The organism is Erwinia sp. SLM-02 (assembly GCF_037450285.1).
Lineage (GTDB): Bacteria > Pseudomonadota > Gammaproteobacteria > Enterobacterales > Enterobacteriaceae > Erwinia.
Genome location: NZ_JAQISN010000001.1, coordinates 2,339,867 through 2,455,209 on the forward strand (window position 1 = coordinate 2,339,867; position 115,343 = coordinate 2,455,209).

Below are 115,343 nucleotides of genomic sequence, written 5' to 3' on the forward strand. Positions count from 1 at the left end.
CCACATCGTGGTGGCTGAGGGGAATGGGTTGGATCATCGTTACTCCCAACCGGCGATCAAGAAGGCGATGCCGGTCGGGCATCTGACTTCCCTCCGCTGGCATTATCCAGTTCAGGTTATGCGGGTTTTTCTCAGCCGGATCCTGGTAAAACAGGACGGGCACCCCGAGTCATTGATAAATTTTGAGATTACATTCGGTTAAAAACTGAAGACAGGATAAAGGCGAGACCGAGTTTTGTAAACAATCAAATTCAAAACTCAACGTGATGAAAATAAATAACTTAAATATATACAATCTCAACATCGGTGATATAGCACGGTTCAATCCCGGGTATGAACTACAACGAAACGGAATGGTATTTGAAAATAATTTAGGATCCAATAACCATCCTAGTGTGGACAGTCACTCTCTGGATCATCAAACACACGTAGACCAAAAAAAAGTGGTTAATAAAGAGAGCAATATCCCCTCAACGTCACTAAATTGAGATTGATACGTGGCTACGACCTTTCTGGCGACAGCTACAAAATATCCATATAAGAAATAGTTAGAAAAACTTGCATCAGCGAAATACAGAAAAAATAAACTGTATTTACCTATTTTTCAATCCATCTAAAAATACATATAAATGTAGAAACAATGGTATATTGGAGAGAATAGTCAGACTGTGAGATTGAGTAGCTTCTGACTTTCCCCTACTACAGATAATAGTTTGAAGAATAGAAAATCAAAAATAAAAATGGATATAAACCGTAAACGTCCTAAATGCGTCCCTATTGCATAGAAGAATAAAACAACATAACTCTTAGAATGAGTCAGCAGTTTAGGGACATTCAACCATACATGGTTATTCTTAACGCCAAGCATATAAAAAAACATTGTTGGTATAGCTATGATTATGAATAGCAGTATGACACCTTTAAATTTACTCAACATGAATTTGTTAAGTATACATTTAATTTAGAGGCGTTGAAATTGGAAGCTGAAATCATGAAAAAATAGCGTTCCACTCTAGCGAAAAAACATTTTAATACGTGACCAATAACTAAGTTGTCAGATGAAAATGGATTGTAATCAATAGAAACGATGAAAAAACGTCGGCATTCCTTTCAAAAAAGGAATATGCGGTATTTTTCTTGTGCGAGAGAAAGTTGCTACTTCTGAAGAACTTATAAATAGTCAGCTTATCTTTCAACAGGGTGTTGATCACGCAGCCAGCAATACTACAATAAACTTGCACATCAGAGTATTATACCCCTCCCCAATTAAATTATTGTCATTCCAAGTAATCGCCTGGGAAAACCAAGGCGATCACATTAGAGACAATAAACGAATTTATCAGTGACTAAGCTTTGAATTTTCTAAATCCAAAATTCAGAACACGATAAACAAAGAAATTTAGAGATGCAATTTTAGTGAGAAAATTTCCATTTCTTGACAAAATTAAATTATATTCACTAAGAGTAGTATCACTAAATATCACTTGACTGTTCCTTTTTATCAAAATGATATTAAGGATATTGCTAATAATTCTGCCTCGCAAATTTCTTTTGGTCACTTCATTTTCATTAGCCGAAAGTAGAGATTCTAAAGATTCAATACTTTTCAAATAACCAATAACATTTTTCTCAGAACGTGCAGATTGCATGATTGAACCAGCACGCACCCTTCGCAGGAAAAAAACTTGATCGGTTACAACAATTTTACCTGCAACGAAAAATAGCCGCGGCGTAAACTCTTCATCTTCATGAATAATTGGCTTGAATTTCAATCCGTGTTTCACTTGCAATTGTCTTTTATAGATGTAAAGCCATGCATTAGGATAAAAAGCTTCTTTAACAGAAAGTTCATTAAAAGCGTCTTCACCACTTTCGTAGACAGTTTCAGCCCCTCTACGATAATGAGGGAGCCATGCACTATCTGCATGGTTGTTGTCGACAATATCATCAGGAAACGATTCAGCTGAAAACGCAAATATGTCAATATCTGAATTTAGTCTTAACGCTTTATAAAAATTCTCAATCAAATTATTTTCAATCAAATCATCCGAATCGAAGTAATAGATGTAATCGCCAGTTGCGGCATTTGTGCCGACATTTCTCGCTTCACCTAACCCCTGGTTTTCAGTACGTATGATTTTAACAAATTCTAAATCAGAATAGTGATTTTTTACAAGCTCACCTGAACCATCTGTTGAACCATCATCAACAATGATGACCTCGTAGGGTTTAATGGTTTGGTTAATAACTGAATCAACTGCTTTTATTACATATTTACTGACATTATAAACAGGAATTACTACTGATAACATTGGCAATGATTCATTGTCGGTCATAATTTAATTAACTCACAATCCGGAACAAATTGAGTCCAAGCATCATAGTACGTTGAGTTCTTCCCATATGAATTGTCTAACAGCTTGGTTTTAACACCTAACAGGCAGCATAAAATATGTCCATGCATACGAGAAGTAACAACAACATCATAGGACATGAAATACTCATTTACACGCTCAACCAGTTTATCGGTATAACTTCCCCATAAAGCTGTTACTGGTAGCACGCCACTTGACAAGAGTCTGTTGACTTTCTCTAAATTGAGAAGAATGCGTACGTAATTTCTATCTTTATTCGTGCAGATGTCTTTCCAATCTTCATACTTAGAGGCATCAGGTTTGCCTTCAAGTGCGCTTAAATTTGTTTCTTCTATATCTTTCCTGATCATCCATAATGTATTACCTTTGATATTTTCCTTTTTCTGCTTAGGGAAAACGTTCCACAAGGAATGGGCCATATCAGGACATAAGATAACATTTTCACAAAAGTGTTCTTTCAAAATTTCTTGACTGCGCGTATCACGACAGAAAATAGTCAGGTTTTTATGCTGACGGATAATTTCCGCAGATTTTTTTAACTCATCATCGCTTTTAAAATGTACAGTCTGTGGTAAATAAACAATTTTATGATTAGGGAAGTCAGTGACCACTTTTTCTCTTAAGCGTTGATGATGCGGATATAAATCACCAAAGTTACCGCCACCATGCATTAATATGATAACATCTTTCGGTAGGTTTCTGTTTTCCTGTAGATATTTAATACTACCCTGATCGGTACGACGGGCTAATACCTTATATTGTCTTTCCTTGAAAAACTGCTCAGTACCCTTGTAAATTAATAAGTCTCCAACATTTAAATGGAGAGGAATATCCAAATAAACAACTTTGCTTCCATGTGGAACAACATCATCAATAACAGATAAATTATTCTTTAAGACATTCATATGGTGCATGGCAGTTTTACGCTCTCAAAAGTCGACGAAGTTTTTGGTTTTTGAAGATTTGTCTTTTTAATTCGATTATAAACACATGGCGGCTAAATAATAAAGTCAATAAGAACACCAGCACGCCAGTTATAATCTGCAGCACTAAAGCAGCAGTTATAGGTAGACTTGCCGGCAAATACCTCCCTACGAGATAGGTTATTAAAATCATTGGTAAAGTTAATTTCATTGGCAACCAAATACTCGTAATATAAGCTCGATAACTTGAACCCAAAACTGGCTTAACCAGGATAAAGTAACTCAAGAAAGTGTTAAGCACTTGCACTGCTAAAAATCCTAAAGCGGCTCCAACTCCTCCACCAAAATGTGCGCCTAACCAGATTGATGGGGCAAATAAAAATAATTTAAATATATTAAATCTGAAACTAATATCTATGCGTGCTTTTGCCATCAATAGAGAACCAATGGGATTACCTATTGAACGCAATAAGCCAACGATGCAAAGAACCTGAAGAATTGGAGTAATAAATATCCATTTTTCGCCAAAAACAAGAACTACAAAATTCTCGGCAACAACCATTAAACCTAACAACGCAGGGAAATTAAGCAACCCGACAAGAGATAGTAGTTTATAGAATATATCTTTCAGTTTTTCTTTATCATCCTGAATTTTTGAAAAAGCAGGAAACAATACGCGAGTTATAATTGGATTAAGTCTGGTAGGAGGAATAACTGCCACATTGAAGGCTAAATTATACCCGCCGGCCATAACAGCCCCAAGACTCCGCGATAATATAAAAGTTGCAAGATTTGAGTTGAGTTGGTTAACTAAACTGTCAGCAGTCAGATACAGGCCGAATTTCAAATTTGATGCAACTGACTTTATTTTGAACACCATCGTAGGAGAATATTGCTTACGCCCTACATAGGAAAACAGAATTGTTCTAACTGTAGCTGCACTTAAATACCCCCACATTGCTGTAATTGCAAATGGATAGATATATGCAGATACCATTGTAACAATAAATCCGACTACTACAGATGCAGTTTCAATGATTCCAATTTTAGAGAACTCTAATTCCTTTTGTAACAATGCCCTAAACTGTTGCCCATGAGGAATAATCAAAAATGCAAATGCAAGAGTCTCAATTAATCGCTGCAGATCGGGCTGATTAAGTAAATCTGCAATATAATTGCTAAAAATAAAAGAAAGGGAGAAAACACTTAAACCGATAAGTATATTTATCCAATATAAGGTAGACAGCTCTATCTGTGTAATGTTTTTTCTCTGGATTATAGAGTTTGAAATACCAAAATCAGAAAGAGTGTCAGCAATAATAATTATCACCATCGCAATGGTAAGCAAACCAAACTGGTGTGGCTCTATAATATGAGCCAGTAGTGTTATCTGTAAAAAACTGATGCCGATATTTGCTACCGTAGAAATAGCGGACCATTTTGCACCTTTTACAGTTTTATCTCTTAGGCTCATAACATTCTTCTTCAGGTAAAAAACAAAAATTATTAAATGCGCGAGCACCTAGAATGAATACCACCTACTTTTAACATGGAATTAATATGCAGCTTTATTTACAAAACCTTTAAAGAAGGTTAAGAAAATGATTTTTAAATCAAGCCAAATACTCCAACCCCGTATGTATATAAGGTCAAAATCAACTCGTTTCTGCATTTTATCTAATGTATCTGTCTCGCCCCGAAAACCATTGATTTGAGCAAGACCAGTAATTCCAGGCTTAACTTTGTGGCGAAGCATATACCCTTCAATTAAAGAACGATACTGCTCATTATGAGCAACAGCATGTGGTCTTGGCCCAACGACAGACATCTGCCCAAAAAGTACATTGAAAAACTGAGGTAATTCATCGAGAGAAGTATTGCGAAGAAACTTACCTAATTTAGTTACACGAGGATCATTTTGGGTTGCCTGAGTAACCTTGGCGCCATTTTCCATGACTGACATCGTTCGGAATTTCCAGACCATGATAGGTTTACCATCCATTCCATAGCGAATTTGGCGAAAGATAATTGGCCCTGGAGAACTTACTTTAACGGCGCAGGCAATAATAACTAGTGGCAAAGAAATAAACAATAATATCACAGACGATACGATAATATCTTCTAATCTCTTAAAGACCATATTAATACCGTTAAGCGGAGTATCAAACAATGGTACAACCGGAACCCCGTTAATTTCTTCTGTACGGGACTGAAGGATGTTGAAAGTGAAGACATCAGGTATCAGTAAAACAGAACAGGTAGTATCAGTTAAACGCCTTACAATATCTTTGATTTTAGCCTCATCTTTCATGCTCATTGCGATATAAATTCTATCTAACTTTCCTTCACGAGCATCATCAATCAGTTTCTCAAAATCACCTGCATAATTTATTTCACCAGAACCTTCAAAAGGTTTCTCGTCATATACACCGACTACAACAAACCCCATCCAAGGTTCATCGATAAAGCTGGTGATTAGATTAATGCCGGCTGGCATTGTTCCAACAACGGCAACCCGGCGAGTATTATATCCCATTTTACGCAGAATACCGGAGCCCACGCGGATCCCCATTCGGCACAGGAAGAAACCAGCAACAACAACTAAATACCATTGAATGAAAATTTTGAAACTCAGGTCGAAGTCGCTAAATAGAGAACTTAAACCTAAAGTCAAAAGTAAACTCAACGTCCAGTTTTTCGAAATTAATATCAATTCAGCTGAAGATTTAACGCCCCTCCAAGAACGATAGAAGTCCGTCATCCCACCTATCATTTGGAATACAACAAGAACAATGAGAGCAATTAACACGTGCTTATAATCGAAAGTTCTGTAATTGAATAATGCAACCGCATATAAACCGAGAAATATTATCGAGATATCAGAAAATCGCTGTACCATTGATATCAATGAGGCATTCGCATTAGAACGTGTACGATGATGTAGAATTGTCATTCTATTTTCACTCTTGTTAGCTGTACGTCAACAACCTGAATTTAGGGCGTCAAGAAAGTTTTCATTGATAATTAAACAAAGATTTCTTTCAACTAAAATAGGAATGCTAACGTAACAAATATTTGCTTCACCTGAAGAATATAACTATTAAGTTTAAGCATTCACTCACATCAACAATAGACCACTAAATTTACGGCATCTTTTGAAGATGGTTAATTAAACATAACGTTATTAATAAAATGGACGCCTAAAGCTTTTATAGATTGCAACCGTCTTCACATTCATTTTATCTTCAGTGTAATTATCTAACAATATTTCGAACGCCTTAGTACGAAAATTGGTTAACGTTTTCGAGTCAAGGGACCTGATAGCAGCTAGTAAAGATTGTGGGTCATCAGAGCTAAACATGACACCATTGTTTTTTCCTTCAATCAACTCGCGAAACGGAGGAATATCACTTAGCATAACAGGAGTTCCATGCGCCATCGCTTCTAATGGTACCATTGCAAACCCTTCCCATCTGCTCGGTACGATAATGCAATCTGCGCGGTTGTACTGTTCAAATATTTTTTCTTTAGCCAGCCAACCATGCATAGTTACGCAACTACTAATTTCTGGAGAGATCAGATTGTTATCGGACTCTCCGTTTACAACATCACCTACAAAGTTGAAAAAGTACTTTCTTTTCTCTTCTTCACTAAGAGATTGAATTGCCTTTAATAAAACATCAATACCTTTCTGGTAATCAAATCTACCCACAAAAAGAAAATTCACTCTCTCATTAATATCGATAATTTTAAATGATTCTGGCGTGGTTGGCTTAACGCCATTATGAACAACTGTCAACTTTGATGGCTTAATTCCAATTTTAACCGCTTCATCATATTCATAATTACTGACACATATAATTTTGTCGGTTATAAATGAAAACAAATACTCGATAACAGTATAAACCATTCTTTTTAGCCTACTGCTTTTCATTAGAAATGCAAAGGCGTGAGGTGAATACACCGTATGAATTTTTTTTCTTTTTCCGCTTATAAGAATATACAGTCGCCCAATAAATGCTGCGAATGTACTATGAAAATGAATAACATCAGGTTTTTCTTGTTTTATGATGAGTTTCATTTTCGAAAATAAATTACTGATGGATTTAAACCCTCTTTTTTTCCTGTCAAATGTAAAGATGCTTTCCCTCGTTTTTACAAACAAGCCATCTACATGTTGTTCAGGTACCAAACAAGCCACGCTAAATTCATCAGCATGATTTGATTGGTATTCTACTAACTCATCTATAACCGTGCCAACTCCGCCTTTAATTGTTTCGGCAACATGCAATACTTTCATGAAAATGAACCTTATAGTAAAATAATTGAGTCAGTCTAGCTCTCGAAACCCGAAACCGATGACTGTTTTTCCTTCAGTAATGTTCTTCGTAATTACTGAGCCAGCCCCCAGGCGAGAAGCATTCCCTATTACAATATTTCCTATGGCTATTACATTAGCTCCAAATTCAACATTATCACCTATAATAGGAGAAGCTGATTCCTCACCTGTTTTAAGTAAAACATTGCCTATTGTAACCCCCTGTCGCAATACACAATTATGTCCTATTGTTACATTTTCATTAATGACTATTGCATGTGGATGGTATATTTTTAACCCTGGTTCGATCTTGGTTTTATATGGAATTTCAACACAAAAAAGAAATTCGTTGAATATTTTGTTAATAACAAAAAAAGGAAAACCTATCAGCTTAACAATTAAATTTGTGCTTGCATAGTAGCTTGATAATCTAAAAATTAGCACTACTACTTTAGACTTTATACCTTGATTATTTTTTACTTCCTTCAATACTTTAAACAGATTCATTCTTGTTCCTTAAAATCAATTCGCAAAGGAGCCTTTATTTTCTATTTATTTTTTTCTTGAGATCATAGCGAACCTTAGAATATAAAAACAGTACTGTTCTAGATATGAAATTTTTATCACCAATTACACTATATAATTTATAGAAAGATGTTCCCTTAACCACCTCTAAAACGGGGTATTGATCAATATAAATAGCGATATTATATTCATTCCTGGTTCTCATATTAAGACAAAGCATTTTAATTAGATACTCTTGTAGCGGCCTTACTGAGAAATTATCTTTATATTTATTCCAGAAAGAAAAAATAGATGCAAAATCTAATTTTCGCGTTAATTGATTTTTTGATACGCAGTAAAATGAGGTGTAAACATCGTTATAGACTACTTTACAGCCATGCAAAATAACATCCAGCAGGAATTGATAATCTTGATGTCTGCGAAGTTTTTCATCAAAGAGCACTGACGTAACTAAGCTCTTTTTGAAGAAAAAAGATCCCGTTTGTGGGGGGGAAAGCAGAATAATGTCTTTTGGGTTAATTAGCTCATTTACATCATCAACTTTTACTTTTTTTAATAAATCTTCTTTCTTGATGGTAACATTTGAATATGTGAAATCAGCACTATTTGACAATAAGGTAGACAAGGATAGTTCTAAATGATTTTCTGTCCAAAAGTCATCGGCATCTAGCAGGGCAATATAATCTGATGTGGCACTACTCATTCCATAATTACGTGAATATGCACCATTCATATTTTTACTATTACGTACATAGATTATATTCAATGAGTTGATGTATTGTACCAACAATTTTTCTACATAAGCAGAATCATCAGAGCAGTCGTCAATCAAAAACACCTCATCCGGCTGGACAGTTTGAGAAAGAATGCTCTTTAAACAGCGATCAACATCTCCGGAATTATTATAATATGGTATAACTACTGAAATGCTCATTATAAGCCTCTGTATCACATAAACACAAATTTGGGATTTATTACGAAAGGATATAGATCATAGAACCTTACAGTAATTACATAAAAATAAGCTAAAGACACTATAGCAAAGGTCGCTTTTATAAATATATTATTGAACCTTTTCAATAGTAAAGGAATTAATATTACAAGTGACCATGAGAAATAAAATAGAACTCGCTGTGGTCCTGAAGGGTCCGTTCCTAGCAAAGCAATTGGGATCAATAATGCTAATCCACAAATATAAAACTCTTCAAGATATTTATATACACTATTCGTTTTTCTAAACTTTGAACCAAATATATAAAAAATAAAACCAACCGCACCAAAAAGAACCAACGTTAAGTAGCCACCCGCATTAGTAACGGTGTCTGTGTAGGATTGATATCGATCATTCGATTCCGCCATGTATTGAATGAGAACACGGCTACCAACAACTGACGCGACGAAACAAGCTAACGCTTTTATCTCCACTCTTAGCTTCACAAATCGGGAAATTAAGGCAAGGAACATTATAAATGCTGACACATGAAAGAAAGTCGCCAAAATAATTAACAAAGATGCTGCTAACTTTTTATCTCTGACAATATATGTATGTGCATACATACAGATTGCCATTGCTATTCCCTGCCTGACTCCACTGAAGAAAAATGTGTAAAAACCAAAACAGATAAAACAAAATATTGATAACGTATAATTTTCTGACAGCTCTTTAATCGCTTTAAGATTGAAGAAAAGCACCAACACTGCGCTCAAGAAGAAAAAAACCGAGTACTCACTCGATATATTTAATGAAATATACTGTAATAGTTGAAATCCCTTTTCAACAAAGGGATTAAACACGAAACTATCGGGGTTTAGATTAATTCTGAATGAAGCAGTATATACTGGAGTATCAGTACCAATAGTGAAATTTCTTATAGTAGGTAGTATTGCCAGGATAGCTAGTGTTGTCCATAGCGCCTTGCGATTTAGAGTCTTACCTATTAAATATACCCACCCAGTCACAACAAATAAAACTATGTAGTAAAGATACATGTTTAGTTACACCTCATTAGACCACCTAACTATCACCTGAAGAATCTTTATCCTGAGGTTATAACTAAGATTTGGAAAAATCGCTTTTAATTTTTTGTATAAACGTAGTCATGTTTCTGCTGATAAAGAGAAACATAATATTTCTAGCAATACCGTAATATGGGTAAAACCCATAAGACACAAAGTTAAAATTCTTAGATATTATCTTAAGTCGGTTAACCACTTGATTTCTGCGTTTTAACGATGAGATGCTTTTAAAGTTAACTTCGTAATCAATCCATGCAAAAGGTAAATTTTTCCCTTTACCTACTTTCAACAGCCGGAAGAACAGATCGTAATCTTCGCAAGCAGAATAATTATCAGTGTAATTTCCTACTTTTCTAATGCTTTCCGATCTCATCATCACCGATGGATGGACAAACATATTATTAATATACATTCTTTTTATAATTGACTCATGCTCTACCGGCATTTGTTTTTCGAAAAGGAACTTTTTGTTCTCATCTACAAAATTAGCCCAACAACCAACAATAGAATAATCTGGATTTTTTTCAAGAAAATTAACCTGTTGTTCAAACCTCTCGATTCGGCAAGAATCACCAACATCCAGTCGAGCTATGAAGTCTACTTTATCAAGTAAAAAGTTAAGGCCTGCATTCAACGCAGCTTCGATCCCTCGGTTTTTTTCAAATCTTATAATTTCAATATTGCTAAAGTTTTTTATGATATCTTTCGCAACCACCTGAAATGGCATGGCACTCCCATCGTCAACCACACATATGGTTGCGTCTTTTGGTAGTTCTTCAAAGGTATTGATAACTTCTTCTAGTTTTGAATTATAACTCGGCAAGAGAATCGCATATTTATTCATGTTTAATCTTATTCTTTCCATATAAATAAAAGACATGTGTGTAGATTTAAACGTACCGCCTTTTTAATTTCTACAGTTAACCAACCGTAGACATTGGATTTCAGAGGAACTCTCCAAACACAACGCACATATTCGATTAGCGAAACCTATTCTTTCATCCGCTTAAAATAACAAAAGCCAGACTGAATACCATTTCTTATTTCTTGGGATTTAGCCCATGAAATTTAAAAATAGATTTTCTTAATTATTATTAAATCTCTGCCAACGAAACAATTAAAACCCGGCGCCACCCGGGTTTTATAGAATCATTCTTTATCTTCTTTATAACTATAGCGATACTCGCTATAACCATAGCTATAATAGCTGCTGGCCTTCTTGACTACACCGTTAAGAATACAGCCCTTAGTAGTTACTCCACTTTGTTCAAAACGCTTAACACTAACATCAATTTCTTTAGCTGTGTTTTGCTCAAAGCGAGCAACAAGCATTGTGGTTCCAGCGTAACGCCCTATAATTGCAGCGTCTGTCACCGCCAAAATAGGAGGGGTGTCAACAAGTACAAGATCGTAATGCTGGCTACACCATTTCAATAACTCTTCAAAGCGCGAATGCATAAGAAGTTCAGCAGGATTTGGAGGAATTTCACCACGTGAGATAAAATCAAATCCAGCTGCTGGCACTTTCTTTATTGCCTGTTCTACAGATGATTTTCCAGACAGGATATCCGACAATCCATGTTGTACAGTATGCTTGAAAAGCTGATGGGCATAACCTTTACGCATGTCACCATCAATGAACAATACCCGTTGTCCGCCTTGAGAGAGCACCGCCGCAAGGTTCGAAGTAATGAAGGTTTTACCTGCGTTAGGGCTTGCGCCAGAGATCATGAGAACGTTATTTTCTGCTTCCATCATCGCAAAGTGCAGCGTAGTACGTAAACTCCGTATAGCCTCAATCGCCAGGTCAGTAGGGTTGTCGACCGCAAGGAAGTTCAACTGACCAGACTTACTTTTTCCTTTCTTGGATGCACTTCGTGCTATCCATTCTGAAACCGGCACACTGGCATATACATTGATGCCCAGTTCTTCAAGTTGCAGCGGAGATTCGATACCGCGCCGCAGGAAAATCCGCAATAATACTAATACTACCGAAGCGAACAAACCTAAAACCATACCAACTAGCACCAAGATTTTTTTATTTGGCTTAACTGGCTTTGGAGCTGTTATTGCTTCATCAACAATTCGCACATTACCAATGGCACTATTTTTTGCGATATTTAGTTCCTGTTGACGATTAAGAAGTTGCATGAATACGGCACGCCCGGATTCTACATCACGACTTAAACGCAGCACTTCTTGTTGAGTAGCGGGCATTGCAGATACCTGTTTACCCAACTTATCCTTCTCTTCCTTCAGTGTCTCCCGCTTCTCCATCAAAGCTTTGTATGTTGGATGGGATTTGGTATAAAGCTGAGATATTTCTGCCTCACGGAAAGTCAGCTGATTTAGCTGATTATCGACATTTACGATCTGATCCAACGTCGATCTTGCTTCAAGATTTAAATCTACTGAGTCTTTTTCCTTTCGATAAGCATTGAGTTTGTCTTCAGCACTATCCAGCTCAGAACGAACTTGTGGCAACTGCTTTTGCAGGAAATCCAGACTTTTCGTATCTTGCGCTGCCTGTCGTGCAATATTTTGTGCCAGGTAATTATCTGAAATACTCCGAAGCATTGTTTGCACTAAATCGGGATTATCCCCATAGAGTATTAAACTCAGCATGCCCGTATCTTTACCCAAGTCTGCCGCACTGAAATTTTGCTGTAATGCATTAATTGCATTCAGTCTTGTCAGATAGTTAACAGTAAAAGATGTTCCTGGTTCAGCGTCTAACTTACTGACTAACAGTGAAAGTCCTTTCGCCTCCAAAAGCACGCCTACCGTCCCTTCCAGCTGATAATTTCCACCGCTAATTGTATAGTGGTTATTACCATTAACTGTCAGGGTAAGTTCCGGAGTTTTACCATCCTGTTTGCCTACGTATAGACGCTCAATCGCAACCTTACCCGCCACTTCACCAGTCAGACGAGCCCAGCCACGACCAAACACAGGAAAATAATTTTGTTCTACTTCAGCTTGTAGATTGAGATCGTCAACAGTTTTCCCAAGAATCATTCGCGATTGCAACAATGCAATTTCAGGAGACGATTCCGGATGGCTATTAGGCAACATCTGGGTAAGATCATTGAGCAACGCATTTCCTTGCTTCTGCTCAATCTGAACTAAAGCATCAGCTTGATAAATAGGGGTCGCGAATAATACGTACAGTATGGCTAAAGATGTGAAAACGGCAGTTACAGTAATGATCAACTTACGGTGATCAAGCAGTTCACCAACTAATCGGCCAATATCGATTTCGTCAGTATCCGGGTTAGCCGGTTTATTTGATAATACGGAAGACATACATTAATTCCCTAAAGTTAACCACCCAGTTTACGCACCCAGCTATTACACGCCTGGTCAAGCAACCGATATACATATTCAAAGGATTCCATACTTTTTCGATATGGGTCAGGGATTGCAACCCCTTCCAGCCAGTGACCGATCAGCATAGTTTTTCCACGGGCTTCGGGAGCAATAGTTGTAACCTGTTCTATATGGTGCTTTTCCATTACCAGAATAAGATCATATTTCCGGCCCAGCGAACCGGTAAATTGCTTTCCCTGATGATTATCTAGCGATAGTTGATGCTTTTCAGCTACTTCAACTGCTGAGTCATCAGCAGCATGTCCTTCGAGCGCTCCGACACCAGCAGAGTCAATTTTTTTCCCAGGTAATGCTCGCCGCAGCATTCGTTCAGCTATGGGGGAACGGCAGATATTGCCTGTACATACGACAAGGATGGAATCAAACATTTTACCAGTTCCGAATATAACGAACGTTTTCAGTCATATCATGTACGCCATTGATAGTCGGCACCAGCTGGGAAATCACGCGGTTCCAGCGAACGAGCGGTGCGGTTGTCACGTATACGATATCGTAAGGCTGCAGCTGGAACTCAGTCCCCAGAACCATGGCCGAGGCATCTTTGGCATTCAGTTGGTAGATATTGGCAATCTTACCGTTTTTATCACCCTTCAGCTGGCGTACAACGAAGATGCCCTGCGCATCACTCATGCTTTGAGACATACCTTCTGAGTTACCCAATGCCTCGGCCAACGTCATACCGCTGCGGTCCATTTTGAGGGTCGACTGTTTGCCCACTTCGCCCATTACAAACACTTTCAGATCGTCGTTGCGCGGTACGTAAAGAATATCGCCGGGGAACAGCAGTTTGTTTTGGGTCAGGTCGCCCTTCTGCATCAACGCATACAGGGAAAGTTTTGATTCCTGACCGTTGTGCGTCAGCACCACGTTGCGCCAGTCGGCATCCGGGGCCAGGCCACCCGCGGCATTGATTGCATCCATCACCGTTAACGGGATATTGGTAATCGCCTGCTGCCCTGATTTGGCAACTTCACCGGTCACGTAGGCTTTCTGCGAGCGGAACGCCGCAATGCTCACGTCAACCTGCGGGCTTTCAATATAGGTGGTCAGGCGGTTGCTGATTTCCTGGCGAATCTGCGCCAGGGTTTTGCCGGCAACCTGCACTTTACCAATATAAGGATAGAAAATGGTGCCGTCGGCGTTAACCCAGTTGCCGGTGTCGCTGGCGCTGCGGTACTGGCCTGCCGGCGTGGTCAGCTCAGGGTGATCCCATACGGTCACCATCAGCACGTCGCCCACGCCGATGCGGTACTCATAGTTGCTTAGTAAAGAGTCTAACTGTGGATTCGGACGGGAGATCACCGCTTCCGGGCGCAGCTGGTCAATCAGACCCGGCGTCATCGGGAAAACGTTAACCATTTTGCTCACGTCAAAGTCGCTATCCTGGGACTGAATCACATCCTTATCGGAGGTGCTCAGTCCCTGCCCTGGTATCACGGTACAACCACTTAATAACCCAATTGCTGCTGCAACCACCGAAAGTTTCAAATATTTCTTCGTCATAAGTTCATATCATCAATGAATAAGAGAGTTATCTGTCAGTGTCCGTTTTAGGGTGCAATTACTAACAGTCGTCATTTTTATCTGCTGCCGTTAGCAGCAATAAATAGCCTGAGCTTAAAAGGTGAATGCTCTATCGGGTCTCTTTACCAACCATAGCCAAAACGTTATGAAAAGTTACCGTGATTTGTTGCGCCCATCCTGGTGTCATATCGCTACTGCAGGAGCAGTGAAGCAAGAGGTGTGCCGCTCGGGGTAGAGTTCTGCTTGCTGAAGGTGGAACAGACGGTGCTGCTGTTGCTCTCATAGGCTTAGATTTCCCCTGCGCATCCCCAGGATGCCGCGTTAACTCTGCGCAATGCCGAAAAGCATGCTGCTGTTGCCGATAAATCCACGCTCTGCAGAAGTACCAAAACGTGCTGTTTTTAGATACGACAATACTACTTGAGGCCTGGTAATGAGGCCACTTATAACCACAAATTTTCGATAAAAAATATCTTTGATTCCGGGCTGCAAGAGCGATAACTCTGAAAGTCCGTCAGGCAGTCCGTAAATATTACGCGTGCTATGTTTTTTTGCGGCCGGGGTAAGGTTCATTCCCGGGTTCATTCGAGGAGTTTAATTAATGTTATGTAGGTTAAAACGCCCGGGGCTTAACCATAAATAGTGTCTGGTTTTATCCCGTTTTTTGAGGTGTAAAAATGGCACGGAAAAATTTTTATCAAAAACAGTTTATTATCAACAGGATGCATAACGATACGAGCTGGAACCGCTTAGTAAAGGGGCACTCGCTCATTCCAACATGCTAAAAATCAAATACTGCAAGTTTAATTAACAGGAATAAATCTGAATTATTTTGCTTATTTTTTGGTTATCAACTATAAATTTTCAGGTATACGAAAATTAGATGACACTATGATTAATTTTGCTGTAGCGCTGTAAAAACAAGCGGCCGGTTTGATTAAAAATCAGCCCCCGTTTAGACAGGCTACCGCCCCTGGCTCAACAGCTACCAGTGCACTGTGCTACTCGGCGATAATCATTAACCACAGTCAGTGCCCGGTTAGGCCACGATCGGAACATTGCTCTGAACGCGCTCCAGGCTGATTGGGATGTACTAGTGAATGGGAATTATTCTAAGGTAAATATCTGTCAATTGGGAGTGTTATATCCCTGTCCGACCGTTTTCCAGACGTCTCTGATACGCTTGAAATTTATGGTATAAATCCGAATAAATTCATCGGGCATATTTTCAAGTTGTTGTTTTTTATGACATTTAAATAGTGCCGTTATATTTACCCATTTGGAACGGATTATTAGCACCGGAAATAATAGGAATTTTCTCATTAGCCAGTATGCCATCAAAACGGCACGCGGCCGCATATAAATTAATCAGCAACGGCTAATTTTCATGATATTTATCTGCATCGCCGTGATATTTAAATTCAAAACCCCTCATGCGTCCCATTCAGATACGTTAATCCACCTGAAATGCGATTCGCAATAGATAAAAGTACCGAATTACCTTCAAAACACCACCACACCATCCTGCCCGAAACTAAAATCGCAGCATCAACATCAGGTTAGTGTGACTCACACCGATAAGCGTTGATTTGGCAGCGTATTCTTCCCGTATTTTGCTATACACTCTGCCGGTTGCCGTCTGGCGTTCTCATCTCTGGAGTCTGTAACCATGATTATCCGCCCCTACACCGAAGCCGACCGCCCTTTCCTGCGCACGCTGTTTTTAGCATCGCGCCGGCACAGCTGGACGTGGCTGGACGACAGCGACTGGCGTTTAGAGGATTTTGACCAGGCCACCCTGGGTGAGCACATCCTTGTCGCGGAGCAGGATGGTCATCGTGTGGGCTTCGCCGCCGTGCTGGAGCAGGATAACTTTCTGCACAGTCTGTTTGTTGACCCCGACTGGCAGGGTAGCGGTGCCGGAAGCGCCCTTCTCCAGGCTGTCCAGCGGTCATTTACCTCCACCGGCGCGCTCAAGTGTCTGGCTGAAAACCTGCAGGCGCAAAGCTTCTATAAGAAGCACGGCTGGCGAACCGTGGCGCAGGGAGAGAGTGAACAGGGCGAGTATCTTTTGATGCACTTTGTGCTTTAGAGGCAAATTCCGCAGGTTATGATACGGAAGCGGTGCGGCGTTCCACGCATCATTTTACCGCTCAATCGTGGCTTTCAATGCAGACAAAGGATTTGTGGCATGCTCAACATTTTCCACACCGTCGATCTGGTCGGGACGTTTGCTTTCGCACTGAGCGGGGCGACTGCCGGGGTCAAAGAGGATTTTGATCTGTTTGGTGTGTTCGTACTGACGGCCGTCACCGCCGTTGGAGGTGGCGTAATGCGCGATATCTGCATCGGCGCGTTACCGCCGGCCGGTCTGGTCAGCCTCAGCTATCTGCTGGCGATCGTGGCGGCAGTGATCTGCGTGGCGTTTTTTCAACGACTCATCCTCTCATTCGAACGCGCGACGCTGTTTTTTGATGCGCTGGGCCTGGGATTTTTTGCCGCTTTTGGCGCCAATAAAACCTGGCAACACACGCAAAATGTCGAGCTGTCGATACTGCTCGGCTGCGTCAGCGCGGTCGGCGGAGGATGCCTGCGTGACCTGATGACCGGCAGGCCGCCTTCCATATTCAGTCAGGATATTTACGCCAGCGCGGCGTTAATCGGCGCAGCAATAGAAATCAGCGGTTCAGCGGGGTACATTCCGCAGGTCTACAGCGCCTGGGCGGCGATTATTATCTGCACGCTGCTGCGCCTGCTGGCGTTGAAATATAAAATCGGCTTGCCGTCCATCAGGCATAACGGACTATAATACCGCTTTCGTATTGATGACCCACCAGAGCAAACGATGACCAGCAGACCCCTACACGAACAGGCCGGCGTGAGTAAAAGCGCGGGTGACATGTTGCAGTATCTGCGACGCATCGCCCGGGGCGATCGGAACTTCATCATGCAGGATACCCTGCTCAATCATCGTTGCAACGTGTCACCCGACAACGATTTCACGCTGATCATGGAGCTGTTTGACGCCGGAAAAATCGACTTTGACTACTCGATGTCGGACGGCTTCCCGCAGCGGCACGTGCGCCTGACGTAGCGGGCGGTTTGATACCGCCCGTTAACGCTGCGCGCCTTACAGTGCGCGGAAGGCGATGTCTTCCGGGATCACTTCACCCTGCCAGTAAAGCCGTGCCGCCACGCCGCCCGCCAGCTGGCGATACAATGCGGTGAATTCGCTTTCCGGCCGGCGGACCACCGTCGGTTCACCGTCGTCCAGATCTTCCCGCAGGCTGATGTGCAGCGGCAGCTGGCCGAGCAGCTGGATATGATACTGCTCCGCCAGGCGCGCTGCCCCGCCGGTGCCAAAGATGGGTTCGTGATGGCCACACTGGCTGCAGATATGAATACTCATATTCTCAACGATGCCCAGCACCGGCACGTTGACCTTTTCGAACATCACGATCCCCTTACGGGCATCAATCAGCGCAATGTCCTGCGGGGTCGTCACCACCACCGCGCCGGTCACCGGCACGTTCTGCGCCAGCGTCAGCTGAATGTCCCCGGTACCCGGCGGCATATCCAGCACCAGGTAATCCAGATCCGGCCATAGCGTCTCATTCAGCAGCTGCATCAGCGCCTTGCTGGCCATCGGGCCGCGCCACACCATGGCGTTATCGTCGGTCACCAGATAGCCGATCGAGTTGGTGGCCAGGCCGTGAGCGATAATTGGTGCCATATGCTTACCGTCGGGCGAGCTGGGGCGTTGCGCTTCGGTACCCAGCATATCCGGGATCGAGGGGCCGTAGATATCGGCATCCAGCAGGCCCACTTTCGCGCCTTCGGCGGCCAGCGCCAGCGCCAGGTTGACCGCCGTGGTGGATTTCCCGACGCCGCCCTTACCGGAGCTGACGGCAATAATGTTCTTAACGCCGTTCACACCCGGGCGGTTTTTCACCCGCTGCAGGGTGGCAACGTCCAGCGACAGCCGCCAGCGGATAGCCTCTGCCCCGCTCAGCCTCAGCAGTTCGGCGCTAACGGTGGATTTCAGCGTTTCAAAGGCGCTCTGCCAGGCAAAGGGCATGATGAGTTCAATGTGCAGGGCGTTATCGATTAACGCGCAGTGGCGAAGCGCCTTGAGCGCGGTAAGATTGTGCTGCAGCGTTGGATGCTCAAAGGTGGCCAGCACCCCCATGACGATAGCGCGCAGCGCTTCAGGGGAGTGCCCTCCCTTCTCTTGTGACGTCATCCCGGCTCCTTGTTCTTATCTGTGATAAACAATGCGTTGTTGCATTAAGCATATCAGATCCCGTTCTGCCCCGGTGAACCCGCCCGGAAAAATCCCCCTCTGGATGAACCCCTTGTTTACGCAGGGAGTGGCTTTCGGTTACCATCTAAACCCCTTTTTCAACAGGTAAAGCAAGTCTCACTATGACTCAAGTCGCGAAAAAAATTATGGTAACGTGCGCCCTGCCGTACGCCAACGGTTCCATTCATCTCGGACACATGCTCGAGCATATCCAGGCAGATATTTGGGTCCGTTACCAGCGAATGCGCGGCAACCAGGTTTACTTCATCTGCGCTGATGACGCGCACGGTACGCCGATTATGCTGAAAGCTCAGCAGCTGGGCATTGCGCCGGAGCAGATGATTGCCGAAATGAGTCAGGAGCATCAGACCGACTTTGCCGGTTTCGATATCAGCTACGACAACTATCACTCCACGCACAGCGAAGAGAACCGCGAGCTGTCCGAGCTGATCTACACCCGTCTGAAAGAGAACGGTTTTATCAAGAACCGGACGATTTCCCAGCTTTACGATCCGGAAAAAGGCATGTTCCTGCCGGACCGCTTCGTGAAAGGCACCTGCCCGAAATGTAAGGCCCCGGATCAGTATGGCGATAACTGCGAAGTGTGCAGTGCCACCTACAGCCCGACCGAGCTTATCGATCCGAAGTCGGTGGTTTCCGGCGCGACGCCGGTGCTGCGTGATTCCGAGCACTTCTTCTTCGATCTGCCGGAGTTCAGCGCCATGCTGCAGGCATGGACCCGTTCCGGGGCGCTGCAGGAGCAGGTGGCGAACAAAATGCAGGAGTGGTTCGAGTCCGGTCTGCAGCAGTGGGATATCTCCCGCGATGCGCCGTACTTCGGCTTCGAGATCCCGAATGCGCCGGGCAAGTATTTCTACGTCTGGCTGGATGCGCCTATCGGCTATATGGGCGCATTCAAGAACCTGTGCGACAAGCGCGGCGATATCGACTTCGATGCTTTCTGGAAGACCGACTCCGATGCGGATCTGTACCACTTTATCGGTAAAGATATCGTCTACTTCCACAGCCTGTTCTGGCCGGCAATGCTGGAAGGCAGCAACTTCCGTAAGCCGACCAACCTGTTCGTTCACGGCTATGTGACGGTGAACGGTGCGAAGATGTCCAAGTCGCGCGGTACCTTTATTAAGGCCAGCACCTGGCTGCAGCACCTGGATTCCGACAGCCTGCGCTACTACTATGCGGCAAAACTCTCTTCCCGCATCGACGATATCGACCTGAATCTGGAAGATTACGTGCAGCGCGTGAATGCGGATATCGTGAATAAGGTGGTGAACCTGGCTTCGCGCAACGCCGGTTTCATCAACAAGCGTTTCGGCGGCCAGCTGTCTGCCGAGCTGGCGGATCCTGAGCTGTACAAAACCTTTACCGATGCGTCTGAAAGCATTGGCGAAGCCTGGGCCAGCCGCGAGTTTGGCCGTGCGGTCCGCGAGATTATGGCGCTGGCCGACGTGGCGAACCGCTATGTGGACGAGCAGGCTCCGTGGGTGGTGGCGAAGCAGGAAGGGCGCGATGCCGATCTGCAGGCTATCTGCTCAATGGGGATTAACCTGTTCCGCGTGCTGATGACCTGGCTGAAGCCGGTGCTGCCGCAGCTGAGCGAACGCGTGGAAGCCTTCCTCAATCAGGAACTGAGCTGGGAAGGCATTCATCAGCCGCTGCTGAACCACAACATCGCGGCCTTCAAGGCGCTGTATAACCGCGTTGAGATGGATAAGGTTAACGGCCTGATTGAAGCCTCGAAAGAGGAAGCCGCCGCTGCGGCGAAACCGGCGGTAACCGGCCCATTGGCCGATGACCCGATTCAGGACACCATTACCTTTGACGACTTCGCCAAAGTGGATATGCGTATTGCGCTGATCCAGAACGCGGAGTTCGTAGACGGTTCCGACAAGCTGCTGCGCCTGTCGCTGGATCTCGGCGGTGAAACCCGCCAGGTGTTCTCCGGCATCCGCTCAGCCTACCCGGACCCGGCGGTGCTGGTCGGTCGCCTGACGGTGATGGTTGCTAACCTCGCGCCGCGTAAAATGCGCTTTGGCGTTTCCGAAGGGATGGTGATGGCCGCAGGCCCCGGCGGCAAGGATATCTTCCTGCTCAGCCCGGACAGCGGCGCACAGCCCGGTCAGCAGGTGAAGTAAACCCGCCTGAAGGGGCGAACGGGCGACCGTTCGCCCCTTTATTATTTCGTCCCGCCCTGCCCGGTAGCACATTAACTCAATTAATCGTATGATTAACGTTCTGAAATTCAGGAGGTTATCATGCGCCGCGCCCCGCTGATTCTGTGGCAGTTCATTCGCGCCTTTTTCATTATTTACCTCTGCCTGTATGTGGGTATCGGCATTTCCGGCCTGCTTCCCGTGACCATTCCCGGCAGTATTATTGGCATGCTGGTGCTTTTCGCCCTGCTGGCTTCGCAGATCCTTCCGGTAGAATGGGTCAGACCCGGCTGCAGCCTGTTTATCCGCTATATGGCGCTGCTGTTCGTGCCGATCAGCGTCGGCGTGATGAACGACATGGACATCCTCACTGCACAGTTTGGCCCGATTGTGGTTTCCTGCCTGGTCAGCACGCTGATTGTGCTGGTGACCGTCGGCGTGCTGTCGCAGCGCATGCATCGCCAGCCGCTGGCACCTCAGGGAGAACGCGATGAGTGATATGTGGTGGTCCGTGCCGCTGACGGTCGTGGTCTTTCTGGCGGCGCGTCAGCTGGCCGCGCGGGTTAAAATTTCCATTGTGAATCCTCTGCTGATCGCCATGGCGGTGATTATTCCGCTGCTGCTGCTCTTGCAGATCCCCTACACCCGCTATTTTCAGGGCAGCGCGATCTTAAACAGTCTGCTGCAGCCCGCCGTGGTGGCCCTTGCCCTGCCGCTGTATGAACAGATGCATCAGATCCGCGCCCGCTGGAAGTCGATTATCAGCGTCTGCTTTATCGGCAGTGTCACCGCGATGATCTCCGGGACCGCGATTGCCCTGTGGCTGGGTGCCACCCCTGAAATCGCCGCCACCCTGCTGCCGAAATCGGTCACCACGCCGATTGCGATGGCGGTTTCCGGCTCGCTGGGCGGCATACCGGCAATCAGCGCGATCTGCGTGCTGATGGCCGGGGTGCTGGGCGCGGTATTTGGTCATATGCTGCTGAATCTGCTGCGGGTGCGCGCCGCTTCGGCGCGCGGGCTGGCCATCGGCAATGCCTCACACGCCATCGGCACCGCCCGGGCGGTAGAGATGGATGCTCAGGAAGGGGCGTTCAGTTCGCTGGCGCTGGTACTCTGCGCGATTATCACCTCGCTGCTGGCACCGTTTATTTTTCCCGTTCTGCTGCACTGGCTGGGGTAAAACTTGCGAGAGATCTCGCATTTTGTTTATCAATTTCATTTATTACACTGACACAGAGATGCAGATCACATATAACTGGCTGCCGGCTCGTTAACATGAGCCCGCATCCAGTATAAAGAGGCCTAAAATGCATCCAAGATTCCAGGCAGCCTTCGCCACGCTTCCCGAGCCGTTACAGCATGCCCTGCGGCCGGTTATTTCCTCTGCGGATTTTTCTGCCCGTATCAGCGCCGATGAGGCCGCCAGGCTGAAGCAGCAGTACGGCTACGGCGACAGCGAGCTGGCCTTTGCCCTGCTGCCGCTGGCGGCGGCCTGCGCGCAGGCCGCGCTGTCCGATTTTAAAGTGGGTGCGATTGCACGCGGTGCCAGCGGCACGCTGTGGTTCGGTGCCAATATGGAGTTCAGCGGCACCACCATGCAGCAGACCGTGCATGCCGAGCAGAGTGCGGTGACCCATGCCTGGCTCCGGGGCGAGCGCGCCCTTGCCGCGATCACCGTCAACTACACCCCCTGCGGCCACTGCCGTCAGTTTATGAACGAGCTGAACAGCGGCACCGCCCTGACCATTGAACTGCCGGGCCGGGCAGCGGCCACGCTCGGCGACTATCTGCCGGATTCGTTTGGCCCGCGCGATCTGAACATTGCTACCCTGCTGATGGATGATGTCGATCACGGGATTGCGATCCGTGGCGATGCGCTGGAGCAGGCGGCGCTGGCGGCGGCCAACCGCAGTCATGCACCTTACAGCCAGGCCTTGAGCGGCGTGGCGCTGGAAACCACCGACGGCACGATCTTTGCCGGGCGCTATGCGGAAAACGCCGCCTTTAACCCTACCCTGCCGCCGCTGCAGGGCGCACTGAATCTGCTGAATATGGCCGGTTACGCCATCGGCGACATTTCCCGCGCGGTGCTGGCCGAATCACCCACGGCGAGGCTCAGCCAGCAGTCCGCCACCGCCGCCACCCTCAGCGCGCTAGGCTGCACCCGCTTTAGTTCAATTCCTCTGATTTAATCGTAAAAATCCGCCAGCAATTCGAGAAAGATCGCAGCTTTTGTTATTACTTGTTAACAAAAGCTGTATTTTCAGATGAATTATTTTAGGATTGGCCCCACATCATCACGATAGCAACCAGAGTACGAATTGCATGGAACTCGAATACGAAAGTAAACGATCGCTTTACATCCCTTACGCCGGTCCGATCCTGCTGGAATTCCCCCTGCTGAACAAAGGCAGCGCCTTCTCGATTGAAGAGCGCAATAACTTTAACCTCAACGGTCTGCTGCCGGAAACGGTTGAAACCATTGAGGAACAGGCCGAACGCGCCTGGCGGCAGTTCCAGGATTTTAAAAATAATAACGATAAGCACGTCTATCTGCGTAATATCCAGGACACCAACGAAACGCTGTTCTACCGCCTGCTGGACAACCACCTGGAAGAGATGATGCCAATCATCTACACCCCTACGGTGGGCGCTGCCTGTGAGCACTTCTCTGAGATCTATCGCCGCGCACGCGGTCTGTTTATCTCCTACCCGAACCGCGCCAGCATTGAAGATATGCTGCAGAACGCCACCAAGCAGAATGTAAAAGTGATCGTCGTGACCGACGGTGAGCGCATTCTCGGCCTGGGCGATCAGGGCATCGGCGGTATGGGTATTCCTATCGGTAAACTGTCGCTGTACACCGCCTGCGGCGGTATCAGCCCGGCCTACACCCTGCCGGTGGTGCTGGATGTCGGCACCAACAACCAACAGCTGCTCAATGACCCGCTGTATATGGGCTGGCGTCACCCGCGCATCACCGGCGAAGAGTACGATAATTTCGTCAACGAGTTCATTATCGCCGTGAAAAGCCGCTGGCCGAACGTGCTGCTGCAGTTTGAAGACTTTGCGCAGAAGAACGCCATGCCGCTGCTGGAGCGCTATCGCAACGAAGTCTGCTGCTTTAACGACGATATTCAGGGCACCGCCGCCGTCACGCTGGGCACGCTGCTGGCCGCCAGCCGCGCGGCGGGCAGCAAGCTGAGCGAGCAGAATGTGGTGTTCCTCGGTGCCGGTTCCGCCGGCTGTGGTATCGCCGAGCAGATTATTGCCCAGATGAAGTCCGAAGGACTGAGTGAAGACGAAGCGCGCGCCCGCGTGTTTATGGTCGACCGCTTTGGCCTGCTGACCGACAAACTGCCGAACCTGCTTAACTTCCAGAGTAAGCTGGTGCAGAAAAGCGAACGCCTGGCGGACTGGGACAGCAGCAGCGATTCCCTCTCCCTGCTGGACGTGGTCCGCAACGCGCGCCCAAGCATTATGATCGGCGTTTCCGGCCAGCCGGGGCTGTTCAGCGAAGAAATCGTGCGTGAAATGCATAAGCACTGCCCGCGTCCGATCGTCATGCCGCTGTCTAACCCGACTTCCCGCGTGGAAGCCACGCCACAGGACATTATGGCCTGGACCGACGGCCAGGCGCTGGTCGCCACCGGCAGCCCGTTTGCCCCGGCGATCTGGAAGGATAAAACCTATCCGATTGCCCAGTGCAATAACTCCTACATCTTCCCGGGTATCGGCCTTGGCGTGATCGCCTCTGGTGCGACCCGCGTGACCGACAGCATGCTGATGGCCGCCAGCCGTGCGCTGGCCGAGTGCTCACCGCTGGCTAACGAAGGCACCGGCCCGGTGCTGCCGGAAGTGAAGGATATCCAGGGCGTGTCGAAAGTGATTGCGATGGCCGTGGGCAAGGCCGCACAGCTGGCGGGTGTGGCGGTTGTCACCTCGGAAGACGTGCTCTCCAAAGCCATTGCCGCCAACTTCTGGCTGCCGCAGTATCGTAACTATCGCCGTACTTCTATCTAAGAAGAATCTGCCGGGCGTCACACTACGCCCGGCTATTTGTGTGAAAAACCGCCATACGGCGCGCCGTAGCTTGCTTCCCCCCTCCGCCTACAGTAGCCTTGAACCACCTTTTCCTCGCAATCCCGAGCACCGTTCAGTATGTTGAAACGCCTGGCATATGGTCTGATTATCATCATCGCTCTGATGGTATTGACCGCGCTTGGCCTGGATCGCTGGATCGGCTGGAAAACGGCCCCCTATATTTATGACGATCTGAAATCCCTGCCCCACCGTCAGGTTGGCGTGGTGCTTGGTACCGCCAAGTACTACCGCACCGGAGTGATCAATCAGTACTACCTCTATCGCATTCAGGGCGCGATGAACGCCTATAACAGCGGCAAAGTGAACTATCTGCTGCTGAGCGGCGATAACGCCCAGCAAAGCTATAACGAACCGATGACCATGCGCCGCGACCTGATTGCCGCGGGCGTGGAGCCGTCTGATATCGTGCTGGACTACGCCGGTTTCCGCACCCTCGACTCCATCGTGCGCACCCGTAAGGTGTTCGATACCAACGACTTTATTATTATCACCCAGCGCTTCCACTGCGAACGCGCGCTGTTTATCGCTCTGCATATGGGTATTCAGGCGCAGTGCTACGCGGTGCCCTCGCCGAAAAATATGCTCAGCGTGCGGCTGCGTGAAGTGGGTGCGCGCCTCGGTGCGCTGGCCGATTTGTACATCATGAAGCGCGAGCCGCGCTTCCTCGGGCCGCTGGTGCCTATTCCGGCAATCCATGAAGTGCCGGACGACGCGCAGAGCTACCCTGCCGTCACCCCGGAGCAGCTGCTGGAAATTCAGCAGAAAGGAAAGTAACCCCATCACGCATTCACCAGCCAGGGAAAGGGAGTTTTAGCATGAATGAAGTCACCACGCGGAAGCGCTGGATAGCGGAGCTGCTGCTGATTTGCGTTGCCGCCGGATGGGGAATCGGTTTCCCGGTAATGAAGCAGGCGGTTGCCGTGCATCCGGTGCTGATGGTGCTGGGGCTGCGTTTTCTGCTCTCCTCGCTGGTGATGCTGCCCTTCAGTGCCCGAAGCCTGGTCGGGATCGGCAGCCGAACCTGGCTGGCGGGAATTTCTCTGGGTCTGCTGCTTGGCGCAGCATTCGTGTTTCTGATCCTCGGGTTGCAAACCACAACGGCATCCAATACCGGGTTTCTTGCCGGGCTGGCGGTCGTCTGGGTACTGCTGTTGTCCGGCCCGCTGGCGGGTAAGCTCCCCTCCGCGGCGGCGATTATCGCCGTGCTGTTTGGCGTTGCCGGGCTGCTGGTGATGTCCGATATGCACGACTGGCATTTGCAGTGGGGCGATTCGCTGGTGATTATCGGCTCGGTGTTTACGGCGCTGCATATTCTCGCGCTGGATAAGCTCAGCGTTCGCCACGACAACACCGCCCTGACGTTTTTGCAGGTCGCCACCATGGCAGCGGTGATTATGCTGATGCAGCAGGCCACCGGCGGTGAGTGGTTCCCGCAAACGTGGGACAGCACGCTGGTCGTGGCGCTGCTGGTCACGGCTCTTTTCTCTACGGTGATTGCCTTCTGGGTGCAGACCCACTACCAGCGCTATACCTCACCGACCCGCGCGGTGCTGATCTATAACCTCGAACCGGTATTTTCCGCGCTGTTTGCCGTCTGGCTGCTGCACGAGAGCCTGTCGGCGAACGTTCTGCTTGGCGGCGCACTGATTTTGACGGGGATGTGTATGCCGGGGCTGATTTCTGCCGTTACGCAGCGGTTTGGCAAGAGTAGGGTGCCGGCTGCCTGATTTATTATAAAGTGGGTCATCCGAGCAGAATCATATGTTAGCGTTAGAAGTAAAATAACCTTCAGTCATTAAAAAACCCATATAAAAAACAGGTTAGTTTTAGGCAAGCTGCCTTAAAGCCATTTTAAGCATTAAGAAAAACTGGTAGCCGAAGTCGTAACGAATTTACTTCACTTACATAAAATATAATCCATTCAAGTGAACATTAAAACAGGAATAGCTAAGCATGTGGGATTAAATCATTACGTGGCGATGGTAAATACTGTGAGGTTTATTTTACACCCAAGGTGGAAATGTAAAATATGCCCTCTGACGAAGACATACTCCACGAGTCTTACTAGGTACTTGTGATTAATAAAATCACCTTTTGATAAAATAATTCTCGCCCCCATCCTACACAGAAATAATCATACCTCTCCCACCATAAAGTTAGTAATATTAATATCTGATTTGATGTTTAAAATATGAATCTCTGCACACATATACACCGCACCTACAGGTGGCTGATGGTAAGGCATGAACGTTGGGATGCACCGCTCTCCACCTTCTGCATAGTTAGATGCTTTTTTATTCGCTATGGCCGGAGCCATATGATAAATATAGTCATCTGTGCTTAACAATTTTTTTTCAGCATCGAACCACTTCATGAAATGCTGTACGTTCATCTTAGGGCTGTCTTTGTACTGTATTGCCGCTGACAGCATATACTGACTACGACGTTCTACTGGCATGAATTCGAGTGCCTTAATAGCTATAAACCCGTTAGTTTCGCCAACAGCTATCTTACCTATTAAGGCATTAGCTCCATTGATTTGACCAACAACCAGGGAAGGGAAACCCCGCTGATCTCCCAGACAATAGTCTTTCAGTGAATCATTAGCACTGGTAAGAGAACCAATTTTCTCACGCTCAAATCGCGCACCCAAATTTTTGATATGTGCGGGACTAGGTATGGAAGGATAAATCATCCGGGTAATACTTAGAGCTGTTACGTTCGGCGAATCCGACATAAGTAAGTCTTCGTTCGTTGGCAGTACCGTTACACGGTTATTTATACCGTCAAGTATCACACTCACGCCCGACTCAATCTTGAACAATTTTCGATCAGGTGAATTATCCCGGTGCGAGCGGTAGTTTCCAGTATTGAGGAAGTCGCAGTTTTGTAATTTAACGACTACGTTGCCAGCTTTTACAGGACTATTAGATTCAACAATATAATCGTTATACGCTTCCATGTGGCAAGCATCTAACAGAATAGTCGACCAACCACAAGAGGGTCCCAACTTGATAAAGCTTCTTAGATAATCAAAGCTAACAGCTATGAACTGAAGATCGAACTGTGCATTATTGACAAACACCCCACCGTTAGCTTCGCCGCCACCCCATATTGTACCGTTCAAAAACGTTATTCGTTCACCTGAATTCTGAATCACGTTATCAAGTGTTGAAACGTTTGTGCGACATAACCCAATCCTGAAATTGGTGAATGAGTGCAAGTAACTATCATATCCCGTGAAGCCCACTCCAGTACCAAACTGTGTGATACGGAACCCATCAAGGGAGCACACTGACTCTCCAGTACCATCTTTGGAGTAATAGTGCTCTGCATCATTGCCGATCTTAAGACCCAGCGTGTCGGGATGTGCACTACGACCAGGCCCCAACAAATTAAAAAATCCAGACCATGTTTTTCCACCAATCTGCTGATCGCGGAATAATGGCAGACCTCGAATCCATACGGCAGGTGTAGCATCGAATATCTCAGATTTGGCTCTTACCTCTCCATTAAATACGGTACTTATGAAGTTGTAATGAGTTACACCAGAAAGAAAACGGTATTCACCTGGTTCAATGTAAATAACAGGTAGGTTGGCAGCAGATTTCTTTTTTTTTGCTTGCTCGGCAATAATATCAATAGCCTTTTGCCATGGCGCAGACAGATCCATCCCGTCAGTTAATCCAGCCCATTGCAGAAGAATTTTCTTGTTGGAACTATAGCGCTTCCAGCGATGACCGCTAGCAGTGACAAAAATAGTAATACCGTTATCTGATGACGTAGTGTCATTGGCATCAAAGTAAAACTCACCACCACCAACAGGACCGACTTCTGTAATATTCCAGCCAGCGTTGTAGCTTACGACTTCAATTCTCTGCCCCTGTACTGAAGGTTCAATCGTACGCAAAGTCTGAATGTCAGGGCATCTACCGATAAGTTTTGCGCCATCTGGATAGCTAAGCACCTGTTGTAAGTCAGTATTATCCACTAACTTCTGTTTTCCTGAACCATCGATGCTCTCAGGTGAGGACCTGACAGGAACAACGTTTGGGTTACTCGTTATCCCATCGCCATCAGTAGGACTCGCCAATGCTTTCCCACTGCAGAACAATGTCAGGAGTGTCGAGGGGAGTACTCTACTCAAAATACTTCTTCGTGATATAGCCATAATTCAGCACTGCTCTCTGGAATTGGGTTTCAACACTATGCAATGTTAACTGCTTACAGCCAAACCGGTCATCAGCATACTCTGTATTTTATCGTTAACAGAAATTTCCTGATAATTAGCACTTAAATACAACATAACTCAAGAAAAAAACCTTAATAACCCATTGATTATAAACAAAAATAAATAGAATATTTCTAAGGCTAAAAATAGCTAGCACCATGAAAAAACTCAATTTTTTGCCTAATACCTTGAAGTCGAAGGAACAAATCGTATGTGAAAAGGCGATTACTTTGCATGACAACAAAGGTTTATTGAAGAAGGTAAACGGTAACTATTCGTATCACGACATTGGAAATGATGAACGTTGGTTATAACAGAGATGGGCTATGAAAAATTCTTATAATATTGAAATATAAACAAAAAAAAACCGCAACCCCATTCGAAGTTGCGGATATTCAAACTGTCCTCTAGCCTGGAAACTACCTTTTAACTATTCGATAGTACTGCCCTTTCAGATTACAGATTACTTCTTACGCGCGTACTTCAGGGAATCCAGCGCCACCGCGAAGATGATGATGCCGCCCTTAATGATGTACTGCCAGTACGGGTTCACGCCGATGTAGGTCAGGCCGTAGTTGATGACCGTAAAGATAATCACCCCGGTCACCACGCCCGCAACCGTCCCCACGCCGCCGGCAAACGACACGCCGCCCACCACGCAGGCCGCAATCGCATCCAGCTCGTACATAAATCCGAGGTTGTTGGTGGCGGAGCCGATGCGGCCCGCTTCCAGCATCCCGCCGAAGGCATAGAACACGCCGGACAGGGCATAAACCAGGATCAGGTTGAACGGAACGTTAACGCCGGAGACTTTCGCCGCTTCCGGGTTGCCGCCGATGGCGAAGATGTTTTTACCGAAGCGGGTTTTGTTCCACAGGATCCACACCAGGAAGATGGCAATAATCGCGTAGAAGGTAATGTAGGACAGTTTGAAGTCACCCAGGCGGATAAAGCCCTGCGCAAAGGTGGAGAACTTCTCGTCAAAACCGGCCACCGGCGAGGCGCCAACGTAGTCGTAGTACAGCGAGTTGATGCCGTAAACGATAATCATCGTGCCCAGGGTGGTGATAAACGGCGTCACCTTGAGGTAGGCAATAATCAGGCCGTTCACCAGGCCAATCACCGCACCCACCGCACAGACAATCAGGATAACCAGCGCAATCGGCATGGTTTCCAGATGAGGGAACACCTTATTGGCGTTATCCATCGCCTGCAGCAGCGTCGCCGCCACCACCGCCGCCAGACCCACCTGGCGACCGGCAGACAGGTCAGTACCCTGGGTAACAATCAGCCCCGCCACGCCCAGCGCGATAATCACGCGCACGGAGGACTGGGTCAGAATATTACTCAGGTTCATCAAGCTTAAAAACGTCGGATCCTGGATAATGATCACCGCCAGCAGGACCAGCAGCACCACGTAAATCCCGCCCTCTTTTAACCAGGTGAGCGCATTCTTTTTATTCACTGCATTCATAGTAACAGCCCTTACATCATTAAAGGTGCAACGATGCCAAACGCAATATTTCGTTTTGCGTGGTGTTTTTCGTTTCGACAATGCCTGCAACCAGGCCATTACTCATTACCAGTATCCGATCGGTAATACCCAGCAACTCCGGCATTTCCGAGGAGATAATAATGATTCCCTTATCTTTCTTCGCCAGCTCGGCAATCAGCTGGTAAATTTCAAACTTCGCCCCAACGTCAATACCGCGCGTCGGTTCATCCAGCATTAATATTTCCGGCTGGGTCAGCAGCCAGCGGCCGATAATCACTTTTTGCTGGTTACCGCCCGAAAGCGACCCGATAGAGGTTTTATGCCCCGGGGTTTTCACCCGCATGGAGTCAATCACCCACTGGGTATCACTTTTCATCCGGCTGTTATCCAGCAGGCCAATATTATTTTTATATTTTCGAATATTCGAAATCAGCGAGTTAAAGCCGATATCCAGATAGGCGTAAATACCGGTTGAGCGACGCTCTTCGGTCACCAGCGCAAAGCCGTGGTTAATGGCTTCGTTGGCGCTGTTATTTTTAATCGGCTTGCCGTGCAGGCGGATAGTGCCCGCAGACTTCTCACGGATGCCGAACAGCGTTTCAACGATATCGGTACGTTTGGCCCCCACCAGCCCGGCGATACCGAGGATTTCTCCTTTGCGCAGGTCGAAGGAAACGTCGCGAATCGACGGCTGGCGGAGCGAGGTCAGGTTACGCACTTCCAGGATGGTTTCCCCCGGTACGTTGTGCTTATCCGGGAAGCGCTGGTTAAGCGAACGACCGACCATCATGGAGATAATCTTATCCATATCCAGCCCTTCCAGCGACTGGGTGGCAATCCACTGGCCGTCGCGCAGTATGGTGATTTCATCACACAGCTGGAAGATCTCTTCCATCTTATGTGAGATATAGATAATGCCGCAGCCGCGATCCTTCAGTTTACGAATAATGGTAAACAGGTGGTTAACTTCTTTTTCGGTCAGCGATGACGTTGGCTCATCCATAATAACGATTTTGGCGTTATAGGAAAAAGCCTTGGCAATTTCAATCATCTGCATCTGCGAAACGGAAAGTGATACCACTTTGTCACGCGGGTCGATATCAATATCCAGCTCGTCGAAGATCGCTTTCGTGTCGCGATACATTTTATCCTGATCGACGAAGAAACCTTTTTTAGGATAACGGCCAAGCCACATGTTATCCATGACGGTACGCTGCAGAACGAGGTTTAATTCCTGATGCACCATCGACACGCCGTTTTCCAGCGCCTCTTTAGAGCTTTTGAAATTAACTTCCTCCCCCTGAAAAATAATGCTCCCCGAGTCTTTACTGTAAATGCCAAACAGGCATTTTAATAAGGTCGACTTTCCGGCACCATTCTCCCCCATCAAGGCGTGAATTGAATGCGGACGGACTTTTAGATTCACATTATCGAGCGCTTTAACTCCCGGGAATGACTTATTGACATCCGTCATCTCCAGCAAATATTCGCGCTGCGTTTGCACGTTATCACTGCCCATAATTCTACCTGGCTGAAAGGGTGACCTGATTCAACGCCTGGTGCGGAGCAGGACGCTCCGCACCAGGTGATACTTATTTCGCGAACTGTGACAGATTGTCTTTATCGACAGGAACGTAAGCGACGCGAACCACTTTACCTTCCAGTTTGTAGTTGGTGCCTTCCGTCGCCGGTTTGCCCGCCGCCAGGTTTTTCGCCATATCGAAGGTGGCTTTCGCCTGGTTATCCGCATCGTTCAGCACGGTACCGGCCATCGCACCGGATTTCACCAGCGCCAGGGCTTCCGGCAGCGCATCCACGCCGAACACCGGTACGGATGACTTGTTATGTGCCTTCAGGGCTTCAACGGCACCCATCGCCATCGCATCGTTGTTGGCAATCACCACTTCGATTTTGTTGCCGTTCGGGCCAGAGAGCCACGCATCCATCTTATCTTTCGCCTGAGCGGTATCCCACATCGCGGTATCCAGATGCAGCTGCTGCGTTTTCAGGCCGTCTTTGTTCAGGGTATCGATCACGTATTTGGTACGCGCTTCGGCATCCGGGTGGCCCGGCTCGCCTTTCAGCAGTACGAACTGGATCTGGCCGTCTTTGTTCAGATCCCAGGCTGGGTTCGCCTTCCAGTGTTTTTCAATCAGCTCGCCCTGCTTAACGCCGGACTCTTTAGAGTCAGTACCGACGTAGTAAGCTTTGTCATAGCTGGCCAGCGCTTTTGCCGATGGCTCTTTGTTAAAGAACACCACCGGGATATCGTTGGATTTTGCTTTGCTGATGATCACGTCAGCCGCCGCCGGGTCAACCAGGTTGATGGCCAGCGCCTTCACGCCTTTCGCCACCATCACGTCAACCTGGTCGTTCTGGGTTGACTGGCTGTTCTGGGAGTCATTCATCAACAGCTGAACGTCGGAGCTGTTTTTGGCTTCTTTCTCAATGGCCTTGCGCACCACCGACATAAAGTTGTCGTCATACTTATAAATGGTCACGCCGATACGGGTATCAGCAGCGTGAGCAGCAGCGCCAAACATCATGCTGGCGACCAGGGCGGTAAGAGTGAAAACCTTCTTATTCATGGTATCTCCGGTTTTTTTGTAGGGTAGTACTCACGCAAAGCGGGCACGTGTGCACGCGTGGCGATCGATTCGTGGGCGGCGAAACAGATGTTGTTGCGCGGGCCGACTATGGCTAACACCAAACCCGACGTCCGTGTGCGGAAAGGCTTCCTGAATGCTGTATGTAAACTTACCGAGCGGGGCTGATAACGACAGTGAGAAAGCCAGCCCCGTCGTTACATCATGTTTCAGCCCCTGCAGACGCTGCCATCATAGAGAAGGCCATGTTAATTAACTGTGAATTTACTCACAGATTGAAAACGGTTACACCAGCAAATCGCCTGAGTTAGTGACGGCCGACACATTTTGCCGCAGCGCCACCGAATGACGGCGCACCAGCGTCGGCATAAAGCAGTGTTGGGCGCTGTGATCCAGCTGCCCCGCCGCCCCCTTCAGCGCCAGCTCGGTGGCAAGTTTTGCCATAGAAACAATAGGATATCGAACCGTACTCAGTTGGGGATCGGTATACCGCGAGATTGGAATATCGTCAAACCCCACGACGGAAAGCTGTAACGGCACGGCAATACCGTTGTCCTTCAGCGCCGCCAGCGCGCCGGCGGCCATGCTGTCGTTGTAGGCGAATACCGCACTGAGCTGCAGATTGCGCCCCAGCAGCTCAACCATCGCCGCTTCTCCGCCCTGTAAATCCGGTTCACCGCAGGCGGACCAGCTCTCGGCGGGAGTGATCCCCTGCTCGTTCATCGCCTGCATCCAGCCGTGGCGGCGCTGATCGTCATCTTCAATCGGGTGTGCCGACCCCAGATAGCCGATGCGCTGATGCCCGTGCTGTAACAGCATGCGGGTGGCCATCAGCGCGCCGCTGACGTTGTCCAGGCACACGCAGCGGTGGGCAAACCCGGGCACGATGCGGTTAATCAGCACCATCCCCGGCACCTGCTGCATCAGCGACGACAGTTCGTCATCGCCAAGCGCTTTTGCGTGCACGATCAGGGCGTTACAGCGCTGACGGATCAGCACCTCAATGGCGTGACGCTCTTTATCGGCCTGGTGATAGGAGTTGTTAATCAGTACGTGCTTATGCAGGCGCTGGGCAACGGTATCCACCGCTTTCACCAGCGCGCCGAAGAAGGGGTCGGACACGTCCATCACCACCACGCCGATGGTATCGCTGACCTGGCTGGCCAGCGCCTGCGCGTTGGCGTTCGGGCGATAGCCCAGCTGCTCAACGATTTTGAGGACCACCTCGCGGGTTTCACCGGTGACGGCAGCGCTGTTGTTCAGCACGCGGGAGACGGTTGCCACGGAGACGCCCGCCTCACGGGCCACATCACGAATGGTAATCATGACCGATTACCGCAGAAGATTAGATTTTGCATAGCCCTTCCTGACTTCAACGCATTTCTGCCGTCTATTTTGTCAGCCAGGCCACGCCATCTTCGTGAATTACGTCACACGCCTGAAAACGGTTACATACAAACTTTTAACCTTTGTGATGCCTGTCATCTTCTGCCCGCGGCGTGAGTCCCAGCGACGTCAGCCTGCGCCACAGCCACTCCAGCGGCCCCTGGCGGAACATACGCAGCCAGCAGAGTGAAAACAGCAGGTTAACCAGCCAGACGGCCGGGACAATCGCCAGCAGCTGCAGGCGGCTGAAGTGGTTAAACAGCGCAAAATGGTTAAACAGCGTGGTGCAGATTAGCGTCTGTAACAGATAGTTGCTCAGCGCCATCCGGCCTACGGCACTCACCGCTCGGGTGATAAAGCGCTGATGGAGCTGCCGCCAGTAGCCGAAGCAGAGCGCGGCATAGCCCAGCGCCTGCAGTGGCGCGCTGACTTCGCGCGGCACCTGCAGGAAAAAGCCCGACCAGCGGAAGCTCCAGCCGGTCATCCACTGCAGCGCAATCGACGGGATTTCAATCGCCACCCCGGCAAGCACCAGCAGCCAGCCGGTGCGGCGATAGTGCTGCACGCTGAACGTGCCCCGCAGCCAGCCGCTGCGCATCAGCGCCGCACCGCACATCATCAGGCCCGCCAGCTGCCAGCCGTACTGCGCGGCCAGCGCCATCAGCGCCGAACCGAGCATATCCAGCCGGTTGCGCAGCGCCTCCCCGCCGCCGTGGGTGCGCCAGAAGGTTTCATACTGCACGTCGGCGGCACCGGGCAGCCACGAGCTGTTGGGATTCGGACCCGAGGCCATTCCCAGCACCACCAGAATGGCGCTGCCGACCACATACAGCATCAGTCCGGTGTTAAACAGCTGCCGCGTGCCGGGCACATCGCGGATCATCCGCCACACCACCAGCCCGACCAGGCCGTAAGCCAGCAGGATATCCCCTTCCCAGAACAGAAGACCGTGCAGCAGCCCGAAGATCACCAGCCACGACAGCCGCGACTGCAGCCAGCGCCTGCCGCGCGGCAGCAGCATTTGTAATCCGGCGCCGAACAGGATGGCGAACAGCGTCAGAAATTTAGCCTGCGCCAGCAGATCCATCGCCGACCAGACCCACAGCTCGGAGGCAGCGGGCATGCCGTGCCAGGCCGGATTCAGGTAGGCGGCTTTCGGTAAGGCAAACGAGGTGATATTGAGTAACAGAATGCCGAGAATGGCGACCCCGCGGATAAAATCCAGCGTGGCAATACGGGTTACGGGTGCATTCATCCAGGGGGGGCATCTCTTCCGGTCGCCCGGGCGTGAATCGACAACGGGCAGACCGGCTGAACCGGCCTGCCCCTACAGTGCAGGATGTCGCCTCAGGCTGTCAATCAGCTGTGGCGTACCGCGCGCAGGAACTCCTGCCGGGTATTCTGGCTGGACTTGAACAGCCCGCCCAGAGAGGTGGTGGTGGTGGCGCTGGTGGCATCGCGAATGCCGCGCGCCTTCACGCAGTAGTGCACCGCGTCAATGGACACCGCCACGTTGGTGGTGCCGAGCAGGGTTTGCAGCGCCACGAGGATCTGCTGCGTCAGGCGCTCCTGCACCTGCGGGCGCGAGGAGAAGAACTGCACGATGCGGTTGATCTTCGACAGGCCAATCACCTTATCTTTCGGGATGTAGGCCACGGTGGCCTTACCGTCGATAATCACGAAGTGATGCTCACAGGTGCTGGTCAGCGTAATGTCACGCACCGTCACCATCTCATCGACCTTCATTTTATTTTCGATCACGGTGATTTTCGGGAAGTTGGCGTAATCCAGACCGGAAAACACTTCGTTCACGTACATCTTGGCAATACGCTGCGGGGTTTCGCGCAGGCTGTCATCTTCCAGATCGAGGTTCAGCAGCTGCATAATTTCGGTCATATGGCCGGCAATCAGCTGTCTGCGGGTTTCGTCATCCATTTCACGCACGGGAGCGCGTAACGGGGTTTCCAGCCCACGAGCAAGCAGTGCTTCATGAACAAGTGCGGCTTCCTGACTCAACGTCGCCATGTGATTTTCTTCTCCAGCAGGTGACCAGCCGGGCGCAACGGGCCCGGCGAAATTTCTGAGGCGGTATTTTGTAATACATTCGGCGCGCGATCCAGTGAATCAATTTAATTGTCGATGAAACAGTTTCATTCAGCCGCCGCATCGCGCCGCCAGACCAGCGCGGCCGCCGCCAGCAGCGCCACGCCCGCCACGTACAGCGCCGGTTCCAGCCGCCCGGTTAGCGCGGTGGATATCGCCGACAGCAGCGGCCCCGCCAGCTGACCGAGGGCATAACCGGTGGTCAGCAGCCCGGCCAGATAGCGGGTATGCAACGGTGCCAGTTCGCGACCGTACTGCAGGGAAAGCTGCACCACGCAGAGGAACCCGCCGCCGACCAGCACCGCGCCCAGTACCAGCCCGCCGATCCCCGGCAGCATGTCGGACGCGAATACGCCAATCGCCTGCAGCACCAGCACGCAGGCCAGCCGCCGGTTGCTGTGACCATAGCGGCGGGTGAGGATGCCCGCCAGAATGCCCAGCACCGCCGCCCCGCCGAACACCGGCCAGGCAAACTGCGCAAAGGCGCTGCCCGGGAAGCGCGCCGCCGCCATCTGCGACAGGAACGTCGCCGGCAGGATGTAGCCAAAGCCGGCCAGGCTGTAGCTCCACACCAGTTTTTTCAGGCCGGCGGTCAGCTTCAGCGGCTCCGGCGCGGTTTCCGGGCGGTGCAGCTGGCCGCTGCGCGGCAGATTGCGGGCGATAGGCAGCACCAGCAGCAGCGCCATCACGCCGTAGGCCAGCCAGGCCATGGCGGCACCGATCTGCCAGTGATGCAGCACTACCGCCAGCATACCACTGAGGAAAATCCCGGTGCCCGGCCCGGCAAACACCGCCGCGCTCAGGCCCGGCCGCCCGTAGTGGTGCAGCTGTTCATTGCTCCACGCGGCGATCAGCACCATCGCCCAGCCGCTGGCCCAGCCGATAAGAAAACGCACCACGCCGTGCCACCACGGCCCCGCAACGCAGGCGGATAGCAGCGTCAGCGCCACCGCGCCCCAGATCCCGGTCTGCAGGCGCCACTCCACCCGGCGGGTGGCGCGCATCGCGTCATAGGATCCAAACAGGTAGCCGAGATAGTTTAAGGCGGCAACCACCGCAGCGCTGGTGAGCGTCAGCTGGCGATCGTCTATCATTAAAGGAACCTGGGGGGTAAAGGCAAAGCGCCCGATCCCCATCGCTACCACCAGCGTCAGAAATGCGCTGAATGCAACCCGAACTGCCATTTTGCTCTCCCGTGCCCGATTTTCATTGCCAGTAGTCTATGCGATCGGTAAACTCTCAAAAAGTGAATAATTCACACTAAGTTGCTTACGAAAAAAGAATATGGACCTGACCCAGCTTAAAATGTTCTGCGCCGTTGCCGACAGCGGCTCCGTTGTCCGCGCGGCCGAACAGCTTAACCGCGTGCCCTCTAATCTCACCACTCGCCTGCGCCAGCTGGAAGAGGAACTGGGTACGGATCTGTTTATACGTGAAAAGCAGCGCCTGCGCCTGTCGCCGATGGGCCATAACTTTCTCTGCTACGCACAGCGTATTCTGGCACTGAGCGCCGAGGCGATGGCGATGGCCCACAGCGGTGAACCCGCCGGACACTTTGCGTTAGGTTCGATGGAAAGCACCGCCGCCAGCCGCCTGCCCGCGCTGCTGGCCGAATTCCATCACCGCTATCAAAACGTTACGCTGTCGCTGACCACCGGCACCTCCGGCGAAATTCTGGAACAGGTGCGGGCCGGAACGCTGGCCGCCGCGCTCTCCGACGGGCCGGTCAATATGGACGAGCTGAACAGCTGCGTGGCCTTTTCAGAACGGCTGGTGCTGATCTCCAGCCTTGAGCACCCGCCAATTACCCGCCCGGCGGACACAGCCGGTGCCACGCTGTTTACCTTTCGTCCCAGCTGCTCTTACCGCCAGCGCTTTGAAAACTGGTTTCTTGCCGACGGCGTGCAGCACGGGCCGGTGATGGATATTCCGTCCTATCACGCCATGCTGGCCTGCGTCGCCAGCGGCGGCGGCATCGCCCTGCTGCCGGAAGGCGTGCTGACGCTGCTGCCGGGCCATGAACGCGTGCGCCAGCATCCGCTGCCGGCGGAATTTCGCGATACCGATACACGGCTGGTGTGGCGGCGCGATGCCTTCACGCCGAATGTTGAAGCGCTGAAGTACCTGATTATTGAACAGTTTGATAATAAGTCCAGCGACTGATCGGGCTTATTACTTCCCCTTAACCTTAAACACCCTGCTCACGACCGGAATTCACCGGATCGGAGTGACAGACAGGAGCCTGAAATGCAAATGATTAAAACACGTGCCGCCGTAGCCTGGGCCGCCGGTGAACCGCTGAAGATTGAAGAACTGGATCTGATGCCGCCGCAGAAAGGTGAAGTGCTGGTGCGCATCACCGCGACCGGCGTATGCCATACTGACGCCTATACCCTGTCGGGTAAAGATCCTGAAGGCGTGTTCCCGGCGGTGCTGGGCCACGAAGGCGGCGGCGTGGTGGAAGCCGTGGGCGAAGGCGTGACCAGCGTCGCCGTGGGCGATCATGTGATCCCGCTGTACACCCCGGAATGCGGCAAATGTAAATTCTGTCTGTCCGGCAAGACCAACCTCTGCCAGGCGATCCGCGCCACCCAGGGTAAAGGTCTGATGCCGGACGGTACTACCCGCTTCTTCAAAGACGGTCAGCCGATCTTCCATTACATGGGGACGTCGACCTTCTCCGAGTACACCGTGGTGCCGGAAATCTCGCTGGCTAAAATCAGCAAAGAAGCGCCGCTGGAAGAAGTCTGCCTGCTGGGCTGCGGCGTCACCACCGGTATGGGTGCCGTGCTGAACACCGCGAAAGTGAAAGAAGGCGACACCGTGGCCATCTTCGGCCTGGGCGGTATCGGCCTGTCGGCGATTATCGGCGCAAAAATGGCGAAAGCCGGCCGCATCATCGGTATTGATATCAACACCAGCAAGTTCGATCTGGCGACCAAACTGGGTGCGACCGATCTGATCAACCCTAAAGATTTCGACAAGCCGATTCAGGAAGTGATCGTTGAGATGACCGACGGCGGCGTCGACTTCTCCTTCGAGTGCATCGGCAACGTCAACGTGATGCGTTCCGCGCTGGAGTGCTGCCACAAAGGCTGGGGCGAATCGGTGATTATCGGCGTGGCCGGTGCGGGCGAAGAGATCGCTACCCGTCCGTTCCAGCTGGTGACCGGCCGCGTGTGGCGCGGTTCCGCCTTCGGCGGCGTGAAGGGCCGCTCGCAGCTGCCTGGCATCGTCGATCGCTACATGAACGGCGAATTCCAGCTGAACGACTTTATTACCCACACCATGCCGCTGGAAGACATCAACGAGGCGTTCGAGCTGATGCACTCCGGCAAGTCGATCCGTACCGTGGTGCATTTCAACAAATAATAAGCCGCGCACCGGTAAGCTATAGTCAGTTAACGGGCCCGCCGCGGCGGGCCTGATTCTGAACGACGGCAGAACCCATCAGGAGGATACATGCCATCCACTCTGGAGCTACTTGAAGAACACCGGCTGTACGGCGGCTGGCAGCAGCGCTATCGCCATCAGTCCACCAGCCTTAACTGCACCATGACCTTCAGCATCTTCTTACCCGGCCCGAAAGACGGCACCCCGCCGCCGGTGGTCTGGTGCCTTGCCGGTTTAACCTGCACTGATGAAAACTTCAGCGTGAAGTCCGGGGCGCAGCGCGTCGCGGCGGAGCTGGGCCTGGTGCTGGTGATGCCGGACACCAGCCCGCGCGGTGAGGGCGTGGCTAACGATGATGGTTACGATCTCGGCCAGGGCGCGGGTTTTTACCTCAACGCCACCGAGGCGCCGTGGTCGGCGAATTTTAAGATGTACGACTACATCAACAGCGAGCTGCCCGCGCTGATTGCCGGCAACTTCAGCGTCAGCGACCGTCAGGCGATTATGGGGCACTCAATGGGCGGCCACGGTGCGCTGACCATTGCGCTGCGCAATCCGGGACGCTTCAGTTCGGCCTCCGCGTTTGCACCGATCGTCAATCCGCTGGAGGTGCCGTGGGGACAGAAAGCGTTCCGCGCCTATCTGGGCGATGATATGGAGAGCTGGAAGGAGTACGACAGCTGCTGGCTGATGCGCAACAGCGCTAACCAGTTACCGGTGCTGATCGATCAGGGCGACAGCGATCAGTTCCTTGCCGATCAGCTACGGCCTGAACGCCTGGAGGAGATTGCCCGTGAGGTGGATTTCCCGCTGACCGTGCGGGTGCAGCCGGGCTACGACCACAGCTACTTCTTTATCAGCAGCTTCGTCGAGGACCATTTGCGCTTCCACGCCAGGTATTTGTTGGTGTAAAAGTTAAACGGGGCCGGCGGCTTGCACCGCTGGCCCCTGCGGAAATCAGAAGGAGTAATCCACCGCAGCGAAGTAGCGACGGCCATCTTCGTTGAAGGTGTAGTCATCGCGGTTCAGATCTTTATCCCCCAGGTTCATCACCCCGGCGCGCAGCTTAACGGCTTTGGTCGCCTGCCAGGATCCCCCGGTATTCCACAGCACGTAGCCACCCGGCGTCGGGCCGTCTGCGGTCAGCGAACGACGCTGACCGGAGTAATTAGCCTGCAGGAAGAATGACCAGTCCTGCAGCGGCTTCCAGTCCAGGGTGCTGTTGGCGGTGTGCAGCGGCAGCTCCTGCAGCGGTTTATTGCCACCGCCGCTCAGGTTGCGCCCGTCGGTGTAGGTGTAGTTCAGCGTCAGCTTCCACTGGTCGTTGAACGGCACCGTCATCTCGGTTTCCACACCGGTAATGCGCGCCTTGTTGACGTTGTAGTAGCGGAACACCGGCTTGCCGTCGACGATACCAACATAGTTAGGGTAGCTCGGCGCCAGGCCGATGTTGGCCGTACGGGCGATATCGATCATATCGTCAACGTTGTTCTGGAAGGCGGTCACGCTGCCGGTCACGCCGTCCAGCAGCCCCTCTTCCCCGGCGTAATACAGGCCCAGTTCAAAGCTTTCGCTGGTTTCCGGCTTCAGCTCTTTGCTGCCGACAATGGTGCAGCTGCCGCGGCAGGAACCGCTCTGCCAGTCCGGGCTGAGCTGCAGCAGTGAAGGCGCTTTAAAGGCGTTGGCCCAGCCGCCCTTCACGGTGATGGTATCGGTGGCGTTATACACCAGGTAGGCACGCGGGCTCCAGTGATCGCCGAAGGTCTGGTGATCGTCCATACGCACGCCGGTGGTCAGCGCCAGCGAGTCAATAATCCGCCACTCGTCTTCCACAAACAGCGCGTACTGGCTGGCGGAGGTTTTGCCGCTACCTTTCAGGGTGCCGCTGTCCTCCAGCTTATCGTGGCGCACTTCGCCCCCGAAGGTCAGCATCTGGTTGATGTCCGCCAGCGGCAGGACCAGCTTACCGTCCAGCGAGTTGTTTCTCGCTACGGCGTTTCCGGTACTGCTGTTGTAGTTTTCAACGCGATCGCCGTAGAAGCGCAGCTCGGTGTTGCCCCAGTCCCAGCGGCCGTTGTGGCCAAGAGAATAGTTCTGGCGTTCGATGCGGTTTTTATCCAGCGAGTCGGAATCACGGTCCTGGCGGTCGAAGCCGTAGCCGAGGCTGATATCCTGCTCTTTGGTCGGGGTCAGCGCAAACTCCACGTTGGTGTTGCGGTTGGTGTAGCCTTCAATGCGCGGCGACAGGCCGTTAGCCGCCGTGTCGGACTGCTGCTGTTTGTCTTTTTCGCGCTTGCCGAGGTTGCCGTAGACCTTCACGCCCAGCAGATCGTCAATCAGCGGGCCGCTTGTGAAGAAGCCGCCGTTGTAGCTGTCACCGCGATCGCGATGTTCCTGCACCGTGGTGTCGGCGCTTAGCGTACCGTGCCAGTCTTTGCCGACTTTACGGGTAATAATGTTCACCACGCCACCCAGCGCATCGGAACCGTACAGCGATGACATTGGCCCGCGAACCACTTCGATGCGCTCAATGGCATCGGCCGGGATCCAGTTCAGGTCAAAGTCATTGTGGCGGAAGGCGGCGTTACGCGAGTTCACGCGCTTGCCGTCGACCAGGATCAGCGTATAGCTGCTGTTAAGGCCGCGCAGGCTGACGCCCTTGCGGTTATCGCCCTCGTTGGTCAGCTGCACGCCCGGAACGTCACGCAGCACATCGCGCAGATTCTGCACCGGACGGCGCTGGATATCTTCGGCGGTGATCACGCTGATACTGGCAGGCGCATCTTTCAGATTCACCTCGGTTGCCGAAGCGGTGACCACCATCTGCTGTTCACGTTGTTTTTCATCAGCTTCAACGTCTTCAGCCAGCAGCGGGAAGGACATCATAATAACAGACGCGCAGAGGCCCCCGCGCATTACAGGGTTCAACCTAAACATAACTTTCTCCATGTATGCAAAGCAGTAACAAATAAAATGATGACGGCAAAAACCGTCTCTGACTCAATCGGCGGAGTTTATCCGCTCGGTTTTCCGGTTATATTCCGGTTAAGTGATGCGTGCCCTGCGCGTTAATTTACCGGGGCTGGGCGGGCCCCGGCGCGCACTTGCCAGAACTAAAAAGAGGGTGCTTCAACTAATCCATCGATTAACACCTGCGGCGTTCCCAACGTACAGCGTTCAATTCGACCACGAACGCCATACACGCGCGCAAGACTCTCCGGAGTAATCACGTCTTCCGGTAAACCATCCGCAATCAGTTCACCATTTTGCAGCATTAATACATGCTGACCGTGGCGCAGCGCGATATTGATATCGTGCACCACCACGACGGTGACGATATTCCGCTTCTGCGTTTCGCGGCGTACCAGCTCCATCACGTGGAACTGATAATTTAAATCCAGCGCGCTGAGCGGCTCATCAAGCAGCAGCAGGCCCGGGCGGCGGATCAGCGACTGCGCCAGCCCGACCAGCTGCTTCTGCCCGCCGGAAAGCTGGTCCAGATAGCTCATCGCCAGATGCGCAATGCCCAGCTGCTCCAGCAGCTCCATCACTTCGGCTTCGCTGGCCGCGCTGCTGCGCCCGCCGGTGGCCCGCTGGGCGACAATAATCGACTCCAGCACGTGCAGATGTACCCCGGCAGGCAGCGACTGCGGCAGATACACCACGCGGCTGGCGCGCTGGGCAAACGGCAGCGTCATCAGCTCTTCACCGTTAAGCCACATTTCACCTTTTGCACGGTTCAGGCCCGCCAGCGAACGCAGCAGCGTTGATTTACCGCAGCCGTTTGGCCCCAGCAGTACGGTGATTTTCCCGCGCGGCAGCAGGGGCACGTTGAGGTTAGTGATGATCTGGCGCTTCGGATAGCCGGCGTTAAAGCCGCTGATTTTCAGTCCCTGCATCAGATATTCCCCCGATGGCGCAGAATAATACTCAGGAAGAACGGCACGCCGACCAGCGAGGTGACGATGCCAACGGGAATGATCACCCCGGGGATAATGTTCTTCGAGACGACGGAGGCCATCGACAGCACCAGCGCCCCGGTCAGCGCACTGGCCGGCAGATAGAAGCGGTGATCCTCACCGAAAATCATTCGCGCGATGTGTGGGGCCACCAGGCCGATAAAGCCAATCGGCCCGACAAACGCCACCGACAGCGCGGAGAGAATACTGATGCGCAGCAGCGTCGCCAGGCGCAGGCGACGCACGTCGATGCCGAAGCTGACCGCGCGATCTTCACCCAGGCGCAGCGCCGTCAGCTTCCACGAACTGAGCAGCGACAGCGGCACCAGGACCAGCAGCGCCAGGCACAGCACGCCCAGCTTGTCCCACGAGGCACGCGCCAGGCTGCCCATGGTCCAGAACACCAGCCCCTGCAGGGTGTCTTCGCTGGCGATAAACTGCATCATCGACACCAGCGCATTGAAGGTAAACACCAGCGCGATGCCGAACAGCACCACCCCGGAGGTGGCCACTTTGGTCCAGCGGGTGACCGCGTCCAGCATCAGCGCGGCAAACAGCGCGAAGACGAAGGCGTTGGCGGAGATAAACCACTGGTCGGGGATGCCCGGAATACCGATGCCCAGCACAATGGCCAGCGCGGCCCCGAAGGCGGCGGCGGAAGAGACGCCGAGCGTAAACGGACTGGCCAGCGGGTTATTGAGGATGGTCTGCATTTCTGCCCCGGCCAGCCCCAGCGCGAGGCCCACCACCACCGCCATCAGCGCATACGGCAGGCGGATATCCCAGACGATAACCCGGGTACCGGCATCAACGGATTCAGGAGAAAGCAGGGTTTGCCACAGCGCGTGCAGCGTGAGGCCCGATGGGCCAAGGGTGAAGTCGAGGATCAGTGAGGCAACGATCGCCAGAAACAGCACCCCCATCATCAGATAGCGGTGTTTCAGTACCCGGTGATAGCGCCCCATTGCACTGTCGGGCGGCGTCACTGCGGATAGCTTTACGGGATCGTGGGTCACACTCATCTTCAATACCTGTTCGGGGAAGCCCCGGATCGTTCCCTGGCCTGGGAGAAAGGCAAGATTGTAGAAATTATGGAGAGAAAAAGAAAGCTAATGATAATACTTATCAATAATATTTGTAACGCGGCGTGAGGAATAAAAAAAAGGCGCGAAATTCGCGCCCTGGGTGTAATTCAACAGTATTACTTATCGAATTTGGGAAAATCCATCTCGCTGTATTTCACAAAGCGCGTCTTGCGCGTCAGCTTAAAGCCGAACCAGATAATCAGGAACAGCGGAATGCCAATATAGGTTGCCGCCGCACCGTACCAGTCAATGGTGTCGGCGAGGAACGCCTGATAGTTCTGGCCAAGCGTAATGATCAGGCACAGGACAAAGGCGAAAATCGGCCCCAGCGGGAAGAAGCCGGAGCGGTAAGGCAGGTCGGCCAGATCCCGCCCCTGAGCCACGTAGCCCCTGCGGAAACGATAGTGGCTGATGGCAATACCCAGCCAGGCGATAAACCCGGTCATCCCTGATGTATTCAGCAGCCACAGGTACACGGTCTGGTTGCCAAAGATCGAGGTCAGGAAGCACAGACCGGCGATCACGGTGGTCGCTAACAGCGCGTTGCGCGGCACCCCGCCCTTCGACAGCTTGCTGAAAATACGCGGCGCTTTGCCATCACAGGCCAGGGCGTAGAGCATGCGCGTTGAAGCGTACATGCCGGAGTTACCCGCAGACAGGACCGCCGTCAGGATCACCGCGTTCATCACCGCCGCCGCCGACAGCAGGCCCGCGTGCTGGAACACCAGGGTGAACGGGCTGACGCTGATATCTTTCACGTCGTTGCGCAGCAGGCTGGGATCGGTATACGGGATGATCAGGCTGATCACCAGAATCGCAAAAACGTAGAACAGCAGAATACGCCAGAACACCTGACGCACCGCGCGCGGGATATTTTTACCCGGGTCTTCCGATTCACCGGCGGCAATACCGATCAGTTCGGTGCCCTGGAAGGAGAAGCCGACAATCATCGCCACGCCGATCATCGCCGCAAAGCCACCGGCGAACGGCGCATCGCCAATCTGCCAGTTGTGCCAGCCGGCGCTTTCGCCGCCGCGGAAAATGCCTACGATCATAGCCACGCCGACAATTATAAAGATAATCACGGTGGCCACTTTAATCAGCGAGAACCAGTATTCCGCCTCACCGAAGCCTTTCACCGAAATATAATTAAGTAGGAAGATCACGCAGAGGAATAACGCACTCCAGATCCAGCCCGGGGTGTCCGGGAACCACCAGCTCATCACCAGCTGTGAGGCCACGAGGTCAACGGCGATGGTCACCGCCCAGTTGTACCAGTAGTTCCAGCCCAGCGCGAAGCCGAAGCCTTCTTCTACGTATTTGGCACCGTAGGTTGAAAATGAGCCGGATACCGGCATATACGCGGCAAGCTCACCGAGGCTGGTCATCAGGAAATAGACCATCAGGCCGATCAGCGCGTAGGAAAGCAGCGCCCCGCCCGGTCCTGCCTGAGAAATAGTTGCGCCTGAAGCGACGAAGAGACCGGTACCGATTGAACCGCCAATGGCGATCATCGTTAAGTGACGAGCTTTGAGTTCACGCCTTAACCCAGGCTGTTGTGTTGTTTTTATGTCATGATCCATGTTTAATCGCTGTGCTTTTCTAAAATGAGGCGCGATTGTAACAAACTACCGGTGAGCGTATAGCGATAACGCGACGTTATAAGTTAGCTTCATGATCGTCCGGCGATCATTAGAATAAGGCGTGATGATCGCGTCGGCGGCTTACCCGCCTCACCCGCAATGGCCTGATATTACTCTTTGCAGTAGCTGAGAAACCGGCTCAGGGCTTTCGACAGATGCTTCTGGCGGTGGCAGATGCGGTACAGCGTGCGCTTCAGTTTCGGTAACGGCAGCGGCACTTCCACCAGCGTGCCCAGCTCCAGCTGCTCGGAAATGGTCCGGCGCGACAGGCAGCTGATGCCCATTCCGTGCCGCACGGCATTTTTTATCGCCTCGGAGTTACCCAGCTCCAGCGCCAGTTCGAACTGCGGCAGATGCGACAGCAGCAGGTAATCGACGATTTCCCGCGTACCCGATCCCTGCTCGCGCAGGATCCACGGCGCAGCCGCCAGGCTCTGCAGCGTCACCGGCTGGCTGAGGATCTCCGCACCCGGCGCGGCAAAGACCACCAGCTCGTCCTCCATCCACGGTTCGGTGATCAGCTCGGGCATGTGGCACGGCCCCTCAATCAGTCCGATATCCACGCGGAAATCCGCCACGTCGTTAATGACCTCCTGGCTGTTTCCGACGCTCAGCTCCAGCGGCAGCGTGGGGAAATCACGGCGGTAGTGGGCGATCATTCCCGGCAGCAGATAGTTGCCGATAGTGCTGCTGGCGGCAATGCGCAGCGCTCCGTTGTCTTCCCGAAAAAGCTGTTCGATTTCCTGTGCCTGCTCCAGCAGACCGACGGCGCGGGGATACAGCAGGCGTCCGTGCTCGTTAATCACCAGCCGTTTGCCAACGCGATCGAAAAGCTTAACGTCAAGCTGGCCCTCCAGATCGGCCAGCGCAGCGCTGACCGCTGACTGAGACAGGGCCAGCACCTGAGAGGCCTGGGTCGTTGATCCGCTTTTGAGCACCTCGGTAAACACTTCCAGCTGGCGTAACGTAATATGCATAATCCTTCCTTTATATCCAGGTACGACCTGACAAGCGTGTTGCGACTACAGCCCCCTGCCAACGCCGCTTAACACTTATAGTGGTTTATATTAAAAATATAATCAATTTCTCTTTTAAGCAAGATGCCTGCATGATCTTCATGGCTTTTAAGGAGAGATCGATATGACCGATATGACCTGCCACAAACCCCTGCCGCCGTTCGTACTGCCTGTCCCCGGGCTGGCACTGGCGTTGGGCATTGCCGCCCTGGCCATTTTTGCCGGCAGCAACCCGCATCTCAGCGGCCTGGGGCTGGGTGCACTGACGCTGGCTATCGTATTCGGTATCCTTATTGGCAATACGGTCTATCCCTATATTAACCGCCCCTGCGACAACGGAGTGGCATTCGCCAAACAAAAACTTTTGCGCGCGGGGATTGTGCTGTACGGCTTTCGCCTGACCTTCCAGCAGATTGCCGATGTGGGCATCAGCGGTATTGTGATTGATATGCTGATTCTCGGCTCAACGTTTTACCTCGCCTGCTGGCTGGGGCGTAAAGTTTTTGAGCTGGATCGCGAAACCGTGTGGCTGATCGGCGCGGGCAGCAGCATCTGCGGTGCCGCGGCGATACTGGCAACCGAGCCGGTGATCAAAGCGGACCCGGCTAAAGTCACCGTCGCCGTGGCTACCGTGGTGGTGTTCGGTACGCTGGCTATCTTTATTTACCCGCTGCTTTATCCGCTGGCGGCGGCGCTGTTTCCTGCGGTGACGGCGGAAAGCTTCGGCGTGTATATCGGTTCCACCCTGCATGAGGTCGCGCAGGTTGTCGCGACCGGGCATACGCTCGGCACGCCGACGGAAAATGCGGCGGTGATTGCAAAAATGCTGCGGGTGATGATGCTCGCCCCGTTTCTGCTGATCCTCAGCGCGCAGATGAAACGCCTGCGCCCTGCTGCGCACGGCGCGCAGGCTTCAGGGGTGAGCTTTCCCTGGTTTGCCCTGCTGTTTATTCTGGTGGCGCTGTTTAACTCTTTTCACCTCCTGCCGGAAACCATCGTCAGCGCGATAAACCAGCTGGACAACCTGCTGCTGGCAATGGCGATGGCCGCGCTGGGCATCACCACCCGCCTGGCCCACCTGAAACGTGCCGGACTGCGACCGCTGCTGCTGGGCCTGCTGCTGTTTCTCTGGCTGATTGTGGGCGGCGGTGCGATTAACCTGCTGGCAGGCCATTTGATGGCATAATCCGGAGCCGTTTCCGGTTATCATAGCCGGACTCGACCCAGGCCATTAACAGGAGAACGGCATGAAATTTATCGGTGCCCACGTCAGCGCAGCGGGCGGCGTGGATCAGGCGGTTAAACGCGCCTATGAACTGGAAGCAACTGCCTTTGCGCTGTTCACCAAAAACCAGCGCCAGTGGCGCGCGGCCCCGCTGACGGATGAGGTGATTTCCGCCTTTCGCAGCGCCTGCGAACAGTACAACTATGGCCCCGGCCAGATCCTGCCCCACGACAGTTACCTGATTAACCTCGGCCATCCGGTTGAGGAAGCGCTGGAAAAATCCCGCGAGGCGTTCCTTGATGAGATGACCCGCTGCCAGCAGCTGGGGCTGACGCTGCTGAACTTCCACCCCGGCAGCCATCTGCAGCAGATTAGCGAAGAGGCATGCCTGAAGCGCATTGCGGAATCGCTTAACATCGTACTGGACCAGACCGAGGGCGTTACTGCGGTGATCGAGAACACCGCCGGTCAGGGCAGTAATCTCGGCTTCCGCTTTGAGCACCTGGCGGCGATTATCGACGGCGTGGAGGATAAATCCCGCGTCGGCGTCTGCATTGATACCTGCCACGCGTTTGCGGGCGGCTACGATCTGCGCACCGAAGAAGAGTGCGTGAAAACCTTCGAGGAGTTTGAGCGGGTTGTCGGCTTCCGCTACCTGCGCGGCATGCACCTGAACGATGCGAAAAGCGAGTTTAACAGCCGCGTTGACCGCCATCACAGCCTTGGCGAGGGCAATATCGGTAAAACGGTGTTCAGCTGGCTGATGAAGGATGCACGGTTCGACGGGATCCCGATGATTCTGGAAACCATCGACCCGGAGATCTGGAAGGATGAAATTGCCTGGCTGAAGTCAGAGCAGAAGTAAAAAAGCGGCCCCGCTGTAGCGAGGCCGTTTTGCTATCGGGGCCGGGCGTTTCACCCTGGCCCGACTGGTGATTACGCTTTTGCCGTTTCCACTTCCGGGCGCTTCAGCACCGCGTAAGTCAGACCAGCCACCAGCGTACCGACGATAATCGCCATCAGGTAACCCAGTACCGGCGTTATCGCACCCGGGATCAGCAGAACAAACAGACCGCCGTGCGGCGCCATCAGTTTGGCACCGATTGCCATCGAGATAGCACCGGTCACCGCGCCGCCAACGATACAGCAAGGCAGAACGCGCATCGGGTCACGGGCCGCAAACGGAATCGCACCTTCAGAGATAAAGCACAGACCCAGAACCAGCGCCGCTTTGCCGCCTTCCTGCTGACCCTTGTTGAACTTTTTACGCGCAACAATCGTCGCCAGGCCCATCGCCAGCGGTGGCACCATACCGGCCGCCATAATCGCCGCCATCGGTCCGTAGGTTGAGGAACTGAGCAGTCCGACACCGAAGGCATAGGCCACCTTGTTCACCGGGCCACCCATATCGGTACACATCATGCCGCCAAGCACCGCACCCAGCAGTACCGCATTCGCCGTACCCATGTTAGCCAGCCAGGTGGTCAGGCCGGACATGATACCGGCAACCGGTTTGCCCACCACGTAGATCATCAGCAGACCGGTGATCAGGCTGGCGACCAGCGGAATAATCAGGATCGGCTTCAGCGCTTCCATACTGGTTGGCAGCTTCACTTTCTGACTGAGGAACTTCGCCGCGTAGCCGGCAATGAAACCGGCAATAATCCCGCCGAGGAAGCCGGCGTTAATGCTGGTGGCGATCATACCGCCAATCAGGCCTGGAGTCAGACCCGGACGGTCTGCAATCGAGAAGGCGATAAAGCCAGCCAGTACCGGCACCATCAGCGCAAACGCGCTGCCGCCACCGATCTGCATCAGTGCCGCAGCCAGCGTGCCCTGCTCTTTAAACGCGGTAATACCGAACGCGAACGACAGTGCGATGCTCAGACCGCCCGCAACCACCATTGGCAGCATGTAGGACACGCCGGTCAGCAGGTGACGGTAAGCGCCGGTTTTCTCTTTCTTGTCTTCGCCCTGTGCTGAGGACTGGCCGCCCTGCGGCTGATAAGGCTTAGCTTCCGCCACGGCTTTATCCAGCTCCTGCGCGGTTTTCTTCAGCGCCAGTCCGGTCGAGGTACGATACATCGGCTTACCGGCAAACTTCGCCAGGTCCACTTCGATATCCGCCGCAACGATAACCAGATCGGCCGCCGCCACTTCTTCCGGCGTGATGGCGTTGCCCGCACCGACGGAACCCCGGGTTTCCACCTTCACCCACCAGCCGCGTTTTTTCGCTTCGGTGTCGATGGCTTCTGCCGCCATAAAGGTGTGCGCCACGCCGGTTGGACAGGCGGTGACCGCGACAATACGTTTTGGCCCCGTGCCCGCAGCCGGAACCGCGGCTTTCGCGATGGAAACCGGTGCCTGGTAAGGCTGGGCATCCGTCTGCGCTTTCGCCAGCACGTCGGCAGGCTGGCGCAGGAGCTGTTCGATATCCGCCAGGTAAATGGCTTTGCCGTTCAGCGTGCTGTCGGCCGGAATATTTTTACCGGCAACAATCACCTGGTCTGCTTCTGCCGGGTTATCGGTCAGGGTCAGTCCGGCACTTGCCGCAGCGGCGGTAGTGATGTTTTTTGCCAGATAGCCCGTTGCCAGCCCCAGCGAAGAATCTATGATCAGCAGCGTTTTCATTATGCGTCTCCTGCTGTTAATTATGGAAAGGTTGTAGGTCGACACGCGCCATCATTGCGGCCAACTGGGTACGATCGGTAACGCCCACATTGCTCTGGCTGACGGCCATGGCCGCCACGGCGGTTGCAAGACGCAGGGTATGCTCGCTGGATTCACGCATCAGCAGGCCGTAGATCAGCCCGCCAACCATTGAATCACCGGCACCCACGGTGCTGACAACTTCACAGGCAGGTGGTTTTGCAATCCATTCGCCTGAAGCATTCACCCACAGCGCCCCTTCGGCACCGAGTGAGATCACCACGTGAGCAATGCCCTGCTCACGCAGCAAATGTGCTGCTTCAATCACATCTTGTAATGTCGGTAACTTGCGGCCAGCCCAGATTTCCAGCTCGCGGCGGTTAGGTTTAACCAGCCATGGTGCGGCTTTCAGACCGGCGACCAGCGCCTCGCGGCTGCTGTCGAAAATAATGCACGGGCAGTGGGTGCGCAGCGTGGTCATCCACTCGGTAAACGCATCCGGATCGACCCCCGCCGGCAGGCTGCCGCTGACGCAGACCATATCGAACTGGCCCAGCCAGGTCAGGGAATCGGCGGTAAAGCGGTCCCAGTCCTGTCCGGTCACTTCGAAGCCGGAGAAATTCAGGTCGGTGACGTCGCCGCCTTTCTCGGTCAGCTTGACGTTAATGCGGGTACGGCCTTCAACCACCTGGAAGCGGTTAGCAATCCCTAAGTCGCTGAACAGGTGCTGGAAGCCGTCCTGGTTTTCTTTACCCAGGAAGCCGCCGACGGTCACGTCGATGCCTAAATCCTTCAGCACTTTAGCAACGTTAATGCCTTTACCGGCCGCGTGCAGCCCGGTGGTTTTCACCAGGTTAACTTCACCGCGTTCGATTTCTGGGGTGTAACCCACCAGGTCGTAAGCCGGGTTCAGGGTAATGGTGGCAACGCGTCTGCTCATGCTGCCCCCTCGCCCAGGCCGGAGGCGATGGCTTCACCAATCGCATCCAGCGCGGCGCGGGCATCTTCACCGCTGGCGGTAAAGCGCAGACGGTGGCCTTTTTTCACGCCCAGCGCCACGACTTTCATCAGGCTGCGGCCGTTAGCCGGCTTACCGCTGCCGTCGAGGTTGGTGACGGTCACGTCGCAGTTGAACTGCTTAATCACGCTGACCAGCGCGGTGCCCGGACGGGCATGCAGGCCATGTTCGTTACGAATGGTGAACTCTTCGGTCAGCACGTCGGCCTGCTCGGAGACTTCGCTGGTCAGCAGGGCGAGGATGCCCGCCGCGTCGGCTTTCAGCAGGCGGTCAGCTTTCTGCGCAATCAGCAAATCGCTCAGGTAGTTCAGCACGGTTAACGGCTGATCGTCGGCCACGGCCACGGTGATCAGCAGCGAAGCGCTCTCACCCTTCACGTCGATTGGCGCGGCGGCACGGCTGACGGCCACGCCGCTGCCCAGATTACCGGTGGTGCTGTCGCTCAGCCAGATGCCCTGCCCCAGGTTCAGCGGCTTCGCGCCGATCACGCTGCTGACGAAGGACGCATCGACCGCGCCGGCCTGCTGCAGACGGCCTGCGTTCAGCGCCTGAAGAGTCATCAGGTCGCTGGCGGCCACGTCGGTGGCAATCAGCGAGGTATCAAATTTGAACTCAGCGCCCTGCTTTTCGCCCATCAGCAGGCTGCGCAGCGTTTCCGCCGAATCGGTGGTTTTCAGCTGTTCAGCTACGCTGTCATCGCTCAGAACGTGGGTCAGCTGACGCAGCAGCGCCAGGTGTTCATCCGATTTGGCCGCAATACCGATCACCACGTAGGCAGTCTGATCGTCGCCCCAGGCGATGCCCTGCGGGAACTGGAACACCTGCACGCCGGTTTTCAGAACCAGATCGCGGGTGTCGGTGGTGCCGTGTGGAATGGCAATACCGTTACCCAGGTAGGTAGAAGTCTGCTGCTCGCGTGCCAGCATACCGTTAACGTAGCCTTCGCCCACGTTACCGGCGGCGGTCAGCGCGGCGGCAACCTGACGGATGGCATCTTGCTTGTCGGACGCCTGCGCACCGGGCTTAATGGCGTTAAGTTCTAACTGGAACATGGTTCTCCTCGCTGCTGAATTTGAATCGTTTCAGCTAATTTGAGAAAAAAAGCGCTATCCCTGAGCAAACAACCTGCGGAGACAACGCTGAAACGTTTCAAGGATTGTGGTCTTTAATCAGGTGTTGTGGCAAGTTTTACTGTAAACGGCATAGCAGATTTTTGACGGTCCGCACATTTTGTTGAGATTTATCACGGAAAAATCCCGTCGCTACAGCGGCAGCTGAAGGCATGCTGAAAGCAGACGGATTTATCAGAAAAAGTGCTGAAGGAAGGTAAGCAGAGGCTGCCTGCCCGAGAAATCCAGTGGGAAATTAAGGTTAAATGATAATGGCGTGACTACTTGGGTAACGGTCCGGGGCGGAGTGCGATCAAGGCGCCGTTGCCGCTTCCAGATTCACCAAATAGGTCATCGCGTCAAGACTGCTGGTACCGCACATATCCCGCGAAGGCTGCAATCCACCGCACACCTTTGGCCGCAGCGGCGAACCGAAAATATTGCACAGGTTGTGGTCGTTCAGCTGAATGCAGCGGGTGTTGGCCGGTTTGCCGTTCGGCATGCCCGGGATCGGGCTGGAGATGGAAGGTGCAATGCAGCAGGCTCCACAGTCAATACGGCATTCCATCAGTTACTCTCAGCGCGGGGGTTACGGTGCGACACATTAGCAGAACGCCCTTCATTGCGATATACCATGTCGCTGATTCCCTGCTTTGTTATGAAATGTGGTCTTTTACCCGGTTAATCTTCCCTCCCCGGGGTATTGTTACGATGACGATCCCCACTTTTTTCCGCTTAGCGATGCAGGCAGATCTTGCCTGAAAGCGCGGGCGCGAGTACCTTGTCGCGATAAATTTCCCCCTCTCTTCCACGTGAGATCCGTTTTATGCCAAGAGCGAATGAAATCAAAAAAGGTATGGCCATCAGCTACAACGGCAAACTGCTGTTGGTAAAAGACATTGATGTGCAAAGCCCCAGCGCACGCGGTGCATCCACCCTGTACAAAATGCGCTTCACCGATGTCCGCACCGGTCTGAAGGTTGAAGAACGCTTCAAGGGTGATGACATCCTCGACACCATTTCCCTCAGCCGTCGCCAGGTGACCTTCTCTTATATAGACGGTGACGAATACGTCTTTATGGATGACGAAGATTACACGCCGTACAACTTCAAGCAGGATCAGATCGAAGACGAGCTGCTGTTCCTGCCGGAAGGCGGCATTCCGGGCATCCAGGTGCTGACGATGGATGGCCAGATCCTGGCGCTGGAGCTGCCGCAGACCGTGGATATGGAAATTGTTGAAACCACGCCGGGTATTAAAGGTGCCTCCGCCAGCGCCCGTACCAAACCGGCGACCATGAGTACCGGCCTGGTCGTTCAGGTTCCGGAATACCTCAGCAACGGTGACAAAATCCGCATTCATATTCCAGAGCGTCGTTATATGAGCCGCGCTGACTAGTTGTGCCGGACAAGGGCGATGTGCAATGACATCGCCCTTTTTGTTATGTTATAACAAAAACAAAACGCACGCACTGGAGCAATGATGACCCGGGTAAATCTGATCACCGGCTTTCTCGGCAGCGGGAAAACCACCACGCTGCGCCATTTACTGGCTGGTAAACCCCAGGATGAGAAGTGGGCGGTGCTGGTCAACGAGTTTGGTGAAGTCGGCATTGACGGCGCGCTGCTGGCAGAAACCGGTGCGGTGCTGAAAGAGATCCCCGGCGGCTGCATGTGCTGCGTTAACGGCCTGCCGATGCAGGTCGGGCTGAATATGCTGCTGAAGCAGGCGAAGCCGGACCGGCTGCTGATTGAACCGACCGGGCTTGGCCATCCCAAACAGATCCTCGATATGCTGTCGGCCAGCGTTTACGAACCCTGGATCGACTTGCGCGCCACGCTTACCCTGCTCGACCCGCGCCAGCTGCTGGACGAACGGGTGGTGCAGAATGAAAACTTCCGCGATCAGCTGGCCGCAGCCGACATGATTATTGCCAATAAACAGGATCGCTGGGATGACGCCGCTCGCCAGGCGCTGCTCAGCTGGCAGCAGCAGTCGGCCGCCGGGCGCACGCTGGTGACCACCCAGCACGGCGAGATTGACGCCGCGCTGCTGGATGCGCCGCGCCGCAATCTGCGTGCGTTACCCCATCCGTCCCATCACCATCACAGCACCGCGCCCTCGCGGCTGGCGGCGCTGAAGCCCGACGAGAATATGCCCTGGCGGCGGGCGCTGAATCAGGGCCAGGGTTTTTACGCCTGCGGCTGGGTTTTTAATAGTGATACGGTGTTTGACACGATTGGCCTGCTGGAGTGGGCGCGGCTGGCGCCGGTATCGCGGGTGAAAGGCGTCATGCGCATTGCCGAAGGCATGGTCAGTATTAATCGCCAGGGCGCTGACTTCCATATCGAGACCCGAAGCGCCGAACCTCCGGACAGTCGAATCGAACTTATCGACGATTCCCAGGCTGACTGGAACAGTTTGCAAACTTCTTTGTTGAAACTTCGTTTACACTATCAGAGATAACCTACGCCGCGACCTGGCTAATGACACTCTGGTATTTATGACAACTAAACGCTTACTGACCATCCTTTTACTTAACGCGATGGGGTTATTTCTCTTTTTCTCCTGGTATCTGCCTGCAGGCCACGGTTCATGGTTTGCCATCGATAAAGGGATTTTCTACTGGTTCAACGACCGTATGGTCACCAGTAAACCACTGTTATGGCTGGTCGCCATCACCAACTTCCGCGCGTTTGATGGCGTCTCTCTGCTGGCGATGGGTGGCCTTTATCTGCACTTCTGGCGGCGGGAAACCCCGCAGGGTCGGCGCAGAATGCTGGCGATTGGTATCACCATGCTGATTACCGCCGTTGGTCTGAATCAGCTGGGTCACCTGATCCCGGTCTCACATGCCAGCCCGACCCGGTTCTTCCCGGACGTGCATCATGTCTCGCAGCTGACCGGCATCCCGACGAAAGACGCCTCGGCGGACAGCTTCCCCGGCGACCACGGCATGATGCTGATTATTTTCGCCTGCTTTATGCTGCGCTACTTCAGCCGCCGCGCGTTTGCCGTGGCGGTGATGATTGTGCTGGTATTTGCGATGCCGCGCGTGATGATTGGTGCCCACTGGTTCACCGATATCGCCGTCGGCTCCCTTTCCATCGTGCTGGTGGGGATGAGCTGGTGGCTGATGACGCCGGCCAGCGATTATCTGGTTAACTGGCTTTATCGTAATTTGCCTGGAAAATATAAACCGGCACGGTGATCGCCTTATAAACCTCTTCCCCAATCCGCATTAAGGATAAATAATTTCTTATCTTTGATGCGGATTAACCATTAATTAGCAGGCTAACAGAGTCCGGTATTCAGAACCTTTCATTATACCTGCCCCGGCAGCCCGGGTTGGCTAAGTGCCTGCCGTCTTTGAGATTATTCCTAATTCATGACTTCCACCTTCTTCTGTCACAAAGCCGTGCCTGATTCGCCACTAAAACGTCAATTATTGCCCGTTCTCTGAACAAATGCGTATCTGGTTATTTCACATCAAAAAAACCTATAAAAAAGTACTTAAAACCCCTCGCTATGGGGCTTGTAATGGGGTAACCTCGTTTCCGGTTAGGCAAAATGGGTAAAATATTTCGGTCTGTTACATTTTAAAACGTGCTCGCTAACACATTTTAAAGATTCCGAAATTGTCATCTTGTGATGCGCTAATTAATCTCGTTTCGTTTCGCATTTTAACTAACGACTCTGTCGTAAGGACTTCAAGGGATTACAAACATAATGGTCAAGTCTCAACCTATTCTGAGATATATCCTGCGGGCACTCCCCGCCGTCGCGTTAGCGGCACTGTTGTCAGCATGTAGTTCGAACAGCGGGCACAATGTACAAACTGATACTCATGCAGTTAAAGGCCAGAATGGTTTTTTACTTCAAGCGTCTCAGGATGAATTCGAACAGATGGTTCAGAACGTGGATATTAAATCCCGTTTAATGGATCAGTACGCAGACTGGAAAGGCGTGCGTTATCGTTTAGGCGGTACCAGCAAACGTGGCATTGACTGCTCGGCCTTTGTACAGACTACGTTTCGTGAACAGTTTGGTTTAGATCTTCCCCGTTCGACTTACGAACAGGAAGACAGCGGAAAGAGCATCCAGCGTACAAAGCTGCGCCCGGGTGATTTAGTTCTGTTCCGCGCGGGCTCTACGGGTCGTCATGTCGGTATTTATATCGGTAATGATAACTTCGTCCATGCATCGACCAGCAGCGGCGTGATGATTTCTAATCTCAACGAGTCGTACTGGAAAAATCGCTACCGCGATGCGCGACGGGTTCTGAGCCGAACGCAAAGCTGATTTCATTCTTTGAAGTCCGCGAAACACGAGAGAAAAAGACGCTGCCCCGGCAGCGTTTTTTTTCGCCCGTTTTTCAGCAAAAAAACTTTTGATAATCAAAAGAATATGAAGACAGAAACCCGCCGCCGTTATATCCTGCATTGCTTACACCAGAAAAGCTGTTTGTTACTAATAAATAATAAAAAACCGGCTATAACGGGAGATATAACCCTATGCCACTGCCAACAAACGTCACGCGACTGGTTCCCCAGCAGCGCAAGATTGTCTGTCTGAGTGCCGCCACTGGTTTTATTTTTTTTCTGTTGTTTATTACCATCACCCTGAGCATTACCTGGAACCGTCATTCCGAAAGCCATAACCGGCTCGCCGGCTATACGCAAAGCTATGTCATCAACCTGTTTGGTGAACTTCAGCAAACGCTTCAGCCCCTGCAGGCTGCCGCCAGCATTGCCAGCTGTGACCAGGTGCGTAATGACCTGATCCAGCGCGCCGCATTCGCACCGAATATTCGGGCTATTTTACTGGTAAAAAATGGCGTCGCCTTCTGTTCATCCGCCACCGGGCCGATGTCGCTGGCGGTAAAAAGACTGTCTCCCTTAACGGATATCGCCAAGCCCCTTGATATACGCCTGATACCCGATACGCCGATGGTGCCGGGTAAGCCCGCGATTGCTATCTGGTTATCCGATGCCAATCATCCGTCCTACGGCGTCTTCGTGACGTTGAACGTTAACCTAACACCCTACCTTCTGCTGACATCCCGTCATCTGGAGATCGCCGGAATGGCGATAGCCACAAAAGACAACGCGCTGACGACCTGGAATGACGGGGTGATCACGCTGACCGATTTGCCAAAGCATCCGCTGCGGACGATTACCCTTACCGGCTATCCCCTGACGCTCTATTTCTATGGGGAAACGCTGCCGGCCCGCGACGTTCATGTCATTCTTCTTGCCGGACTGCTGCTCAGTATTATCATCGCCTTTGCCTGCTTCCTGGTGCTTATTCTGCGGCAGCGGCAGGGAAAAGAGATCCAGCAGGGGATGAAGCGCGGCGAGTTTCACGTGGAATATCAGCCGGTGATTGATGCCAGCTCCGGGAAAACCTACGGGCTTGAGGCCCTGCTACGCTGGACGCATCCCACCGAAGGCCGCATTCCACCCGACGCTTTCATCAGCTATGCCGAAGGGCAGAACCTGATCGTTCCGCTGACCCGGCATTTATTTCAGCTGGTCGCGCGGGATGCGCATCAGCTGTGCCGGGTGACTCCGGCCGGAACCCGGCTGGGGGTGAATCTCTCCCCGCTGCATTTAAGCTATCCAACCTTCCGCCAGGACGTGCTTGACTGGCTTGAGGCCATGCCGAAAAACCATTTCGAATATATTTTCGAGATTACCGAACGCGCTATGGTGGACGATCGCAGCGCGGATGAAATCTTCCACTGGATCCGCCAGCAGAATATTAAAATAGCCATTGATGATTTTGGCACCGGCCACAGTGCGCTAATCTATCTGGAAAAGTTTAAATTTGATTATCTGAAAATCGATCGGGGTTTTGTGCTCAGCATTGGCACGGAAACCGTTAATTCCCCGGTACTGGATGCCGTGCTGAATCTGGCGCAGAAGCTGAATCTGAATACCGTGGCCGAGGGCGTGGAAACCGCCGAGCAGGCGCTGTGGCTGATTAACGGTGGCATCAGCCACATGCAGGGATACTTATTCAGTCGCCCCCGCACGGTGCCGCAGCTGATTGATTATTTCGCCAGCGATTTTGCCCCCATCGATCGCGTAATACTGGCGGGTTAGCATCAACTGTCAAAACGGGTAAAAGGCCTTCACTATCATTGCGCCGGGTTGGCTTTACTGTCAGTCTGATCTGCCTGTTTTTATTTTTCACCTCCGGGAGCCTGTTTAACCATGATTGTGCGCATTGTTGCCCTTGCTTTATTCAGCCTGACGGCGGCCTGTGCGCAGGCTGAAAAGATTAATGAGAGCTACAGTTTTGCCCAGCTTGGGACTGCAAAATACGCCACGGGCTTTACCCATTTTGATTATGCGAATCCCGCCGCGCCGAAAGGCGGCAGCATTACCCTTTCCGCGATCGGTACCTACGACAACTTCAACCGCTACGCCCTGCGCGGCAGCCCCGGGGCGCGGACGGAAACGCTTTACGACAGCCTTTTCACCTCCTCCGAAGATGAGGTGGGCAGCCTCTATCCGTTGATTGCCGAATACGCGCGCTATCCCGATAATTATCGCTGGGTTGAGGTGAGTATTAACCCGCTGGCCCGCTTCCAGGACGGCTCCCCCATTACCGCCGCCGACGCCGCCTTCACTTTTAATATGTTTATGACCCAGGGCGTGCCGCAGTACCGGGTTTTCTATAAAGGGGTAACGGCCAGAGCAATTTCCCGCCTGACGGTGCGCTTTGAACAGCCGCAGCCCGACCGCGATAAGATGCTGTCGCTGCTGTCATCGCCGGTCTTCCCGGAGAAGTTCTGGAAAAACCGCAATCTGGGTGAGCCCCTCCCCTACCCGCCTCCGTCAAGCGGGCCGTATCGCATTACCGCCTATAAGGTCGGCCAGTCGATCACCTATTCGCGGGTGAAGGACTACTGGGCGGCAAACCTGCCGGTGAATAAGGGCCGCTACAACTTCGACAAAATCCGCTACGACTATTATCTGGACGATAATGTCGCCTTTGAAGCATTTAAGGCGGGCGCGTTTGATTTCCGGGCCGAAGGGTCGGCAAAGAAATGGGCCACGCAGTACAGCGGTAATAACTTTGAACGCGGCTATATCATCAAAGATCCGATACCGAATACGGTTGCCACCGACACCAACTGGCTGGCTTTTAATATTCAGCGCCCGCAGTTTACCGATCCGAAAGTGCGTGAGGCGCTGTCGCTGGTGTTTGATTTTGACTGGATGAATAAAGCGCTGTTCTATAACGCCTATAAGCGGGTGAACAGCTATTTCCAGAATACCGAATACGCCGCGCGCAACTATCCCGACGCCAGCGAGCTGGAAATTCTTGGCCCGCTTAAGGGCCAGTATCCTGCCGAGGTGATTGATAAAATTTATCAGCCGCCCACTTCCGACGGCAGCGGCTACGATCGTGGCAAACTGCTGCAGGCGCTCGATCTGTTGAAACAGGCGGGCTGGGAGCTGAAAAATCGTCAGCTGGTCAACGTGAAAACCGGCAAGCCGATGCGTTTTGAGCTGCTGCTGCGCAGCGGCGGCAACGATCAGTGGGTGCTTCCGTTCCAGCATAATCTGACGCGCATCGGGATTACCATGGATGTGCGACAGGTGGACAGTTCGCAGTATCTGTCCCGCCTGCGCAGCCGCGATTTTGATATGCTGCCCTCGCCCTATGCGGCTTTTGCCACCCCCGATACCGGCCTGCAGTTTTACTGGGCCAGCAGCTACATCAATTCCAGCTACAACAGGCCGGGCGTCAACAGTCCGCTAGTCGATAATCTGATCGCCCAGATTAACCAGCATCAGGGTGATAAACCGGCGCTGATCGCGCTGGGGCGGGTACTGGACCGGGTGCTGCTGTGGAACTACTACATGATCCCGATGTGGTACAGCGCCAGCGATCGCTACGCCTTCTGGAATAAATTCTCGATGCCGTCCACCCGCCCCACCTATTCGCTGGGCTTTGACAGCTGGTGGTACGATGTTAATAAAGCCGCACAGCTGCCGGCACAACGACGTTAAGGAGCCTGACTGTGGGTGCGTATATTCTTCGTCGCTTACTGCTGATTATTCCCACCCTGTGGGCGATTATCACCATTAACTTTTTTATCGTGCAGATTGCCCCGGGCGGGCCGGTCGACCAGGCGATTGCCAATATCGAGTTTGGCCAGACCACCGGCCTGCCGGGTGCCGCCGGGGAGAATGCCTCCCACGGGCGCAGCTCGCTGAATGCTTCCCCCGCCGACGGCCAGTATCGCGGTTCCCGCGGCCTGGATCCGGAAGTGATTGCGGAAATCACCAAACGCTACGGCTTCGATAAGCCGCTGCACGAACGCTATTTCACCATGCTGTGGAACTATCTGCGTTTCGATTTCGGCGACAGTCTGTTCCGCAGCAGCTCGGTGCTGCAGCTGATTAAAGAGAGCCTGCCCGTATCGGTGACGCTGGGGCTGTGGAGCACGCTGATTATCTACCTGGTCTCCATTCCGCTCGGCATCAAGAAGGCGGTGCGTAACGGCAGCGCCTTCGACATCTGGAGCAGTACGGCGATTATCATCGGCTATGCCATCCCGTCATTCCTGTTCGGTATCATGCTGATTGTGCTGTTTGCCGGAGGCAGCTACCTCGACTGGTTCCCGCTGCGCGGGCTGGTCTCACCGCAGTTTGACACCCTGCCGTGGTACGGCAAAGTCACCGACTACCTCTGGCATATTACCCTGCCGGTGCTGGCAACGGTCATTGGCGGCTTTGCCACCCTGACCATGCTGACCAAAAACTCGTTTCTTGATGAGATCCGTAAACAGTATGTGGTCACCGCGCGGGCGAAAGGACTGGACGAGGAGAAGATCCTCTACCGCCACGTTTTCCGTAACGCCATGCTGCTGGTGATTGCCGGTTTCCCGGCCACCTTTATCAGCATGTTCTTTACCGGCTCGCTGCTGATTGAGGTGATGTTCTCGCTTAACGGCCTGGGGCTGCTGGGCTATGACGCCACCATCCAGCGCGATTACCCGGTGATGTTCGGCACGCTGTATATTTTCACGCTGATCGGGCTGTTGCTGAATATCGTCAGCGATATAACCTACACGCTGGTCGATCCGCGTATTGATTTCGAGGGGCGCTGATGAGCCATTTAAATCCGATTAATCAGGCTCGCTGGGCGCGGTTTAAAAACAACCGCCGGGGATACTGGTCGCTGTGGATCTTCCTGGTGTTTTTCGTCCTTTGCCTGGGGTCCGAACTGCTGGCTAACGATAAGCCGCTGATCGTGCATTATCAGGATCGCACCTACTTCCCGCTGGTGGTGAACTACACCGAAAGTGATTTTGGCGGGCCGCTGGCCACGCCCGCCGACTATCAGGACCCGTGGCTGAAGCAGCGGCTGGACAACGCAGGCTGGGCCGTCTGGGCACCGATTCGCTTCGGTGACAATACCATCAACTTCGCCAGCACCCGCCCTTTCCCCTCGCCGCCTTCCCTTGAGAACTGGCTGGGTACCGATGCCAACGGTGGCGACGTGCTGGCGCGTATACTCTACGGCACGCGGATTTCCCTGCTGTTTGGCCTGATGCTGACGCTGTTTTCCAGCGTGATTGGCATTATCGTCGGCGCAACCCAGGGTTACTTCGGCGGTAAAGTCGATCTGTGGGGCCAGCGCATTATTGAGGTGTGGTCGGGAATGCCAACGCTGTTCCTGATCATCCTGCTTTCCAGCGTGGTGCAGCCCGGCTTCTGGTGGCTGCTGGCGATTACCGTCGTTTTTGGCTGGATGAGCCTGGTCGGCGTGGTGCGTGCGGAGTTTCTGCGCACCCGCAACTTCGACTACATCCGTGCCGCGCAGGCAATGGGGGTCAGCGACTGGCGCATTATGTCACGCCATATGCTGCCGAATGCGATGGTCGCCACGCTCACCTACCTGCCGTTTATTCTCTGCGGATCGATAACCACGCTGACCTCGCTGGACTTCCTGGGATTCGGTCTGCCGCTGGGATCGCCGTCGCTGGGTGAACTCCTGCTGCAGGGGAAAAATAACCTGCAGGCTCCGTGGCTGGGGCTGACGGCCTTCTTCTCGCTGGCGATCCTGCTGTCGCTGTTAATCTTTATTGGTGAAGCCGTGCGCGACGCCTTCGACCCGAGCAAGGTGCACTGATATGGCGCTGCTTTCGATTCAGGATCTGAGTATTGCTTTCCGCCAGGGCGGCGTTGAACGGCGCGTGGTGGACGGGCTTTCGCTGTCGGTTGATGCCGGAGAAACCGTCGCGCTGGTGGGCGAATCGGGATCGGGTAAAAGCGTGACGGCGCTGTCGGTGATGCGGCTGCTGCCGACTCCGCCGGCAGTGTATCAGCAGGGCGATATCCGGTTTGCCGGCCAGAGCGTGCTGCAGGCCGATGAGCGTACGCTGCGCGGTCTGCGCGGCAACCGCATCGCCATGATCTTTCAGGAGCCGATGGTTTCACTGAACCCGCTGCACAATATTGAAAAACAGCTGTACGAGGTCCTGTCGCTGCATCGCGGCATGCGTCGCGAAGCCGCGCGCGCCGAGATGCTCAGCTGTCTGGATCGCGTGGGCATCCGCAATGCCGCCCGGCGGCTGAATGACTTCCCCCACCAGCTTTCCGGCGGCGAACGCCAGCGCGTGATGATTGCCATGGCGCTGCTGACTCAGCCGGAGCTGTTGATTGCCGATGAACCCACCACCGCGCTCGACGTGACGGTGCAGGCGCAGATCCTGGTCCTGCTGAAAGAGCTGAAGCAGGAGCTGAACATGGGCCTGCTGTTTATCACCCATAACCTGAACATCGTCCGCCAGCTCGCCGACAGCGTCACCGTGATGCGCAACGGCCAGGCGGTTGAGCATAACAGCACGCAGCGGCTGTTCAGCGCGCCACAGCACCCCTACACCCGCCAGCTGCTGGACTCTGAACCGGAAGGCCGCCCTGCCCCCGCGGATATCGACAGTCCGCCGCTGCTGAAAGTTGAGAACCTGAACGTGGCGTTCCCGATTAAAAAGGGACTGATGCGCCGCACGGTAGACGTTCATCACGCGCTGAAATCGCTGAGCTTTACCCTGCATCCGGGCGAAACGCTGGGCCTGGTCGGTGAGTCCGGCTCCGGCAAAAGCACCACCGGGCTGGCGCTGCTGCGGCTGATCGCCTCCGGCGGCGATATCTGGTTTAACAACCAGCCGCTGCATCAGTGGAACCGCCGGCAGATGCTGCCGGTACGGCGTCAGATTCAGGTGGTGTTTCAGGACCCCAACTCGGCGCTGAATCCGCGGCTGAACGTGCTGCAGATCATTGCTGAAGGGCTGCAGGTGCATCATCCCGAACTGAACGCGGAGCAGCGGGAAGCAAAAGTTATTACGGCCATGCAGGAAGTCGGGCTGGATCCCGAAACCCGCCAGCGATACCCGGCAGAGTTTTCCGGCGGCCAGCGCCAGCGTATCGCCATCGCCCGCGCGCTGATCCTGCAGCCACAGCTGATTATTCTCGATGAACCGACCTCCTCACTCGACCGCTCGGTGCAGAAACAGATCCTCGCCCTGCTGAAGACGCTGCAGGAGCAGCACCGGCTGGCCTATATTTTTATCAGCCACGATCTGCAGGTGGTGCGTTCGCTCTGTCATCAGGTGGTGGTGCTGCAGCAGGGAGAGGTGGTTGAACAGGGTGAGTGCGAAACTATTTTTAGCGCACCGCAGCAGGATTATACCCGCCAGCTGCTGATGCTGGCTTGAGTACGGTACTCAGCGGCTGAGCGTTGCCGCGCGTGGCGGGCTTATTCAGGGGCGTGGTAAAAGGAATCTGGCCAAATCGTGGGGTGCAGCGAGTGCGTCTGGCCTAATCGTGACGTTCACCGGCAAAGGTTTCAGCGATGCCAACGCCGAAATTTTTCAGGCGGCAGGTGGTGGTGCATTCATCCTGGCGATGAACAAACAGGCACGGCTCGCCTTCCAGCTCCAGCACGGCGCAGTCCAGCTGCATATCCGCCAGCGCCAGTTTGATGTTCTGCATGATTTCCCAGGCAGAATCACCGTTATGGCTCAGCAGGCGCAGGCCGATCAGGTCGTCATCGCTGTTCAGGACGTTGGATGCCTGCGGTTCCACGGTCACCCCCACGGGTCCGCTGCAGCGGCGATAGCTGGCCGGCAAACGATGTACCACTGAATGTTGTAAGGTATTCAACATAGTCCCCCCCCCCAGAGTTACTTTTAAACAATTTTTTCACAATTATTTTACAAGGTAAATCATCAATTGTGGAAATAAAATTAACCTACTGATAAACATCACTATTAATCTTTATCAGGTCAGGCCATCTGATTTATCCACATTTTTTATAGTCTTTTTTTGAGAGGTAACTCTCATTTATTGGATATGTTTACCGCGTTACTCGTGGGATAACAACCGATTTCGTAGCAAAGTTGTTACTTTTTCAAGGTTAGCATTTCACAAATAATCAACAGGACGGTGCCGGGGGAGGACTATAGCTGCCGGGCCAGAAGCGGCCCGGCAGCAGATTTACGCGGACTGAGCGTGACGCGGACGCGCCGCATAGAGGAACAGAGCAACCGACAGGGTGGCGCAGATAAAGATGGCGCTGACCATCGGCCACGCGCTGTTAAACGTCATGGTCGACAGCAGCGCCCCGGCCAGCGCGCCGACGCCAAAGCGCAGCGTGCCCGCCAGTGACGACGCGGTGCCCGCCATATGAGGAAACTCATCGAGGATCACCGCCATGGCATTCGACGACACCATCGCCACGCAGCCGATAAACATCGCCACGCCAAACACCAGCGCCAGGAAGCCCAGATCCAGCGCGCTGACCAGCAGCAGCCAGACCGCCATCGTGAACTGCACCAGCAGGCCAAAGCGGAACATTGCCAGCGGACCAAAGCGGCGCACACAGCGGCTGTTCAGCAGGGTCATCAGGAACAGAAACACCACGTTCAGCGCGAAGTAATAACCAAAGTCCTGCGGTGAAATGTGGTTCAGTTCAATGTAAACAAACGGCCCGGCGTTGAGGAAGGAGAACAGCCCGGCAAACGAACAGCCGCTGGCCAGCATATAGCTGAATACCCGCTTATGGCGGAACAGGGAGAGGAAATTCCCCAGCGTGGTGCGCAGGTTAAACCGCTGCCGTTTTTCCTTGGGCAGCGTTTCCTTTATCTGCGTAACTACCAGCAGCGTGGTAATAACCGCCGCCACGGAGATGGTCCAAAAAATCGCGTGCCAGCTCCAGATCAGGAGCAGCCAGCCGCCAACGATCGGTGCCAGCAGTGGCGCAACCGTGGTCACCAGCATAACGAACGACATCATGCGCGAGAACTCCTCTTTCGAGTAGCTGTCGCGCATCAGGGCGCTGATGACCACGCTGCCCGCCGCCGCCGACAGGCCGTGCAGGAAACGCATGTTGATCAGTTGCTCTATGCTCTGCGAAAGCGCACAGGCGGCCGCGGCCACGGCAAAGATCAGCGTGCCTGCGGCAATCACCGGCTTGCGGCCAAAACTGTCCGCCAGCGGACCATAAATCAGCTGGCCGAGGGCAAAGCCAAGAATATAGGCGTTCAGGGTCATCTGTACGCTGCCCGCCGACACACCAAACTCGCGGGCAATCTGCGGCAGCGCGGGCAGATACATATCGATCGACAGCGGCATCAACATCGCCAGCAGTCCGAGGATCACCACTAATCCAACGGAAGAATTCTTATCCTTTGCCACTCACTGCCCCTTTGAAATGATTATCCGCTAGCGCGTCAGCCCGACGCTGGCCACTTCTTCCTCGGTCAACGCACGATACTCGCCCGGCTCCAGGTCGGCATCCAGGCTGATATCGCCAATGCGTTCACGATGCAGCTCCACCACGCGGTTCCCCACCGCGGCAAACATGCGTTTCACCTGATGGTAACGGCCTTCGCTGATGGTCAGGCGCACGCGATGGTCGTCAAGCGCTTCCAGCACCGCCGGTTTGGTCAGCGTTTTCTCATTGTGCAGCTGCACGCCATCGGCAAACTGCTGCGCCGTATCGTCGCTCAACGGCTGCTCCAGCGTGACCAGATAGGTTTTCTCGCAGTGGTGGCGCGGAGAAGTAATACGGTGCGACCACTGGCCGTCATCGGTCATCAGGACCAGACCGGTAGTATCAATATCCAGGCGTCCGGCGGCATGCAGCTTATAGGCGGCCGGTTCGGCAAGGAAATACAGCACGGTAGGATGATCGGGATCGTCGGTGGAACACACATAGCCCACCGGCTTATTCAGCATGAAATAGCGCGGCCCCAGCTGCTGCTGCAGCGGATTACCGTCAAACGCCACGGTGTTTTCCGGGGTCAGTTTAAACGATCCATCGCGCACAACTTCGCCGTCAACGGTCACTCTTTTTGCTCGCAGCTCACGTGCGGCGATGGCGCGGCTGACTTCCAGCTGCTGGGATAAAAACTTATCAAGTCGCATTAACTCTGCACTGCCTGTAATTGGGAATGAAAACTGACGTTTAACGTCTTGTGATGTGGCGCGGAGCGCTCATCCAGAATGGAAAGCACAGTATAGCGGCAGATGTCCCTGCGGCACAGGGGGAATAGTCCTCATAACGCCCTTTCATGGCATAATAGCCAAATATTTTTTACCGCAGTGAGTGTTCATGTCTTTTACCCTACGCCCCTACCAGCAGGAAGCGGTGGATGCCACCGTCAGCTATTTTCGCCGCTCCGCCGAGCCTGCGGTCATCGTGCTGCCGACCGGCGCGGGCAAAAGCCTGGTGATTGCCGAACTGGCCCGCGTGGCACGCGGCCGGGTGCTGGTGCTGGCTCACGTCAAAGAGCTGGTGGCGCAGAATCACGGGAAATATCAGGCGTATGGACTGGAGGCGGATATCTTTGCCGCCGGGCTGCAGCGCAAAGAGAGCCGCGCAAAAGTGGTGTTCGGCAGCGTGCAGTCGGTGGCCCGTAACCTGGCGCAGTTTGACGACCGTTTTTCACTGCTGATCGTTGATGAGTGCCATCGCATCAGCGATGCCGACGACAGCCAGTATCAGCAGATCATCAACCAGCTGCGCCAGCGGAACCCGCAGCTGCGGCTGCTTGGCCTCACCGCCACGCCCTACCGGCTGGGCAAAGGCTGGATCTATCAGTTTCACTATCACGGTATGGTGCGCGGCAGCGAGCAGGCGATGTTTCGCGACTGCATCTATGAGCTTCCGCTGCGCTATATGATCAAGCACGGCTTCCTGGTGCCGCCCGAGCGGCTGGACATGCCGGTGGTGCAGTATGATTTCAGCCGCCTGCAGGCGCAGGAAAATGGCCTGTTCAGCGAGGCCGATCTCAACCGCGAGCTGAAACAGCAGCAGCGCATTACGCCGCATATTATTCAGCAGATCGTCGAGTTTGCCCGCGACCGTCAGGGGGTGATGATCTTCGCCGCCACCGTCGAGCACGCCCGGGAGGTTCTCGGCCTGCTGCCGGACAGCAAAGCGTTAATCAGCGCCGGAACGCCCGCCGCCGAACGCGACGCGTTGATTACCGCCTTTAAGGCCCGCGAGCTGCTGTATATGGTCAATGTTGCGGTACTGACCACCGGCTTTGACGCGCCCCACGTCGATCTGATTGCCATTCTGCGCCCGACCGAATCGGTCAGCCTTTACCAGCAGATTGTCGGCCGCGGGCTGCGCCTCAGTCCGGGGAAAAGCGACTGTCTGATCCTCGACTATGCCGGGAACCCCCACGATTTGTTTACGCCAGAAGTGGGGGCACCCAAAGGAAAAAGTGACAACAAGCCGGTGCAGGTGTTCTGTCCCGGCTGCGGCTTCGCCAACACCTTCTGGGGGAAAGCCACCGCCGACGGCACGATCGTTGAGCACTTTGGCCGCCGCTGCCAGGGCGTGCTGGAGGATGATGAAGGCAACCGCGAACAGTGTGACTACCGCTTCCGCTTCAAGAACTGCCCGCAGTGCAACGCCGAAAATGATATTGCCGCCCGCCGCTGCCGGGAATGCGACACCATCCTGGTCGATCCCGACGACATGCTGAAAGCGGCGCTTAAGCTGAAGGATGCGCTGGTGCTGCGCTGTGCGGCGATGGTGCTGGAGGCCGGCGCGGATGAGCACGGCGAGTGGATTAAGGCGCGCTACTTTGATGAAGAGGCCACCGAGGTGAGCGAGCGTTTCCGGCTGAAAAGCCCGGCACAGCGCACGGCTTTTGAGCAGCTGTTTTTGCGCCCGCACCAGCGCGCACCGGGCGTGCCGCTGGGCTGGAAAACGGCCCAGGATATCGTCACCCTCCAGCCGCTGCTGCGCCATCCTGATTTTGTTGTCGCCCGCAAACAGCGCCATTTCTGGCAGGTGCGGGAGAAAGTCTTTGATTACCAGGGACGTTTTCGTCGGGCTAATGAACTGCGGTGAGTTTATTACATTGCCCGCAGCGGCAAACAGGGCTATAATGCCGCCCGCTTTTGCTCTGCAAAGGCTGAACAATCCGCCTGCTGCTGGGTCGCCTGTAGCAGGAACAAAAACACAAGAGACTTTAAAATGTTCACTATCAATGTAGATGTACGTAAAGAGCAGGGTAAGGGTGCGAGCCGCCGCCTGCGTGTAGCTAACAAATTCCCAGCTATCATTTACGGTGGCAAAGAAGAAGCTATCGCTATCGAACTGGACCACGACTCCGTAATGAACATGCAGGCTAAGCCTGGTTTTTACGAAGAAGTGCTGACTCTGGTTGCCGATGGTAAAGAAATCAAAGTTAAAGTGCAGGCTGTTCAGCGTCACCCGTTCAAGCCAAAACTGCACCACATCGACTTCGTTCGCGCTTAATCGCACGTTCGTAACTGATGTAAAAGAAACGCCGCATTTGCGGCGTTTTTTTTATGCTGAATTCGGGCAGGCCTGAATCAGGCCCACCCCATGTGACTACTTACCGCTGGTGCGGCGCTGCAGCTGATCGCGCAGATTGGGCGGCGTGCCCTTGATGGTCAGCGTATCTGTGGTCGGATCCCAGAAGATACGTTCGCCTAACAGCATGGCGTCAAAGTTCAGGGTTAAGCCGCCGCCGCTGCCGGCAAACTTGGTCAGCTGACGCAGAGTGCTGCGATCGGCCGGGAAGCTCTCCTCCAGCTCGTAGCCCTGCTCGGTGGTAAACGCCTGGAAGGTTTTCTCACCCAGCGGCGCCAGCTCTTCCGACAGCCCCTGCAGTTCAATCTCCTCGCCCGCCTGCAGCTGCTCGTTGCAATAGCTGTAAACCTGCTGACGGTAGTTCTGACGCTCGTTTTTATCGAGGCTGGCCTCCGCGCAGTAGTCATCCACCGCCTGCAGCAGCCCACGGTTTTGCGCTTTGGTATCCAGGCCGACGCTGGCACCGAGGAAATCCATAAAGAAGTCGGCCACTTTGCGCCCTACCCGGCCGCGCAGGAAGGTCAGATAACGGGTCGATTCCGGGTTGGTTTCCCACTCGGTCAAGTCGACGCGCGCCACGATATCGGCATGATTGATATCGAGGAACTGCGTGCTGCTGATATCCAGCTCTTCATTCACGCGCATACTGTTCTGGCTGCTCAGTACCGCAATCAGCAGGTAGTTCACCGCCAGGTAGCGGTAGTGGCCAAACAGCACCACGCCGCTTTCGGCAAACGGATATTTACCCAGTTCATCGCGCAGGCGGCCGGTGGCGGCACGGCTGAAAGCCAGGAAATCGTCCTCACCTTTGCGGCAGTTGCGCAGCGCATCGGCCAGTTCGCTCTCTTCATTGAACAGGCCATAGGCTTTACTTTTGGCGCTGTAAACGCGATGCAGCTCTTCCATCATGGCGGTGACCGCCGGGGTGGACGGCAGCAGCGAATCGCGCAGAACCAGATCCAGCGTCTGTTCATCACGTTTGATCAGCTGGTGAAGGGCAATCTGGTCGATATCCAGACTCATGGTAAACTCTCCTTTGGGCACAGGCGCGTATTCAATCACCGAGTGCTCTTTCGATCAACCAATCAGCAACAACATTAACCTGATGCTGACGATAAAAAAGCAGAAAAAAACCTGCTGTTACGTTAAAATGGCGCCTTTTAAATCTCAGTAAAATAGACGCTATGGCACAATCATCCCGATACAGTAACGAACGCGTGGAAAAAATCCTCGCAGAAATGGTCCAGGTTCTGGAGAAAAACCAGACCCCAACCGATCTTTCCCTGATGGTTTTAGGGAATATGGTGACCAACCTGCTTAATACCAGCGTTGCCCCCGCGCAGCGCCAGACCATGGCTCGTTCGTTTGCCGAAGCGCTTCAGGCGTCGGTACGCGATGATAAAGCCCACTGATGAGACGACTCTGATCCCGTTATGGTAACAAATCGGCAGCGCTACCGTGAAAAAGTCTCCCAGATGATAAGCTGGGGGCACTGGTTCGCCCTGTTTAACATCATTTTCGCGTTCATTCTGGGTAGCCGCTACCTGTTTGTTTCAGACTGGCCAACGTCGCTGGCCGGTCGGATTTATGCGTTCAGTAGCTGGATCGGACACTTCAGTTTCCTGGTTTTTGCCGCCTATCTGCTGATCGTTTTCCCACTGACCTTCGTGGTGATGTCGCAGCGGCTGCTGCGCTTTCTGTCGGCGATTATTGCCACCGCGGGCCTGACGCTGATTCTGGTTGATGGGGCCGTTTTTGAACGGTTCCACCTGCACCTGAACCCGGTGGTCTGGGAGCTGGTGATTAACCCCGATCAGAGCGAACTGGCGCGCGACTGGCAGCTGATGTTTATCAGCGTGCCGGTTATCTTCCTCGTGGAGATGCTGTTTGCCACCTGGAGCTGGCAGAAGCTGCGCAGCCTGAACCGACGCAGCTTTGGCAAACCGCTGGCGGCCCTGTTTATCAGCGCCTTCTTCGCCAGCCATCTGTTGTATATCTGGGCGGATGCCAACTTCTATCGCCCGATTACCATGCAGCGTTCGAACCTGCCGCTTTCTTATCCGATGACGGCGCGCCGCTTCCTGGAAAAATATGGCCTGCTGGACGCCCAGGAATACCAGCGCCGCCTGGTGCAGCAGGGTAATCCTGAAGCGCTGTCGGTGGCCTATCCGCTGAGTGACATTACCGTCAGCGACGCGGGTACACGTAACAATCTGCTGGTGATTACCGTGGACGGGCTGAATGAAGCCACCATGCCTAAACTGCTGCCGAACCTGACGCGCTTTGGCGAAAGCAACGTGCGCTTCAGCCAGCACTTCAGCTCGGGCGGGACGGACGATACCGGCCTGTTTGGCCTGTTTTACGGGATTTCACCCAGCTATATGGACGGCGTTCTGTCATCGCGCATCGCCTCAACGCTGGTGGGTACGCTGGGCCAGCAGGGCTATCAGTTCGGCCTGTTCGCCAGCGACGGCTTTAACTCACCGCTGTATCGCCAGGCGCTGCTGTCTGATTTTTCGCTGCCGGAAGCCCGCGCGCAGAGCAACGATCAGACCACCAGCCAGTGGCAGAACTGGCTGAACGGGCATAAAAACGATCGCAGCCCGTGGTTCTCCTATCTGTCGTTAACCACGACGGATGCCAGCGGTGAAGAGGGATCTGATAAGCAGCGTCTGCGTCGTTACAGCCGCGCCGCCGCCAATGTCGATCGGCAGATACAGAGCGTACTGACCACGCTGGAGCAGAAAGGCCTGTTGAAAAACACCGTGGTGGTGATCACCGCGCAGCACGGCGTGGTGCTGGAAGGCGATGATAATCCCGGCAATCGCGCGGCGTTACAGGTGCCGATGATCGTTCACTGGCCGGAAACGCCCGCACAAACGGTGAATAAACTGACCGACCATCAGGACATTATGGCCACCCTGATGCAGCGTCTCCTGCACGTGAATACGCCGCTGGCTGACTACTCTCAGGGTGAAGATTTGTTCTCGTCTAAGCGCCGCCATAACTGGGTAGCCAGCAGTATCAGCCATCACCGCCTGGTCATCACGACCGCCGATGAGACGCTGCTGCTGGATAACAACGGCAGCTATACGGCATGGAATTCGCAGGGCGAGGAACTGAAAAACCACAAGCCGCAGCTGGCGCTGCTGCTTCAGGTGCTGACCGACGAAAAACGATTTATTGCTAATTGACTGTATAAATATAACGCAGTCAAGACGTTAGCTACTTGCATTCGAAGGCCAGTTCAGTAAACTATGCTGCAAATATCGGCACGTAGCGCAGCTTGGTAGCGCACGGTCATGGGGTGTCCGGGGTCGGAGGTTCAAATCCTCTCGTGCCGACCAAATACCTTAAAAAAACCAGCCTCTTACGGCTGGTTTTTTTATGCCTGAATCACGCCCTGTATCTCATCGGCGAAAATACTTTGATAATTAAGCCTGTGTAATCGTTAAGTTTGAATGAAATCCGCTCTGTTTGTGAATGTAAAAAGCCTCTGTTAAAAGAGGCCTTTAGGGTACAGGTCAGCACATTGTCACTGACGCCGTCATCTTCTGGAAAAGAACACAAATATCCCATCGGTGATCTTGACCATACCGAACATGCTCAGAACGGTTATCACCAGATTAGAAAGCTCGCGTGGGGCAGCATAAAAGGTATTTTCAAATACCCCCGCCCCATTCAGCAAGGCCGCCACAATCAGGATGGATAGAAGTAATATTATGCCCCTGAATATTTTATTTTTCATTTTCTAATGTTTAGCTCCATCATTTTCATATTCCTTTATAAAAAAATTACATTTCAACCCCAACTAAAGGATACATCCATATAATTTAAACTTACAGGAAATTTAACGGAAAGCTAAATAATACAAAAACACATACACATCAATGATTTAACATAAAATAACCACAGAAAATCTAATTAAAAACTAAAGCGGTCAGTTTTTTGCTAAAAAAATTGAACACCATCACATTTACAGGCATTTGAATTAATAGACCGTGAAGTTTAAAAACCAATAAATCAATATCGCATTGTGAATTATCGCATCAGGAATTAGAATTTAATATCGAACTCAGGAACATCATAATAGGTCTTTGACGAAAACGATCGGGCTACTTATCTGTCGCCCCGATAATTGATAAAGCCCGCCCGCTAAGGCGGATTTTATCAACTCGAATCACGCCGACGCCCTCTCCACCAGCGCAGGCGGCACGATGATGTTCTGCACTTCCAGATTCTGGCCGCCGATGCGCAGCAGCAGGCGCCGCGCCGTGGCGTGGCCGATTTCACGGGCGGAGTTAGCAATTGAGGTTAGCGGGGGTTCGGTCAGTTCGGATTCGGGGGCGTCCTCCATCCCAATCAGGGCGATTTTTTGCTGGAAGAAACTGTCAACCGCCCCGCCGCCGACTTCAGCACCGGTACGCAGCACGCCAAAATACGCCCCCAGCGCGACGGAGGATTTATGGCAGACGATGGCGCTGATTTTGGGATAGTGAGAGAGCAGCGCCTCGGTGGCATCCGCCGCGCATTTTTGCTGGTAATCACATTCGATAATCCACTCGGTGCGGAACGGCAGACCGTACTGCAGCAGCGTGGCGCAAAAACCACCCAGGCGCTCGGCGCGGGTCAGTGAATTGCTAAGCCCCCCGAGATAGGCGATCTGCTTGTGTCCCTGCCGGATAAGGTATTCAGTGGCTATTTTTGCCGCCTGCATATTATCGGGGCGAACCACGTCAACCCCGTCAATGCCGCCGGAGCGGGTGGCGCAAATCAGCGGCACGCCCTGCTCTTCCGCTTTTTCCTTCAGGCCGCTCATCGAGCCTTCGCCGCCGGCAATGACAATGCCGTCTACGCCGTGGGTCAGCAGCGTATCGAAGCAGCGCATCAGCCCTTTCCCCGACGCCCCGCTTTGCAGCAGGAACAGCACCTTGCCCTGCGCTTCAAACATTTCGCTCAGGCCCGCGGTCATTTCGGCGTAAAACGGCTCGCAGATATCGCGGACAATCAGCCCGACCACGCCGGATTCCCCGCCGCGCAGCGTACTGGCCTGGCGATTACGCACAAAGCCCAGCTCATCGACGGCGCGGTTAACCCGCTCAGCCGTTGCCTGAGAAATCCGCCCCTTGCCGCCCAGCACCAGCGACACGGTGGTGACCGACACGCCAGCGTGGCGGGCTACATCAATAATGGTGATCTTTTTTTGGCTCATCGGACTTTATCGTTCATACCGGACTCCACGAAACGGCATCACTCCCGGCCGCCATTATACGTTCACGGATGCAAAAAATTAGCCTGGTCAGAGAGTTATATCTGACTAATCAATTTTAGTAAAACGTTAAACCCTTCTTAAACCCCATTATGACTGGATTGATCAAATAGTGTGAGATCCAACACGTATTAGTTTGGTAAAACGTTTTATCTTAGCCACCAGCAATACAGAGCCTAACAACACCATTCGGGGAGCGGGTATGCCTGCACATAAAAAACAACGTTTCACACTCTGGGAGTTCTTCCAGAGCCTGGGTAAAACTTTCATGCTGCCGGTCGCGCTGCTGTCGTTTTGCGGCATTATGCTGGGCATTGGCAGCTCGCTGAGCAGCCGCGATGTCATCACCCTGCTGCCGGTGCTGGGAAACCCGGTGCTGCAGCTGATTTTTGTCTGGATGAGCAAAGTCGGTTCGTTCGCCTTCAGCTTCCTGCCGGTGATGTTCGCCATTGCCATTCCGCTGGGGATGGCGCGTGAGAACAAAGGCGTGGCGGCTTTCTCCGGCTTCGTGGGGTTCACCGTGCTGAATCTGGCGGTCAACTTCTACCTGACCGCCAACGGTACGCTGCCGACCACCGATCCGGCGATTCTCAAGGCCAATAATATCCAGATGATACTGGGCATTCAGTCTATTGATACCGGCATTCTGGGCGCGGTGATCGTCGGTGTTATCGTCTACCGGCTGCATGAACGTTTTAACACCATCCGCCTGCCGGATGCGCTGGCGTTCTTTGGCGGTACCCGTTTCGTGCCGATTGTCACCACCGTGGTGCTGGGGCTGGTCGGCTTGTTGATCCCGCTGATCTGGCCTTTCTTCGCCGCCGGGATTAACGGCCTTGGCCGCCTGATTCAGGGTGCGGGCGTATTTGGCCCGATGATTTTCGGTTCCGGCGAACGCTTCCTGCTCCCCTTCGGCCTGCAGCACATTCTGGTGGCGCTGATCCGCTTTACCGAAGCGGGCGGGACGCTGGATGTCTGCGGTCGCGAAGTCAGCGGCGCGCTGACCATCTTCCAGGCTCAGCTTTCCTGCCCGACCACGCACGGCTTCTCTGAAAGCGCCACCCAGTTCCTGTCGCAGGGTAAGATGCCGGCCTTCCTCGGTGGCCTGCCGGGTGCGGCACTGGCGATGTACCACTGCGCTAAACCGGAAAACCGTCATAAAATTAAAGGCCTGCTGATTTCCGGCGTGGTGGCCTGCGTGGTCGGTGGCACCACCGAACCGATCGAATTCCTGTTCCTGTTCGTCGCACCTGCGCTGTACGTGATCCACGCATTCCTGACCGGTCTGGGCTTCACCATTATGTCGGTACTGGGCGTGACCATCGGCAATACGGACGGTAATATCATTGACTTCGTGGTCTTCGGTATCCTGCACGGTACCGCCACCAAGTGGTATCTGGTGCCGGTTGTTGCGGCCATCTGGTTCGCGGGTTACTACGCCATCTTCCGCTTCTCGATTACCCGCTTCAATATTAAAACCCCGGGCCGCGAATCGGACAGCCTGCCGGCCGCGGCCGCCGTAACGTCCTCCAGTAAATCGGGCTATAACGTACCGGCGATACTGACTGCGTTAGGCGGCGCGGGGAACATCGTTTCACTGGATAACTGCATTACCCGCCTGCGCCTGTCGGTGGCGGATATGACTCTGGTGGACGATGCCACGCTGAAGGCTAACCGGGCGATTGGCGTGGTGCATCTGAATGAACACAACCTGCAGGTGGTGATTGGCCCGCAGGTGCAGTCGGTGAAAGACGAGCTGGATGCACTGATCCGCGCGGCGGCCCGCCCTGCGGCAGCGGAACCCCTCGCCGTATCGTAAAACCTTCGACGGGCGACTGCGGTCGCCCTTTTCTGCTTTATACAGGGAGTGAAGCGCATGCCTTTTGATTTCTCCACCGTCACCGACCGCCACGGCACCTGGTGCACCCAGTGGGATTACGTCGCCGATCGCTTCGGCAGCGCCGATCTGTTGCCGTTCACCATCTCGGATATGGACTTCCCCACCGCGCCGTGCATTCTGGAGGCACTGCAGCAGCGCCTGCAGCACGGCGTGCTGGGCTACAGCCGCTGGCAGCATGACGACTTTCTCGGCGCGATTGCCCACTGGTTTCAGCAACGCTTTCACAGCCGTATCGATGCCGAAACGGTGGTCTACGGCCCTTCGGTGATCTACATGGTGGCCCAGCTGATCCGCCTGTGGAGCCAGCCCGGCGACGGCGTGGTGACCTTCACCCCGGCCTATGACGCGTTTTATAAGACGGTGAACGGCAATCAGCGCCGCCTGCTGCCCTGCCCGCTTGTCAAACAGGGCAACGACTGGATCATGGATGCTCCCCTGCTGGAAAGCCTGCTGAAACAGCCCACCTGCTCGGTGCTGCTGCTGTGCAGCCCGCACAATCCTACCGGCAAAGTCTGGACGCGGCCGGAACTTGCGCTGATCGCTGAGCTGTGCGAACGTCACAACGTCCGGGTGATAAGCGATGAAATCCATATGGATATGGTCTGGGGTGACAACCGGCATACGCCGTGGAACGAGGTGGCGCGCAGCGACTGGGCGCTGCTGACCTCCGGATCCAAGAGCTTCAATATTCCCGCTTTGACCGGGGCTTACGGTCTGATCGCCAGTAAAACGTCTCGCGATGCCTATCTGCATCAGCTGAAAGCCTGCGACGGACTCTCTTCCCCGGCGGTACTGGCCGTTCATGCCCATGTGGCAGCCTATCGCGCCGGCGGGCCCTGGCTTGATGCCCTGCGTGACTATCTGCAGGATAATCTGCGCTACGTGGCCGATCGGCTGAATCACGCCTTCCCGCAGCTGGACTGGCAGCCACCGCAGTCAACCTATCTGGCGTGGATCGATCTGCGCCCGCTGGGCATTGACGATCGCCTGCTGCAAAACGAACTGATCGAACATCAGAAGGTCGCGATTATGCCCGGCTATACCTATGGTTCAGAGGGCAATGGTTTCCTGCGGCTGAATGTCGGCTGCCCGAAGTCGAAAGTCGAGGCCGGGGTGGAAAAATTAATCGCTGGCCTTGAGGCGCTAATACGGCACCGTTCGGGAAACCCGCGCGGGCTGCGCGGGGGGATTACGGACGCCTGAGAGCTAAGGCGAAAGAGCGATGCCAGACGTCATCAGCCGCGCCCGCCGGCTGAATTACAGCACGTTGCAAAATTTTGCAGGTTACATCGCATATTGTCAGCAACCCGTTTGAGTGCAACAAAACTGTCACACAAATATCATACGCTGTGGATACACTTTTCATCGCACTGTGTACAACAGGATGACTAACATGCCGACAGTAAAAGCGACAAATTTCAAAGATGCAGAAGAACTGCTTCATTCGGGGATCCACAAAGTAGAACTGGCCTACGACATCGGCAGCGATGACTTTTTCCGTCTCGCCAGCCACTGGTGCACCCGTGGTGCCAAAATCTCCAAGGGTAACGAGCATTTTGTCGTATCGATAAAAAATCTCGCCATCCCACCGAACCACTGAGTCTGTCCGTTCGGTTTTGATATCTGGCCACTAACCTGTTTAAATTACGTATCATCTTTCAACCGGTTAGTGGCTATGTCTTCAGTAAAGCTGCCTGTAGTGCCTCCGTTCATTCACCGTTCTGTTCTCAGCCCACTCGCCGCTTATCCCGATATCCTGCTGCTTGATGTCCATTTTGACGCCGCGTATTTCAATAACTCCCTGTTCGACACGCTGAGCATCCCTGTCCCCGTCAGACTGCAAAATGCGGTGAACAAGCGCCGGGCGGAATATCTCGCCAGCCGCTACTGTCTGCAACAGGCAATGAGCACGCTGGGCGTTGAGCAGTTTATTCTGCATAACGACGAAGAACGCGCTCCGCTGTGGCCTGCGGGAATTCGCGGCTCGCTCTCCCACACCTGTCAGCGCATCTGCGCGCTGCTCACCCACCGCCGTGAGGTGTTGCCGGGCATCGACTGCGAGCAGATAATGACGGAGAAACACGCGTCGGAGTTGGCGCATCTGATTGTTAATGCGGCCGAGAAGGCGCTAATTGAACAGACTGAGCTGCCTTTTCACTGCGCGCTGACGGTGGTTTTTTCGGCGAAGGAGAGCCTGTATAAGGCGATATGGCCCGAACTGCGGCGTTTTATGGATTTCAGCGCGGCGGAGGTGGTCGGCTGGGATACAAACAACAGGCTAACGCTGCGGCTGGCCGGGACCTTTTCTGCGGAGTTTTATGCCGGAAGAGAGTTTACTGCGGAAGTTAAGCTACAGCCCGATACGGTTTTAACCTGGGTTATCGGGCTGCAGGCGTCATCTGCATAGCTTAGTTACCGTCGCGCGGGCTGCGGTCGCTCAGCGGCGGCAGATTGTGCAGGTCCACCCCATACAGTTCCACCATCGGGATCATCGCTTCAACCACCCGGCAGCTGTCCAGCGTTGCCATTCCGGCAGGTACCTGGAAAAAGCGGGTAAAATGCAGCCATATACCTTTCATAAATCGCTCCTCTGCGTTGTGAAAGATTAGTAAACCTGACTTTATCCCCGCCGCAAAATATCCATTTCGCACAGCCTTTGCCAGCCGCCGGTAATAGCCGCTTATCCCGCCTGATGAATGATATATGCCAGATTTGTTGTTTTACTCCCCCCGCAGCTCCCTTCAATAATTGCCAGCAACTGAAGCTCATTAAGGATTAATCATGGCTTATCAATTGAGCCTGCTGGACAAAAGTCCGGTAGCAGAGGGTGAAACCCCTTCCCAGGCGCTGGCACGGACGTTGCTGCTGGCGCAAAAAGCCGAAGAGTGGGGCTTTCAGCGTTTCTGGCTGGCCGAACACCACAATACCCAGGCGCTCGCCAGCCCGTCACCGGAAGTGCTGATTGCCTGGATCCTGGCCCATACCCGCCATCTGCGCGTCGGTTCCGGCGGCGTGATGCTTCAGCACTACAGCCCTTATAAAGTGGCGGAAAACTTCAACCTGCTGGCCTCTCTGGCACCGGGCCGCGTCGACCTTGGCGTGGGTAAAGCGCCGGGCGGACTGCCGCTGTCCACCCGCGCACTGCAGCACGGCATTAACGCCGAAGCGAAAGGCGATTTCGCCAGCCAGCTGCGGGCGCTGGACGGCTGGCTGAACGCCGCCGCCGGTCACACCGAAACGGAAGACACGCTGCTGGCGACGCCGGTCCCTGCTCGCCCGGCTCAGCGTTTTCTGCTGGGCGCCAGCGAAGGCAGCGCGCAGCTGGCCGCCGAGCTGAACTGGCAGTTCGTGTTTGCCGCGCACCTGAACGGTAACCGTCAGGAGCTGGAGCAGGCGTTAGCCACCTACCGTCGCCTGAGCGGCGGTCAGTCGGCGCTGGTGGCGGTACAGGTGATTGTGGCCGAGTCGGCAGCAGACGCCGATCTGCTGGCCGCCGATCTGCAGCACTACCGCGTGCATGTGGAAAACGGCCAGAGCGTGACCGTTGGAACTATTGCCCAGGCGGAAGCCTTTATCCGCCAGGCCAACGCCACCCATTACCGCATTGAACCGCGTGAAGCGGCAGTGATTAAAGGCACGGCCGCACAGGTTCACGACGAACTGGAAACGCTACATCAGCAGTACGGCATTGACGAGTTTGTTATCGATACGCCGGTCAGCAGCGGCGCGGCGCGGGTGAAATCGCTGGAACTACTGGCCAGCCATCGCCTGGTCGCCGCCTGAGGAGCACACACAATGAGTCAGAATCTCGGACAACAGTTAATCGCCTGGCGACGTGAACTGCATCAGTTCCCCGAGCTGTCGAACGAAGAATTTGCCACCACGGAACGTATTCAGGGCTGGCTGCGCAGCGCGGGCATCGAGCCACAGCCCTACGGGCTGAACACCGGCGTAGTCGCCGAAATCGGTCAGGGCGACGCGCTGATTGCGCTGCGTGCCGACATCGATGCCCTGCCGATCGACGAGATCGCGCCGGTTGAATTTCGCTCACAGAATCCCGGCGTGATGCACGCCTGCGGTCACGATGTGCATACTTCGGTGATGCTGGGTGCGGCCCTGCTGCTGAAAGCGCGTGAGAAGACGCTGCCCGGCCGGGTGCGGCTGCTGTTTCAGCCGGCGGAAGAGCGCTTTGGCGGCGCAAAAACGCTGATTAAAGCCGGTGCGCTGGACAATGTCAGCGCCATTTTCGGCATGCACAACGCCCCGGAGCTGCCGGTCGGCACCTTCGCCACGCGCGGCGGACCGTTCTATGCCAACGTTGACCGCTTTGATTTTGAAGTCACCGGGAAAGGCGCACACGCTGCCCGTCCGCAGGAAGGGATTGACGCGATTGTGATTGCCAGCCAGATCGTGACCGCGCTGCAAACGCTGGTCAGCCGCAGCTACAGCCCGCTGGAATCGGTGGTGGTCAGCGTAACCCGCATTGAGGGTGGCAATACCTGGAACGTGCTGCCGCAGACCGTGGTGCTGGAAGGCACGGTGCGTACCCACAACGCCGCCATTCGCGAGTCATTACCGCAGCGCTTCCAGCAGCTGATTAGCAACATCGCTGAAGGCTTCGGCGCAACCGCAAAGCTGAACTGGCATGCCGGTCCTCCGGCGCTGGTGAATACCGATCGCTGGGCAGAATTCAGTAAAGGGGTCGCGGCGGAATCGGGTTACACCGTCCAGCACGCTGACCTGCAAATGGGCGGGGAGGATTTCGCATTCTACCTGCACAACACCCCCGGCACCTTCGTCAGTATCGGCAGCGCCAGCGAATTTGGCCTGCATCATCCCGGGTTTAAGCCGGATGAAAGCCTGATCGAACCGGCCGCCCGTTATTTCAGCCAGCTGGCAGAAGCCGCGCTGCGTGAAATTAGTTAGCCACAGCAAACCGCGTTTCCACCTGCACATTCAAATAATAAGAGTAAACATTATGCTTAAAACCTCATTACTGTCAGGACTGTTCGTTGCCACTGCCCTGTTAACCAGCGGAGCCTGGGCTGAAACCGTCACCGTTAACGGCACCGGCATCAGCGTGGAAGCCAACGCCGCACCGATTCATGCGCCGGTGAATCCTGAAGCCGTGGCGCAGATCCCCAAAGATCACCGCTTCGCCGTGCCGGGTAAATTTACCGTTGCCGTGGCCGCGCTGAACTCCCCGCCGCTGACGCTGTTCTCCGACGACAACAAAACCCTGCAGGGCAGCGAAGTGGACATCGCACGCCTGGTGGCCGACAGCCTCGGGCTGGAGCTGAACGTGGTACCGACCTCCTGGGAGGACTGGCCGCTGGGCGTCAGCTCGGGCAAATACGACGCGGCGATCACCAACGTCACGGTCACCAAAGAGCGCAAAGAGAAGTTTGATTTCGCCACCTACCGTCAGGATTCGCTGGGCTTTTACGTCAAGTCCACCAGCAAAATCACCTCGCTGAAAAAAGCGGAAGATATTGCCGGCCTGCGCATTATCGTCGGCTCCGGCACCAACCAGGAAGCGATCCTGCTGGCCTGGGATGAAGCCAATCAGAAAAAAGGCCTTAAGCCGTTTACTCCAATCTACGTGAAAGATGACGCCGCGCAGACACTGTCCCTGCAGTCGGGCCGTGCGGATGCCTATTTTGGTCCAAACGTGATCGGCGCATGGAAAGCCGCGCTGACAGGCCAGACTAAACTGGTGGGCAGCGTTGACGGCGGCTGGCCGAAGGCGGCACACATCGCGGTTACGCTGAAGAAAGGCAATGGCCTGGTGACGCCGGTAAATACCGCGCTGAACGGCGTGATTAAAAGCGGCGAATACGACAAAGTGCTGAACCGCTGGGGCGAAGGCATTGAACGCCTGGATCGCTCAGAGATCAACCCGCCGGGTCTGGGCGACTAAGGAGTTGGTGATGAGCCAAGCACAGTTCCGCCAGCTGTCACCGGAAGCCCCGGAGCTGGCACCGATTATCGAAGGTCTGTTCGGTGAATACAGCGCACGCTACGGCGATTTCTTCGCCCGCGATGCGGAAGTTGAGCTGACCGAGTGGTATCTGCCGCCGCGGGGTACGTTTGTGGTGCTGGAGCGCGACGGTGAGATTATTGCCATGGGCGCCTACAAGGCGCTCGATGCGGAAACCGCCGAGCTGAAACGCATCTGGACGCGCAGCGATCTGCGCCGCCAGGGGCTGGCACTCCAGGTGCTGGTGGAACTGGAGCGGCGCGCCGGGCTGGCGGGGTATCAGGGGGTGTTTCTCACCACCGGTTTCCGCCAACCGGAGGCGGTGAGGCTCTATCTTTCCCACGGCTATCAGCCGCAGTTTGATATCACCCGCAATCCGGAAGAGTACAGCCTGCCGCCGCACGATGGTCGCCTGCGCTTCCGCAAAACCCTGAATCAGCGGGTTACCGCAGGAGCCGCGCATGAAACTGAATGAAACGGAAACCCTGCGCGTGGTCCCCGCGCGCTACCCGCTCAGAGTGCTGGGCGGGTTTATCGCCCTGTTTGTGCTGGCGGTGGTGATTCAGTCGGTGGCCTTTAATCCACGCTGGGAGTGGAAGGTCTTCGCCCACTGGTTCTTCCACCCGGCCATTCTTAGCGGACTGGGCCAGACCCTGCTGCTGACGCTGATCGCCACCGTGCTCAGCATCGTCTTCGGCGGCCTGCTGGCGCTGGCGCGCCTTTCGCCCTCGTGGCTGCTTTCCGGACTGGCCTTCGGCTATATCTGGCTGTTCCGCTCGCTGCCGCTGATCGTGGTGCTGATTATTCTTTATAATTTCTCCTACCTGTACGACACGCTGTCGATAGGTATTCCGTTTACCCCGCTCACCTTCGCTGAATACCAGACCATTGACGTACTCGGCCAGTTCAGCACCGCCGTGATTGGCCTGACGCTGGTGCAGTCGGCCTACACCGCCGAAATTATTCGCGGCGGCATCCTGGGCGTCGATCAGGGGCAGTTTGAAGCCGCCGCCGCGCTGGGCCTGCCCGGCTCGCGCCGCACGCTGCGCATTATCCTGCCGCAGGCGCTGCGCTCGATTATCCCGACCGGCTTCAACGAAATCATCAGCCTCGCCAAAGGCACCGCGATGGTGTACGTGCTGGCGATGCCCGAGCTGTTTTACACCATTCAGATGGTCTACAACCGCACGCAGCAGGTTATCCCGCTGCTGATGGTGGCCGCCGTCTGGTATCTGCTGATCACCACCGTGCTGTCGATTCTTCAGCATTACGTTGAGCGCTGGCTGGCCCGCAGTGCCACCCGTGAATCTTCGAGTCCGCGTCCACGCTGGCGCCTGCGCCGCCAGACTGCGGCGATCACCCCGCTAAGGAGCTAACGATGTCAGAAGCCCTCGATCTGCACAGCCACGCGGTGCGCGGCCATATTTCAATTACTCAGGTCAGTAAAAGCTTTGGCCGCTTCAAGGCGCTGGATAACGTGTCGCTGGAGCTGCCGCCGGGTTCGGTGACGGTGATCCTCGGCCCTTCCGGCTCCGGAAAATCTACCCTGTTGCGGGCCATTAACCACCTGGAACGCGTCGACGAAGGCTTTATCCGCATTGATGGCGACTACATTGGCTATCGCCGTAAAGGTGACCGGCTGTATGAACTCAAAGAGAAAGCGATCCTCAAGCAGCGTACCGAAGTGGGCTACGTTTTCCAGAACTTCAATCTGTTCCCGCATCTGACGGTGCTGGAAAACATTATTGAAGCGCCGATCGTGCATAAACGCTTAACCCGGCAGCAGGCGATTGCCCGCGCCGGTGAGCTGCTGGACGCGGTGGGGCTGCGCCACAAGGCGGACGCCTGGCCGCGCCATCTTTCCGGCGGCCAGCAGCAGCGCATCGCCATCGCCCGCGCGCTGGCGCTCGACCCTCGGGTTATTCTGTTTGATGAACCGACCTCGGCACTGGATCCGGAGCTGGTTGGCGAAGTGCTGGACACCATTAAAAAGCTCGCTCGTTCCGGCACCACGCTGGTGGTTGTTACCCACGAGATCGGCTTCGCCCGCGAAGTGGCAGATAATGTGGTGTTTATGGTGGACGGTAAAATCGTTGAACAGGGCAGCGCTCACCAGGTGCTGAATAATCCCCAGCATCCGCGCACCAGCCGCTTCCTCGCCAAAGTTCTGTAACGCCCTCCTCTCTCTGACGCATAAAAAAACGGCTTATCATGATGATAAGCCGTTGCAACCATTTGGTAAGACGACGAGAAAGTTCAGGGAAGTTAACGGCGGTACTCAACCGTCACAGACAGCTTACCCCTCTACTAAGCCGTTGACTAATAACAATAGTAGCTGAAGTTATGCAAAGTCCTTTTGCCTCTTAACCTGCGGTATCGGTGCGTTTGACCGCGTCCAGCGTGGCCATATCGCGCTCTGCGCCGGTCAGCTCACTGAGATGCCCCTGACGCATTTCCAGCAGGCGATCCGCATGCAGGAAATAGTGGTCATCATGGCTGATAGCAAAGACGGTTTTGCCCATGCCCTGCAGCCACGGCAGCAGCTCGCGGTAGAAAATACGACGGAAATGTGGGTCCTGATCCGCCGCCCATTCGTCGAGCAGCAGGATGTCGCGCTGTTCGGCGGTCGCCAGCAACAGCGCCAGGCGCTTGCTCTGCCCTTTCGACAGCTTCAGATTCAGTATGCGGTTGCCGTCCAGCTGGATTTTATCCTGCATCTGCAACCGCTCCAGCCACGCCTGCACCCGCTCAGGGTCGGCCGGCTGGCCGCTGTCATCGATCAGGCGGTCAAACAGATGCACATCGGTGAATACCGCCGAGAACAGCTGCCGGTACTCGTCCATCGACTCGGGCTGAATCACCCTGCCGTCAAGCAGGATCTCGCCGGATACCGGCTGATACAGCCCGGTCAGCAGCATCGCCAGCGTGGATTTTCCGCTGCCGTTGCCGCCGATCAGAAACACCAGTTCGCCACGGTTAAGGACCATGTTAACCGGCCCGACGCTGAATCCGTTATCGCCGTAGTGGAACACCAGGTTGCGCAGCTCCAGCGTCTGCCACGCCCTTTTGCCGCGCTGCGCCGGGAATTCAGCCTGATAGTCGGCCAGTTTGAAGGTGTTGAGTTTGTTAAACGCCACCTGCGCAGTCAGCAGCGTCGGCAGTGCGCCAACGGCAGAGAGCATCGGCGTGCGCAGGAACAGCAGCGTCAGCGAATAGGTGGCGGCCACGGCGGTATCCGCCCAGCCCAGGCTGTTTGCCAGATAGAATGCCAGCCCGATTGCGCCGAGCATCATAATGTTCGACCAGTTAACGGCGCTGAGGTGGTAGGTATCGGCACGCACGATGTGATGGCGATAGGTGCGGGCATCCTCACCGTAGACGTGGTCAAAAATCTGCTGCGCGCGCTGGCGGTTCAGCGCCAGCTCTTTGCGGCCTTCGATAATGGTCTGGAAGTCGGCATACAGGCGCTCTTCGGTATTGCGCAGCACTTCCAGATGGCGATAGACGCGTGACACCAGCAGCCAGCCGCCAACGATGGTGATCGCCACCCAGACGGCGGTGACGACCAGCATTTTAGGTGACAGCCAGCCGAGATAGGCCGCCGATCCCACGGTTAAAATAATCCCCTGGATAAGCTCCGGCAGGCGCACGAAGGCAATGGTGATATTGCGCACGTCGCTGGTCAGCGCCGCCAGCAGCTGGGCATTACCAATCTGCTCGATGCGCTCAACGCGGGTATCCAGAATGCGGCGGATAAATTCCCCGCGCAGACGATAGACAAAATGGTGGCCCAGCAGGGTCAGCGCCAGCTGGGAACCCAGCGTGACCGCCATCAGCAGCAGAAGCAGGCCGAGAAACTGCGGCAGCACCATCAGCGAGGAGTTGAGGGTAACGATCAGTTCGCGGTTGATAAAGGCGATCAGGCCAATACCCAGCACCGCGCTGAGCAGGCTAAGCAGGATCACCCCGATAAACGGCCAGCGATACTGCTTATAGACGACGTGAAGCAACTCCATGAAAACATCCCGGCAGGTAAAAAACAGCTAGCAGTTTAATGAGATGACGGGCGATATCAATACTAATTCTCATTATCACCGTATAGCTGCCGGCTTATCCGCTTTCAGTGCGCGCGCCGGAAGGTCAGGTTAAAGCGAAAGGCACCGGCCTGAGGATGGATGCCGGGTTTCAGCGGCAAAATGCCATGATAGCGCAGCCGTGAAGGCCCGCCCCAGACCACGACATCGCCGTGCTCCAGCAGCACTCGCGTGGTGGCGTCGCCGCGCTCAAAACCGCCGAACTGGAAGACCGCAGGCAGCCCGAGTGAGACGGAGACGATCGGCTGGCGAAGGTCACGCTCGTCCTTATCCTGATGCAGGGTCAGTTTGGCGCCAGGCTCATAGCGGTTAAGCAGGCAGGCATCGGGATTGAAATGTGGGAAACCGGCCTCGGCCGCACAGCTGACGGCAAGCTGGCGGAACAGCCCCGGCATCGGCGGCCAGCGGGATCCTGCGGCGTTATCCTGCTCGCTGTACTGATAGCCACGCGAGTCGGTGGTCCAGCCCAGATCCCCGCAGTTGGTCATCGCCACCGACATACGGTGGCCGCCGGGCGTGATGCGGTGCTGAAACGGATTCTGTGCCGCGATCTGTGCCACCTGTTCAAGCAGCGCGTCGGCCTCACCAAGCGCGCGGCGGCGCAGGATCACCGCGCCGTCGGCCAGCGGTTCGCTCCAGGGTTCCTCTTCCGCAAACAGATCGAGCATAGCGACTCCTCAGGGTTTATTGCTGCCGGTATCAGTCTGTATAAAAGCCGAAAACTGCGGTGACATCCAGCTGGCAAAGCCGTCTCCCTGCTTATAGATCAGATAGACCGCCAGCTTATCACGCAGCGCCAGCGCTTTGGCCTTCTCTTCGCCCAGCACCATCAGACCGGTATCCCAGCCGTCGGCCTCCAGCGCCGTAGTGGCAATCACCGTGGCCGAAACCAGTCGGTGCTGGATCGGCTGACCGGTGACCGGGTCGATGACGTGAGAGATGCGCTTGCCGTCCAGTTCATAATAGTTGCGATAGCTGCCGGAGGTGCTGATGCCATGCCCCTGTAAATCGACAATGGCCTGCACCGCATTTTCGCGATCGGTCGGTTTCTGAATCGCCACCTGCCAGGCTTTGCCCTGCGCATTGTGCCCACGCGTCAGCACCGCACCGCCGACCGACACCAGATAGTTGTTGATGCCCTCTTTTTCCATCAGCCGGGCCAGGTTGTCGGTAGCGAAGCCTTCGCCGACGGTTGAGAGGTCGACGTACAGCTCGGGCAGGTCCTTTTGCAGATACGCTTGCCCGGCGCGATTAATCACCTGCAGATGCTGCAATCCGGTCAGCGCGCGAGCGGCATCGATCTGCTGGATGCTCGGGGTGCTGGCAGGCTGTTTATCGGGGCCGAATCCCCACAGATTGACCAGTGGACCGATGGTGATATCCATCGCCCCGCCGGTCTGATGGCCAATTCTTAACGCCAGGGTGATGATATCGGCCATATTGTTGCTGACCGGCTGCGGGTCGCTGCCGCGATACTGATTAAAATGGGAAAGGACAGAATCGTTTTTCCAGGTTGAAAGCTCATGGTCATCATTATTGAGCTGCTGCTGGATGGCGTTTTGCAACGCCTCGCGGCGCGAGCCGTCCACGCCTGCCAGGCTGACGCGCCACACGGTGCCCATCGTTTTCCCCTCCAGCACCATCGCGTCGCGCTGCGCGGGAGTTTTAGGGTTGTCGCAGGCTACCAGCAGAAATACTGCCGCCAGGCTGATGAGGTGTCGCCAGTTCGCTTTCATTATCTCTCTAACCTTTTTGCTGCTGTTTCGGCCTGAGCTGTGCGCTGTGCCGATTTTTATCTGCTTCAGGAAATTTGTGGCAATGATTATCTTTGCCGGCTGCCGTAATGACAAGCGATGCCGGTGTGGCGATTCAGGGAAGGTTTAGAAATCGGGGGTGTTAACGGAGGTAATTGTTGTGACTTCGTTGATCGCGATGACTGCAACGATGGTGATATCTGGGCCGACTGGGAGCACTGAGATCTACGAGAACGGATCGGCAGCGACGGGAATTTTCACCGGATCGTTTGCAAAGTGAGGTGCTGGCGCTGGCGGGTTGTGCCCCCGGGCAGGCTGGTCCTCGCGCCGCTTTGCGGTTCCTTCACTTCGCTCGTCAGCCACACGGACCGGTACAGACGCGCGTCCTGCGCGGCTGTACCTTTCGCCTGCGTCCTTGCAGGCGAATCCTGGCTTCCTCTCTGCGTTCAGCGCTGTGGATGGCCCGCCCGGGGCACAACCCGCCTGCTTTCTAACTTCTGCGTTGCCTGACAAGTGAATCCGGGGTTCCTCTGCGTTCAGCGCTGTGGGCCGCCCCAAGACTGGTGCACAATCCGCCAGCTTTTCGACTTCGGCGTTGCCTGAAAAGTGTATCCGGGTTTCCTCTCCGTTTAACGCTGTGGATGGCCCCTGGTCGGGATCAGCCCGTTCGCTCAGCAAAGTTGTGTCGCCTGTTAACAAAGGCACAGGTGCATGTGGGTGAAAGCGATGACCAGGGTTAGGGAGGCCCGACCTCTGCGGCTGCCGGGCAATCCGCAGCGCTGAGGTGGAGGATTCTGGGCCGGAGAGACCCGCATGGACGCGGGTATCAGGCGCGGCGTGGGCAGGACGCCCGCTCCGTGCCGGTCCGAAAGACCAGAAGCCGGAAACGAAGGCATCATGCGCAGCATGACGCGAGAACCGCCCGGCAGCCGCAGAGGTCGGGCCTGGCTCGCCATCCCTTAGCAACATGTTACGGTTTAATACAGGCACGTTCCGGAAAGGATGAGGTGAAGTGAAGATTATCCAGCCGCGGCTGATAAAAAAGCCGCAATCTTAAAAAGATCGCGGCTCTGTGACTCTCAACTCCCGGGCATCAGGATATCGCGCAGCCCGATGACGGCAGCAAGACTTAGAACTGGTAAACCAGACCGACTGCCACTACGTTATCGGTGTTGATGCCGGCAGCGTCGGTGAATTCGTTACTGTCCAGCAGGTTGATCTGGTAATCAACGTAGGTAGACATGTTTTTGTTGAAGTAGTAAGTCGTACCCACATCAATGTAACGTTTCAGGTTCTGAGAACCGTAACCTTCAATCTGCTTACCGCGTGAACTAACGAAGGCCAGTGATGGACGCAGGCCGAAATCAAACTGATACTGTGCAACCAGTTCCCAGTTATCTGCCTGGTTGGCGTAACCGTAAGCGCTGGAGTCAATGCTGCCAAAACGGGTCGCGTTGTACGCACGGCTGTACATAGCGGCCAGGTAAATGTTGTTAGCGTCATATTTCAGACCGCCTGAGTATGCGGTCGCGTGGTCACCGTGACCCAGCGCTGCGCTGTTGTTCTGCTCGTCAGTACGGTCAGAAGAGAACATGGCGGCACCGATACCAAAACCTTCACCGATGTCATAGGTGGTTGACAGACCGAAGCCATCACCGTTCTGGCCCAGAACATCGCGACCGTTGTTGCTTTCTTCCGGGCTGCCGTTTTTGCCCTGATACTGGATAGCAAAGTTCAGGCCGTCAACCAGACCGAAGAAGTCATTGTTACGATAGGTCGCCAGGCCGCTTGAACGCTGGAACAGGAAGTTATCTGCACCGTAGGTATCGCCACCGAACTCAGGCAGAACGTCGGTCCATGCGCCGATATCGTACATCACACCGTAGTTACGACCGTAGTCCAGAGACCCCGCATCGCCAAATTTCAGACCCGCGAAACCAACACGCGTGTAGTTGTCAGCAGTTCCCTGAGACTCGGTGTTGTTCAGCGCAACCTGATATTCCCACTCACCGTAACCGGTCAGCTGATCGGTCACCTGCGTTTCGCCCTTGAAGCCAAAGCGCAGGTAAGACTGGTCACCGTCGGTGCCGTTGTCGTCTGAGAAGTAGTGCAGACCGTCAACTTTACCGAACAGATCCAGTTTGTTGCCGTCTTTGTTGTAGATTTCAGCTGCGCCAGCGGTACCGGCTACCAGCAGGGCTGGAATCATCAGCGAAAGAACGCGAAGTTTCATGTAATTACCCTCTCATTATATTTTATGTTATTTGCCACTGCGTACTGAATGTCTCAATTCAGCGTTGAAAGTCATATTAAGGAACTGAGGGCAATAATCCATTGAGAAAATGATACCAATTACAATAATGTGTTTCAGAACAGTTCGCAAATATTTCAAAATATGAACTCCACGGAACTTTTCAAGGGCACTAATTGGTAACTTATATAGCATCAATAATCAAAAAATAAATTAACCTATATATATCAGTGAATTGAGTTGTAAATTATGCGCACTGAATGATAAATAATGCCACTCAGCAAAAGCTATAATAATTACGCTATCATCATTTAATTTCATTATTATCTTCATTCACCCCGAATGATTTGTGTCACCCCAAATATTTCCGCCGGACCTTAATGGTCCGGTTTTTTTTGCGCCTAATAAACATGTCAATTTAAGTAAAGTTAATTCACGCCAAAAAGAAAAGGCATGGCCTCTTCTTTGCCGCTGACGGGGAAATTACCGCCCCTGATACAGGATTATTGACGGGAATAATCACGCAGAAAAATGCGGGTTTTATTTCATCCCCTCCGGTGACTATTAAAGAGCGTGACGACAGCCGTCATTGTTTTCTCCTCATCCCCATCCCGGCTAAGAACCAGACCAGGACCAGGACTCCTCTGGAAAAATATGCATACCCGATGATTCCGATTCACAGCGGTTCTCTTTCAGGCTATTAACTCTGCCTGATGGATGAAAGAGCCCTGACAAACCGTAAGGACAGGCGCACCGGGGCTGTGTTGCGCTTCTTTACTTTCGGTATTTGTGGTAAAAAACGGGGTTAACTTTGTACAGGCTGAATGGATAAAATGACAACACTGGAAACGCAGCAATCAGCAAATGAAGCACGGCTAAGCCAGCGGGCAACCCGCGTCGTTTTTTTAATTGCCGGCATCGGTATGGCGGCCTGGGCTCCGCTGGTTCCCTATGCCAAAGATCGTGCCGCATTAAGCGATGCGTCCTTAGGTACGCTGCTGCTGTTTCTCGGGTTGGGATCGCTGATTGCGATGCCGCTGACGGGTGTTCTGGTTGGCCGCTACGGCTGTAAACGTATCATCACCTGCGGCAGTGTTTTACTACTGGTTCTCCTTCCTCTGCTTGCGACCCTTTCCTCCCCTTTCTCTCTGGCGCTGGCGCTGATGGCCTTCGGCGGCTCAATTGGCATGATTGACGTTGCCATGAATATCCAGGCGGTCGAGGTGGAGAAAAGTTCGGGTAAAGCGATGATGTCCGGCTTCCATGGCTTTTTCAGTATGGGCGGTATTGTCGGAGCCGGGCTGATGAGCCTGATCCTGGCGATGGGCATGGCGCCGGTTCATGCGGTGCTGGCGATCAACCTGCTGCTGATCCTTCTGTATCTATTCTGCCAGAGCCACATCCTCAATGAACGCCTGCATCAGCCGGATACGCCGGTGTTTGTGGTCCCGCGCGGCTGGGTGCTGTTTCTCGGCGTGCTGTGCTTTATTCTGTTTCTTGCCGAAGGTGCCATCCTCGACTGGGGCGCGCTGTTTTTAACCCATAACCGTGATATGCCAGCCGCACAGGCCGGCATGGGCTACGCGGTATTTTCCGTCGCCATGACTATCGGCAGATTATGCGGCGATTGGGTTGTACTAAAAGCGGGCCGCAAGGCAACGCTGCTCTTCGGCTCACTGTGTGCCGCGGCAGGGTTTGTGCTGGCGATAACCATCAACGATTCAACGATGACGCTGGTGGGCTTCTTACTGATTGGTTTTGGCGCGTCAAACACCGTACCAATTCTGTTCAGCGCGGCCGGAAATCAAAAAACCATGCCAATAAACCTGGCCATTTCCGCTATGACGACCATAGGCTACGCGGGTATTCTCGCCGGCCCGGCGCTGATCGGCTTTATCGCCCAGCTGTCGAGCCTTTCCATTGCCTTTAGCGTCGTTGCCGCGCTGCTGTTAGTCGTCGCCGCCTGCGCGCGGTTGATCACACGATGATCGGTAACCCTGTATGACCACGTATAAGTTTCCGCTGACCTCCGCCAACGTAACGCGTTTTTTTGTCCTGTTTATTCTGCTGTTACTGCTGGCATCCGGCTTTATGATCCAGAATGCGGTGAGTGCCTGGCTGACGGCCAGGCACTATGTGATGAACGACATCACCCATGCCATGCAGAAACGTATTGATACTTACCGCTTCGCCACCTGGCAAATCTATGAAAATCTTGCCGCTACCGCGGCGGGAACCGCGCCGTCTGACAGCCTGCAGGAAACCCGCCTGCGCCCTGACGTTTACGCGCTTGAAAAAAGCCGCCGTAAAACGGAAGCGCTGATTTTCGGATCGCACGACAGCAGCACGCTGGATATGTCGCTGCGCATGTCCAACTACCTGGATACGCTGTGGGGCGCTGAAAACAGTACCTGGTCGATGTACTTTCTTAACGGCCAGGATAACAGCCTGATTCTGGTTTCCACTCTGCCGCTGAAAGATATGGCCACCCGCTATAAGGACAGCGCCATCAGCACAATCGTTGAGTCGCGCCGTGCCGAAATGCTGCAGCAGGCCAACGCGCTGGATGAGCGAGAAAGTTTCTCACCGCTGCGGCGGCTAAGCTGGCAGAACGACCACTATTTCACCATGCGTACCACCTTCAACCAGCCGGGTCACCTGGCTACGGTGGTGGCGTTCGATCTGCCGGTCAACGACATCATTCCTGAAACGATGCCGCTGGAGAACTTCCAGCTACGTCAGGATACCGCTCCGGTGGCAGAAGGCAGCGGGAGCGAAGACAGCAGCGATAAAGCGAGAGTGAACTGGGTAAACCCGAACATTGAAATCGCCACCTCGCTGTCCGGCACGCCATTACAGCTGGTTTATCGCGTCCCGGTAACTCAGCTGGCGCTGGATACCCTGCACAACCTGCTCTGGCCGCTGCTGGCGAACCTCAGCCTGCTGCTGCTGTCGCTGGCCGGTTTGTTCCTGCTGCGTCAGCAGTCGCTGCGCCCCAGCGAGAACCAGAGTGCCGAGCTGGAGTCGCTACGCCAGCTCAATGAGGAGATTGTCGCCACGCTGCCGGTGGGGCTGCTGGTCTATGATTTTGCCAACAACCGCACCCTGCTGAGTAACAAAATTGCTGAGCACCTGCTGCCGCACCTGAACCTGCAGAAAATTATCAATATGTCCGATCAGCACCAGGGCGTTCTGCAGGCGACGGTCAACAACGAAGTGTATGAGATCCGCCACGCGCGCAGCGCCATCTCTCCGAATACCCAGCTGTTTATGATGCGCGATCAGGACCGTGAGCTGCTGGTCAACAAAAAGCTGCAGAAGGCGCAGCAGGTTCTGGATAAAAATCATCAGGCGCGCCAGCAGCTGCTGCAGAATCTGGGTCATGCTCTCCAGCACCCGCTCAGCGATGTGATTCAGCGCCTGCTGACGTTGGGCAGCGATTATGATGTTGAGTCGCTGCATCACTCCCTGGAATCGGCGCAGTCCCTCGCGCGCCTGATCGACGATATCGTGCTGCTTAACCAGCTGGAAACGCTGGACTGGGCGCCCGAAGTCAGCCAGTTCAGCCTGCAGGTGCTGCTGGATGAACTGGCACAGGACATTCTGCCGGTGATGCGACGCAAAGGCTTAACGCTGATGATCGCCAACCGTCTGAGCAGCGACGAGCTGCGGCTGGGCGATCGCCGCGCGACGGCCAAAATCCTCTCCACGCTGATGTACTATGCCGTCACCACCACCACGTGGGGGCGGGTCAGCATCACCGTTGAACCGCTTGCGGATAATCCGGATCGGCTGGCGATTGATATCGTCGATACCGGCTCCGGCCTCTCCGCTGACGAGATGGTCAATACCGACTTCCCGTTCCTGGGTGAAACGCATCAGGATCGCTTTGGCCAGGCGTCGGGGATGGCATTCTTCCTTTGCAAACAGCTGTGCAAACAGCTCGGCGGCCAGTTAGAGATCCACGCAGCGGCGGAAATCGGCTCGCGCTACAGCATTCAGCTGCCGCTGCCGCGTGAACCGCAGCAGGATCAAGAGGAAAAGCTGCTGGAGGGTGTGAATGCACTCATTGATATTACCGTTGATGACGTGCGTAAAATCGTGGTTCATCAGCTCGAAGACTGGGGCGCTAACTGCATCACACCGGATGAGCGCTTCTCCGGCCAGGAACATGATGTTCTGGTCACCGACGATCCGGCACGTCTGACGCCGTGGTCGTTACTGCTCACGGACGACGAACCCGGCTTTACACTGCTGGCCCACGGCCAGTATCGGGTGAATTTTAACATCAGCAGCGCCATGCAGGATGCATTGCTGCAGCTGATTGAACAACAGCTGGCCCAGGAAGAGTCGGTTGAGGACAGCGTGGAACCGCAGGATTTGGCACAGCTTTTTGCCAGCGGTTATTTCCAGCTATTTGTGGACACAGTACCGGATGATGTCAGGAGGTTGTATAATGAGGCAGCAGACAGGGAATACAGTGCGCTTGCTCAGACTGCACACCGGTTAAAAGGTGTGTTTGCCATGCTCAACTTGCTCCCCGGCAAGCAGCTCTGCGAAACGCTAGAGCAGCACATCCGCGAATGTAACGATTCATACATTAAAAATACCACCAGTGAAATTGACGCCTACGTCAACGATCTGCTGCAGCAAGGTAACCCATAAAATGAATAACCTGAATGTCATTATTGCCGACGACCATCCCATTGTCCTGTTTGGTATTCGTAAGTCCCTCGAACAAATTGAATGGGTCAACGTCGTAGGGGAATTTGAAGACTCCACGAGTCTGATTAACAGCCTGTCAAAACTTGAAGCGAACGTCCTGATCACCGACCTCTCAATGCCAGGGGATAAATACGGCGATGGCATTACGCTTATCAAATACATCAAGCGCCATTATCCGGATCTGTCGATTATCGTTCTGACCATGAACAATAACCCGGCAATCCTCAGCGCCGTGCTGGATCTGGATATTGAAGGTATCGTGCTGAAACAGGGCGCGCCAACCGACCTGCCGAAGGCGCTGGCTGCCCTGCAGAAGGGCAAGAAATATACGCCTGAGAGCGTGGCGAAGCTGCTGGAGAAAATCAGCGCGGGCGGCTATGGCGACAAACGCCTGTCGCCGAAGGAGAGTGAAGTCCTGCGTCTGTTTGCCGAAGGCTTCCTGGTGACGGAAATTGCCAAGAAACTGAACCGCAGCATCAAAACCATCAGCAGCCAGAAGAAGTCGGCGATGATGAAGCTGGGCGTGGAAAATGACATTGCGCTGCTGAACTACCTTTCGTCAGTCAGCATGTCTTCCGTCGATAAAGATTAATCGACTGCGGGGCGGCCCTTTCGGGTCGCCTCCTCTTTGTTTTAACCTGCCCTGCCCTTTCTCACCCGCTCAGCATAGAACGCCAGCGCCTGCTGCAGAACATCCATCGTCACCGGCTTCGACAGGCAGTTATCCATCCCGGCTTCCATACAGCGCTGCTTCTCTTCGGCCAGCGCGTTAGCGGTCACCCCAACCACCGGGAACGTTTGCCCCAGCTGGCGCAAACGCTGGGTCAGGCGATAGCCGTCCATATTCGGCATATTGACGTCCGTTAACACAATGTCGATTTCGCTGCGGCTGATAACGTTCAGCGCATCCACCCCGTCCTGGGCCGTTTTCACCCGGTAGCCCAGCGATCCCAGCTGATCCGACAGCAGCATGCGGTTTATCGGATGATCGTCCACCACCAGAATCAAAATATCGTCGTTGCTGACCGCACGCTGCTCGGCGGCTACGGCCTGCGGCAGGTCGGCGGGTAGCTCGACCTCAACGCGGTAGATGCGACCCAGCAGCGCCACCAGCTCATGAGGGGCGATGGTACTGTAGATCCAGCGCCCGGCAATCAGCTCCTGCGGTGCCCCGTTGTGTCCGGCATCAAAGCGGATCACCGCGCGCACGTCGCTGTCCGGCTGGAAATCATGGTCGGTAATCACCACATCATCCTCGCCGTATTCGCCTTCATAGCGGTGCACCTGAATGCCCTGCTGCGGCAGCGAGCGGCACAGGAAATCGGCCAGCGTATCGTTACGTATGGCCAGCCAGCAGTGTTTATCCTGCAGGCCGGCGTGCAGCACCGGCGGAACGACCCGGCTGCTGTAGAGAGGAATGCGAATAATAAACTGGCTCCCCATACCCGGCTCGGAGTCCACTTCAATATCACCGTCCATCATATTGATCAGCTTCTCACAGATAGCCAGCCCCAGCCCGGTTCCCTGGAAGTTACGCTGCACGCCGCTGCCCACCTGGAAGAACGGATCGAACAGCTTGATCACCTCTTTAGCCGGGATCCCCACGCCGGTATCGCGTACGCGAAACGCCAGATAACCGTCGCGAACGTAGACATGCAGAACAATCCCGCCGGTATGGGTAAATTTGATGGCGTTATTCAGCAGGTTAGAGAGTACCTGCTGCAGGCGCATCGGATCGCCATTCATCGTTACCGGCACGTCGCTGTCGATATAGCACCACAGCGTCAGCCGCTTCTTAATCACCATCGCCAGGTAGTTAGAGGTGATGTGCGTCACCACTTCGCGCGGCGAGAACTCGCGCGGCTCAATTTTCAGCTGTTCCGATTCAATTTTGGAGAAGTCGAGGATATCGCTGATGATCTTCAGCAGCAGGCTGGATGAGTTGTTCATCGCGGTCACCAGCGACTCAACGCCCTGCGGCAGGCTTTTGGTCTGCAGGAGGTCGAGGTTACCGATAATGCCATACAGCGGCGTGCGCAGCTCGTGGCTGACGGTGGCCAGGAACATCGACTTCGACTGGCTCGCCTGCTCTGCCGCCTGCGCCATTTCCTGCAGGGATTCTTCCATCTTCACGCGCGCGCTGACGTCCACCAGCACGCAGATGGCGACGTTCTCGTTACGGTAGCGGGAGTGGACGAAGCTGATTTGCAGGTTGGTATTGCTGCCGGTCAGCACATCCACCAGATTCGCCTGCTGACCGCAGATAATTTCGGTCAGCCGCTGCCTGTCTTCCTGCGTCAGTATCGTGAGGTAGTTATGTGCCAGCTCGTTACTCAGGATGTTGGTGCCGTCGCTGGTGCGCAGGATGCAGATCCCCACCGGCGCGGAGGCCACGATTTTACGGTTAAACTGCTCGTGTTCTTCCAGCCGATGCGCGTTATCCTCCGCCGGTAAAAACATCCGCCGTTCCAGCAGCCAGGCCAGGGTAAACAGGATCAGTGCGCTGATCAGATTCAGCAGGACGGCATTGATGATGAGGATTTTCAGCTGTTCCACCATCACGTCGGTGGGAACGGAATACACCACGCTCAGGGACGAGGGCGGCAGGCTTTTCTTCATGATTAGCTGTTTATAACCCTGAACGTAGCCAAACCAGCCGTCGTCGTCGGGTAAATCGTCGGAAGAAAACGCCGGCCCGCTGCGGGCGGAAGACAGCACGCGCTGGTTATCCTCATCGACCAGCGTGGCCGTCACCGGCAGGCTGCCCGGGGTAATAAAATCGTCCATGCGGATGGTCTGCTCAATGCCAAGCAGCGCAGCCACTTTATTCGCGACGTAAACCGGCGTCATCATGTAGTAGTAACCCACGCCGGGCTGCGCGGCCGGAGCCACCCAGAAGATACTGCTTTTACGCTCATCCTCATTGCCGTTGCGGTACCTGAGAATACGCTCATTCAGCAGCTTTAAGGCCCGTTCACGATCCACCGAAGCATTACCGACGCCAAAGTCGGCCAGGCACTGGCTTTCACCGCCGACAAAGAACACCCGGTTCAGATCGTAGGCCGTGGCAAAGTTATCCTTCCAGTAATGCAGGAAGTAGCTGAGGGATTCGAGCGAGCTGCGCCACGTATTGCTCATCGCGCTACAGTCCGAGTCCGCATAAAGCGGATAAAACTGCGGAGTGGCGGTTTTTCCGGGAAACACGCCGCTTAACAGGTCAAGCCCGTTGCTGGCGGCATTCAGCCGGTTCTCGGCGATAAATTTGAGTTCGCGGGTGATATCCGCGGAGTGCCGGACGTACCACTGCGTTTGATCGTAGCTGGCGTTAAACTCCTGACGGACCTGCGATTCTCTCTCATGCAGTATGTTGATAATGTAAAACGCGGTCAGCAGAGCACCCAGCGTCCACAGCATCAGCGCCAGCGCGCGGAACAGATAGCGGGAAATTCTTAACGTGGTGCGGAAAGAGACGAGATATTTCAAATGGAACCCACTGACGTCCGTAACAGGCTGATGGTAGAAAACGTGCCGATACAGTAGCGCCAGCCTGCTTAAAAAGCCAGTTTGCACCGCTGGCTCAGGTTAATTCAGTCTGTTCCGAAGAAGATTTCCGCCATTCCGATGGCGTAGTGCCGCACACCCGGCGGAATTCACGATTAAAGTTGGATTTAGTCTGGAATCCGACCTCTTCCATAATCTCAATAATGGATCCCTCTTCACTGCGCAGCCGCGTGCAGGCCTCCCTAATCCGCCAGCCGTTGACGTACTGCGACACGCTTTGCTGGCACAGTGCATTAATCGCTGCTGAAACCCCGCGCGCCGGGATCCCCGCTTTACGTGCCAACAGCGCCAGATTCAAATCCGCCCGTCGGTAAAGCCCTTCCTTCATCAGTCCCTCAACGCGCAGCAGAATAGCGCGATCGCCGGTTTCGGGCTGTCTGGGCACCGTCGGCTCAGGCGACGTGTCATTTTCCGGTGCCAGCACCAGCGCCAGCGATAACACCGCACAAACCAGCAGATTGCCGCAGAACAGCAATACCTGAACCCCTGCCCCGCTGGCCACGTAAACCAACAGCGAAACGGCCACGTCCAGCAGCGCCACCGCAATCAGCATCATCGCCAGCATGCGCCAGGTTTTCACGGTCAGGGCGCTGCGCTCCAGCGCTACCGCCGGCAACGCATCTCCCCCTCTCCTGAGGGAAAACAGCATCACGCCCGCGCAGGAAAACCAGATAAGCGGCATCAATACATCTATCGCCTGCGGCAGTCCGACGATGGCCGCCGCCATCAGCATCACCGGCAGCACGCTCCATCCGTAGCGCAGTGGCTTACCCTGCTGCTCCATCAGAGCCAGCAGGCCAGCGACCGGCAGCATAGCCCCGGTGATCGGCTGGAGCCGATGCCAGCCCCCGCTGTTTAACAGCGTGCCGATCCCGGCGTTCAGGCTGTGTATCAGGCACAGCAGCAGCAGCATGCGCCACACCCATCCCGCCCGCCAGCGTTTCACCAGCAGCAGCAAACAGAGCAGGCTCAACAGAAAATTAATCGGTATTAACATGGGACTCTATCGCGATCGAGGACGCCAGGCGCCGCTAACAGGCTGATAATAAGCTCTTTATACACAAGGAAATAACTTAATGCGCCTGTTTATTTACCTGGTCCTTTTACTTATTCCCGTTAGCGGCTGGAGCTACGATGTGGCAAGCAGACTGGAAACTCTGGAAAACGTCTCCCCGGGGCGGGATCTGAAAGTGCGGATTTTTTATCCCACCCTGAGCAGAGGCGAACCGCAGTTACTCGGCAGCAGCAGGGTTTTTACCGGTTACAGAGCGATTCCCGATGCGCCGATAGCCAGCGGTCGTTTCCCGCTGATTGTGTTAAGCCACGGCAGCGGGGGCAGTAATACCAGCCTGGCCTGGCTTGCCACGGCGCTGGCAGAGCGTGGCGCTATCGTGATGGCGGCCAGTCACCCCGGAAGCACCACCGGGGATTCACGCCCCGAAACGGATCTGACGCTGCAAACACGCGATCTGTCGTTAATGCTGGATCACTATCTTACTGATACCGCATGGAAAAACGCGATTGATGCAACGAAAATCGGCGCGGCAGGCCACTCCAAAGGCGGTTACAGCGTGCTGGCGCTGGCGGGGGGATTAATTAACCGCCAGGGCTTAAATCATTACTGTGGGGCTATGCCGCAGATGCCGGACTGCCGTTTTTACAGGCAAAACGGCATACAGCTTGAGAAAACCGACGATGCCCGCCTCGCGGCCAGCTATCGGGATCCGCGTGTCAAATTTGTTATCGCGCTCGATCCGGGGATGAGCTACGTCTTAACGCCGGAAAGCCTGAAGGCCATTTCCATTCCGGTGCTGACCATTGCCGCAGGCTATTACAGTCGACCAACGGGGAAAATGACCCTGGGGACGGAGAAAATATCCACTCCGCGAATAGTCATGCAGCAGGCCGGGCACTTTGATTTCCTGCCGGTGTGTCAGCCGACGGCAGAGGAGATTCTGGCTGAAGAAGGGGAAACTTTTATCTGCGATACTCCCGCATCGGAGCGGGAGCAGATTCACCGGCAGACGGTCACCGCAGTGACGGTGTTTCTGCAGCAGGCGGGGATGATAGGACGGTGAGTTGAATCGCTGAAGGCAATATACACAACAGATTTCTTCTTCCAGTCTTCAATTTTTGGCAATAAAAAAGCCGGTTCATCTGAACCGGCTTTTCGGAGCGCTAAAGCATCAACGATTACTCGTCATCTGCCTCGGCAGCATCATCATCGGTGTCCACTTCCGGGGCGATCTCGTCATCCCCTTCCGCAACGCTACCGTCGATGGCATCCAGTTCTTCTTCCGCTACCGGCTCGGCCACGCGCTGCAGGCCCACCACGTTTTCTTCTTCCGCGGTACGGATCAGAATAACGCCCTGGGTGTTACGGCCAACCACACTGACTTCCGAAACGCGCGTACGCACCAGCGTACCGGCATCGGTAATCATCATGATCTGATCGCTGTCGACAACCTGTACCGCACCGATCACCGGTCCGTTACGTTCGGTCACTTTGATCGAAATAACCCCCTGCGTCGCACGCGACTTGGTTGGATATTCCGCATTGGCCGTGCGCTTACCGTAACCGTTCTGGGTCACCGTCAGAATCGCACCGTCATCACGCGGCACAATCAGTGACACCACGCGATCGCCTTCGGCCAGCTTGATGCCGCGCACGCCGGAGGCGGTACGGCCCATAGCACGCACGGCGCTTTCCGCAAAGCGCACCACTTTACCGGCGGCGGAGAACAGCATCGCTTCATCGCTGCCGTTGGTCAGCGACACGCCAATCAGTTCGTCGTCGTCACGCAGATTGACGGCAATAATACCGGCGCTGCGCGGACGGCTGAACTCGGTCAGGGCGGTTTTCTTCACGGTACCGCTGGCGGTTGCCATAAAGATATTCCAGCCCTCGGCGTATTCACGTACCGGCAGAATGGCGGTAATACGCTCGTTGGCCTCAAGCGGCAGCAGGTTGACGATTGGACGCCCACGAGCACCGCGGCTGGCTTCCGGCAGCTGATAAACCTTCATCCAGTAGAGACGGCCTCGGCTGGAGAAGCACAGAATGGTATCGTGCGTGTTGGCCACCAGCAGGCGATCAATGAAGTCTTCTTCTTTGATGCGCGCTGCCGATTTACCTTTACCGCCGCGACGCTGAGCTTCGTAGTCGCTCAGCGGCTGATACTTGACGTAGCCCTGATGCGACAGCGTGACTACCACGTCTTCCTGAGTGATCAGGTCTTCGATATTGATGTCGGCGCTGTTGGCGGTGATCTCGGTGCGACGCTTGTCGCCGAACTGATCGCGGATCAGCTCCAGCTCTTCACGGATCACTTCCATCAGACGGTCGGCGCTTTCCAGAATGCGCAGCAGTTCAGCAATCTGCATTAGCAGTTCTTTGTACTCGTCCAGCAGTTTTTCATGCTCAAGGCCGGTCAGTTTCTGCAGACGCAGATCCAGAATCGCCTGAGCCTGCTGCTCGGTGAGGTAGTACTGACCGTCACGAATACCGTACTGCTCTTCCAGCCATTCCGGACGCGCGGCGTTGTCACCGGCACGTTCCAGCATCGCGGAAACGTTGCCCAGCTCCCACGAACGGGCAATCAGGCCCGCTTTCGCTTCGGCAGGCGAGGCCGCACGACGGATCAGTTCAATGATCGGATCGATGTTGGCCAGCGCCACGGCCAGCGCTTCAAGGATGTGCGCGCGGTCGCGTGCCTTGCGCAGCTCAAAGATGGTTCGACGGGTGATCACTTCCCGACGGTGACGCACGAAGGCTTCAATAATATCCTTCAGCGGCATAATCTTAGGCTGGCCCTGGTGCAGTGCCACCATGTTGATACCGAACGACGTTTGCAGCTGGGTCAGCGAGTAGAGGTTGTTAAGAACCACTTCGCCGACCGCATCGCGCTTCACTTCGATCACGATGCGCATGCCGTCTTTATCGGACTCATCGCGCAGCGCGCTGATGCCCTCAAGGCGTTTTTCTTTTACCAGCTCGGCGATTTTCTCGATCAGGCGCGCTTTATTCACCTGATACGGGATTTCATGCACGATGATGGTTTCGCGGCCGGTTTTGGCATCGGCTTCTACCTCGGCGCGCGCGCGAATGTAGATCTTGCCACGGCCGGTGCGGTAGGCCTCTTCAATGCCGCGACGGCCGTTGATGATTGCCGCCGTCGGGAAGTCCGGCCCCGGGATGTGCTCCATCAGCCCTTCTACGGTGATGCTCTCATCATCGACAAAGGCCAGACAGGCGTTGATCACTTCGGTCAGGTTGTGCGGAGGAATGTTGGTCGCCATCCCCACGGCAATACCGGAAGAGCCGTTCACCAGCAGGTTAGGCACCCGCGTTGGCATCACTTCCGGGATCTGCTCGGTGCCATCATAGTTTGGCACAAAATCGACGGTTTCTTTTTCCAGATCCGCCAGCAGTTCGTGGGCAATTTTTGACATGCGCACTTCGGTATAACGCATCGCTGCAGCGGAGTCGCCGTCGACGGAACCGAAGTTACCCTGGCCATCTACCAGCATATAACGCAGGGAGAACGGCTGGGCCATACGCACGATGGTGTCATACACGGCGGTATCGCCATGCGGGTGATATTTACCGATAACGTCGCCGACAACACGGGCGGATTTTTTATACGGTTTGTTCCAGTCGTTACCGAGAACATTCATGGCGTAAAGCACACGGCGGTGAACCGGCTTTAGACCATCACGAACGTCTGGTAATGCGCGGCCAACGATGACCGACATGGCATAATCCAGGTAAGAGTTTTTTAACTCTTCCTCGATATTAACCGGTGTGATTTCTCTGGCTAGGTCGCTCATGGAGCCGCTATCCCTCTAGATTATTCCCGGATTCAAAGGTGCGAAAGTATATCACACTGCGCCCAGGTGGTGAACGGAAAGCGTCAGTTTGGCCGCTTTATTGCATTCTGAACCTCCCCTTACCCGCAGCGCTGCCCACAGGGGTCACGAAACATGTATACTGCAGCGAACTTTGGCTGGAGTAATAACCCAATGAATAAAGAACAAAACGGGGCCGCTCAGAACGTCGACAGCGGAGAGATTGCTAAATTTGAAGCCGTTGCTTCGCGCTGGTGGGATCTGGAAGGGGAATTTAAACCTCTGCACCGCATCAACCCGCTGCGTCTTGGCTACATTGCGCAGCATGCCGGCGGTCTTTTCGGCAAAAAAATCCTTGATGTCGGCTGCGGCGGTGGGATCCTGGCGGAGAGCATGGCGCGGGAAGGCGCGAATGTAACCGGTCTGGATATGGGCGCGGAGCCGCTGCAGGTTGCCCGCCTGCACGCGCTGGAAAGCGGCGTGAAAATTGATTACGTCCAGCAGCTGGTCGAAGAGCATGCCGAAGAGTTTGCCGGGCAGTACGACGTAGTGACCTGCATGGAGATGCTTGAGCACGTACCGGACCCATGCTCCGTGGTTCACGCCTGCGCGAAGCTGGTGAAGCCCGGCGGCGACGTGTTCTTCTCAACGATTAACCGCAACAGCAAGGCCTGGCTGATGGCGATTGTCGGTGCGGAATACGTCCTGCGCATGGTGCCGCGCGGCACCCACGATATTAAGAAATTTATTCGCCCGGGCGAACTGCTGAACTGGGTGGATGAAACGTCGCTGCGCGAGCGCCACATGATCGGCCTGCACTACAATCCGCTGACCAACCACTTCAAGCTGGCACCGGGTGTGGACGTTAACTATATGGTCCATACGCACCGCCCTGAGTAACCCCTCCGCCCTGGTGAATCACCGGGGCTTTTTTTACCACAGTCTCATCAGCTGGAATTACTGGCACGCCGGCTAACGCTTTAGAGCCAGAAAATTCTGGAAATTTCCGTTCTGCACAATATTTCTGCGTTCAATCACGCTGCTAAAAAAAATCTTTTCCCATTGACATGAGCCTGGGCCTTGAGAAACGTGGACTTAGCCAAAACGGGGGTCAACGGACAGCAAATCGTAGTGAAAATCAAGCCTTGTTAACCACACGAAACTTACTAGAATACTCACCATATTGTTATCCAGTCTTCTCTCACCCCCTATATATAGTGTTTATCCACAGAGTTACTCACAACGAGCAAGCTGTGCATAAACGTGGGGATTATTTGTTAAAAACAGGTAAAACGCGACATGAATCAGAGTCTGCTTGTCACTAAGCGCGATGGCCGTACCGAACGCATCGATCTAGATAAAATCCACCGTGTGCTCGATTGGGCTGCCGAAGGGCTGCAAAATGTCTCCGTCTCTCAGGTTGAACTGCGTTCGCATATCCAGTTCTACGAAGGTATCCGTACTTCCGATATCCATGAGACGATTATCAAGTCTGCGGCCGACCTGATCTCCCGCGATGCGCCTGATTACCAGTACATGGCCGCCCGCCTGGCGATTTTCCACCTGCGTAAAAAAGCCTACGGCCAGTTTGAGCCGCCGAAGCTTATCGACCAGGTGACGCGTATGGTGGAGATGGGTAAATACGATCGTCATTTGCTGGAAGACTACAGTCGCGAAGAATTCGAGCAGATGGACGGGTTTATCGACCACTGGCGTGATATGAACTTCTCCTACGCCGCGGTTAAACAGCTGGAAGGTAAGTACCTGGTGCAGAACCGCGTGAGCGGCGAAATCTATGAAAGCGCCCAGTTCCTTTATATTCTCGTGGCTGCCTGCCTGTTCTCCGGCTACCCGCGCGAAACGCGTCTGGACTACGTGAAGCGTTTTTACGATGCGATCTCCACGTTCAAAATCTCTCTGCCGACGCCAATCATGTCCGGCGTGCGTACCCCAACCCGCCAGTTCAGCTCCTGCGTGCTGATCGAGTGCGGCGACAGCCTGGATTCCATTAACGCCACCTCCAGCGCCATCGTCAAATACGTCTCCCAGCGTGCCGGTATCGGTATTAACGCAGGCCGTATTCGCGCACTGGGCAGCCCGATTCGCGGCGGTGAAGCGTTCCACACCGGCTGTATTCCGTTCTACAAGCACTTCCAGACCGCCGTTAAGTCCTGTTCTCAGGGCGGCGTGCGCGGCGGTGCGGCCACCCTGTTCTATCCAATGTGGCATCTGGAAGTGGAAAGCCTGCTGGTGTTGAAAAACAACCGCGGCGTGGAAGGCAATCGCGTGCGCCATATGGATTACGGCGTACAGCTCAACAAGCTGATGTATCAGCGCCTGCTCAAGGGTGAAGACATCACCCTGTTCAGCCCGTCCGACGTACCGGGCCTGTACGATGCCTTCTTCGCCGATCAGGCAGAGTTCGAGCGTCTGTACACCAAATATGAGAAAGACGACAGCATCCGCAAGCAGCGGGTGAAAGCGGTTGACCTGTTCTCGCTGATGATGCAGGAACGCGCCTCTACCGGCCGTATCTACATCCAGAACGTTGACCACTGCAACACCCACAGCCCGTTCGATCCGGCCATCGCCCCCGTTCGCCAGTCTAACCTGTGCCTGGAAATCGCGCTGCCGACCAAACCGCTGCTGGATGTGAATGACGAAAACGGCGAGATCGCCCTGTGTACGCTTTCCGCATTCAACCTGGGCGCGATTGAAAGCCTGGATGACCTGCGCGAGCTGGCAACCCTGGCGGTACGTGCGCTGGATGCCCTGCTGGATTATCAGGATTACCCAATCCCGGCCGCGAAGCGCGGTGCAATGGGTCGTCGTACCCTCGGTATTGGTGTTATCAACTTCGCCTACTACCTGGCGAAGAACGGCGTGCGTTATTCCGACGGCAGCGCGAATAACCTGACGCATAAAACCTTCGAAGCCATTCAGTACTGGCTGCTGAAGGCCTCTAACGATTTGGCTATCGAACAGGGTGCCTGCCCGTGGTTTAACGAGACCACCTATGCTCAGGGTATTCTGCCGATTGATACCTACAAGAAAGATCTGGATGCGATCAGCAACGAACCGCTGCATCTGGACTGGGAAGCGCTGCGCGAGTCGATCAAAACTCACGGCCTGCGTAACTCCACGCTGTCAGCTCTGATGCCGTCAGAAACCTCTTCGCAGATTTCTAACGCCACCAACGGCATCGAACCGCCGCGCGGCCATATCAGTATTAAAGCGTCTAAAGACGGTATCCTGCGCCAGGTGGTGCCGGAGTATGAGCGTCTGAAAGATAACTACGAGCTGCTGTGGGAAATGCCGAACAACGACGGCTATCTGCAGCTGGTTGGCCTGATGCAGAAGTTTATCGATCAGGCGATTTCATCTAATACCAACTACGATCCGACGCGCTTCGCCAACGGCAAAGTGCCGATGAAGCAGCTACTGAAAGATTTGCTGACCGCCTATAAGTTCGGCGTGAAAACGCTGTACTACCAGAACACCCGTGATGGTGCGGAAGATGCGCAGGATGACCTGGCACCTTCAATTCAGGATGACGGCTGCGAAAGCGGCGCCTGCAAAATCTAATCCCCAGGGGGCCATCGGTGGCCCCCCTCTCTGATTTCTGTAGCACGATTCTGCTACCACGACGGATAACTATTTATGGCTTACACCACGTTTTCCCAGAACAAAAATGACCAGCTGCTGGAGCCGATGTTCTTTGGCCAGTCGGTCAACGTTGCCCGCTACGATCAGCAAAAATACGATATCTTCGAAAAGCTGATTGAAAAGCAGCTTTCGTTCTTCTGGCGCCCGGAAGAAGTGGACGTTTCACGCGATCGCATCGACTATCAGGCGCTGCCGGATCACGAAAAGCATATTTTCATCAGCAACCTCAAGTACCAGACGCTGCTGGACTCGATTCAGGGACGCAGCCCGAACGTGGCGCTGCTGCCGCTGATCTCGATCCCGGAGCTGGAAACCTGGGTCGAGACGTGGGCGTTCTCAGAAACCATCCACTCGCGCTCCTACACCCACATTATCCGCAATATCGTCAACGATCCGGCCGTGGTCTTTGACGACATCGTGGCTAATGAGCAGATCCTGTCCCGCGCGAAGGATATCTCCGGCTACTACGACGATCTGATCGAGATGACCAGCTACTGGCATCTGCTGGGTGAAGGCACCCATGAGGTGGCCGGTAAAACCGTCACCGTCAATCTGCGCACGCTGAAAAAGCAGCTGTATATCTGCCTGATGAGCGTCAACGCGCTGGAGGCGATCCGCTTCTACGTCAGCTTCGCCTGCTCGTTTGCCTTCGCTGAACGCGAGCTGATGGAAGGTAACGCGAAAATCATCAAACTGATCGCCCGTGACGAAGCGCTGCACCTGACCGGTACCCAGCACATGCTGAATCTGCTGCGCAGCGGTGAAGACGATCCGGAAATGGCCGAGATAGCCGAAGAGTGCCGCCAGGAGTGTTACGACCTGTTTGTACTGGCAGCCGAGCAGGAAAAAGAGTGGGCGGAATACCTGTTCAGCGGCGGTTCAATGATCGGCATGAACAAGGATATCCTGTGGCAGTACATTGAATATATCACCAATATTCGCATGAACGCCGTCGGCCTGGACCTGCCATTCAAAACCCGTTCAAACCCAATCCCATGGATTAACTCCTGGCTGGTGTCGGACAACGTTCAGGTGGCACCGCAGGAAGTTGAGGTCAGCTCCTACCTGGTCGGTCAGATTGACGCAGAAGTGAATACCGACGATCTCAGCGACTTCGAACTGTAAAATGACGCGTTCGATTATTACCCTGCGTGCTTCCGGCACGCAGCTGGAGTGCAGGGAACATCATACTTCCCTGCTCGCCGCGCTTGAGGCGAATAAAGTCTGTATTGAATATCAGTGTCGGGAAGGGTACTGCGGTTCGTGCCGAACCCGCCTGCTGAAAGGTGAAGTCAGCTACGCGAGCAAACCGCTGGCCTTTATCCAGCAGGGCGAGATCCTGCCCTGCTGCTGTCAGGCGCAGGGCGATATCGAGATAGAACTGTAAAACGGCGGCACCCATCGGGAAAAACCACCCCCGGACTGCGGGCGACCACTGCTTCGGATCGCCCTGTGGCCCGTGCCGTTACAGCGTTTCCACCACGTCAATCCAGCCGTGTCCGGTCGTGACCGTCTGACCATTCAGCCAGCGGCGCAGCATGTTCAGTGCCAGCATAGCGACCATATCTTGCCTGGCTTTCAGACCGTGACGACTGACGTTAAACTTCACCCGCTGCGCAAAGATACCGTCCGGCGTATTCAGCGCGAATCCCAGCATATCCTCTTCGATCCCCCCCACGATCAGCACCACCTGCGCATCATTTTCCTGCGCCAGCACGCGGCTGCGATCCGCCAGCTGCGTCAGGGATTCCGGGCGATTGGGGAGAACGTTGCCTGCATTGAGTTTTGCGCCTGCGGAGACCAGCTGCCACTGCAGCAGCCCGGCGGTAAACTGTTCGCTGACGCTGAGCGACAGCTCGCGCTCGCCCAGCCGCCGCGCCAGCTGCTCCGGCAGCCCTTCCAGCCCTTCGAAAATCACGCTGTCACCGGCAATGTCCCGCACCTGCTGCCAGAACTGCTCCATCTCTGCCAGCTTGTCCGCCGGGCCGTTCAGCTTGAGTTCGATAATCGGCATGGAAGCGCGGTATCCCACCACCACACCTTCCGGCAGCGGCAGCGGTTCAATGGCCGAGGCCAGATCGCTCTCGCCACGGCCAAAGGTGGTCATTCGCAGGCACAGCGGCGGTTCGGGAAGCGGGTAGCGGGCTTTAAGCCGCGGCAGGATCTCGCCGGTGACCATCGTTTTAAACTCTGAGGGCACACCGGGGGTAAAGAAGATCCAGCACCGGTTCAGCTCAATGGCAAAACCGCAGGCGGTGCCTACCGGGTTATCCAGCATTTCTGCACCGGCCGGGATTTCAGCCTGCTTGCGATTGCTGGGTGCCATCGGTTTGCCGCGGCTGGCGAAGAACGCCTCCATTTTGGCCAGCCACTCCGGGTGGATCTGCAGCCCGACACCGGCCGCTGTTGCCGCGGCCAGCGAGCTGAGATCGTCGCTGGTCGGGCCAAGACCGCCGTTAACGATCAGCACATCGGCGACTTTACTGCGCTCGGTCAGTACGCTGACCAGCTCGGGAAGGCTGTCACCCACCGTCTGGCGGCTGGTCATCGGTAAACCGTTTTCAAACAGCACCCCCGCCAGCCATGCTGCATTGGTATCCACGATCTGACCGTGCAGCACTTCATCACCTGTGGCGAGCATTTCCACTCTTATCATTTTTATCTCCGGGTTTCTCAGGTCTTTACACTGTAAGAAGCCCGCCCGATAAAAACAATGTGATTTTCCCCTCTATTTCCGATCGCGCAGCCAGGCCAACAGGCGATGGCGCGACGGCTTAATCCCCTCTCCCTCAAAACGGGGCAGCGGATGCCAGGCAACCGGATTCTGGTAGTTTGCAAGCAGGGGAGCCGCCCACTCTGCCAGCGTATCCAGTGGGATGTCGGCCAACACCAGCGCCACCGGTCGCTGGCCGTATTCGCTGTCCGTCTGCGGTACCACGACAGCCTGCGTTACCGCCGGATGCGCCAGCAGCACCCGCTCAATCACCTCGGGCTGCACCGCCTCGCCGCCGCTGAAAAAAAGAGTATCGAGACGCCCGTCAATGTGCAGTTCATTCCGATCCCAGTGCCCGCGATCCCCGGTATGCAGCCAGCCGTTATCGTCGGTCATCTGCTGCAGTTCACCGTTTTGCCAGTAGCCCTGTGCCAGGGTTGGCGAGCGTAGCCAGACCTCGTTTTCGACCAGCTTCACCTCCTGCCCCGGGAGCGGGATGCCAACGCTGCCGGATCCCTGCACGCGGCCGGCGCAGACCGTGGAGGCCGTCTCGGTCAGACCATAGCCGCACCAGCAGCGGATCCCGGCGGCCTCCGCCTGACGGGTCAGCTCTTCCGGGATGGCTGCTCCGCCGAGCAGCACGGCACGCAAACCGGAGGGTAGCGCGGGCTGATTCAGTAAACGCCACAGCTGGGTTGGCACCAGCGAAGCAAAACTGCTGCGCGCCAGCGCCGCCGGCATATCACGTGACTCATCAACGACCAGCGTTGCTCCGGCGGACAGCCACCGCCAGACGATCCCCATCCCGGAAACGTGAAACAGGGGTAACGACAGCAGCCAGCGATCCCGTGGGGTGAAATCCATCAGCGCGATCACCGCCGCCGCGCTGCGCAGGTGAGCATCAAAGGTATGCACGGCCGCTTTCGCCCGCCCGGTCGTGCCTGACGTCAGCGTCAGCGTCGCAAGCGCGTCCCGCCGCCAGGGGTACTGAACCCGCCCGCTGGCCGTTTCCAGGTTCAGCTGTGCCGCCTGTGGGACCGGTGGCGCATCGAGGCTGAGGGCGAAGGCCACGCCCAGCTCCGGTAACAGCCGATCCAGCTGAGCATCCGGCAGCTGCGGGTTGAGCATCAGCACCTTAGTGCCGCATGCCAGCAGGCTCAGCCACGCCAGCAGCGCCTGCAGGCCGTTGCGGCTGCGCAGCGCGATCGTCATCTCGGGCATCACGCCCTGCCGGCGAAAGCCGTTAGCGTACCCGGTAATTCGCTCAGCCAGCTGCTGCCAGCTTACTGTTTCACTTCCGCAGTCAATGGCCGTCGCCTGCGGATACCGCTGCTGCCAGTGCAGCCAGGGCCAGTCGTTTATTGTTGCCACAGACATTGCAGTCCCTCCATCCCTGAAACCGGTAACGAACTGCCCGGCCACCGGCGCAGCAGCTGTTGCTGCATCAGCTGCAGGGTATCCAGCCCCGGCACGCTGTCCGGGGTTAGCCACTGTGCCAGCCGTGCCAGCTGCGTCAGCCCCAGGCTGGACTCCAGCGCGGAACCGATAACCGGGGTGAGTCCCAGCCGCTGAGCCGCTGCAACCTGCCGCTGCACCTTCTGGATACTGCCGGTCAGCGTAGGTTTGATCACCACCGCCCTTACCCCCTGCTGCGCGCTCAGTAACGTCGTATCCTCACGCAGGCTTTCATCCCAGGCGACAGCAATGCCGGTCTGTCGGGCAAAGGCCAGGCTCTCGGCCACCGTTCTGCATGGCTCTTCCAGGTAGGCGATTCGCCCGCGCAGCTCGGTGGTAACATAGCGGGCAAACTTCAATGCCCGCTCCAGCGTCCAGCTGCGGTTTGCATCCAGCCGCAGTGTCAGATTCGGCAGCGCTTCCAGCAGCAGATTGACCTGCATCCCGTCACGCACCGCCTCATACAGCCCCACTTTCATCTTTGCCAGCGGGGCAGGCTGATTGCGTAAACGTTCAAACAGCGCATCCGGATCGCCGCTGCACAGCAGCGCGCTTCGCAGGTTCCCTTCAGCGGGCAGCCGCCCTTCCAGCTCGGCCAGGGCGCAGCTGATGCCGAACGCGACCGAAGGCAACGGACTTTCCGGCGGCTGTTCTCCGGCACACCAGCGCGCCAGCCATCTCACCGCCTCATGCCGCGCGTGCTCGGGCGTTTCCACGCTAAACTGCGGCAGAGGCGCGATCTCTCCCCAGCCTTCACTGCTATCGTCGATCAGCTTAACCAGCATTCCCTCACGGGTTTTCAACCGCCTGTCGCGCAAAATGACGCCCGCATCCAGCGCAAGCTGATAGCTGAACAGCGTTGCGCTGCGCATTATGGATTACGCCTGAATGATGAGAAATCGGGCTGGCGCTTCTGGTTAAAGGCGTTGCGCCCTTCCTGCCCCTCTTCGGTCATGTAAAACAGCATCGTGGCGTTACCCGCCAGCTCCTGCAAACCGGCCTGCCCGTCGCAGTCGGCGTTCAGCGCCGCCTTGAGACAGCGCAGCGCCATCGGGCTGTTTTGCAACATCTCGCGGCACCAGCGCACCGTTTCCGGCTCAAGCTGCGCCAGCGGCACCACCGTGTTGACCAGCCCCATATCCAGCGCCTGCTGCGCGTTATACATACGGCAGAGGAACCAGATTTCCCGCGCTTTCTTTTGGCCGACGATACGCGCCATATAGGCGGCACCCCAGCCGCCGTCGAAGGAGCCGACCTTCGGCCCGGTCTGACCAAACTGCGCGTTATCTGCCGCAATCGTTAAGTCACACATCATATGCAGCACATGTCCCCCGCCCACCGCATAGCCGGCCACCATCGCCACAACGGGCTTGGGACAGGTGCGGATCTGCCGCTGGAGGTCCAGCACGTTAAGATGATGTACCCCGGCATCGTCCTGATAGCCGCCGTAGTCGCCGCGAATTTTCTGGTCGCCGCCGGAACAGAATGCCAGCTCGCCTTCGCCGGTCAGGATGATTACCCCGACCGCCGGATCGCGACGGGCGTCGTCCAGCGCCTGCTGGATTTCCGTCACCGTCAGCGGACGAAAGGCATTGCGCACCTGCGGACGGTTGATGGTGATCTTAGCAATGCCATCCGCCGTTTTGTGATAGCGAATATCGCTGAATTG

95 protein-coding genes, 1 tRNA gene and 1 riboswitch (2 of these 97 running past the window's edge) are annotated in these 115,343 nt (G+C 54.4%); of the genes, 47 read left to right on the forward strand and 49 right to left on the reverse strand.

The features are described from left to right. The 14 genes from thiM to PGH32_RS10930 all read right to left on the reverse strand — a co-directional run. Positions 1–37 carry the beginning of a hydroxyethylthiazole kinase gene (thiM, locus tag PGH32_RS10865; RefSeq protein WP_337894027.1) on the reverse strand. Its footprint begins 755 nt before the window's first position, so 37 of the gene's 792 nt are visible here — the first part of the coding sequence; the start codon lies at positions 35–37; its stop codon lies beyond the left edge, outside the window. A gap of 34 nt (positions 38–71) precedes the next feature. Next, positions 72–177: riboswitch (TPP riboswitch) on the reverse strand. Between the two features lie 1,169 nt (positions 178–1,346). Next, complete coding sequence (locus PGH32_RS10870) at positions 1,347–2,336, reverse strand: glycosyltransferase (RefSeq protein WP_337894028.1); 990 nt, start codon at positions 2,334–2,336, stop codon at positions 1,347–1,349. Next, positions 2,333–3,280, reverse strand: a complete 948-nt coding sequence (locus PGH32_RS10875; protein ID WP_337894290.1) for a polysaccharide pyruvyl transferase family protein — start codon at positions 3,278–3,280, stop codon at positions 2,333–2,335. Before PGH32_RS10875 ends, PGH32_RS10870 begins: the two co-directional genes overlap by 4 nt. 16 nt (positions 3,281–3,296) lie before the next feature. Continuing rightward, complete coding sequence (locus PGH32_RS10880; protein ID WP_337894029.1) at positions 3,297–4,772, reverse strand: MOP flippase family protein; 1,476 nt, start codon at positions 4,770–4,772, stop codon at positions 3,297–3,299. An 81-nt stretch (positions 4,773–4,853) separates the two neighbouring features. Beyond that, positions 4,854–6,251 (reverse strand): undecaprenyl-phosphate glucose phosphotransferase, encoded by a 1,398-nt coding sequence (wcaJ, locus tag PGH32_RS10885; RefSeq protein ID WP_337894030.1) that lies wholly within the window; start codon positions 6,249–6,251, stop codon positions 4,854–4,856. A gap of 231 nt (positions 6,252–6,482) precedes the next feature. Beyond that, positions 6,483–7,598 (reverse strand): glycosyltransferase, encoded by a 1,116-nt coding sequence (locus PGH32_RS10890; RefSeq protein WP_337894031.1) that lies wholly within the window; start codon positions 7,596–7,598, stop codon positions 6,483–6,485. A 30-nt stretch (positions 7,599–7,628) separates the two neighbouring features. Further along, positions 7,629–8,123 carry a serine acetyltransferase gene (locus tag PGH32_RS10895; protein WP_337894032.1) on the reverse strand — a complete coding sequence of 165 codons (495 nt, stop codon included), beginning with the start codon at positions 8,121–8,123 and terminating at the stop codon, positions 7,629–7,631. Between the two features lie 34 nt (positions 8,124–8,157). Further along, positions 8,158–9,075 (reverse strand): glycosyltransferase family 2 protein, encoded by a 918-nt coding sequence (locus PGH32_RS10900; RefSeq protein ID WP_337894033.1) that lies wholly within the window; start codon positions 9,073–9,075, stop codon positions 8,158–8,160. A gap of 14 nt (positions 9,076–9,089) precedes the next feature. After that, positions 9,090–10,130, reverse strand: coding sequence for an EpsG family protein (locus tag PGH32_RS10905; protein WP_337894034.1), 1,041 nt, complete (start codon positions 10,128–10,130; stop codon positions 9,090–9,092). A gap of 64 nt (positions 10,131–10,194) precedes the next feature. Next, positions 10,195–11,001: a glycosyltransferase gene (locus tag PGH32_RS10910; protein ID WP_337894035.1), complete on the reverse strand. Its 807-nt coding sequence runs from the start codon at positions 10,999–11,001 to the stop codon at positions 10,195–10,197. Positions 11,002–11,306: 305 nt separating this feature from the next. Then, positions 11,307–13,463, reverse strand: coding sequence for a polysaccharide biosynthesis tyrosine autokinase (locus PGH32_RS10915; RefSeq protein WP_337894036.1), 2,157 nt, complete (start codon positions 13,461–13,463; stop codon positions 11,307–11,309). A gap of 17 nt (positions 13,464–13,480) precedes the next feature. Further along, on the reverse strand, positions 13,481–13,915 hold the full coding sequence (locus PGH32_RS10920; RefSeq protein ID WP_337894037.1) for an arsenate reductase/protein-tyrosine-phosphatase family protein: 435 nt from the start codon (positions 13,913–13,915) through the stop codon (positions 13,481–13,483). 1 nt (position 13,916) lies between these two features. Beyond that, positions 13,917–15,050 (reverse strand): polysaccharide export protein, encoded by a 1,134-nt coding sequence (locus PGH32_RS10925; RefSeq protein WP_337894038.1) that lies wholly within the window; start codon positions 15,048–15,050, stop codon positions 13,917–13,919. A 342-nt stretch (positions 15,051–15,392) separates the two neighbouring features. After that, positions 15,393–15,644: a hypothetical protein gene (locus tag PGH32_RS10930; RefSeq protein WP_337894039.1), complete on the reverse strand. Its 252-nt coding sequence runs from the start codon at positions 15,642–15,644 to the stop codon at positions 15,393–15,395. A gap of 1,096 nt (positions 15,645–16,740) precedes the next feature. On the opposite strand from PGH32_RS10930, the gene PGH32_RS10935 reads away from it, so the two are divergent. The 3 genes from PGH32_RS10935 (at position 16,741) to PGH32_RS10945 (ending at position 18,165) form a co-directional block, all read left to right on the forward strand. Next, positions 16,741–17,163 (forward strand): GNAT family N-acetyltransferase, encoded by a 423-nt coding sequence (locus PGH32_RS10935; RefSeq protein WP_314420612.1) that lies wholly within the window; start codon positions 16,741–16,743, stop codon positions 17,161–17,163. 99 nt (positions 17,164–17,262) lie between these two features. Further along, positions 17,263–17,880 (forward strand): trimeric intracellular cation channel family protein, encoded by a 618-nt coding sequence (locus PGH32_RS10940; RefSeq protein ID WP_314420614.1) that lies wholly within the window; start codon positions 17,263–17,265, stop codon positions 17,878–17,880. Positions 17,881–17,916: 36 nt separating this feature from the next. Then, positions 17,917–18,165, forward strand: coding sequence for a hypothetical protein (locus PGH32_RS10945; protein WP_337894040.1), 249 nt, complete (start codon positions 17,917–17,919; stop codon positions 18,163–18,165). A 36-nt stretch (positions 18,166–18,201) separates the two neighbouring features. Here the strand turns inward: PGH32_RS10945 and apbC are convergent, their stop codons facing one another. Continuing rightward, complete coding sequence (gene apbC / locus PGH32_RS10950) at positions 18,202–19,314, reverse strand: iron-sulfur cluster carrier protein ApbC (protein ID WP_337894041.1); 1,113 nt, start codon at positions 19,312–19,314, stop codon at positions 18,202–18,204. 182 nt (positions 19,315–19,496) lie between these two features. Between apbC and metG the strand changes: the two genes are divergently transcribed. From metG to PGH32_RS10985, 7 genes are all read left to right on the forward strand, one after another. Next, a complete protein-coding gene (gene metG / locus PGH32_RS10955; protein WP_337894042.1) occupies positions 19,497–21,530 on the forward strand; it encodes a methionine--tRNA ligase in 2,034 nt (677 codons plus the stop codon). 120 nt (positions 21,531–21,650) lie between these two features. Continuing rightward, positions 21,651–22,046, forward strand: a complete 396-nt coding sequence (locus PGH32_RS10960) for a CidA/LrgA family protein (protein WP_314420620.1) — start codon at positions 21,651–21,653, stop codon at positions 22,044–22,046. Then, positions 22,039–22,731 (forward strand): CidB/LrgB family autolysis modulator, encoded by a 693-nt coding sequence (locus tag PGH32_RS10965; protein WP_314420622.1) that lies wholly within the window; start codon positions 22,039–22,041, stop codon positions 22,729–22,731. The genes PGH32_RS10960 and PGH32_RS10965 overlap by 8 nt, the downstream gene beginning before the upstream one ends. Before the next feature lie 127 nt (positions 22,732–22,858). Next, positions 22,859–23,743 carry a cytidine deaminase gene (cdd, locus tag PGH32_RS10970; RefSeq protein WP_337894043.1) on the forward strand — a complete coding sequence of 295 codons (885 nt, stop codon included), beginning with the start codon at positions 22,859–22,861 and terminating at the stop codon, positions 23,741–23,743. A 133-nt stretch (positions 23,744–23,876) separates the two neighbouring features. After that, the gene (locus PGH32_RS10975) at positions 23,877–25,574 is read left to right on the forward strand and encodes an NAD-dependent malic enzyme (protein ID WP_337894045.1); all 1,698 of its coding nucleotides are present in this window, start codon (positions 23,877–23,879) and stop codon (positions 25,572–25,574) included. 138 nt (positions 25,575–25,712) lie between these two features. Next, the gene (sanA, locus tag PGH32_RS10980; RefSeq protein WP_314420630.1) at positions 25,713–26,429 is read left to right on the forward strand and encodes an outer membrane permeability protein SanA; all 717 of its coding nucleotides are present in this window, start codon (positions 25,713–25,715) and stop codon (positions 26,427–26,429) included. Positions 26,430–26,470: 41 nt separating this feature from the next. Next, a complete protein-coding gene (locus tag PGH32_RS10985; protein ID WP_337894046.1) occupies positions 26,471–27,382 on the forward strand; it encodes a DMT family transporter in 912 nt (303 codons plus the stop codon). Positions 27,383–27,789: 407 nt separating this feature from the next. On the opposite strand, the gene PGH32_RS10990 is transcribed toward PGH32_RS10985, so the two are convergent. The 8 genes from PGH32_RS10990 to PGH32_RS11025 all read right to left on the reverse strand — a co-directional run bounded on the left by PGH32_RS10990 (position 27,790) and on the right by PGH32_RS11025 (position 38,660). Then, positions 27,790–29,646, reverse strand: a complete 1,857-nt coding sequence (locus PGH32_RS10990; protein ID WP_337894047.1) for a hypothetical protein — start codon at positions 29,644–29,646, stop codon at positions 27,790–27,792. 703 nt (positions 29,647–30,349) lie between these two features. Continuing rightward, positions 30,350–31,360 carry a galactose/methyl galactoside ABC transporter permease MglC gene (mglC, locus tag PGH32_RS10995; protein WP_314420634.1) on the reverse strand — a complete coding sequence of 337 codons (1,011 nt, stop codon included), beginning with the start codon at positions 31,358–31,360 and terminating at the stop codon, positions 30,350–30,352. Positions 31,361–31,379: 19 nt separating this feature from the next. Beyond that, positions 31,380–32,900 (reverse strand): galactose/methyl galactoside ABC transporter ATP-binding protein MglA, encoded by a 1,521-nt coding sequence (gene mglA, locus PGH32_RS11000; protein ID WP_314420637.1) that lies wholly within the window; start codon positions 32,898–32,900, stop codon positions 31,380–31,382. A 73-nt stretch (positions 32,901–32,973) separates the two neighbouring features. Further along, complete coding sequence (gene mglB, locus PGH32_RS11005) at positions 32,974–33,969, reverse strand: galactose/glucose ABC transporter substrate-binding protein MglB (protein ID WP_314420639.1); 996 nt, start codon at positions 33,967–33,969, stop codon at positions 32,974–32,976. Positions 33,970–34,272: 303 nt separating this feature from the next. Further along, complete coding sequence (gene galS, locus PGH32_RS11010) at positions 34,273–35,313, reverse strand: HTH-type transcriptional regulator GalS (RefSeq protein ID WP_314420641.1); 1,041 nt, start codon at positions 35,311–35,313, stop codon at positions 34,273–34,275. Between the two features lie 136 nt (positions 35,314–35,449). Continuing rightward, positions 35,450–36,628, reverse strand: a complete 1,179-nt coding sequence (gene yeiB / locus PGH32_RS11015; RefSeq protein WP_314420643.1) for a DUF418 domain-containing protein YeiB — start codon at positions 36,626–36,628, stop codon at positions 35,450–35,452. Positions 36,629–36,732: 104 nt separating this feature from the next. Continuing rightward, positions 36,733–37,398 carry a GTP cyclohydrolase I FolE gene (folE, locus tag PGH32_RS11020; protein WP_314420644.1) on the reverse strand — a complete coding sequence of 222 codons (666 nt, stop codon included), beginning with the start codon at positions 37,396–37,398 and terminating at the stop codon, positions 36,733–36,735. 125 nt (positions 37,399–37,523) lie between these two features. Then, positions 37,524–38,660 carry a YbfB/YjiJ family MFS transporter gene (locus PGH32_RS11025; RefSeq protein WP_337894048.1) on the reverse strand — a complete coding sequence of 379 codons (1,137 nt, stop codon included), beginning with the start codon at positions 38,658–38,660 and terminating at the stop codon, positions 37,524–37,526. Positions 38,661–38,760: 100 nt separating this feature from the next. Between PGH32_RS11025 and ptrR the strand changes: the two genes are divergently transcribed. The 3 genes from ptrR (at position 38,761) to fghA (ending at position 41,781) form a co-directional block, all read left to right on the forward strand. Continuing rightward, positions 38,761–39,639 (forward strand): putrescine utilization regulator PtrR, encoded by an 879-nt coding sequence (gene ptrR, locus PGH32_RS11030; protein WP_337894049.1) that lies wholly within the window; start codon positions 38,761–38,763, stop codon positions 39,637–39,639. 84 nt (positions 39,640–39,723) lie between these two features. Further along, positions 39,724–40,848 carry an S-(hydroxymethyl)glutathione dehydrogenase/class III alcohol dehydrogenase gene (locus tag PGH32_RS11035; protein ID WP_337894050.1) on the forward strand — a complete coding sequence of 375 codons (1,125 nt, stop codon included), beginning with the start codon at positions 39,724–39,726 and terminating at the stop codon, positions 40,846–40,848. 90 nt (positions 40,849–40,938) lie between these two features. Beyond that, positions 40,939–41,781: an S-formylglutathione hydrolase gene (gene fghA / locus PGH32_RS11040; protein WP_314420649.1), complete on the forward strand. Its 843-nt coding sequence runs from the start codon at positions 40,939–40,941 to the stop codon at positions 41,779–41,781. 45 nt (positions 41,782–41,826) lie between these two features. On the opposite strand, the gene cirA is transcribed toward fghA, so the two are convergent. The 5 genes from cirA to yieE all read right to left on the reverse strand — a co-directional run bounded on the left by cirA (position 41,827) and on the right by yieE (position 48,533). Then, positions 41,827–43,806: a catecholate siderophore receptor CirA gene (gene cirA, locus PGH32_RS11045; RefSeq protein WP_337894051.1), complete on the reverse strand. Its 1,980-nt coding sequence runs from the start codon at positions 43,804–43,806 to the stop codon at positions 41,827–41,829. A gap of 176 nt (positions 43,807–43,982) precedes the next feature. Next, positions 43,983–44,768 carry an ABC transporter ATP-binding protein gene (locus tag PGH32_RS11050; protein ID WP_314420653.1) on the reverse strand — a complete coding sequence of 262 codons (786 nt, stop codon included), beginning with the start codon at positions 44,766–44,768 and terminating at the stop codon, positions 43,983–43,985. Continuing rightward, positions 44,768–45,850 (reverse strand): FecCD family ABC transporter permease, encoded by a 1,083-nt coding sequence (locus tag PGH32_RS11055; protein ID WP_314420654.1) that lies wholly within the window; start codon positions 45,848–45,850, stop codon positions 44,768–44,770. The genes PGH32_RS11050 and PGH32_RS11055 overlap by 1 nt, the downstream gene beginning before the upstream one ends. Before the next feature lie 179 nt (positions 45,851–46,029). Further along, positions 46,030–47,496, reverse strand: a complete 1,467-nt coding sequence (locus PGH32_RS11060; RefSeq protein WP_337894052.1) for an amino acid permease — start codon at positions 47,494–47,496, stop codon at positions 46,030–46,032. Positions 47,497–47,666: 170 nt separating this feature from the next. Then, positions 47,667–48,533, reverse strand: coding sequence for a DNA-binding transcriptional regulator YeiE (gene yieE / locus PGH32_RS11065; protein ID WP_337894053.1), 867 nt, complete (start codon positions 48,531–48,533; stop codon positions 47,667–47,669). A 163-nt stretch (positions 48,534–48,696) separates the two neighbouring features. Here yieE and PGH32_RS11070 point away from each other — a divergent pair, with 163 nt between their 5' ends. Both PGH32_RS11070 and nfo read left to right on the forward strand, forming a co-directional pair. Then, entirely contained in the window at positions 48,697–49,758 is a 1,062-nt protein-coding gene (locus PGH32_RS11070) for a YeiH family putative sulfate export transporter (RefSeq protein WP_337894054.1), read from the forward strand. Between the two features lie 61 nt (positions 49,759–49,819). Continuing rightward, the gene (gene nfo / locus PGH32_RS11075; protein WP_337894055.1) at positions 49,820–50,662 is read left to right on the forward strand and encodes a deoxyribonuclease IV; all 843 of its coding nucleotides are present in this window, start codon (positions 49,820–49,822) and stop codon (positions 50,660–50,662) included. A 71-nt stretch (positions 50,663–50,733) separates the two neighbouring features. Here the strand turns inward: nfo and fruA are convergent, their stop codons facing one another. From fruA to PGH32_RS11095, 4 genes are all read right to left on the reverse strand, one after another. Beyond that, positions 50,734–52,428 carry a PTS fructose transporter subunit IIBC gene (gene fruA, locus PGH32_RS11080; RefSeq protein ID WP_337894056.1) on the reverse strand — a complete coding sequence of 565 codons (1,695 nt, stop codon included), beginning with the start codon at positions 52,426–52,428 and terminating at the stop codon, positions 50,734–50,736. Between the two features lie 16 nt (positions 52,429–52,444). Continuing rightward, a complete protein-coding gene (fruK, locus tag PGH32_RS11085) occupies positions 52,445–53,386 on the reverse strand; it encodes a 1-phosphofructokinase (RefSeq protein WP_314420666.1) in 942 nt (313 codons plus the stop codon). Next, positions 53,383–54,516, reverse strand: coding sequence for a fused PTS fructose transporter subunit IIA/HPr protein (fruB, locus tag PGH32_RS11090; protein ID WP_337894057.1), 1,134 nt, complete (start codon positions 54,514–54,516; stop codon positions 53,383–53,385). Before fruB ends, fruK begins: the two co-directional genes overlap by 4 nt. Positions 54,517–54,886: 370 nt before the next feature. After that, entirely contained in the window at positions 54,887–55,141 is a 255-nt protein-coding gene (locus PGH32_RS11095) for a YkgJ family cysteine cluster protein (RefSeq protein WP_314420669.1), read from the reverse strand. Between the two features lie 258 nt (positions 55,142–55,399). On the opposite strand from PGH32_RS11095, the gene yeiP reads away from it, so the two are divergent. From yeiP to yejF, 9 genes are all read left to right on the forward strand, one after another. Then, positions 55,400–55,972 carry an elongation factor P-like protein YeiP gene (gene yeiP / locus PGH32_RS11100; protein WP_314420671.1) on the forward strand — a complete coding sequence of 191 codons (573 nt, stop codon included), beginning with the start codon at positions 55,400–55,402 and terminating at the stop codon, positions 55,970–55,972. An 84-nt stretch (positions 55,973–56,056) separates the two neighbouring features. Beyond that, positions 56,057–57,040, forward strand: a complete 984-nt coding sequence (locus PGH32_RS11105; RefSeq protein WP_337894058.1) for a CobW family GTP-binding protein — start codon at positions 56,057–56,059, stop codon at positions 57,038–57,040. 37 nt (positions 57,041–57,077) lie between these two features. Then, complete coding sequence (locus PGH32_RS11110) at positions 57,078–57,785, forward strand: phosphatase PAP2 family protein (RefSeq protein WP_314420675.1); 708 nt, start codon at positions 57,078–57,080, stop codon at positions 57,783–57,785. Positions 57,786–58,303: 518 nt separating this feature from the next. Continuing rightward, positions 58,304–58,876: a bifunctional murein DD-endopeptidase/murein LD-carboxypeptidase gene (mepS, locus tag PGH32_RS11115; protein ID WP_314420677.1), complete on the forward strand. Its 573-nt coding sequence runs from the start codon at positions 58,304–58,306 to the stop codon at positions 58,874–58,876. A gap of 212 nt (positions 58,877–59,088) precedes the next feature. Further along, entirely contained in the window at positions 59,089–60,681 is a 1,593-nt protein-coding gene (locus PGH32_RS11120; RefSeq protein WP_337894059.1) for a cyclic di-GMP phosphodiesterase, read from the forward strand. Positions 60,682–60,792: 111 nt separating this feature from the next. Further along, positions 60,793–62,601: an extracellular solute-binding protein gene (locus tag PGH32_RS11125; protein ID WP_337894060.1), complete on the forward strand. Its 1,809-nt coding sequence runs from the start codon at positions 60,793–60,795 to the stop codon at positions 62,599–62,601. A gap of 11 nt (positions 62,602–62,612) precedes the next feature. Further along, the gene (locus PGH32_RS11130; RefSeq protein WP_337894061.1) at positions 62,613–63,704 is read left to right on the forward strand and encodes a microcin C ABC transporter permease YejB; all 1,092 of its coding nucleotides are present in this window, start codon (positions 62,613–62,615) and stop codon (positions 63,702–63,704) included. Next, positions 63,704–64,729, forward strand: coding sequence for a microcin C ABC transporter permease (locus PGH32_RS11135; protein ID WP_314420685.1), 1,026 nt, complete (start codon positions 63,704–63,706; stop codon positions 64,727–64,729). Before PGH32_RS11130 ends, PGH32_RS11135 begins: the two co-directional genes overlap by 1 nt. A gap of 1 nt (position 64,730) precedes the next feature. After that, entirely contained in the window at positions 64,731–66,314 is a 1,584-nt protein-coding gene (gene yejF, locus PGH32_RS11140; protein WP_314420686.1) for a microcin C ABC transporter ATP-binding protein YejF, read from the forward strand. A gap of 103 nt (positions 66,315–66,417) precedes the next feature. Here yejF and PGH32_RS11145 read toward each other — a convergent pair whose 3' ends face one another. From PGH32_RS11145 to rsuA, 3 genes are all read right to left on the reverse strand, one after another. Further along, positions 66,418–66,765 carry a YejG family protein gene (locus PGH32_RS11145; protein ID WP_314420688.1) on the reverse strand — a complete coding sequence of 116 codons (348 nt, stop codon included), beginning with the start codon at positions 66,763–66,765 and terminating at the stop codon, positions 66,418–66,420. A 330-nt stretch (positions 66,766–67,095) separates the two neighbouring features. Further along, entirely contained in the window at positions 67,096–68,295 is a 1,200-nt protein-coding gene (locus PGH32_RS11150) for a Bcr/CflA family multidrug efflux MFS transporter (RefSeq protein WP_314420690.1), read from the reverse strand. Positions 68,296–68,322: 27 nt separating this feature from the next. Then, positions 68,323–69,027 carry a 16S rRNA pseudouridine(516) synthase RsuA gene (gene rsuA / locus PGH32_RS11155; protein WP_314420691.1) on the reverse strand — a complete coding sequence of 235 codons (705 nt, stop codon included), beginning with the start codon at positions 69,025–69,027 and terminating at the stop codon, positions 68,323–68,325. A gap of 187 nt (positions 69,028–69,214) precedes the next feature. Between rsuA and PGH32_RS11160 the strand changes: the two genes are divergently transcribed. Together PGH32_RS11160 and rplY are read left to right on the forward strand one after the other, a co-directional pair. Beyond that, complete coding sequence (locus tag PGH32_RS11160; protein WP_337894062.1) at positions 69,215–70,969, forward strand: DEAD/DEAH box helicase; 1,755 nt, start codon at positions 69,215–69,217, stop codon at positions 70,967–70,969. A gap of 126 nt (positions 70,970–71,095) precedes the next feature. After that, positions 71,096–71,380, forward strand: a complete 285-nt coding sequence (gene rplY, locus PGH32_RS11165; protein ID WP_314420693.1) for a 50S ribosomal protein L25 — start codon at positions 71,096–71,098, stop codon at positions 71,378–71,380. Positions 71,381–71,476: 96 nt separating this feature from the next. Here rplY and yejK read toward each other — a convergent pair whose 3' ends face one another. After that, positions 71,477–72,481, reverse strand: coding sequence for a nucleoid-associated protein YejK (gene yejK / locus PGH32_RS11170; RefSeq protein WP_337894063.1), 1,005 nt, complete (start codon positions 72,479–72,481; stop codon positions 71,477–71,479). Positions 72,482–72,642: 161 nt separating this feature from the next. On the opposite strand from yejK, the gene PGH32_RS11175 reads away from it, so the two are divergent. The 3 genes from PGH32_RS11175 (at position 72,643) to PGH32_RS11185 (ending at position 74,805) form a co-directional block, all read left to right on the forward strand. Next, positions 72,643–72,870 carry a YejL family protein gene (locus PGH32_RS11175; RefSeq protein ID WP_314420697.1) on the forward strand — a complete coding sequence of 76 codons (228 nt, stop codon included), beginning with the start codon at positions 72,643–72,645 and terminating at the stop codon, positions 72,868–72,870. 21 nt (positions 72,871–72,891) lie between these two features. Next, the gene (gene yejM, locus PGH32_RS11180; protein WP_314420699.1) at positions 72,892–74,652 is read left to right on the forward strand and encodes an LPS biosynthesis-modulating metalloenzyme YejM; all 1,761 of its coding nucleotides are present in this window, start codon (positions 72,892–72,894) and stop codon (positions 74,650–74,652) included. Positions 74,653–74,728: 76 nt separating this feature from the next. Next, positions 74,729–74,805: transfer RNA gene (locus PGH32_RS11185), tRNA-Pro, on the forward strand. Positions 74,806–75,638: 833 nt separating this feature from the next. On the opposite strand, the gene malI is transcribed toward PGH32_RS11185, so the two are convergent. Beyond that, positions 75,639–76,670: a Mal regulon transcriptional regulator MalI gene (gene malI, locus PGH32_RS11190; RefSeq protein WP_314420702.1), complete on the reverse strand. Its 1,032-nt coding sequence runs from the start codon at positions 76,668–76,670 to the stop codon at positions 75,639–75,641. 259 nt (positions 76,671–76,929) lie between these two features. Between malI and malX the strand changes: the two genes are divergently transcribed. The 4 genes from malX to PGH32_RS11210 all read left to right on the forward strand — a co-directional run bounded on the left by malX (position 76,930) and on the right by PGH32_RS11210 (position 81,034). Further along, positions 76,930–78,546 carry a maltose/glucose-specific PTS transporter subunit IIBC gene (gene malX / locus PGH32_RS11195; protein WP_337894064.1) on the forward strand — a complete coding sequence of 539 codons (1,617 nt, stop codon included), beginning with the start codon at positions 76,930–76,932 and terminating at the stop codon, positions 78,544–78,546. Positions 78,547–78,603: 57 nt separating this feature from the next. After that, the gene (locus tag PGH32_RS11200; RefSeq protein ID WP_337894065.1) at positions 78,604–79,830 is read left to right on the forward strand and encodes a MalY/PatB family protein; all 1,227 of its coding nucleotides are present in this window, start codon (positions 78,604–78,606) and stop codon (positions 79,828–79,830) included. A gap of 190 nt (positions 79,831–80,020) precedes the next feature. Continuing rightward, complete coding sequence (locus PGH32_RS11205; protein WP_105591312.1) at positions 80,021–80,227, forward strand: hypothetical protein; 207 nt, start codon at positions 80,021–80,023, stop codon at positions 80,225–80,227. A 75-nt stretch (positions 80,228–80,302) separates the two neighbouring features. After that, positions 80,303–81,034 carry a 4'-phosphopantetheinyl transferase family protein gene (locus PGH32_RS11210; protein WP_337894066.1) on the forward strand — a complete coding sequence of 244 codons (732 nt, stop codon included), beginning with the start codon at positions 80,303–80,305 and terminating at the stop codon, positions 81,032–81,034. 1 nt (position 81,035) lies between these two features. On the opposite strand, the gene PGH32_RS11215 is transcribed toward PGH32_RS11210, so the two are convergent. Further along, complete coding sequence (locus PGH32_RS11215; protein ID WP_314420710.1) at positions 81,036–81,206, reverse strand: hypothetical protein; 171 nt, start codon at positions 81,204–81,206, stop codon at positions 81,036–81,038. A gap of 202 nt (positions 81,207–81,408) precedes the next feature. On the opposite strand from PGH32_RS11215, the gene PGH32_RS11220 reads away from it, so the two are divergent. From PGH32_RS11220 to PGH32_RS11245, 6 genes are read left to right on the forward strand one after another with little or no spacing between them, the layout of a single operon-like run. Further along, on the forward strand, positions 81,409–82,410 hold the full coding sequence (locus PGH32_RS11220) for an LLM class flavin-dependent oxidoreductase (RefSeq protein ID WP_314420711.1): 1,002 nt from the start codon (positions 81,409–81,411) through the stop codon (positions 82,408–82,410). A gap of 12 nt (positions 82,411–82,422) precedes the next feature. Next, positions 82,423–83,553, forward strand: coding sequence for an amidohydrolase (locus PGH32_RS11225; RefSeq protein WP_337894067.1), 1,131 nt, complete (start codon positions 82,423–82,425; stop codon positions 83,551–83,553). A 52-nt stretch (positions 83,554–83,605) separates the two neighbouring features. After that, on the forward strand, positions 83,606–84,547 hold the full coding sequence (locus PGH32_RS11230; protein WP_337894068.1) for an ABC transporter substrate-binding protein: 942 nt from the start codon (positions 83,606–83,608) through the stop codon (positions 84,545–84,547). A 10-nt stretch (positions 84,548–84,557) separates the two neighbouring features. Further along, positions 84,558–85,082 (forward strand): GNAT family N-acetyltransferase, encoded by a 525-nt coding sequence (locus PGH32_RS11235; RefSeq protein WP_314420716.1) that lies wholly within the window; start codon positions 84,558–84,560, stop codon positions 85,080–85,082. After that, positions 85,069–85,983: an amino acid ABC transporter permease gene (locus PGH32_RS11240; RefSeq protein WP_443112753.1), complete on the forward strand. Its 915-nt coding sequence runs from the start codon at positions 85,069–85,071 to the stop codon at positions 85,981–85,983. The genes PGH32_RS11235 and PGH32_RS11240 overlap by 14 nt, the downstream gene beginning before the upstream one ends. A gap of 2 nt (positions 85,984–85,985) precedes the next feature. Beyond that, entirely contained in the window at positions 85,986–86,780 is a 795-nt protein-coding gene (locus PGH32_RS11245; protein WP_314420718.1) for an amino acid ABC transporter ATP-binding protein, read from the forward strand. Between the two features lie 190 nt (positions 86,781–86,970). Here the strand turns inward: PGH32_RS11245 and PGH32_RS11250 are convergent, their stop codons facing one another. From PGH32_RS11250 to ompC, 4 genes are all read right to left on the reverse strand, one after another. Next, entirely contained in the window at positions 86,971–88,623 is a 1,653-nt protein-coding gene (locus PGH32_RS11250) for a multidrug ABC transporter permease/ATP-binding protein (RefSeq protein WP_314420719.1), read from the reverse strand. A gap of 104 nt (positions 88,624–88,727) precedes the next feature. Continuing rightward, on the reverse strand, positions 88,728–89,369 hold the full coding sequence (gene alkB, locus PGH32_RS11255; protein ID WP_314420720.1) for a DNA oxidative demethylase AlkB: 642 nt from the start codon (positions 89,367–89,369) through the stop codon (positions 88,728–88,730). 9 nt (positions 89,370–89,378) lie between these two features. Continuing rightward, positions 89,379–90,437 carry an FAD:protein FMN transferase ApbE gene (apbE, locus tag PGH32_RS11260; protein WP_314420722.1) on the reverse strand — a complete coding sequence of 353 codons (1,059 nt, stop codon included), beginning with the start codon at positions 90,435–90,437 and terminating at the stop codon, positions 89,379–89,381. Between the two features lie 1,147 nt (positions 90,438–91,584). Then, positions 91,585–92,688, reverse strand: a complete 1,104-nt coding sequence (ompC, locus tag PGH32_RS11265; RefSeq protein ID WP_314420724.1) for a porin OmpC — start codon at positions 92,686–92,688, stop codon at positions 91,585–91,587. A gap of 851 nt (positions 92,689–93,539) precedes the next feature. Here ompC and PGH32_RS11270 point away from each other — a divergent pair. From PGH32_RS11270 to rcsB, 3 genes are read left to right on the forward strand one after another with little or no spacing between them, the layout of a single operon-like run. Further along, entirely contained in the window at positions 93,540–94,694 is a 1,155-nt protein-coding gene (locus PGH32_RS11270) for an MFS transporter (RefSeq protein ID WP_337894069.1), read from the forward strand. Positions 94,695–94,707: 13 nt separating this feature from the next. Further along, the gene (gene rcsD / locus PGH32_RS11275) at positions 94,708–97,371 is read left to right on the forward strand and encodes a phosphotransferase RcsD (RefSeq protein ID WP_337894070.1); all 2,664 of its coding nucleotides are present in this window, start codon (positions 94,708–94,710) and stop codon (positions 97,369–97,371) included. 1 nt (position 97,372) lies between these two features. After that, on the forward strand, positions 97,373–98,023 hold the full coding sequence (rcsB, locus tag PGH32_RS11280) for a response regulator transcription factor RcsB (RefSeq protein ID WP_123335150.1): 651 nt from the start codon (positions 97,373–97,375) through the stop codon (positions 98,021–98,023). A 41-nt stretch (positions 98,024–98,064) separates the two neighbouring features. Here the strand turns inward: rcsB and rcsC are convergent, their stop codons facing one another. After that, the gene (gene rcsC / locus PGH32_RS11285; protein ID WP_314420732.1) at positions 98,065–100,914 is read right to left on the reverse strand and encodes a two-component system sensor histidine kinase RcsC; all 2,850 of its coding nucleotides are present in this window, start codon (positions 100,912–100,914) and stop codon (positions 98,065–98,067) included. Positions 100,915–101,008: 94 nt separating this feature from the next. Next, entirely contained in the window at positions 101,009–101,989 is a 981-nt protein-coding gene (locus tag PGH32_RS11290; protein WP_337894071.1) for a helix-turn-helix domain-containing protein, read from the reverse strand. 79 nt (positions 101,990–102,068) lie between these two features. Here PGH32_RS11290 and PGH32_RS11295 point away from each other — a divergent pair, with 79 nt between their 5' ends. Next, positions 102,069–103,070, forward strand: coding sequence for an alpha/beta hydrolase family protein (locus tag PGH32_RS11295; RefSeq protein WP_337894072.1), 1,002 nt, complete (start codon positions 102,069–102,071; stop codon positions 103,068–103,070). A gap of 115 nt (positions 103,071–103,185) precedes the next feature. On the opposite strand, the gene gyrA is transcribed toward PGH32_RS11295, so the two are convergent. Beyond that, positions 103,186–105,822 (reverse strand): DNA topoisomerase (ATP-hydrolyzing) subunit A, encoded by a 2,637-nt coding sequence (gyrA, locus tag PGH32_RS11300; RefSeq protein WP_314420737.1) that lies wholly within the window; start codon positions 105,820–105,822, stop codon positions 103,186–103,188. A 192-nt stretch (positions 105,823–106,014) separates the two neighbouring features. Between gyrA and ubiG the strand changes: the two genes are divergently transcribed. From ubiG to yfaE, 4 genes are all read left to right on the forward strand, one after another. Continuing rightward, entirely contained in the window at positions 106,015–106,740 is a 726-nt protein-coding gene (gene ubiG, locus PGH32_RS11305) for a bifunctional 2-polyprenyl-6-hydroxyphenol methylase/3-demethylubiquinol 3-O-methyltransferase UbiG (protein ID WP_337894073.1), read from the forward strand. 399 nt (positions 106,741–107,139) lie between these two features. Continuing rightward, positions 107,140–109,425 (forward strand): class 1a ribonucleoside-diphosphate reductase subunit alpha, encoded by a 2,286-nt coding sequence (gene nrdA, locus PGH32_RS11310; RefSeq protein ID WP_314420739.1) that lies wholly within the window; start codon positions 107,140–107,142, stop codon positions 109,423–109,425. 75 nt (positions 109,426–109,500) lie between these two features. Next, the gene (gene nrdB / locus PGH32_RS11315) at positions 109,501–110,631 is read left to right on the forward strand and encodes a class Ia ribonucleoside-diphosphate reductase subunit beta (protein WP_205066257.1); all 1,131 of its coding nucleotides are present in this window, start codon (positions 109,501–109,503) and stop codon (positions 110,629–110,631) included. 1 nt (position 110,632) lies between these two features. Further along, positions 110,633–110,893: a class I ribonucleotide reductase maintenance protein YfaE gene (gene yfaE, locus PGH32_RS11320; protein ID WP_314420742.1), complete on the forward strand. Its 261-nt coding sequence runs from the start codon at positions 110,633–110,635 to the stop codon at positions 110,891–110,893. Between the two features lie 78 nt (positions 110,894–110,971). On the opposite strand, the gene PGH32_RS11325 is transcribed toward yfaE, so the two are convergent. From PGH32_RS11325 to menB, 4 genes are all read right to left on the reverse strand, one after another. After that, the gene (locus tag PGH32_RS11325; protein WP_314420744.1) at positions 110,972–112,162 is read right to left on the reverse strand and encodes a nicotinamide mononucleotide deamidase-related protein YfaY; all 1,191 of its coding nucleotides are present in this window, start codon (positions 112,160–112,162) and stop codon (positions 110,972–110,974) included. Between the two features lie 72 nt (positions 112,163–112,234). After that, entirely contained in the window at positions 112,235–113,596 is a 1,362-nt protein-coding gene (menE, locus tag PGH32_RS11330; RefSeq protein ID WP_337894074.1) for an o-succinylbenzoate--CoA ligase, read from the reverse strand. Next, positions 113,578–114,546, reverse strand: a complete 969-nt coding sequence (menC, locus tag PGH32_RS11335; protein WP_314420746.1) for an o-succinylbenzoate synthase — start codon at positions 114,544–114,546, stop codon at positions 113,578–113,580. Before menC ends, menE begins: the two co-directional genes overlap by 19 nt. Next, positions 114,546–115,343 carry the 3' portion of a 1,4-dihydroxy-2-naphthoyl-CoA synthase gene (gene menB / locus PGH32_RS11340; RefSeq protein WP_337894075.1) on the reverse strand. The gene runs 60 nt beyond the window's last position, so only the last 798 of its 858 coding nucleotides appear in the window; the start codon falls outside the window, past its right edge — the gene reads right to left on this strand; its stop codon occupies positions 114,546–114,548. Before menB ends, menC begins: the two co-directional genes overlap by 1 nt.

Bases quoted from the DNA above. Each gene is read 5' to 3' on its own strand.
- PGH32_RS10870 (WP_337894028.1), bottom strand. From the start codon at position 2,336: ATGACCGACAATGAATCATTGCCAATGTTATCAGTAGTAATTCCTGTT.
- PGH32_RS10875 (WP_337894290.1), bottom strand. From the start codon at position 3,280: ATGAATGTCTTAAAGAATAATTTATCTGTTATTGATGATGTTGTTCCA.
- PGH32_RS10880 (WP_337894029.1), bottom strand. From the start codon at position 4,772: ATGAGCCTAAGAGATAAAACTGTAAAAGGTGCAAAATGGTCCGCTATT.
- wcaJ (WP_337894030.1), bottom strand. From the start codon at position 6,251: ATGACAATTCTACATCATCGTACACGTTCTAATGCGAATGCCTCATTG.
- PGH32_RS10890 (WP_337894031.1), bottom strand. From the start codon at position 7,598: ATGAAAGTATTGCATGTTGCCGAAACAATTAAAGGCGGAGTTGGCACG.
- PGH32_RS10895 (WP_337894032.1), bottom strand. From the start codon at position 8,123: ATGAATCTGTTTAAAGTATTGAAGGAAGTAAAAAATAATCAAGGTATA.
- PGH32_RS10900 (WP_337894033.1), bottom strand. From the start codon at position 9,075: ATGAGCATTTCAGTAGTTATACCATATTATAATAATTCCGGAGATGTT.
- PGH32_RS10905 (WP_337894034.1), bottom strand. From the start codon at position 10,130: ATGTATCTTTACTACATAGTTTTATTTGTTGTGACTGGGTGGGTATAT.
- PGH32_RS10910 (WP_337894035.1), bottom strand. From the start codon at position 11,001: ATGAATAAATATGCGATTCTCTTGCCGAGTTATAATTCAAAACTAGAA.
- PGH32_RS10915 (WP_337894036.1), bottom strand. From the start codon at position 13,463: ATGTCTTCCGTATTATCAAATAAACCGGCTAACCCGGATACTGACGAA.
- PGH32_RS10920 (WP_337894037.1), bottom strand. From the start codon at position 13,915: ATGTTTGATTCCATCCTTGTCGTATGTACAGGCAATATCTGCCGTTCC.
- PGH32_RS10925 (WP_337894038.1), bottom strand. From the start codon at position 15,050: ATGACGAAGAAATATTTGAAACTTTCGGTGGTTGCAGCAGCAATTGGG.
- PGH32_RS10930 (WP_337894039.1), bottom strand. From the start codon at position 15,644: ATGAACCTTACCCCGGCCGCAAAAAAACATAGCACGCGTAATATTTAC.
- PGH32_RS10935 (WP_314420612.1), top strand. From the start codon at position 16,741: ATGATTATCCGCCCCTACACCGAAGCCGACCGCCCTTTCCTGCGCACG.
- PGH32_RS10940 (WP_314420614.1), top strand. From the start codon at position 17,263: ATGCTCAACATTTTCCACACCGTCGATCTGGTCGGGACGTTTGCTTTC.
- PGH32_RS10945 (WP_337894040.1), top strand. From the start codon at position 17,917: ATGACCAGCAGACCCCTACACGAACAGGCCGGCGTGAGTAAAAGCGCG.
- apbC (WP_337894041.1), bottom strand. From the start codon at position 19,314: ATGACGTCACAAGAGAAGGGAGGGCACTCCCCTGAAGCGCTGCGCGCT.
- metG (WP_337894042.1), top strand. From the start codon at position 19,497: ATGACTCAAGTCGCGAAAAAAATTATGGTAACGTGCGCCCTGCCGTAC.
- PGH32_RS10960 (WP_314420620.1), top strand. From the start codon at position 21,651: ATGCGCCGCGCCCCGCTGATTCTGTGGCAGTTCATTCGCGCCTTTTTC.
- PGH32_RS10965 (WP_314420622.1), top strand. From the start codon at position 22,039: ATGAGTGATATGTGGTGGTCCGTGCCGCTGACGGTCGTGGTCTTTCTG.
- cdd (WP_337894043.1), top strand. From the start codon at position 22,859: ATGCATCCAAGATTCCAGGCAGCCTTCGCCACGCTTCCCGAGCCGTTA.
- PGH32_RS10975 (WP_337894045.1), top strand. From the start codon at position 23,877: ATGGAACTCGAATACGAAAGTAAACGATCGCTTTACATCCCTTACGCC.
- sanA (WP_314420630.1), top strand. From the start codon at position 25,713: ATGTTGAAACGCCTGGCATATGGTCTGATTATCATCATCGCTCTGATG.
- PGH32_RS10985 (WP_337894046.1), top strand. From the start codon at position 26,471: ATGAATGAAGTCACCACGCGGAAGCGCTGGATAGCGGAGCTGCTGCTG.
- mglC (WP_314420634.1), bottom strand. From the start codon at position 31,360: ATGAATGCAGTGAATAAAAAGAATGCGCTCACCTGGTTAAAAGAGGGC.
- mglA (WP_314420637.1), bottom strand. From the start codon at position 32,900: ATGGGCAGTGATAACGTGCAAACGCAGCGCGAATATTTGCTGGAGATG.
- mglB (WP_314420639.1), bottom strand. From the start codon at position 33,969: ATGAATAAGAAGGTTTTCACTCTTACCGCCCTGGTCGCCAGCATGATG.
- galS (WP_314420641.1), bottom strand. From the start codon at position 35,313: ATGATTACCATTCGTGATGTGGCCCGTGAGGCGGGCGTCTCCGTGGCA.
- yeiB (WP_314420643.1), bottom strand. From the start codon at position 36,628: ATGAATGCACCCGTAACCCGTATTGCCACGCTGGATTTTATCCGCGGG.
- folE (WP_314420644.1), bottom strand. From the start codon at position 37,398: ATGGCGACGTTGAGTCAGGAAGCCGCACTTGTTCATGAAGCACTGCTT.
- PGH32_RS11025 (WP_337894048.1), bottom strand. From the start codon at position 38,660: ATGGCAGTTCGGGTTGCATTCAGCGCATTTCTGACGCTGGTGGTAGCG.
- ptrR (WP_337894049.1), top strand. From the start codon at position 38,761: ATGGACCTGACCCAGCTTAAAATGTTCTGCGCCGTTGCCGACAGCGGC.
- PGH32_RS11035 (WP_337894050.1), top strand. From the start codon at position 39,724: ATGCAAATGATTAAAACACGTGCCGCCGTAGCCTGGGCCGCCGGTGAA.
- fghA (WP_314420649.1), top strand. From the start codon at position 40,939: ATGCCATCCACTCTGGAGCTACTTGAAGAACACCGGCTGTACGGCGGC.
- cirA (WP_337894051.1), bottom strand. From the start codon at position 43,806: ATGTTTAGGTTGAACCCTGTAATGCGCGGGGGCCTCTGCGCGTCTGTT.
- PGH32_RS11050 (WP_314420653.1), bottom strand. From the start codon at position 44,768: ATGCAGGGACTGAAAATCAGCGGCTTTAACGCCGGCTATCCGAAGCGC.
- PGH32_RS11055 (WP_314420654.1), bottom strand. From the start codon at position 45,850: ATGAGTGTGACCCACGATCCCGTAAAGCTATCCGCAGTGACGCCGCCC.
- PGH32_RS11060 (WP_337894052.1), bottom strand. From the start codon at position 47,496: ATGGATCATGACATAAAAACAACACAACAGCCTGGGTTAAGGCGTGAA.
- yieE (WP_337894053.1), bottom strand. From the start codon at position 48,533: ATGCATATTACGTTACGCCAGCTGGAAGTGTTTACCGAGGTGCTCAAA.
- PGH32_RS11070 (WP_337894054.1), top strand. From the start codon at position 48,697: ATGACCGATATGACCTGCCACAAACCCCTGCCGCCGTTCGTACTGCCT.
- nfo (WP_337894055.1), top strand. From the start codon at position 49,820: ATGAAATTTATCGGTGCCCACGTCAGCGCAGCGGGCGGCGTGGATCAG.
- fruA (WP_337894056.1), bottom strand. From the start codon at position 52,428: ATGAAAACGCTGCTGATCATAGATTCTTCGCTGGGGCTGGCAACGGGC.
- fruK (WP_314420666.1), bottom strand. From the start codon at position 53,386: ATGAGCAGACGCGTTGCCACCATTACCCTGAACCCGGCTTACGACCTG.
- fruB (WP_337894057.1), bottom strand. From the start codon at position 54,516: ATGTTCCAGTTAGAACTTAACGCCATTAAGCCCGGTGCGCAGGCGTCC.
- PGH32_RS11095 (WP_314420669.1), bottom strand. From the start codon at position 55,141: ATGGAATGCCGTATTGACTGTGGAGCCTGCTGCATTGCACCTTCCATC.
- yeiP (WP_314420671.1), top strand. From the start codon at position 55,400: ATGCCAAGAGCGAATGAAATCAAAAAAGGTATGGCCATCAGCTACAAC.
- PGH32_RS11105 (WP_337894058.1), top strand. From the start codon at position 56,057: ATGACCCGGGTAAATCTGATCACCGGCTTTCTCGGCAGCGGGAAAACC.
- PGH32_RS11110 (WP_314420675.1), top strand. From the start codon at position 57,078: ATGACAACTAAACGCTTACTGACCATCCTTTTACTTAACGCGATGGGG.
- mepS (WP_314420677.1), top strand. From the start codon at position 58,304: ATGGTCAAGTCTCAACCTATTCTGAGATATATCCTGCGGGCACTCCCC.
- PGH32_RS11120 (WP_337894059.1), top strand. From the start codon at position 59,089: ATGCCACTGCCAACAAACGTCACGCGACTGGTTCCCCAGCAGCGCAAG.
- PGH32_RS11125 (WP_337894060.1), top strand. From the start codon at position 60,793: ATGATTGTGCGCATTGTTGCCCTTGCTTTATTCAGCCTGACGGCGGCC.
- PGH32_RS11135 (WP_314420685.1), top strand. From the start codon at position 63,704: ATGAGCCATTTAAATCCGATTAATCAGGCTCGCTGGGCGCGGTTTAAA.
- yejF (WP_314420686.1), top strand. From the start codon at position 64,731: ATGGCGCTGCTTTCGATTCAGGATCTGAGTATTGCTTTCCGCCAGGGC.
- PGH32_RS11145 (WP_314420688.1), bottom strand. From the start codon at position 66,765: ATGTTGAATACCTTACAACATTCAGTGGTACATCGTTTGCCGGCCAGC.
- rsuA (WP_314420691.1), bottom strand. From the start codon at position 69,027: ATGCGACTTGATAAGTTTTTATCCCAGCAGCTGGAAGTCAGCCGCGCC.
- PGH32_RS11160 (WP_337894062.1), top strand. From the start codon at position 69,215: ATGTCTTTTACCCTACGCCCCTACCAGCAGGAAGCGGTGGATGCCACC.
- rplY (WP_314420693.1), top strand. From the start codon at position 71,096: ATGTTCACTATCAATGTAGATGTACGTAAAGAGCAGGGTAAGGGTGCG.
- yejK (WP_337894063.1), bottom strand. From the start codon at position 72,481: ATGAGTCTGGATATCGACCAGATTGCCCTTCACCAGCTGATCAAACGT.
- PGH32_RS11175 (WP_314420697.1), top strand. From the start codon at position 72,643: ATGGCACAATCATCCCGATACAGTAACGAACGCGTGGAAAAAATCCTC.
- yejM (WP_314420699.1), top strand. From the start codon at position 72,892: ATGGTAACAAATCGGCAGCGCTACCGTGAAAAAGTCTCCCAGATGATA.
- malI (WP_314420702.1), bottom strand. From the start codon at position 76,670: ATGAGCCAAAAAAAGATCACCATTATTGATGTAGCCCGCCACGCTGGC.
- malX (WP_337894064.1), top strand. From the start codon at position 76,930: ATGCCTGCACATAAAAAACAACGTTTCACACTCTGGGAGTTCTTCCAG.
- PGH32_RS11200 (WP_337894065.1), top strand. From the start codon at position 78,604: ATGCCTTTTGATTTCTCCACCGTCACCGACCGCCACGGCACCTGGTGC.
- PGH32_RS11205 (WP_105591312.1), top strand. From the start codon at position 80,021: ATGCCGACAGTAAAAGCGACAAATTTCAAAGATGCAGAAGAACTGCTT.
- PGH32_RS11210 (WP_337894066.1), top strand. From the start codon at position 80,303: ATGTCTTCAGTAAAGCTGCCTGTAGTGCCTCCGTTCATTCACCGTTCT.
- PGH32_RS11215 (WP_314420710.1), bottom strand. From the start codon at position 81,206: ATGAAAGGTATATGGCTGCATTTTACCCGCTTTTTCCAGGTACCTGCC.
- PGH32_RS11220 (WP_314420711.1), top strand. From the start codon at position 81,409: ATGGCTTATCAATTGAGCCTGCTGGACAAAAGTCCGGTAGCAGAGGGT.
- PGH32_RS11225 (WP_337894067.1), top strand. From the start codon at position 82,423: ATGAGTCAGAATCTCGGACAACAGTTAATCGCCTGGCGACGTGAACTG.
- PGH32_RS11230 (WP_337894068.1), top strand. From the start codon at position 83,606: ATGCTTAAAACCTCATTACTGTCAGGACTGTTCGTTGCCACTGCCCTG.
- PGH32_RS11235 (WP_314420716.1), top strand. From the start codon at position 84,558: ATGAGCCAAGCACAGTTCCGCCAGCTGTCACCGGAAGCCCCGGAGCTG.
- PGH32_RS11240 (WP_443112753.1), top strand. From the start codon at position 85,069: ATGAAACTGAATGAAACGGAAACCCTGCGCGTGGTCCCCGCGCGCTAC.
- PGH32_RS11245 (WP_314420718.1), top strand. From the start codon at position 85,986: ATGTCAGAAGCCCTCGATCTGCACAGCCACGCGGTGCGCGGCCATATT.
- PGH32_RS11250 (WP_314420719.1), bottom strand. From the start codon at position 88,623: ATGGAGTTGCTTCACGTCGTCTATAAGCAGTATCGCTGGCCGTTTATC.
- alkB (WP_314420720.1), bottom strand. From the start codon at position 89,369: ATGCTCGATCTGTTTGCGGAAGAGGAACCCTGGAGCGAACCGCTGGCC.
- apbE (WP_314420722.1), bottom strand. From the start codon at position 90,437: ATGAAAGCGAACTGGCGACACCTCATCAGCCTGGCGGCAGTATTTCTG.
- ompC (WP_314420724.1), bottom strand. From the start codon at position 92,688: ATGAAACTTCGCGTTCTTTCGCTGATGATTCCAGCCCTGCTGGTAGCC.
- PGH32_RS11270 (WP_337894069.1), top strand. From the start codon at position 93,540: ATGACAACACTGGAAACGCAGCAATCAGCAAATGAAGCACGGCTAAGC.
- rcsD (WP_337894070.1), top strand. From the start codon at position 94,708: ATGACCACGTATAAGTTTCCGCTGACCTCCGCCAACGTAACGCGTTTT.
- rcsB (WP_123335150.1), top strand. From the start codon at position 97,373: ATGAATAACCTGAATGTCATTATTGCCGACGACCATCCCATTGTCCTG.
- PGH32_RS11290 (WP_337894071.1), bottom strand. From the start codon at position 101,989: ATGTTAATACCGATTAATTTTCTGTTGAGCCTGCTCTGTTTGCTGCTG.
- PGH32_RS11295 (WP_337894072.1), top strand. From the start codon at position 102,069: ATGCGCCTGTTTATTTACCTGGTCCTTTTACTTATTCCCGTTAGCGGC.
- gyrA (WP_314420737.1), bottom strand. From the start codon at position 105,822: ATGAGCGACCTAGCCAGAGAAATCACACCGGTTAATATCGAGGAAGAG.
- ubiG (WP_337894073.1), top strand. From the start codon at position 106,015: ATGAATAAAGAACAAAACGGGGCCGCTCAGAACGTCGACAGCGGAGAG.
- nrdA (WP_314420739.1), top strand. From the start codon at position 107,140: ATGAATCAGAGTCTGCTTGTCACTAAGCGCGATGGCCGTACCGAACGC.
- nrdB (WP_205066257.1), top strand. From the start codon at position 109,501: ATGGCTTACACCACGTTTTCCCAGAACAAAAATGACCAGCTGCTGGAG.
- yfaE (WP_314420742.1), top strand. From the start codon at position 110,633: ATGACGCGTTCGATTATTACCCTGCGTGCTTCCGGCACGCAGCTGGAG.
- PGH32_RS11325 (WP_314420744.1), bottom strand. From the start codon at position 112,162: ATGATAAGAGTGGAAATGCTCGCCACAGGTGATGAAGTGCTGCACGGT.
- menE (WP_337894074.1), bottom strand. From the start codon at position 113,596: ATGTCTGTGGCAACAATAAACGACTGGCCCTGGCTGCACTGGCAGCAG.
- menC (WP_314420746.1), bottom strand. From the start codon at position 114,546: ATGCGCAGCGCAACGCTGTTCAGCTATCAGCTTGCGCTGGATGCGGGC.